At 65.1% G+C, this 112,275-nt stretch carries 104 protein-coding genes, 1 other RNA gene and 1 pseudogene (1 of these 106 running past the window's edge); 31 read left to right on the top strand and 75 right to left on the bottom strand.

The features are described 5' to 3' along the window. Together ASF61_RS00620 and ASF61_RS00625 are read right to left on the bottom strand one after the other, a co-directional pair. Positions 1–172 carry the beginning of a methyl-accepting chemotaxis protein gene (locus ASF61_RS00620; protein WP_056150077.1) on the bottom strand. Its footprint begins 1,796 nt before the window's first position, so only the first 172 of its 1,968 coding nucleotides appear in the window; its start codon is at positions 170–172; its stop codon lies beyond the left edge, outside the window. 17 nt (positions 173–189) lie between these two features. Beyond that, on the bottom strand, positions 190–999 hold the full coding sequence (locus ASF61_RS00625; RefSeq protein WP_056150080.1) for a TorF family putative porin: 810 nt from the start codon (positions 997–999) through the stop codon (positions 190–192). Positions 1,000–1,206: 207 nt separating this feature from the next. Between ASF61_RS00625 and ASF61_RS00630 the strand changes: the two genes are divergently transcribed. Next, entirely contained in the window at positions 1,207–2,133 is a 927-nt protein-coding gene (locus ASF61_RS00630) for an ABC transporter substrate-binding protein (protein WP_056150083.1), read from the top strand. A gap of 69 nt (positions 2,134–2,202) precedes the next feature. On the opposite strand, the gene ASF61_RS00635 is transcribed toward ASF61_RS00630, so the two are convergent. The 10 genes from ASF61_RS00635 to puuE form a co-directional block, all read right to left on the bottom strand. Continuing rightward, positions 2,203–3,303 carry a S1/P1 nuclease gene (locus ASF61_RS00635; RefSeq protein WP_056150086.1) on the bottom strand — a complete coding sequence of 367 codons (1,101 nt, stop codon included), beginning with the start codon at positions 3,301–3,303 and terminating at the stop codon, positions 2,203–2,205. Beyond that, complete coding sequence (locus ASF61_RS00640) at positions 3,300–4,535, bottom strand: phospholipase D-like domain-containing protein (protein ID WP_056150088.1); 1,236 nt, start codon at positions 4,533–4,535, stop codon at positions 3,300–3,302. Before ASF61_RS00640 ends, ASF61_RS00635 begins: the two co-directional genes overlap by 4 nt. A gap of 11 nt (positions 4,536–4,546) precedes the next feature. Beyond that, positions 4,547–6,283, bottom strand: a complete 1,737-nt coding sequence (locus ASF61_RS00645) for a bifunctional UDP-sugar hydrolase/5'-nucleotidase (protein WP_200919777.1) — start codon at positions 6,281–6,283, stop codon at positions 4,547–4,549. Between the two features lie 155 nt (positions 6,284–6,438). Beyond that, a complete protein-coding gene (locus ASF61_RS00650; RefSeq protein ID WP_056150090.1) occupies positions 6,439–9,882 on the bottom strand; it encodes a TonB-dependent receptor in 3,444 nt (1,147 codons plus the stop codon). A gap of 574 nt (positions 9,883–10,456) precedes the next feature. Continuing rightward, complete coding sequence (locus ASF61_RS00655; RefSeq protein ID WP_056150093.1) at positions 10,457–11,947, bottom strand: adenosine deaminase; 1,491 nt, start codon at positions 11,945–11,947, stop codon at positions 10,457–10,459. A 26-nt stretch (positions 11,948–11,973) separates the two neighbouring features. Next, positions 11,974–13,278, bottom strand: a complete 1,305-nt coding sequence (gene guaD, locus ASF61_RS00660) for a guanine deaminase (protein ID WP_056150096.1) — start codon at positions 13,276–13,278, stop codon at positions 11,974–11,976. A gap of 16 nt (positions 13,279–13,294) precedes the next feature. Beyond that, positions 13,295–14,389, bottom strand: coding sequence for a xanthine dehydrogenase accessory protein XdhC (gene xdhC / locus ASF61_RS00665; RefSeq protein ID WP_056150098.1), 1,095 nt, complete (start codon positions 14,387–14,389; stop codon positions 13,295–13,297). Between the two features lies 1 nt (position 14,390). Then, on the bottom strand, positions 14,391–16,724 hold the full coding sequence (gene xdhB, locus ASF61_RS00670; protein WP_056150101.1) for a xanthine dehydrogenase molybdopterin binding subunit: 2,334 nt from the start codon (positions 16,722–16,724) through the stop codon (positions 14,391–14,393). Then, entirely contained in the window at positions 16,721–18,205 is a 1,485-nt protein-coding gene (gene xdhA, locus ASF61_RS00675; protein WP_056151170.1) for a xanthine dehydrogenase small subunit, read from the bottom strand. Before xdhA ends, xdhB begins: the two co-directional genes overlap by 4 nt. A 7-nt stretch (positions 18,206–18,212) precedes the next feature. After that, positions 18,213–19,178 carry an allantoinase PuuE gene (puuE, locus tag ASF61_RS00680; protein WP_056150104.1) on the bottom strand — a complete coding sequence of 322 codons (966 nt, stop codon included), beginning with the start codon at positions 19,176–19,178 and terminating at the stop codon, positions 18,213–18,215. 171 nt (positions 19,179–19,349) lie between these two features. On the opposite strand from puuE, the gene uraH reads away from it, so the two are divergent. The 4 genes from uraH to ASF61_RS00700 all read left to right on the top strand — a co-directional run bounded on the left by uraH (position 19,350) and on the right by ASF61_RS00700 (position 24,701). Beyond that, positions 19,350–19,703: a hydroxyisourate hydrolase gene (gene uraH / locus ASF61_RS00685; RefSeq protein WP_056150107.1), complete on the top strand. Its 354-nt coding sequence runs from the start codon at positions 19,350–19,352 to the stop codon at positions 19,701–19,703. Positions 19,704–19,912: 209 nt separating this feature from the next. Beyond that, the gene (locus ASF61_RS00690) at positions 19,913–21,460 is read left to right on the top strand and encodes a tetratricopeptide repeat protein (protein WP_056150110.1); all 1,548 of its coding nucleotides are present in this window, start codon (positions 19,913–19,915) and stop codon (positions 21,458–21,460) included. Between the two features lie 291 nt (positions 21,461–21,751). Further along, entirely contained in the window at positions 21,752–23,476 is a 1,725-nt protein-coding gene (gene pilB, locus ASF61_RS00695) for a type IV-A pilus assembly ATPase PilB (RefSeq protein WP_056150112.1), read from the top strand. A 10-nt stretch (positions 23,477–23,486) separates the two neighbouring features. Beyond that, a complete protein-coding gene (locus tag ASF61_RS00700) occupies positions 23,487–24,701 on the top strand; it encodes a type II secretion system F family protein (protein WP_056150116.1) in 1,215 nt (404 codons plus the stop codon). Between the two features lie 3 nt (positions 24,702–24,704). Here the strand turns inward: ASF61_RS00700 and ASF61_RS00705 are convergent, their stop codons facing one another. Beyond that, positions 24,705–25,091, bottom strand: coding sequence for a hypothetical protein (locus ASF61_RS00705; protein ID WP_056150118.1), 387 nt, complete (start codon positions 25,089–25,091; stop codon positions 24,705–24,707). Between the two features lie 167 nt (positions 25,092–25,258). On the opposite strand from ASF61_RS00705, the gene ASF61_RS00710 reads away from it, so the two are divergent. From ASF61_RS00710 to ASF61_RS00725, 4 genes are all read left to right on the top strand, one after another. Beyond that, positions 25,259–26,134 (top strand): A24 family peptidase, encoded by an 876-nt coding sequence (locus ASF61_RS00710; RefSeq protein WP_056150122.1) that lies wholly within the window; start codon positions 25,259–25,261, stop codon positions 26,132–26,134. Continuing rightward, positions 26,131–26,736, top strand: coding sequence for a dephospho-CoA kinase (gene coaE / locus ASF61_RS00715; protein ID WP_056150125.1), 606 nt, complete (start codon positions 26,131–26,133; stop codon positions 26,734–26,736). Before ASF61_RS00710 ends, coaE begins: the two co-directional genes overlap by 4 nt. Before the next feature lie 107 nt (positions 26,737–26,843). Further along, a complete protein-coding gene (zapD, locus tag ASF61_RS00720) occupies positions 26,844–27,599 on the top strand; it encodes a cell division protein ZapD (protein WP_056150127.1) in 756 nt (251 codons plus the stop codon). Between the two features lie 9 nt (positions 27,600–27,608). Beyond that, positions 27,609–27,782 carry a DNA gyrase inhibitor YacG gene (locus tag ASF61_RS00725; RefSeq protein ID WP_056151172.1) on the top strand — a complete coding sequence of 58 codons (174 nt, stop codon included), beginning with the start codon at positions 27,609–27,611 and terminating at the stop codon, positions 27,780–27,782. Positions 27,783–27,805: 23 nt separating this feature from the next. Here ASF61_RS00725 and ASF61_RS00730 read toward each other — a convergent pair whose 3' ends face one another. The 3 genes from ASF61_RS00730 to argJ are packed head-to-tail and all read right to left on the bottom strand — an operon-like array spanning position 27,806 to position 30,326. Continuing rightward, complete coding sequence (locus tag ASF61_RS00730; protein WP_056150130.1) at positions 27,806–28,216, bottom strand: NUDIX domain-containing protein; 411 nt, start codon at positions 28,214–28,216, stop codon at positions 27,806–27,808. Further along, a complete protein-coding gene (locus ASF61_RS00735; RefSeq protein WP_056150132.1) occupies positions 28,213–29,088 on the bottom strand; it encodes an ATP-binding protein in 876 nt (291 codons plus the stop codon). The genes ASF61_RS00730 and ASF61_RS00735 overlap by 4 nt, the downstream gene beginning before the upstream one ends. Beyond that, entirely contained in the window at positions 29,088–30,326 is a 1,239-nt protein-coding gene (gene argJ, locus ASF61_RS00740; protein ID WP_056150135.1) for a bifunctional glutamate N-acetyltransferase/amino-acid acetyltransferase ArgJ, read from the bottom strand. The genes ASF61_RS00735 and argJ overlap by 1 nt, the downstream gene beginning before the upstream one ends. 318 nt (positions 30,327–30,644) lie before the next feature. Between argJ and ASF61_RS00745 the strand changes: the two genes are divergently transcribed. Together ASF61_RS00745 and ASF61_RS00750 are read left to right on the top strand one after the other, a co-directional pair. Beyond that, on the top strand, positions 30,645–31,865 hold the full coding sequence (locus ASF61_RS00745; protein WP_056150138.1) for a hypothetical protein: 1,221 nt from the start codon (positions 30,645–30,647) through the stop codon (positions 31,863–31,865). A gap of 13 nt (positions 31,866–31,878) precedes the next feature. Then, entirely contained in the window at positions 31,879–32,289 is a 411-nt protein-coding gene (locus ASF61_RS00750) for a hypothetical protein (RefSeq protein ID WP_056150139.1), read from the top strand. Between the two features lie 64 nt (positions 32,290–32,353). Here ASF61_RS00750 and ASF61_RS00755 read toward each other — a convergent pair whose 3' ends face one another. From ASF61_RS00755 to secA, 3 genes are all read right to left on the bottom strand, one after another. Continuing rightward, positions 32,354–32,860: a GNAT family N-acetyltransferase gene (locus ASF61_RS00755; protein ID WP_056150142.1), complete on the bottom strand. Its 507-nt coding sequence runs from the start codon at positions 32,858–32,860 to the stop codon at positions 32,354–32,356. Further along, on the bottom strand, positions 32,841–33,131 hold the full coding sequence (locus tag ASF61_RS00760; protein ID WP_056150147.1) for a DUF1778 domain-containing protein: 291 nt from the start codon (positions 33,129–33,131) through the stop codon (positions 32,841–32,843). The genes ASF61_RS00755 and ASF61_RS00760 overlap by 20 nt, the downstream gene beginning before the upstream one ends. 174 nt (positions 33,132–33,305) lie before the next feature. Continuing rightward, positions 33,306–36,110, bottom strand: a complete 2,805-nt coding sequence (gene secA, locus ASF61_RS00765) for a preprotein translocase subunit SecA (protein ID WP_056150150.1) — start codon at positions 36,108–36,110, stop codon at positions 33,306–33,308. Between the two features lie 260 nt (positions 36,111–36,370). Between secA and ASF61_RS00770 the strand changes: the two genes are divergently transcribed. Then, the gene (locus tag ASF61_RS00770; protein WP_056151173.1) at positions 36,371–36,850 is read left to right on the top strand and encodes a DciA family protein; all 480 of its coding nucleotides are present in this window, start codon (positions 36,371–36,373) and stop codon (positions 36,848–36,850) included. Between the two features lie 13 nt (positions 36,851–36,863). On the opposite strand, the gene lpxC is transcribed toward ASF61_RS00770, so the two are convergent. The 3 genes from lpxC to ASF61_RS00785 all read right to left on the bottom strand — a co-directional run bounded on the left by lpxC (position 36,864) and on the right by ASF61_RS00785 (position 39,790). Then, positions 36,864–37,799 carry a UDP-3-O-acyl-N-acetylglucosamine deacetylase gene (gene lpxC, locus ASF61_RS00775; RefSeq protein WP_056150153.1) on the bottom strand — a complete coding sequence of 312 codons (936 nt, stop codon included), beginning with the start codon at positions 37,797–37,799 and terminating at the stop codon, positions 36,864–36,866. Between the two features lie 65 nt (positions 37,800–37,864). Further along, on the bottom strand, positions 37,865–38,707 hold the full coding sequence (locus ASF61_RS00780; RefSeq protein WP_056151175.1) for a DMT family transporter: 843 nt from the start codon (positions 38,705–38,707) through the stop codon (positions 37,865–37,867). 210 nt (positions 38,708–38,917) lie between these two features. Then, a complete protein-coding gene (locus ASF61_RS00785) occupies positions 38,918–39,790 on the bottom strand; it encodes a helix-turn-helix transcriptional regulator (RefSeq protein WP_056150155.1) in 873 nt (290 codons plus the stop codon). A gap of 94 nt (positions 39,791–39,884) precedes the next feature. Between ASF61_RS00785 and ASF61_RS00790 the strand changes: the two genes are divergently transcribed. Then, positions 39,885–40,724: a class I SAM-dependent methyltransferase gene (locus tag ASF61_RS00790; protein WP_056150158.1), complete on the top strand. Its 840-nt coding sequence runs from the start codon at positions 39,885–39,887 to the stop codon at positions 40,722–40,724. An 82-nt stretch (positions 40,725–40,806) separates the two neighbouring features. Here the strand turns inward: ASF61_RS00790 and ASF61_RS00795 are convergent, their stop codons facing one another. Then, positions 40,807–41,031, bottom strand: coding sequence for a hypothetical protein (locus ASF61_RS00795; RefSeq protein WP_056150161.1), 225 nt, complete (start codon positions 41,029–41,031; stop codon positions 40,807–40,809). Positions 41,032–41,235: 204 nt separating this feature from the next. Here ASF61_RS00795 and ctaD (ASF61_RS00800) point away from each other — a divergent pair, with 204 nt between their 5' ends. Both ctaD (ASF61_RS00800) and ASF61_RS24485 read left to right on the top strand, forming a co-directional pair. Next, entirely contained in the window at positions 41,236–42,873 is a 1,638-nt protein-coding gene (gene ctaD, locus ASF61_RS00800) for a cytochrome c oxidase subunit I (RefSeq protein WP_082491137.1), read from the top strand. A gap of 5 nt (positions 42,874–42,878) precedes the next feature. Further along, a pseudogene (locus tag ASF61_RS24485) lies at positions 42,879–43,268 on the top strand (DUF2244 domain-containing protein); the annotation flags it as partial. Between the two features lie 49 nt (positions 43,269–43,317). On the opposite strand, the gene ASF61_RS00810 reads toward ASF61_RS24485, so the two are convergent. The 19 genes from ASF61_RS00810 to rnpB form a co-directional block, all read right to left on the bottom strand. Then, complete coding sequence (locus tag ASF61_RS00810; protein ID WP_056150167.1) at positions 43,318–43,986, bottom strand: helix-turn-helix domain-containing protein; 669 nt, start codon at positions 43,984–43,986, stop codon at positions 43,318–43,320. Between the two features lie 86 nt (positions 43,987–44,072). Next, complete coding sequence (locus ASF61_RS00815) at positions 44,073–44,576, bottom strand: peroxiredoxin (RefSeq protein ID WP_056150170.1); 504 nt, start codon at positions 44,574–44,576, stop codon at positions 44,073–44,075. A 123-nt stretch (positions 44,577–44,699) separates the two neighbouring features. Continuing rightward, positions 44,700–45,917, bottom strand: coding sequence for a cell division protein FtsZ (ftsZ, locus tag ASF61_RS00820; protein ID WP_056150172.1), 1,218 nt, complete (start codon positions 45,915–45,917; stop codon positions 44,700–44,702). Between the two features lie 165 nt (positions 45,918–46,082). Beyond that, positions 46,083–47,315, bottom strand: a complete 1,233-nt coding sequence (gene ftsA / locus ASF61_RS00825; protein ID WP_056150175.1) for a cell division protein FtsA — start codon at positions 47,313–47,315, stop codon at positions 46,083–46,085. Between the two features lie 20 nt (positions 47,316–47,335). Further along, positions 47,336–48,166, bottom strand: a complete 831-nt coding sequence (locus tag ASF61_RS00830) for a cell division protein FtsQ/DivIB (RefSeq protein ID WP_056150179.1) — start codon at positions 48,164–48,166, stop codon at positions 47,336–47,338. A gap of 7 nt (positions 48,167–48,173) precedes the next feature. After that, positions 48,174–49,133, bottom strand: coding sequence for a D-alanine--D-alanine ligase (locus ASF61_RS00835; protein ID WP_056150181.1), 960 nt, complete (start codon positions 49,131–49,133; stop codon positions 48,174–48,176). Between the two features lie 2 nt (positions 49,134–49,135). Further along, on the bottom strand, positions 49,136–50,527 hold the full coding sequence (murC, locus tag ASF61_RS00840) for a UDP-N-acetylmuramate--L-alanine ligase (protein WP_056150184.1): 1,392 nt from the start codon (positions 50,525–50,527) through the stop codon (positions 49,136–49,138). 29 nt (positions 50,528–50,556) lie between these two features. Further along, positions 50,557–51,633 (bottom strand): undecaprenyldiphospho-muramoylpentapeptide beta-N-acetylglucosaminyltransferase, encoded by a 1,077-nt coding sequence (murG, locus tag ASF61_RS00845; RefSeq protein WP_056150187.1) that lies wholly within the window; start codon positions 51,631–51,633, stop codon positions 50,557–50,559. Further along, a complete protein-coding gene (gene ftsW / locus ASF61_RS00850) occupies positions 51,630–52,847 on the bottom strand; it encodes a putative lipid II flippase FtsW (protein ID WP_056150189.1) in 1,218 nt (405 codons plus the stop codon). The genes murG and ftsW overlap by 4 nt, the downstream gene beginning before the upstream one ends. Further along, positions 52,847–54,355, bottom strand: coding sequence for a UDP-N-acetylmuramoyl-L-alanine--D-glutamate ligase (gene murD / locus ASF61_RS00855; protein WP_056150193.1), 1,509 nt, complete (start codon positions 54,353–54,355; stop codon positions 52,847–52,849). Before murD ends, ftsW begins: the two co-directional genes overlap by 1 nt. Next, positions 54,352–55,521 (bottom strand): phospho-N-acetylmuramoyl-pentapeptide-transferase, encoded by a 1,170-nt coding sequence (mraY, locus tag ASF61_RS00860; RefSeq protein WP_056150196.1) that lies wholly within the window; start codon positions 55,519–55,521, stop codon positions 54,352–54,354. Before mraY ends, murD begins: the two co-directional genes overlap by 4 nt. A gap of 2 nt (positions 55,522–55,523) precedes the next feature. Continuing rightward, a complete protein-coding gene (murF, locus tag ASF61_RS00865; protein WP_056150199.1) occupies positions 55,524–56,942 on the bottom strand; it encodes a UDP-N-acetylmuramoyl-tripeptide--D-alanyl-D-alanine ligase in 1,419 nt (472 codons plus the stop codon). After that, positions 56,942–58,486 carry a UDP-N-acetylmuramoyl-L-alanyl-D-glutamate--2,6-diaminopimelate ligase gene (locus ASF61_RS00870; protein ID WP_056150201.1) on the bottom strand — a complete coding sequence of 515 codons (1,545 nt, stop codon included), beginning with the start codon at positions 58,484–58,486 and terminating at the stop codon, positions 56,942–56,944. The genes murF and ASF61_RS00870 overlap by 1 nt, the downstream gene beginning before the upstream one ends. A gap of 20 nt (positions 58,487–58,506) precedes the next feature. After that, a complete protein-coding gene (locus ASF61_RS00875; RefSeq protein WP_056150203.1) occupies positions 58,507–60,282 on the bottom strand; it encodes a penicillin-binding protein 2 in 1,776 nt (591 codons plus the stop codon). Beyond that, on the bottom strand, positions 60,279–60,554 hold the full coding sequence (gene ftsL / locus ASF61_RS00880) for a cell division protein FtsL (protein WP_056150205.1): 276 nt from the start codon (positions 60,552–60,554) through the stop codon (positions 60,279–60,281). The genes ASF61_RS00875 and ftsL overlap by 4 nt, the downstream gene beginning before the upstream one ends. Beyond that, the gene (gene rsmH / locus ASF61_RS00885) at positions 60,551–61,573 is read right to left on the bottom strand and encodes a 16S rRNA (cytosine(1402)-N(4))-methyltransferase RsmH (protein WP_373994515.1); all 1,023 of its coding nucleotides are present in this window, start codon (positions 61,571–61,573) and stop codon (positions 60,551–60,553) included. Before rsmH ends, ftsL begins: the two co-directional genes overlap by 4 nt. Positions 61,574–61,584: 11 nt before the next feature. Then, positions 61,585–62,013: a division/cell wall cluster transcriptional repressor MraZ gene (mraZ, locus tag ASF61_RS00890; RefSeq protein ID WP_056150207.1), complete on the bottom strand. Its 429-nt coding sequence runs from the start codon at positions 62,011–62,013 to the stop codon at positions 61,585–61,587. Positions 62,014–62,578: 565 nt separating this feature from the next. After that, positions 62,579–64,090 (bottom strand): glycerol kinase GlpK, encoded by a 1,512-nt coding sequence (glpK, locus tag ASF61_RS00895; protein WP_056150210.1) that lies wholly within the window; start codon positions 64,088–64,090, stop codon positions 62,579–62,581. A gap of 56 nt (positions 64,091–64,146) precedes the next feature. Further along, an RNA gene (rnpB, locus tag ASF61_RS03620) (RNase P RNA component class A) lies at positions 64,147–64,494 on the bottom strand. Between the two features lie 127 nt (positions 64,495–64,621). On the opposite strand from rnpB, the gene ASF61_RS00900 reads away from it, so the two are divergent. Then, the gene (locus tag ASF61_RS00900; RefSeq protein ID WP_056150212.1) at positions 64,622–66,340 is read left to right on the top strand and encodes a thiamine pyrophosphate-binding protein; all 1,719 of its coding nucleotides are present in this window, start codon (positions 64,622–64,624) and stop codon (positions 66,338–66,340) included. Between the two features lie 24 nt (positions 66,341–66,364). Here the strand turns inward: ASF61_RS00900 and ASF61_RS00905 are convergent, their stop codons facing one another. Both ASF61_RS00905 and ASF61_RS00910 read right to left on the bottom strand, forming a co-directional pair. Further along, the gene (locus ASF61_RS00905; RefSeq protein ID WP_056150214.1) at positions 66,365–66,889 is read right to left on the bottom strand and encodes a hypothetical protein; all 525 of its coding nucleotides are present in this window, start codon (positions 66,887–66,889) and stop codon (positions 66,365–66,367) included. A 73-nt stretch (positions 66,890–66,962) separates the two neighbouring features. Further along, complete coding sequence (locus ASF61_RS00910; RefSeq protein WP_056150215.1) at positions 66,963–68,060, bottom strand: porin; 1,098 nt, start codon at positions 68,058–68,060, stop codon at positions 66,963–66,965. Between the two features lie 707 nt (positions 68,061–68,767). Between ASF61_RS00910 and ftsY the strand changes: the two genes are divergently transcribed. The 4 genes from ftsY to rpoH all read left to right on the top strand — a co-directional run bounded on the left by ftsY (position 68,768) and on the right by rpoH (position 72,609). Further along, a complete protein-coding gene (gene ftsY / locus ASF61_RS00915) occupies positions 68,768–69,829 on the top strand; it encodes a signal recognition particle-docking protein FtsY (protein WP_056150218.1) in 1,062 nt (353 codons plus the stop codon). A 23-nt stretch (positions 69,830–69,852) separates the two neighbouring features. Continuing rightward, complete coding sequence (ftsE, locus tag ASF61_RS00920; protein ID WP_056150220.1) at positions 69,853–70,509, top strand: cell division ATP-binding protein FtsE; 657 nt, start codon at positions 69,853–69,855, stop codon at positions 70,507–70,509. Beyond that, positions 70,506–71,426 (top strand): permease-like cell division protein FtsX, encoded by a 921-nt coding sequence (gene ftsX / locus ASF61_RS00925; protein WP_056150222.1) that lies wholly within the window; start codon positions 70,506–70,508, stop codon positions 71,424–71,426. Before ftsE ends, ftsX begins: the two co-directional genes overlap by 4 nt. 283 nt (positions 71,427–71,709) lie before the next feature. Continuing rightward, positions 71,710–72,609 carry an RNA polymerase sigma factor RpoH gene (gene rpoH / locus ASF61_RS00930; RefSeq protein ID WP_200919779.1) on the top strand — a complete coding sequence of 300 codons (900 nt, stop codon included), beginning with the start codon at positions 71,710–71,712 and terminating at the stop codon, positions 72,607–72,609. 81 nt (positions 72,610–72,690) lie between these two features. Here the strand turns inward: rpoH and ASF61_RS00935 are convergent, their stop codons facing one another. Next, positions 72,691–72,951, bottom strand: coding sequence for a hypothetical protein (locus ASF61_RS00935; protein ID WP_056150226.1), 261 nt, complete (start codon positions 72,949–72,951; stop codon positions 72,691–72,693). Positions 72,952–73,119: 168 nt separating this feature from the next. On the opposite strand from ASF61_RS00935, the gene ASF61_RS00940 reads away from it, so the two are divergent. From ASF61_RS00940 to ASF61_RS00950, 3 genes are all read left to right on the top strand, one after another. Then, positions 73,120–73,632: a hypothetical protein gene (locus ASF61_RS00940; RefSeq protein ID WP_056150228.1), complete on the top strand. Its 513-nt coding sequence runs from the start codon at positions 73,120–73,122 to the stop codon at positions 73,630–73,632. A gap of 114 nt (positions 73,633–73,746) precedes the next feature. Beyond that, on the top strand, positions 73,747–74,487 hold the full coding sequence (locus ASF61_RS00945; protein ID WP_056150231.1) for an ABC transporter ATP-binding protein: 741 nt from the start codon (positions 73,747–73,749) through the stop codon (positions 74,485–74,487). Then, the gene (locus ASF61_RS00950) at positions 74,477–76,840 is read left to right on the top strand and encodes a CPBP family intramembrane glutamic endopeptidase (protein WP_056150233.1); all 2,364 of its coding nucleotides are present in this window, start codon (positions 74,477–74,479) and stop codon (positions 76,838–76,840) included. Before ASF61_RS00945 ends, ASF61_RS00950 begins: the two co-directional genes overlap by 11 nt. Before the next feature lie 15 nt (positions 76,841–76,855). On the opposite strand, the gene ASF61_RS00955 is transcribed toward ASF61_RS00950, so the two are convergent. After that, positions 76,856–77,662, bottom strand: a complete 807-nt coding sequence (locus tag ASF61_RS00955) for an NAD(P)-dependent oxidoreductase (protein ID WP_056150235.1) — start codon at positions 77,660–77,662, stop codon at positions 76,856–76,858. Between the two features lie 78 nt (positions 77,663–77,740). Continuing rightward, the gene (gene garD / locus ASF61_RS00960) at positions 77,741–79,318 is read right to left on the bottom strand and encodes a galactarate dehydratase (protein WP_056150237.1); all 1,578 of its coding nucleotides are present in this window, start codon (positions 79,316–79,318) and stop codon (positions 77,741–77,743) included. A gap of 343 nt (positions 79,319–79,661) precedes the next feature. On the opposite strand from garD, the gene ASF61_RS00965 reads away from it, so the two are divergent. From ASF61_RS00965 to ASF61_RS00975, 3 genes are all read left to right on the top strand, one after another. Then, on the top strand, positions 79,662–80,360 hold the full coding sequence (locus ASF61_RS00965; RefSeq protein WP_056150239.1) for a FadR/GntR family transcriptional regulator: 699 nt from the start codon (positions 79,662–79,664) through the stop codon (positions 80,358–80,360). A 72-nt stretch (positions 80,361–80,432) separates the two neighbouring features. After that, a complete protein-coding gene (locus ASF61_RS00970; protein ID WP_056150241.1) occupies positions 80,433–81,227 on the top strand; it encodes a rhamnogalacturonan acetylesterase in 795 nt (264 codons plus the stop codon). Further along, positions 81,224–82,663, top strand: coding sequence for a pectinesterase family protein (locus tag ASF61_RS00975; protein ID WP_082491140.1), 1,440 nt, complete (start codon positions 81,224–81,226; stop codon positions 82,661–82,663). The genes ASF61_RS00970 and ASF61_RS00975 overlap by 4 nt, the downstream gene beginning before the upstream one ends. 79 nt (positions 82,664–82,742) lie before the next feature. Here the strand turns inward: ASF61_RS00975 and ASF61_RS00980 are convergent, their stop codons facing one another. From ASF61_RS00980 to ASF61_RS01020, 9 genes are all read right to left on the bottom strand, one after another. Next, positions 82,743–83,630, bottom strand: coding sequence for an SMP-30/gluconolactonase/LRE family protein (locus ASF61_RS00980; RefSeq protein WP_373994516.1), 888 nt, complete (start codon positions 83,628–83,630; stop codon positions 82,743–82,745). Further along, on the bottom strand, positions 83,627–85,201 hold the full coding sequence (locus tag ASF61_RS00985; protein WP_056150245.1) for an aldehyde dehydrogenase (NADP(+)): 1,575 nt from the start codon (positions 85,199–85,201) through the stop codon (positions 83,627–83,629). The genes ASF61_RS00980 and ASF61_RS00985 overlap by 4 nt, the downstream gene beginning before the upstream one ends. An 84-nt stretch (positions 85,202–85,285) precedes the next feature. Continuing rightward, entirely contained in the window at positions 85,286–86,194 is a 909-nt protein-coding gene (kdgD, locus tag ASF61_RS00990) for a 5-dehydro-4-deoxyglucarate dehydratase (protein ID WP_056150247.1), read from the bottom strand. Between the two features lie 154 nt (positions 86,195–86,348). Further along, positions 86,349–87,113 (bottom strand): FadR/GntR family transcriptional regulator, encoded by a 765-nt coding sequence (locus ASF61_RS00995; RefSeq protein ID WP_056150249.1) that lies wholly within the window; start codon positions 87,111–87,113, stop codon positions 86,349–86,351. 54 nt (positions 87,114–87,167) lie between these two features. Next, the gene (locus ASF61_RS01000) at positions 87,168–87,983 is read right to left on the bottom strand and encodes an HDOD domain-containing protein (protein ID WP_056150250.1); all 816 of its coding nucleotides are present in this window, start codon (positions 87,981–87,983) and stop codon (positions 87,168–87,170) included. A 107-nt stretch (positions 87,984–88,090) separates the two neighbouring features. After that, the gene (locus ASF61_RS01005) at positions 88,091–88,672 is read right to left on the bottom strand and encodes a TerD family protein (RefSeq protein ID WP_056150252.1); all 582 of its coding nucleotides are present in this window, start codon (positions 88,670–88,672) and stop codon (positions 88,091–88,093) included. A 25-nt stretch (positions 88,673–88,697) separates the two neighbouring features. Next, on the bottom strand, positions 88,698–89,393 hold the full coding sequence (locus ASF61_RS01010) for a TIGR00266 family protein (RefSeq protein ID WP_056150254.1): 696 nt from the start codon (positions 89,391–89,393) through the stop codon (positions 88,698–88,700). Positions 89,394–89,411: 18 nt separating this feature from the next. Beyond that, positions 89,412–89,987, bottom strand: coding sequence for a TerD family protein (locus ASF61_RS01015; RefSeq protein WP_056150256.1), 576 nt, complete (start codon positions 89,985–89,987; stop codon positions 89,412–89,414). A 105-nt stretch (positions 89,988–90,092) separates the two neighbouring features. Beyond that, on the bottom strand, positions 90,093–91,148 hold the full coding sequence (locus ASF61_RS01020) for a DUF475 domain-containing protein (protein WP_056150258.1): 1,056 nt from the start codon (positions 91,146–91,148) through the stop codon (positions 90,093–90,095). A 119-nt stretch (positions 91,149–91,267) separates the two neighbouring features. Between ASF61_RS01020 and nhaR the strand changes: the two genes are divergently transcribed. After that, positions 91,268–92,182: a transcriptional activator NhaR gene (nhaR, locus tag ASF61_RS01025; protein ID WP_056150259.1), complete on the top strand. Its 915-nt coding sequence runs from the start codon at positions 91,268–91,270 to the stop codon at positions 92,180–92,182. 70 nt (positions 92,183–92,252) lie between these two features. Next, complete coding sequence (locus ASF61_RS01030) at positions 92,253–93,590, top strand: hemolysin family protein (protein ID WP_056150261.1); 1,338 nt, start codon at positions 92,253–92,255, stop codon at positions 93,588–93,590. An 85-nt stretch (positions 93,591–93,675) separates the two neighbouring features. Here ASF61_RS01030 and ASF61_RS01035 read toward each other — a convergent pair whose 3' ends face one another. From ASF61_RS01035 to ASF61_RS01065, 7 genes are read right to left on the bottom strand one after another with little or no spacing between them, the layout of a single operon-like run. After that, entirely contained in the window at positions 93,676–94,083 is a 408-nt protein-coding gene (locus ASF61_RS01035; protein WP_056150263.1) for a DUF2809 domain-containing protein, read from the bottom strand. Next, positions 94,080–95,120 carry an AI-2E family transporter gene (locus ASF61_RS01040; protein ID WP_056150265.1) on the bottom strand — a complete coding sequence of 347 codons (1,041 nt, stop codon included), beginning with the start codon at positions 95,118–95,120 and terminating at the stop codon, positions 94,080–94,082. The genes ASF61_RS01035 and ASF61_RS01040 overlap by 4 nt, the downstream gene beginning before the upstream one ends. A 27-nt stretch (positions 95,121–95,147) precedes the next feature. Then, the gene (locus ASF61_RS01045) at positions 95,148–95,732 is read right to left on the bottom strand and encodes an SCO family protein (protein WP_056150267.1); all 585 of its coding nucleotides are present in this window, start codon (positions 95,730–95,732) and stop codon (positions 95,148–95,150) included. After that, positions 95,729–96,619, bottom strand: coding sequence for a heme o synthase (gene cyoE, locus ASF61_RS01050; RefSeq protein WP_056150269.1), 891 nt, complete (start codon positions 96,617–96,619; stop codon positions 95,729–95,731). Before cyoE ends, ASF61_RS01045 begins: the two co-directional genes overlap by 4 nt. Positions 96,620–96,661: 42 nt before the next feature. Beyond that, positions 96,662–97,825: a heme A synthase gene (locus ASF61_RS01055; RefSeq protein ID WP_056150271.1), complete on the bottom strand. Its 1,164-nt coding sequence runs from the start codon at positions 97,823–97,825 to the stop codon at positions 96,662–96,664. Positions 97,826–97,830: 5 nt separating this feature from the next. Beyond that, on the bottom strand, positions 97,831–98,451 hold the full coding sequence (locus ASF61_RS01060; RefSeq protein WP_082491142.1) for a redoxin domain-containing protein: 621 nt from the start codon (positions 98,449–98,451) through the stop codon (positions 97,831–97,833). After that, positions 98,429–99,166 carry an SURF1 family protein gene (locus tag ASF61_RS01065; protein ID WP_056150274.1) on the bottom strand — a complete coding sequence of 246 codons (738 nt, stop codon included), beginning with the start codon at positions 99,164–99,166 and terminating at the stop codon, positions 98,429–98,431. The genes ASF61_RS01060 and ASF61_RS01065 overlap by 23 nt, the downstream gene beginning before the upstream one ends. A 34-nt stretch (positions 99,167–99,200) precedes the next feature. On the opposite strand from ASF61_RS01065, the gene ASF61_RS01070 reads away from it, so the two are divergent. After that, entirely contained in the window at positions 99,201–99,401 is a 201-nt protein-coding gene (locus tag ASF61_RS01070) for a twin transmembrane helix small protein (protein WP_056150276.1), read from the top strand. 121 nt (positions 99,402–99,522) lie between these two features. Here ASF61_RS01070 and ASF61_RS01075 read toward each other — a convergent pair whose 3' ends face one another. The 7 genes from ASF61_RS01075 to ASF61_RS01100 all read right to left on the bottom strand — a co-directional run bounded on the left by ASF61_RS01075 (position 99,523) and on the right by ASF61_RS01100 (position 105,471). Then, on the bottom strand, positions 99,523–100,383 hold the full coding sequence (locus ASF61_RS01075) for a cytochrome c oxidase subunit 3 (RefSeq protein WP_056150279.1): 861 nt from the start codon (positions 100,381–100,383) through the stop codon (positions 99,523–99,525). Between the two features lie 28 nt (positions 100,384–100,411). Further along, positions 100,412–100,612 carry a DUF2970 domain-containing protein gene (locus tag ASF61_RS01080; RefSeq protein ID WP_373994517.1) on the bottom strand — a complete coding sequence of 67 codons (201 nt, stop codon included), beginning with the start codon at positions 100,610–100,612 and terminating at the stop codon, positions 100,412–100,414. An 8-nt stretch (positions 100,613–100,620) separates the two neighbouring features. Continuing rightward, on the bottom strand, positions 100,621–101,175 hold the full coding sequence (locus ASF61_RS01085) for a cytochrome c oxidase assembly protein (protein WP_056150283.1): 555 nt from the start codon (positions 101,173–101,175) through the stop codon (positions 100,621–100,623). Position 101,176: 1 nt separating this feature from the next. Then, complete coding sequence (locus ASF61_RS23835) at positions 101,177–101,281, bottom strand: cytochrome oxidase small assembly protein (RefSeq protein ID WP_229205664.1); 105 nt, start codon at positions 101,279–101,281, stop codon at positions 101,177–101,179. A 10-nt stretch (positions 101,282–101,291) separates the two neighbouring features. Next, complete coding sequence (ctaD, locus tag ASF61_RS01090) at positions 101,292–102,893, bottom strand: cytochrome c oxidase subunit I (RefSeq protein ID WP_056150284.1); 1,602 nt, start codon at positions 102,891–102,893, stop codon at positions 101,292–101,294. 24 nt (positions 102,894–102,917) lie between these two features. After that, positions 102,918–104,162: a cytochrome c oxidase subunit II gene (coxB, locus tag ASF61_RS01095; RefSeq protein WP_056150286.1), complete on the bottom strand. Its 1,245-nt coding sequence runs from the start codon at positions 104,160–104,162 to the stop codon at positions 102,918–102,920. 388 nt (positions 104,163–104,550) lie between these two features. Beyond that, positions 104,551–105,471 carry a methyltransferase domain-containing protein gene (locus tag ASF61_RS01100; RefSeq protein ID WP_056150288.1) on the bottom strand — a complete coding sequence of 307 codons (921 nt, stop codon included), beginning with the start codon at positions 105,469–105,471 and terminating at the stop codon, positions 104,551–104,553. Positions 105,472–105,630: 159 nt separating this feature from the next. Here ASF61_RS01100 and ASF61_RS01105 point away from each other — a divergent pair, with 159 nt between their 5' ends. Continuing rightward, positions 105,631–106,359 (top strand): ComF family protein, encoded by a 729-nt coding sequence (locus tag ASF61_RS01105; RefSeq protein ID WP_056150290.1) that lies wholly within the window; start codon positions 105,631–105,633, stop codon positions 106,357–106,359. Between the two features lie 18 nt (positions 106,360–106,377). Next, positions 106,378–106,848, top strand: coding sequence for a tRNA (uridine(34)/cytosine(34)/5-carboxymethylaminomethyluridine(34)-2'-O)-methyltransferase TrmL (gene trmL / locus ASF61_RS01110; RefSeq protein WP_056150292.1), 471 nt, complete (start codon positions 106,378–106,380; stop codon positions 106,846–106,848). Positions 106,849–106,952: 104 nt separating this feature from the next. On the opposite strand, the gene ASF61_RS01115 is transcribed toward trmL, so the two are convergent. The 5 genes from ASF61_RS01115 to ASF61_RS01135 all read right to left on the bottom strand — a co-directional run bounded on the left by ASF61_RS01115 (position 106,953) and on the right by ASF61_RS01135 (position 112,208). Beyond that, complete coding sequence (locus tag ASF61_RS01115; protein ID WP_056150294.1) at positions 106,953–107,969, bottom strand: LacI family DNA-binding transcriptional regulator; 1,017 nt, start codon at positions 107,967–107,969, stop codon at positions 106,953–106,955. A 90-nt stretch (positions 107,970–108,059) separates the two neighbouring features. Then, positions 108,060–109,463, bottom strand: a complete 1,404-nt coding sequence (locus ASF61_RS01120) for an MFS transporter (protein ID WP_056150296.1) — start codon at positions 109,461–109,463, stop codon at positions 108,060–108,062. A 156-nt stretch (positions 109,464–109,619) separates the two neighbouring features. Next, positions 109,620–110,903 (bottom strand): MFS transporter, encoded by a 1,284-nt coding sequence (locus tag ASF61_RS01125; protein ID WP_056150298.1) that lies wholly within the window; start codon positions 110,901–110,903, stop codon positions 109,620–109,622. 139 nt (positions 110,904–111,042) lie between these two features. Continuing rightward, positions 111,043–111,369: a thioredoxin family protein gene (locus ASF61_RS01130; protein WP_056150300.1), complete on the bottom strand. Its 327-nt coding sequence runs from the start codon at positions 111,367–111,369 to the stop codon at positions 111,043–111,045. Further along, on the bottom strand, positions 111,366–112,208 hold the full coding sequence (locus ASF61_RS01135; protein WP_056150303.1) for a ChaN family lipoprotein: 843 nt from the start codon (positions 112,206–112,208) through the stop codon (positions 111,366–111,368). Before ASF61_RS01135 ends, ASF61_RS01130 begins: the two co-directional genes overlap by 4 nt. Positions 112,209–112,275 lie beyond the last annotated feature (67 nt).

The following is a 112,275-nucleotide window of genomic DNA, read 5'->3' on the forward strand; positions in this document are numbered from 1 at the left end:
GGGCCTGCAGCACGCCCGACACTTCGCGCGCCGAGGTGCGCGCCAGGTCCATGGCAGCCGCCTCCGCGCTGGCGCTGCTGCGGATACCGGTGACGGTGGCGGTAATGGCCAGGCTGACCACCACCAGCGCGGTGGCGGCGGCGCAGATCTTGCCGTTCAGGGAGAGGTTCATGGATGTCCGTAAAAAAGTCAGAAGGTGCGCTGCAGTGCGACCACGAAAGTGCCGGTGGCCGGATCGGAAGTTTCGATGACGCCGGCGCGATTCGGTACGCCGGTGGTGTAGCGGTCGTAGGCATCGGTGGCGCCGTGGGCGCGGGTGTAGGCGGCCGACAGCGTCCAGCCGGGCGCCAGCAGCTTGGTCACGCCCGCGCGGTAGTCGCGCCAGTTCCAGTAGCTGTTGTTGGCCACCCGGCCCTGCCCCGCGTGCAGCTGCACGGTGTAACCATCGCCCAGTTCCAGGTTGGCGCCGAGGTCCAGGTAGCCGGTGCCGCGCGCATGCTCGATGCCGAAAAATTCGCGGCTGACCGTGTAATTGTATTTGACGTACGCCCAGCGGTAGCTCAGGCCCAGCGCCACTTCGGTGTAATCGTAGGTGGTGTCGGTGGCGGCAATGTGCGCGCCCGGATACTTGTACACGTACACGCCGACGCTGTAGCCGAGCGCGTCGTCGCTGCCGGTCTTGCCGCTGTAGGTGCCGTACAGGTCCCACTCGACCGTGCCGTCTTCCACGTAGCGGTCGCTGATGGTGGAGAGCCAGGTGCCGAACGCGAAACCGCCCGGCCCCGCGTAATCGACGCCGCCCTGCAACGCCGGCTTGCCCCAGGTCTGGCGAAAGCCGCGCGAGATGTATTGCGACGTGGCGGTGACGTTGGCGCTCCAGGGCGCCGCTTCTACCGCCACAGCTTGCTGGGCGCACGCAGGCACGCACAGCGCCGCCACTGCTGCCGCCAGCGCCGATCGGACGGCCGCAAGCGACCGGACATAACTACGGAACGCCATGGATACCTCCTGTTCAGATGCACGCGCTCTTGCAAAAGCAGGAGTGTCGTCCCTAGCATACGCAGTAGCAATGCCCGAAGTCAACATCGGCTGCCCCGCAACGCGGCTTCCGTTGTAAAGACGACGAGGCCGCCCGTCGCGGCACACAAGCGCGTTGGCAAGGCGCGGCGCTGCGTGGCACACTGCGGGTTTTCGCAGGTTCCACCCATGCAGCATCACGACACCGAAGGCAGGCGCATACCCTGGCGGCAGATGCTGGCCGCCGGTCTGCTGGTGGCCGGTCTGCGCGCGCCAGCCGTCGCCGTGGCAGCACCGACAATATTGACCTATCCGCTCACCAGTGAAGGCGTGGACAGCCGCTACGACTACGACTGGGCGGTGCTGCGCCTGGCGCTCGAGAAGTCGGGCGCGAAAGCGGGAGAATTCGCGGTACAGCGCTCGTCGGTGGCCATGGCGCCGCCGCGCGTGCTGCACGAAATGCGCGCCCGCGCCGGCAAGGTCAATGTGTTCGTGCGCGCCACCTCACCCGAGCTGGAACGCGAGTTCCTGCCGGTACGCCTGCCCGTCGATCGCGGCCTGCTGGGGTACCGGCTGCTGCTGATCCGCGCCGCCGACCAGCCCCGCTTTGCGCAGGTGCGCACTGCGGCCGACCTGGCGCAGCTGCGCGCCGGGATGGGCCAGGGCTGGACCGATATCGCCGTCCTGCGCGCGGCCGGCATCCCGGTGGTCGAAGGCAGCAGCTACACGGGCCTGTTTTCGATGCTGGACGCGCACCGCTTCGATTTCTTCCTGCGCTCGATCGACGAAGCATCGCGCGAGATCGAGGAACGGCAGGAGGAATATCCACGCATGGCGGTCGAGCAAACGCTGCTGGTGCAGTATCCGCTGGCACGCTATTTTTTCGTGCGCCGCGACGAGCAGGGCAAGCTGCTGGCCGCCCGCATCGAAGCGGGCATGGAAACCATGATCCGCGACGGCTCGCTCGCCACCCTGTTCCAGCGCTACAAGGGTGACCTGCTGCGCAAGGCCCGCCTGGGCCAGCGCCACCTGATCCGCCTGACCAACCCGCAACTGGGGCCGGAGACGCCGCTGGCGCGCAAGGAATTGTGGTTCGATCCGCTCACCGGTAAATGATCGCCGACGCCAGCGATCCGCGCGGCAGCGCAGCGCTCAGCAACGCCGGCGCCGGCGCGCGCCGCGCCCTCAGGGCCAGATCGCCTTGAGCACGGCCGCCAGCTGGTAACCGCCCTGGGTCAGCTGCTGCCTGGCGATGGCCGAACTGGGAACCGGGTAGTAGTCGGGCATCGCCAGCGCCCACACGGTATAGGTTTCGCCCGCGCCTTGACCGGTTGATTTGGCGGTCTGCCGGCTGGCCGCGCCCACTGTCACGTCGGCATACGCCACCTTGGCCATGGCCAGCGACTGGTCGGCCCACTGGTAAGGCCAGCTGGCAACGTCGCCCGTGGCCAGCGCCACTGCCGGCTTGTCGGCGATCACCAGGCTGGCGAACTGCGCGGGCGTGCGGGCGCCGATGCGGCGGAACGCATAATTGACCACCGTGGTGTCCCAGTACGAATGGAACGGTCGCGTGGTTTGCGGCGCACGCTGTGCAGCAACCGTGGCAGCGGCAGGGCTGGCGTCCTCCTGCGCGGCAGCCGGGATCAGCTTGTTGCCGCTGGCCGTGAGTTTGGCTTCGTCGAGCAGCAGGTTGTTGCCGCCGCGCGCGTCGAACGCTTCGCCGGCGTCGAGCTGCGCCTGGGTCGGCACGACGAACTTGCCATCCTTGCCGACAAAGCCGGCGCCCACGTGCAGCGGCTGGGCGATGTCGCCGGCCAGGTGGGTCAGGATCAGCAGCGCCTGGCGCGGCGTGAAGCGGTGCGGATTGCTGGCCGCATCGGCCTTGCCCTGCAGGACCGCGATGCATTGTTTGGCCGTCTGCACGATGTCGTCGTCGGCCGTGCCCACGTCATGGTCGTGGTAGTGCGGCAGCTGGAACGGCACGTCGGTGTAGTGGTACTCGCCATGCTTGGGATTGGCGGCCACGTAGGCCACCATCTCGTCGGTTTGCGGGCCGCAGTAGGTGCCCTTCACGCAGTCGGCCCAGGTGGCCACTTTTTCCAGGCTCTCGCCCGGCTGCAGCAGCGCCCGCACGTGCTGTTCGGCGTTGCTGCCCTTGAGCAGCTGGTCGGCGATCGCCCCCACCGCGCGGTGACCGTCGTTGCCCCAGGCCTGGGCGTTGAACGAGGCGAAGGCGCCCGACAGCGCCAGCATCAGCGCCAGGTGTTTTTTCGTAAGATAGCTCATTCTGCCTGGCCCTTGACTGGTTTCGGATACTGCTTGGTGATATTGAGCGGCTGCGCATACGGCGAAGTCCAGATCTGCTCCTGGGTGGCGGCCAGGCGTTCGGCCATTTTCTCGTTGCGCATCACCACCTCGAAATTGCGCGACAGGTCCATGTAGCCGCCGGCCCAGTTGCTGGTGCCGACCCAGGCGATCTGGTTGTCGATCACCATGGTCTTGCTGTGGATGACGCGCGCAAACGGAATGAAGCCGCTCGACGCCATCGGCAGCGTCACCACGCGCACCTCGACGTTGGGCAGCACGGCCAGGCTTTTCAGGTAGGCCTGCGCCGGCATTTCCAGGTTCCAGTTCGACACCATCAGCCTGACCTTGACGCCGCGGTTGGCGGCGGCGCGCAGGGCGTTGTCGATCACCGCATAGTATGGGCGGGTGCCGTTGGGACCATAGCTGAGCGGGGCGTAATCGAGCAGCTGCACCCGCACCTCGGTCTTGGCGTCGGCCAGCAGCTTGGGCAAACCGGTCTCCGAGTCACCGATGCCACGCGTGTTGTACTTGTTCGGGCTGGCCAGCAGATAGGCCTGCTGGCAGTAGTCGGCAGCGACCACCTTCTTGTTCAGTTCCGGCACCTTGCCGCCCTTGGCCAGCACGCCCTGGGCGCGCCAGTCCTGGTTGAACACGGCCAGCACTTCGCCGACGATGGCCGCATCGGTGATGCGCACGCCCGTTTCGTGGATATGCTCGAACGAGCGCCAGTCGAAATTCTGGCTGCCGATAAAGGCCTGCTTGCCGTCGACCACGAGGTACTTGGCGTGGATGATGCCGTTGCCGGTCAGCTTGCTGAAGTCGAGCAGGCGCAACTCCAGATTGGGGATCGCTTTCAGGCGCTCGATGGTGGCGGCCTCGGACAGGCCCACGCCCTTCTGGTCGAGCAGGAAGCGGATTTTGACGCCGCGCGCGCCGGCGGCGGCCAGCCGTTCGAACACTTTTTCAAACGCGCTGCCAGGCTTGGTGACGGCGTAGAACTGGCCGATCACGATTTCCTTGCTGGCGCTGTCGAACAGTTCGCTCCATACGGCGACCGGATCGCGCAGGTCGGGATTGCGCAGCACCGTTTCGGCCGGTGCCGTCTGTACCAGTTCGAAGCCGGGGATGGAAAACTCGGCGCGGGCCGAGGGGCTGACAATAGCGGTGGCCAGCAGCGCTGGCACGAGGACGGACAATACTATTCGACGCATCGGTAATGCTCCTAAGGGACGCGCTGGTAGCGCTGTTGTGGACGCGCGGCGCCGGCCGGTTTGCCGGCCTGCTCGCGCCTGACCAGGTAATCGTTGAAGGCATCGATATCGCGGATGCCGGTCTGGGCGCGATTGCGGCCATTGGCGAACATTGGGAAGCCGTCGCCGCCTTCGGCCAGGAAGTTATTGGCGATCACGCGGTACGACGTCTCCCGCTCGATCGGTTTGCCATGCAGCTTGACGCTGCCCGGCACCACCTTGCTGCCGTCGCCGCGCCGCGCATCCCACTGGTAGGTGAAGCCGTCCGACACCTGCAGCAGGCCGCGCGTTTCCTCGCGCCCGCCGCTCCACTGCTGTTCGAGCAGGTCGAGAATTTGCCAGCCCTTAAGGTTCATCACCACCAGCGTATTCCCGAACGGTAGCACCATGCGGGTCTGGCCCAGGCTGGCGCGGCCGTTGTCGGTGTCGAGGTCCTGGCGCATGCCGCCATTGTTCATGAAGCCGATCTGCGCGCCATACGGACGCCCAGCCTGCAGCACCGAATCGGCGACCAGGTCGCCCAGCGCGGACTCGCCGCTGTCGTTGGTGGTGCGCACCACGCCGGGGACGGCCAGCCGCGCCACCGGCTGCGCCAGCACTGCCGCGCTGCGCGCGCGCACGGTGTCGAGGTAGGCCGCCAGCTGCGCGTCGCGCGGCCATTTGCCGGGCACCATCACCTCCTGGCGCGCGCGGATATCGGTCACGGCATTGGTCGCGGTATCGACCGTGAGGGCGATGCGGCCCAGCACGTGGCCGCCCATGTCGGACTGGGTGACGGTGCGGCCATCGACCTGGCACAGATAACCCTTGTGCGAATGGCCGCTGACCACCAGCCGCACGGCCGGGTCGAGCCGCTTGACGATGTCGGTCACGGGGCCGGTCAGCTGGCTGCAATCGGGCTGGTCGAATTTTTCCGGGGTGTGGCCGCCCTGGTGTACCAGCGCCACGAACACGCCCACGCCCTGCTTGCGCAGTGCCGGCAGCTGGCGGTTGATGGCGTCCGCTTCGTCGATGAATTCGAGACCGGCAATGCCCGAAGCCAGCGCCTGTTCGCCGGTATTGCGCAGCACCGTGCCGATGAAGGCCACCTTGACGCCGTGGGCGGTCTCGATTTTATAGGCCGGCAGCACCGGCTGGCGGGTGGCGGTGTCGATCACGTTGGCGGCCAGGTAGGCGAACCTGGCGCCACCGAAGTCGGGCGCGTACTGGCAGGCCTTGTCGGCACGCGGCGACTTGCAGCCGCCGTTCTGCTGGCGCAGCAGCTCGACGCGGCCGGCGTCGAATTCGTGGTTGCCCACCGAGCTGGCGCGCAGGCCCAGCAGGTTCATCGCGCCGATGGTGGGCTCGTCGGCCCACATCGACGAGATGGCGGGACTGGCGCCCACCAGGTCGCCGGCGCCGACCAGCAGCAGTTCCGGGTCCTCGCGGCGCCACGCCTGCAGCGCTGCGCCCAGGGTATCGATGCCACCCGCTGCGATGGTACGCGCCCCGCCGCCGCTGACGCTGTCCCACACGTACTTGCTCGGTTCGAGATTGCCGTGGAAATCGTTGAGGGTGACCAGCTGCACCTGGACCAGGTGGGGCGAAGCATTGGCGGTGGCGCCAGCGGTGTTGCCAGAAATGGCGGAAGACGTCGGCGTGGCGGTGGTGCAGGCTGCGAGCGAGCCGGCCAGCGCCAGCGCGGCCAGAGGACGAAGGGTAAAAGTCATTGCAGTCCAGGCGAATCGGAAGCGATTATTGTACCGCGCAGGCGCGCCCATGCAAGCGCCCGGCGGCCGCTGGAATAATACGTTACAAAGCAGCGCGCAAAAAAACGGCCGGTGTCGCCACCGGCCGTCTCGGGTATCAAGCGCTTATGACGAACTTAGAATTCGTACTTCACCGTGGCCTGGATGGCCCACTGCGATTCGCCCTTCACCTGGCGTACGTCCAGGGTTTCGACGTCGCGCACGCGGTACATATAGCGGCCCTGGGCATCGATACCGGCAAAGTCCACGAACGAACGGGCTTGCGCGCCGCCGGACTGGAAGCCCACTTCGTTGATGCGGCCCCATTTCTTGTTGAGCAGGTTGCCGACGTTGAAGATATCGAGCGTGAACGACGCCTTGTGCTTGCTGAAGAAGCCAGGCATTTCCTGCGACAGGCGCATGTCGAAGCTGTTGGTCCATGGCGAGAAATCGGTGTTACGACCGACCACGCCACCGGCTGCTTGCTTGAGCGCCTTGTTGCCGTTGACCACACTCCAGAACTTGGTTTCATTGGCGTTGCTGGTCGCAGTGTCGCCCACGAACACCACCTGGCCCGAACCTGGCGCCGACGGGATGAACATCAGGTCGTTGCCGGCGATGCCGTCGCCGTTCAGGTCGTTGTTGACGGTCCAGCTGTATGGCTTGCCGCTGCGACCTTCATAGAACAGGCCGAAGGTGGTCTTGTATTCGCCGAACAGACGCTTCTGGAAGTTGACCAGGGCGTTGATGCGATCCTTCACCAGGTAGCTCGAGTTGGCGCTGACTTCCTCGTTCGGGTTGAACACCGAGCGACCGCTGAAGTTCGAGCTCGACGTGGACGACGTCAGTGCCGACACCTCGCGCGCTTCGGTGTAGGTGTACGCCAGCGACCACTGGAAGCCGCTGGTCATCGGACGGCTCAGGGTCACGGTGGCCAGGTTGCTGCCACCCTTGTCGGTGTTGGTTGCGACCAGCACGTTGTTGTAGGCGGCGTTGCTGCCGGCCTTGGTGCGGGCAGGCACGGAGCCGCCGCAGACGGTGCCGGAGTTAACCAGGGTGCCATCGGCGTTCCAGCAACGCGAATCGTAACCGGCGGCGGTGTAATACAGCTCGCGGCCATCGGTGCCGATCTTGGTTGGCGCGCCCAGGTTGCGGTTCTGGTAGTAGATGCCGTCCTTGTTCTTGACCTTCAGGTATTCGAGGCCGAGCACCATGCCATACCATGGCAGTTCCGCTTCCAGCGCGATGTTCGACTTGAATACCGACGGCTGCTTCAGGCCAGGCGCCAGCGCATCGATATTGACCTGGGCGACGGTGTTGCCGTTCGGCAGAGTCGTCGGCTGGTTATTGACGTCCGGCGTGAAGATGCCGACGGTTGCCGAGCAAGGCGCGGTCGACGAACCGCAGCTGATGCTGCGGGTGGCCACGCCCGGATTCGAAAACGGATTCGACAGCCATACCGTGGCAGCCGCACCCTGGAACAGGCCGGCGCCACCGCGCAGCTGCATCTTGCGCGGCGAATCGAAGGTGTAGTTGAAGCCGGCGCGCGGCTGCCACACTTTCTGGCCGTCGAAAGTGGTCTGGTTGTCGATGCCGAAGCCGCCGGTCTGGCGGTTGCCGGTAGCGGCGGTAGCAGCGATCACCGGCTGGGCCACGGCATCGTTGCGCAATGGACGATCGCCGACACGGGTTTCGTCCAGGCGCACACCGTAGCTGACGGTCAGGCGGTCGTTGACGGTCCAGGTGTCCTGGATGAAGGCGCCGTAGTTCTTCATGGCGAAGTTCGACACCGCGTCGTCGAGCGAGAAGCCCGGGTTGGTGGTTTGCAGCGTGTACGACGATGGACGGCCGAGGCGGAAGTTTTCCAGCACGGCTTGCGCACGCTGTTCGTAGCTGAGGTTGCTGCAGCTCGAGATCGCACCCGGGGTCACGCCGCTGACACTGGTGTACGACCAGTTGTTGACGCAGGCGAAGGTGTAGTTGCCCCAGATGTTTTGCAGGAAGGCGTTGTAAATCTTGTTGCGGGCATAGTCGCCGCCGAACTTGACCTCGTGATCGCCGAGCGACCAGTTGGCGCCGACGTAACCGTCGAGGGTCTTGGTGCCCAGGATGTTACGCTGACGGCTGTTGTCGGTCCCAAACGACAGCGTGCGGCTGGTGGTCGGCACGCTCGCTGGCGTACCGGTCGGGTTGGCGCCGGTGAACGACAGGTTAATCAGCGGCAGCTGGGAATTGAGCGTCGGCACGCTGTCGTACTCGCGGTTCGACAGCTTGACTTCGGTCGAGAAGGTCGGGGTCCAGTCGGCGGTCCACTGGCCCACCATGGTCTTGATTTCCTTGCCTTGCGAATACCACTCGGAATTGAGCGACAGGCCGCTGGCCTGGGTGCCGGTGAATTGCGGCTCCGACTGCTTGGTCTTCGAGTAGCGGAACATGGCGCGGTGGTTGTCGTTGATGTTCCAGTCGACCTTGACCAGGTAATCGTCCACCGTCAGCTGCGAACCCGACGTCATCGTCGTGTCGCCGGCATTGATGCCGTAGGTATTCTTGGCGATGTCGGTGGCGCCGGCAATCGCTGCCGGCGAGATGCCGACGTTGGTCAGCGCGCTGCCCAGGGGACCGAACGCCGGCGCCGAACGGGTCGATTCCAGCTTTTCGTAGGCGGCGAACATGAACAGCTTGTCTTCGATCAGCGGGAAGCCGACCGTGGCACCTTTCGTGGTTTCCTTGAACGGCGCCGGCTTGTAGTAGGTGTCGGTGGCGTTGTTGTACCGGTCGCCGACCAGGCTGTCGTTACGGAACACGTAGTACACATTGCCTTTGACGGTGTTGGTGCCGGACTTGGTGACGGCATTGATGTTACCGCCGGTGTAGCCCTTCTGGGTCACGTCGTAGTTGGCGACGTTGACCTGCACCGACTGGATCGCTTCGATCGAAATCGGCTGCTTGGCGGTCGGGCTGCCGTTCGACTCGAGGCCGAAAGTGTCGTTGACGGCCACGCCGTCGATGGTGAGCGAGTTATACCGCGAGTTCTGGCCGGCCACGGACAGTTCGCCGCGTTCCTTGTCGGTCTGCGACACGCGCGGATCGCTGCGTGCATAGTCTTGCAGGTTGCGGTTGATCGAACCCTGGATCGCCAGTTCGGTCGCGCTGATGCTGGTGCCCGAGCCCATGGCGGTGCGCGAGAACTTGTCCGAGCGGCCGGAGGCGCCAGCCACCGTCACCACCTGCATCTGCGCGCCCAGGGTCGCGTCCACGGTGGCGGTTTCCGCCAGCTGGGTGAACACGTTTTCGCGCTTTTCTTCGACGCCATCCTTGGAGATGATGATCGTGTACGGGCCACCGGTACGCAGACCGCGCTGCACGTAGCGGCCGTCGGCATCGGTCACGACCTTGGAGCTGGTGCCGGACTCGACGTGGACGATGGTAACGGTCGCGCCAGCGGCAGGCTTGCCATCACCAGCTGAAATACGACCGCCGATCGCCGACGTCGTGTTTTGAGCCATGGCCGGAACCGTCGCGAGCGCGATAGACAGGCTGAACGCGAGTTGCGTCAGCTTGAGCCGTTTATGATTGATCATTGTATAACCCCAAAAAAGACTAATTATTGTGTCGAAGCCCGCTGGTGGCAGGCCTCTCCCTCTTACGTTTGCTGCAACTGGTCAGACCGTCCGAGTCGCCCGGCACAAAAGTGCAGCGGGTGAGTGTAGCGGCGAAATATGTCAGGGCTGTGACTGGAATAAGCGTGAGGCAAACAGAAAACTTGCCTTTTTGGATCGTTCGATCCGACTATGCATTAACCAAAAATCGCTGACAAATACGTTTTACCTTTGTTATTCAGATCAAAAAACTATAAATGCGCGGAAAAAGTGCGTACGTTCTCGGCGCTAAAAATGGGCTCGGCAAAAACAGGCGAAATTATAAGTCAGCCATTCTTGCGTGAAATCTTTTCAATGCAGGCGGCGAGAATGCAGCGCGAAGTTGGGGGGATTTTGTAGCTTGTAGGCCACAGTTGGCGAACATGCCAACGTCAGCAGGCGGGGCAAGCAGCAAGACGGCGCTGCTGCCAGGTGGGGTGATGGTCGGTCGAAAATATTGGAAAGCCCGGCGCGGATGTGGGCATTGCACCACACATCCGCCCAGTCATGGCCGGCGTCAGCGTCGGGTGATCGGCTGCGCCCTGGCGATAGCCGCTTCAAATTGCATGAATTTGCCGTCTAAAGCTTTTAACAGGCGTTGTTTATCTGCATCAGCAAGGAAGGCATAGCGGATGCTGTCGTACGACAGCTTTTTCACTTCGTTGTAGCTCGGCTGATAACGCGCCGCGTACAGCACGTATTCGCCGGACAGGTTGTTGCGCGATACGCCGGCGTCGTCCGTGCTGAGCACGAACGGCACGCCGTATTTGCGGAACAGCGTGACCGGGTGTTCCTGGTCCTTGATGCCGAGGATGAAGTCGTTGCTGCTCAGGTTGACCTCGACCGGGATGTTCCGATCGTGCATTTCTTTCATGATGGCCAGCGGATCGCGCTCGTGCGCGATATCCATGCCGTGACCGATGCGGCTGGCGCCTGCCACGTCGAGCGCATCCTTGATATGGAATTTCAAACCTTCCGGTTCCACCATGCCCAGCGACAGTTCGCCGGCGTGCAGCGCCAGTTTCACGGCCGGATACCTGGTTTTCAGGAAGCGGTACATTTTCATGTGCAGCGCATAATCGCGCATCGACACGTGGGTGCTTTCCTGGCCGACGATGTTGACGCCGACAATCATCGGGCTCGCGGTGGCCAGCTTGAAGCTCGACACCATCTGCGAAAACACCTGCGACGGCGTCAAAAAGCGCAGTGCAAACGGCTGGTAGCGCAGCGTGAAATCCTGGTCGTCGATGCCGGCGCCCGATGTCTTCACGTTGTCGAGGTAGGCGGCGATCCAGCCGTTAAAGGCCTGGTCGCCTTCGAGTTTGCCCATGTAGGCGGCCAGGTCGGCATCGGTCACGGTGCCGGCGCGCGCCTTGTCGTCGAAGCCGGCATCCTGGGCGATCGGCGCGATCTCGAAGATGGTTTCGATGTAGCTCAGGTTCTCGTCGATGGCGCGGCGTTTCAGCGTCTGCAAGCCTTCGGCCGTGTTGGTGGACGCCACCGCGTTGAAGTAGCCGAAGGTGTCGAAGAACTGGCGGTCGGGCGGATTCTGGATGGCGCCATGGTTGTGGTAATCCTTGTCGGACCAGCGCTGCAGCAGGTTCGACAGGAAGGTATTGTCCTGCAGGCTGTCCTCGCCCGACAGGCACACCCGTTCGGCCAGCGGCTTGGCGCGTTCGGCCTTGGCAACCGCCTGATCGACATTGATGGTGTAACCGGCCTTGTTGACGCAAAAGCCCTGCTTGTCCACCCAGCGCAGGTACTGCTCTGCGTACAGCGCACCGGAATAATGGTGATGCAGGTCGCCGCCCTTGGGCATCATGGTGAGGAACATGGTCAGCTCGGCCAGCTTCGGCTGCTTCGCCGTCACCATCGATGCGAACACCCTGCTGGTGACCGCTTCATTGCCGGCAGCGGAGGCGGCCAGCGCGGTCAGCGGTGCTGCGCACAGCGTGGCGGCAGCAAGCGCAATGGCCAGAAGCCGGGGACGGAGGTCGTGTTTCTGCATGGTGCTTCCCGATCAAAATGGGTGAATCAAGTGCGGGCGTAAACCTGGCGCCCGCCCGAGTAGGTGGCGGCGATGGCGCGGTCGTCGCCGAGCAGCGCCAGCGCGAACAGCTGCTCTTCCAGGCTGGCGATGCTGCGCGCGCGGCGCGCCAGCAGCGGCGTTGCGTGCGGATCGACGACGATGAAGTCGGCCTCGGCGCCGGGGACGAAATTGCCGATCGTGCCCTCGAGCTGCATGGCGCGCGCCGCACCGAGCGTGGCCAGGTAAAACATGCGCAACGCCGGCAGGTGGCTGCCCTTCAAGCGCGCTACTTTATAGGCTTCATTCATGGTTTGCAACATCGAGAACGACGTGCCGCCGCCCACGTCGGTGGCCAGCGAGACCAGCATGCGCGCCTGGTCGGCCCGCTCGAAGTCGAACAGGCCGCTGCCGAGGAACAGGTTGGACGTGGGACAAATCGCGGCAGCCGCGCCGGTGTCGGCCATGCGCTGGCGGTCGGTATCGTCGAGCCAGATGCAGTGGCCATACATGGCGCGCGGGCGCAGCATGCCGTAGCGGTCGTAGACATCGATATAGCTGCGCGACTGCGGGAACAGCTGGCGCACCCACGCGCATTCGGCAGCGTTTTCCGATACGTGGGTCTGGATGTAGGTGTCCGGATATGCGCGCGCCAGCTCGCCGGCCAGCTGCAGCTGCTCATGGGTGGACGTGGGCGCAAAGCGCGGCGTGATCGCGTATTGCGACCGTCCGCGGTTGTGCCAGCGCCCGATCAGCGCTTCGGTGTCGCGCGCGCCGCCTTCGGCGGTATCGCGCAGGAACTCGGGGCAATTGCGGTCCATCAGCACCTTGCCGGCCACCATGCGCAGGCCGCGCGCTTGGCTGGCGGTGAAGAATGCGTCCACCGATTGCGGGTGTACGGAGCAATACACCATGGCGGTGGTGGTGCCGCAGCGCAGCAGCTCGTCGAGGAAGAATTCGGCCACGCCGGCGGCATGGGCCGGGTCGTCGAAGCCGCGCTCCACCGGGAAGGTGTAGGTCTCGAGCCATGGCAGCAAGCCTTCCGACGGCGATGCGATCATGTCGGTCTGCGGGTAATGGATATGGGTGTCGATAAAGCCGGGCATCAGGAGCTTGCCGCGGTAGTCGTGCACCGTGACGCCCGGCGCCAGCGTGGCGTGCAGGGCGGCGTAGTCGCCGGCTGCCTCTACCTTGCCGTCGGCGACGATCAGCAGGCCATCGTCGTGCCAGACGTGCGCGTTGTCGCTGAAGGCCGGATCGGCGAGAAAGTGCAGCAAGCTGCCACGGTAGGCTTGCAGGTCGGTGGTGGACATAAGGGGCTTTCTGAAATTAGGGTGTGACGGTGGTGCCAGGTCGATGCCGATGGTGTTGTTGGTGCTGCCGGCGCTGCTGGTCCTGTGCCTCCCAGACCATCAGCAACTGCGCGCAGACGGAGGCGGCAATGGCGGCGGGCAGCTTGCTGGTGATGCCGGGCAGCCCGATCGGGCAGACCATGGCGGCGATGCGCTGCGGTGCAATGCCGCGCGCGCCCAGGCGCCGCTCGAATTGTACCCGTTTCGTGGCCGAGCCGATCAGGCCGAACCAGCCCACGTGGGCACGCGCCAGGATGGCCTCGGCCAGGCGCTGGTCGAGCGCATGGCTGTGGGTCAGCACCAAGTAGCTGGCGCCCGCCGGCGCTGCCGCCACCAGCGCCTCCGGCGTGTCGGTCGCCTCCACGGTCACATTGGCCGGCACGCCGTCCGGGAACATGTCTTCGCGCTCGTCGATCCAGCTGACCGTGCACGACAGATCGCCAAGCACGCGCACGATGGCCGCGCCGACGTGACCGGCACCGAACAGCAGCAGGTGCGCGCGCGGCGCCGGACAGGCGTCGAGCAGCCAGCGGCGGCCGGCGGCATCGCGGACGATGGCGGTGGCGGTGGCGGTGGCGGTGGCGGTGGCGGTGGCGGTGGCGGTGATGCTGCCATCGGTGGCGCTGCCGGTGGCGCCGTGCACCACGGGCGCCGCCCCCTGCCCGGCCAGCACGCGGCCATCAGCGTCAAGCAGCAGCGTTGCCGCCGCGCCGTCGATGGCGCTGGCGCGCCAGCTGTCGTCGCGGGTGCGGGTCCGCAGCACCGCGAGCACGTCGCGCAGCGCCCCGTCCACCACCTCGAACGCCAGGTGCACCACGCCGCCGCAGCATTGGCCCAGCGTGGGACCGAGGGCGTAGCGTTCCACCCGGGGCGCGGCGGCAGTAGGATCGGCCAGCATGGCGCGCGCCAGGTCTACCGCGCACAGTTCGAGGTGGCCGCCACCGATGGTATCGAAGGCGGCGGTGCGCGTGACCAGCATCCTGGCCCCGGCCTCGCGCGGGCCCGAGCCTTCGACCATGGCCACTGTCACCAGCACTGCCGGTTCCGCCACCGCTGTCAGCCACGCAGCCATGTCAGGCGCCTAGTTCCACGATGGACACCGCGCGCAGGATTTCCTCGCTGGTGGCCGGCGCATTGAGCGGTGGGCTGACCCGGTGCCCGCCCACGCTGGAAATGGCGTCGCGGATGGCGAAGAACACCGAGAACGGCAGCAGCAGCGGTGGTTCGCCCACGGCTTTCGAGCGGTGGATGCTGTCCTCGACGTTGTCGTTGCGGTAGAGCGTCACGCGCAGATCGTCGGGACAGTCGGAGATGCCGGGAATCTTGTACGTCGATGGCGCGTGCGTCATCAGCTTGCCGGCATCGTTCCACCACAGCTGCTCGGTGGTGAGCCAGCCCATGCCCTGGATGAACGCCCCTTCCACCTGGCCGATGTCGATCGCCGGATTGAGCGAGCGGCCGGCGTCGTACAGCGCATCGGCGCGCAGCAGCTTCCATTCGCCGGTCAGCGTGTCGACCACCACTTCGGACACCGCCGCGCCGTAGGCATAGTACGAGAACGGATGACCGCTCATGGTTTTCGGGTCCCAGTGCAGGCCCGGCGTGGCGTAAAAACCGTCGGACCACAGCTGCACCCGCGCCAGGTAAGCCTTTTGCACCAGTTCCGGGAACGGCACCACGTGGCCGTTGACATGCACGGCGTCGTCGAAAAAGCGCACCGGCTGGCCATCGTCGGCGCCGTACAGCTTGATGGCGTGGGCCGTCAGCCGTTCGCGGATCTGGCGTGCCGCATCCTGCGCCGCCTTGCCATTGAGGTCGGCGCCGGTGGACGCCGCAGTGGCCGACGTGTTAGATACCTTGCCGGTATCGGTAGCGGTCACGCGCAGCTTGTCGAGCGAGACGCCCAGCTCGTGCGCGACCACCTGCATCACCTTGGTGTGGATGCCCTGCCCCATCTCGGTGCCGCCGTGGTTGACCAGCACCGAACCATCGACATACACGTGCACCAGCGCGCCGGCCTGGTTCAGGTGGGTGACGTTGAAGGCGATGCCGAATTTGACCGGCGTGAGCGCCAGGCCTTTTTTCAGGACGGGACTGGCCTGGTTGAAGGCGTCGATGGCGGTGCGGCGGGCGCGGTAGTCGCTGCTGCGTTCCAGCTCGGTGGTCAATGCATCGATCACGTTGTCGACGATCTCCTGGCCGTAGGGGGTGATGTTGCGGTCGCTGATGCCGTAAAAATTCAGGCGCCGGATATCGAGCGCGTCGCGCCCGAGCTTGCGGGCGATATCGTCGATGATGTATTCGATCGCAATCGCCCCTTGTGGGCCGCCGAAACCGCGGAACGCGGTATTGGACTGGGTATTGGTCTTGCCGCAGCCGGCCAGGATCTCCACGTCCGACAGATAATAGGTGTTGTCGAAGTGGCAGACCGCGCGCGTGGCCACGGGGCCGGACAGATCGGCCGAGTAGCCGGCGCGCAGCGTCATGTCCACCTTGGCGGCCAGGATCTTGCCGCTGTCGTCATAGCCGACTTCGTACTCGTAATAGAAGCAGTGGCGCTTGCCGGTGACCAGCATGTCGTCGTCGCGGTCGGCGCGCAGCTTGACCGGGCGTTTCAGCCGGGCCGCTGCAATGCCGGCCGCGGCCGCCCACAGCGCCGACTGCGATTCCTTGCCGCCGAAGCCGCCACCCATGCGGCGGCACTCGACCCGCACCTTGTGCGAGTGCACGCCGAGCGCATGCGCCACGACGTGCTGCATTTCGCTCGGGTGCTGGGTCGAGCATTGCACCAGCATGCCCTGGTCTTCCTGCGGGATCGCGTAGGCGATCTGGCCCTCCAGGTAAAACTGTTCCTGGCCGCCGACGAACAACTTACCCTTCACCACGTGCGGCGCCAGGTCGAAGGCGGTACGGAAGTCGCCCCGTGTCAGGCGCATAGTCGGCAGCACGTACGATTGCGCGGCTTTTGCATCCTGCGGCGTCAGGATGGCCGGCAGTACCTGGTAGTCGATCACGGCGCAGCGGGCGGCGCGGCGGGCATTGTCGTGGGTATCGGCCACCACGATGAAGATCGGCTGGCCCACGTACAGCACTTCGCCGGCGGACAAAATCGGATCGTCGTGGATGATCGGACCGCAGTCGTTGGTGCCGACGATGTCGGCGGCCGTGAGCACGGCCACCACCCCGTTTGATGCGCGCACCGGCGCCAGGTCGATGCCGGTGATGCTGGCGTGGGCCCTGGCGGACAAGCCCAGCGCCGCGTGCAGCGTGCCTTGCAGTTCCGGGATGTCATCGGTGTAGGTGGCCTGGCCCAGCACGTGCAGCTCGGCCGATTCGTGCGGACGCGCGATGCCGACGGCCTGCCAGCTGCCATGATCCTGTGCGTGCGGTGCAGCGGTCGGGTTCATGCGGACTCCCTGGCGTTATCGAAGGCAAAAGCATTCACCTGCGTGTTGGCGAGCGGCGCGTCGGGCCGCGTCTCGAGCCAGAATCGGCGCAGCAGGTTTTGCGCGGCCTGCATGCGGTACGTGCTGGAAGCGCGCATGTCGGACAGCGGTGAAAAATCCTGCGCCAGCTGGTCCATCGCCACGCGCAGGTTGGCCTCGTTCCAGCGCAGGCCGGTCAGCGAACTTTCCGCGCGCGGCGCGCGGCGCGGCGTGGCAGCCATGCCGCCGTAGGCGATACGGGCCTCGACGATATGCTCGCCGTCGAAGGTGAACGCAAACGCCGCGCACACGGCCGAGATGTCCTGGTCGAAGCGCTTGGCCAGCTTGTACGTGCGGAAGCGGACGTTTTCGCGCGGCAGCGGCACCCGTACGGCGACGACAATTTCGTCGGGCCGCAGATCCTTTTTCTGGTAGTCGAGGTAGAACGCTTCGAGCGGCAGCACACGCTGGCCGGCCTGCCCTTGCAGTACCACCGCGCTGCCGACGGCGATCAGCCACGGCATCGAGTCGCCAATCGGCGAACCGTTGGCGACGTTGCCGCCCAGGGTGCCGGCGTGACGGATCGGCAGCGAGGCGAAGCGCTGACGCAGTTCGCCGAGCTGGCTCGGATACAGTCCGCACAGCGCGTTGTAGGCGTCTTCCAGCGACACGCCGGCGCCGATGTCGAGCATGTCGTCGCGCTCGGCCACGGTCTGCAGCGCAGTCACGTGGCCGAGGTAGATGATGTCGCCCAGCGCGCGCAGCTGCTTGGTCACCCACAGGCCGATATCGGTGGAGCCGGCCAGCAGCGTGGCCTGCGGATGGGCAGCGCGCAGCGCCACCAGTTCGTCGACCGTGCGCGGTGCATAAAAGGTCTGGCCGTGGGCGCTGTAGCTGCTGCCGGCCTCGCGCTGCAAGGCCTGCAGCTGGCGCGTGAGCGCGGCGCGGTCGAAAGCGACGGCCGGCAGCGCCGTCATGCGGTGGGCGGCGTCGATGATGGGACGGTAGCCGGTGCAGCGGCACAGGTTGCCGGACAGGCAGTCGTCGATCTCGCGCCGCTGCGCCGGCTGGCCATCCTTGGCCAGGTACATGCCCCACAGCGACATCACGAAACCGGGCGTACAGAAGCCGCACTGCGAACCATGGCAATCGACCATGGCCTGCTGCACCGGGTGCAGCGCACCGTCGGGCTGCTGCAGGTCTTCGACCGTAAACAGCGCCTTGCCGTCCAGCGTGGGGGCGAACTGGATGCAGGCATTGACCGCCTTCATGGCGAGCTGGCCGTCGGCGTTCAGGCTGCCGACCACCATCGTGCAGGCGCCGCAATCGCCTTCGGCGCAGCCTTCCTTGGTACCGGTGCAGTGCAGGTCTTCGCGCAGGTGCTGGAGCACGGTACGCGTGGGCGCGCCGCCGGCAAATTCGCGCACGGCGCCACGGAAGTAAAAGCGGATCGGTTCGGACATCGTGACCTCAGGCGGCAGTGGGGTGAACATGGGGATGGACAGCGCGCCAGTGGTTGGCGATATCGATGCGGCGCGTGATCCACACCTGCTCGTGGCCCTGCACGTAATCGAGGAAGCGCGCCAGCGCTGCCAGCCGCGCCGGCCGGCCCACGATGCGGCAGTGCAGGCCGATCGACAGCATCTTCGGTGCATTCAGGCCGGCCGGGTCGCCCTCGGCGTACAGCACGTCGAACGCGTCTTTCAGGTAATCGAAGAACTGCGTGCCGGAATTGAAACCCTGGGCGGCCGCAAAGCGCATGTCGTTGGTATCGAGTGTGTAGGGCACGATCAGCTGCGGCGCGGTCGCCGGCAGACCGTCGGCGCCCGTGTAGCTCACCTGCTGCCAGAACGGCAGGTCGTCGCCGTAGTGGTCGGCGTCGTAGGCGAAGCCGCCGTGCTCCATCACCAGGCGCCGCGTGTGGGGCGAGTCGCGGCCCGTGTACCAGCCCTGCGGCGCACTGCCGGTCAGTTCGCGCAGGATCTCCACCGCTTCCTTCATGTGGGCGCGCTCGGTGGCTTCATCGATCTGCTGGTAGCTGATCCAGCGCAGGCCGTGGCAGGCGATCTCGTGGCCCAGCGACTGGAACGCCGCCACCGCCTCCGGGTGGCGCTTGAGCGCCATCGCCACGCCGAACACGGTCAGCGGCAGCTGGCGGTCCTCGAACAGGCGCAGTATGCGCCACAGGCCCGCACGCGAACCGTATTCGTACAACGACTCCATGCTCATGTGGCGGTCGGCGAACGCGGCGGCGCCGATGATCTCCGATAAAAAGGTCTCCGAGCCGGCGTCTCCGTGCAGCACGCTGTTCTCGCCGCCCTCCTCGTAATTGAGCACGAATTGCAGCGCCACCCGCGCGCCGCCGGGCCAGCGGGCATGCGGCGGCGTGCGGCCGTAGCCGACCAGGTCACGCGGGTAATTGTCGTAGGTGCTCATGGTTGTAGGCGAAATCGTGGCAAGGATGGTGAAATGGCGGCAAGGACCCGGACAAAGCACGGGGCATGGGCAATATATCCTGAATCATATAGGCGTCGGCGCACGCCGGTATATGATTTACCCGATAGCCGCTCGTCATACACCGATATAGGACCAACAGGACACACCGCCATGGGCAAACTCAGCACGCATGTACTCGATATCAGCCAGGGCAAGCCTGGCGCCGGGGTCAATGTCGCCCTCTACGCGGTCAGCGACGAGGGCCGCACCCTGCTGACCACCGACGTCACCAACGCCGACGGCCGCTGCGCCACGCCGCTGCTGGCCGGCGACCAGCTCAAGGCCGGCAAATACGAGCTGGTGTTCGCCGCCGGCGACTATTTCGCTGCGCAAGGCGTGCCACTGCCCGAGCCGCGCTTCATCGACCAGGTAACGATTGCCTTCGGCGTGGCGGACGCCGAGCAGAATTACCACGTGCCGCTGGTGGTCTCGCCGTGGGCTTACTCCACCTACCGCGGCAGCTAGGGAACCTCGCATAAACCTACTGCGCGGCCCGCTATCGCCGCTGCGTTGCTCAGCGTACTTTCGTACGCTTGCGCTACTCCCGACGATAGCGAACCGCTCGCTACGGTTTCTGCGAGGTTCCCGGATAGGTTCGTACAAACCTGCTGCGCGGCCCGCTATCGCCGCTACGTTCGCAACCTACTGCGCCGCTGCGGTAAGATGCGCGCACCATGACTGTATCCGATTCCCTGATTCCTTCCCTGCTGCGGCAGGCCGTGCAACTGCAGCAGCAAGGCCAGCTGCCGCCTGCGCAAGCGCTGTACCGGCAGGTGCTGGCGCTCGATCCGCGTCAGTTCGATGCCTTGCACCTGCTGGGCGTGATCGCGCGCCAGCAGGGTGACACGGCAGCTGCGATCGACCTGATCTCGCAAGCGGTTGCCATCGATGGGAGTCAGGCCAGGGCCCACGCCAACCTCGGCGTGGCGCTGATGGACGCGGGCCGCGTGCACGATGCGCTCGAGAGCCACGAACGCGCCATCGCGCTGCAGGCCGACTACGCCATGGCGTGGAGCAACCGCGGCAATGCGCTGCGCCAGTTGCAGCGGCACGAAGAAGCGTTGCGCAGCTACCAGCGCGCCGTGGCGTTGCAGCCGAATTATCCGGAAGCGCATTGCAACCGCGCCATCGTGCTGCAGGAGCTGGGCCGGTACGCCGAGGCGCTGGACGCTGCCGAGGCGGCGCTCGACCTGCGCGAGCGCTACGCCGATGCCTGGTTCGCGCGCGGCAATGCCCTGCATGCGCTGCACCAGCTGCCGGACGCGGTGGGCAGCTTCGGGCGCGCCATTGCCCTGCAACCGCAATGGGCTGCAGCCCACAGCGCGCTGGGCGCCAGCCTGCAGCGGCTGGGCGACTTCGACGCCGCGCTGGCCGCCTACGACCGGGCACTGGCGCTGCAGCCGGATCACGCGCTGGCCCATTATCATCGCGGCAACACGCTGCGCGCGCTGGGCCGGCGCGACGATGCCGTGGCTGCCTACCGCGCGGCGCTGGCCCATGGCGACGATCCGCAGACCATCGCCTTTGCCCTGGCCTCGGTCGGCGCGGGCGACACCCCGGCCACGCTGCCGGGCGACTACGTGCGCACGCTGTTCGACCAGTACGCCAACCATTTCGACCAGCACCTGACCGAGGTGCTCGGCTACCGCACGCCGGCCGCGCTCGACAGCCTGATCCGCAGCAGCAGCCATCCGCAAGGGCCCGACGGCCACACGCTCGACATCGTCGATCTCGGCTGCGGCACGGGCCTGTGCGGTCCCTATCTGCGCGCCTGTGCGCGTCGCCTGGACGGCGTCGACCTGTCGCAGCAGATGCTCGATAAAGCGGCCGTCCGCGCGTTGTACGACACGCTGTCCTGCGCCGACCTGGTGGACTACCTGTCCAGCCGGTACCGCAGCTGGGATCTCGCAGTCGCCGCCGACGTGCTGGTCTACATCGGCGACCTGGCGCCGGTCTTCGCGGCCGTCCACCAGGCCCTGCGCGATGGCGGGCGCTTCTGCTTCTCGGTGGAAGCCGGCGCAGAAGGGGGACCGGACTACGCGTTGCAAGCGTCGAACCGCTACGCCCACACCCTGCCCTACCTCGACCGCCTGGCCGGCGCCAGCGGCTTCACCATCCTCGCCACCGACACCATTATTGCCCGCGAAGAAAACGGCACCCCGATCACTGCCCACATCCTGCTGCTCAGCAAATCTACATCGGGTCAGTCCCTGACGCCGTAACTTAGGCAGCCTCCTGGCTGACATGTCGACGCATTTCGCAGAACTTGGGTACCCGCCTTCGCGGGTACGACGGATTCTGCCCCGACGTTGCAAAGCTGAAATGACAATGTAGAAGGATTGTTACGGGCGATGCCAGCAAACGGGGCTTTGTGTCGTGCGGTGACGGGGTGCTGTCACGGCAGAGGTACAATCGGCGCAATCATGGGCCCGCGCGCTTTACAAAGGATGTGCCGAAAGGCATGATTCAGCAGGGCAACTGGGTCGCCCTCCTTCATCCTGTTGGAAGCAGCCATGGCAGCAGTCTTACCGAATACCGTTGCAATGCCAGGCCTGGCGCGCGCCCTGATGCAGGCTGGCCGCCTGTCGCCGCCGCAAGCCGAGGCGCTGCACAAGAAAGCCCATCACGAAAAGCAGCCGTTCATCGACGTGCTGCTGGCCAGCGGCGCCATCGATTCGCGCGCGCTGGCGACGTTTTGCGCCGAGACCTTCGCCTATCCGCTGCTCGACATCGCCATGCTCGACATCGAGGCGCTGCCGGCCAAGGCCATCGATGCCAAACTGATGCAGGGTCAGCGCGTGGTGGCCCTGGCCAGACGCGGCAACAAGATGGCAGTGGCAATTTCCGACCCCACCAACACGCAGGCGCTGGACCAGGTCAAGTTCCAGACCGAATCGACGGTGGAACCGGTGATCGTGCCGCACGATGCGCTGCTGCAGCTGCTGGCGCGCTTCGGCCGCAGTGCCGAGCAGAGCATTGCCGACCTGGCCGGGCCCGACACCGAATTCCAGTTTGCCGAGGAAGAGGAAGCGCCGGCCAGCGCCGCCGAGACCGCTGCAGCCAACGAGGTCGAGGATGCACCGATCGTCCGGTTTCTGAACAAGATGCTGCTCGACGCGGTGACCATGGGCGCCTCCGACCTGCACTTCGAGCCGTTCGAAAAATTCTACCGGGTGCGCTTCCGCGTCGATGGCGTGCTGATCGAACATGCGCAGCCGCCGGTGTCGATCAAGGACAAGCTGGTGTCGCGGATCAAGGTGCTGGCCAAGCTCGACATCTCCGAAAAGCGCGTGCCGCAGGATGGCCGCATGCGCCTGGTGGCCTCGCCCACTCGCACCATCGACCTGCGCGTGTCCACCCTGCCCACGCTGTTCGGCGAAAAGACCGTGATGCGCATCCTCGACGGCAGCCAGGCCCAGCTGGGCATCGACGCGCTCGGCTACGAGCCGGAGCAGAAGGCGCTGCTGATGGAGGCCATCCACCGGCCGTACGGCATGGTGCTGGTGACCGGCCCCACCGGCTCGGGCAAGACGGTGTCGCTGTACACCTGCCTGAACGTGATCAACAAGCCCGGCATCAATATCTCGACCGCCGAAGACCCGGCCGAGATCAACCTGCCGGGCGTCAACCAGGTCAACGTCAACGACAAGGCCGGCCTGACCTTTCCGGTGGCGCTGAAATCGTTCCTGCGCCAGGATCCGGACATCATCATGGTCGGCGAGATCCGCGACCTGGAAACGGCCGATATCGCGGTCAAGGCGGCGCAGACCGGCCACCTGGTGTTTTCCACCCTGCACACCAACGACGCACCCTCGACCCTCACGCGCCTGATGAACATGGGCGTGGCGCCGTTCAATATCGCCTCGTCGGTCACGCTGATCACGGCCCAGCGCCTGGCGCGGCGGCTGTGCGTGTGCAAGCAGCCGGTCGACATCTCGCCCGACCTGCTGGTCAAGGCCGGCTTCCGCCCCGAGGAGCTCGATGGCAGCTGGAAACCGTATGGCCCGGTCGGCTGCGAGCGCTGCAACGGCGGCGGCTACAAGGGCCGGGTCGGCATTTACCAGATCATGCCGATCACGCCGGCCATCGAGGCGCTGATCCTGGCCCACGGCAACGCCATGCAGATCGCGTCCCAGGCCCAGGCGGAAGGCGTCAAATCGCTGCGGCAGTCGGGGCTGCTCAAGGTCCGGCAGGGCATGACCAGCCTCGAAGAAGTGCTCGGCTGCACCAACGAATAGGACTGCACCCATGGCAAACCCCGGCAACCAGGTCAAGGAAAACATCTTCGCGTGGGAAGGCAAGGACAAGACCGGCAAGACCGTGCGCGGCGAGCTGCGCGCCGGCGGCGAGGCCGTGGTCAACGTCACCTTGCGGCGCCAGGGCATCCTGGTCACGCGGGTGCGCAAGAAAACCTACCGCAGCGGCAAGCGCGTCAAGGAAAAAGACATCAGCCTGTTTACGCGCCAGCTGGCCACCATGATGAAAGCGGGCGTGCCGCTGCTGCAGGCCTTCGACATCGTGGGCAAGGGCCATGCCAATCCGTCGGTGTCCAAGCTGGTGATGGACCTGCGCGCCGACATCGAGACCGGCACCAGCCTGAACCAGGCATTCCGCAAGTTTCCCCTGTATTTCGATGCGCTGTACTGCAACCTGGTGGCGGCCGGCGAACAGGCCGGCATCCTGGAAGACCTGCTCACGCGGCTGGCCATCTACAAGGAAAAAACGCTGGCCATGAAGGGCAAGATCCGGTCGGCGCTGATGTACCCGATCGCAATCCTGGCCGTGGCCTTCATCGTGACGGCCGTGATCATGATCTGGGTGGTGCCCGCTTTCAAGGAAGTATTTACCAGCTTCGGCGCCAACCTGCCCGCCCCCACCCTGTTCGTGATGGCGCTGTCGGAATTTTTCGTCAACTGGTGGTATGTGATCTTCGGCGGCCTGGGCCTGGGCATCTGGTTGTTTTTCCGTACCTGGAAACGCTCGGTGCCGATGCAGAAAGCGATGGACCGGCTGATCCTGCGGGTGCCCGTATTCGGCGAGGTGGTGCGCAAGGCAACCATTGCGCGCTGGACCCGCACCCTGTCCACCATGTTCGCGGCCGGCGTGCCGCTGGTCGAATCGCTGGACTCGGTGGGCGGCGCGGCCGGCAACGTCGTGTACGCGGACGCCACGCGCCGCATCCAGAACGAAGTGAGCACCGGCACCAGCCTGACGGCCGCCATGCAGAACGCCGACGTGTTCCCCAACATGGTCACGCAGATGGTGTCGATCGGCGAGGAGTCGGGCGCGCTCGACGCCATGCTGGGCAAGGTGGCCGACTTTTACGAGGAAGAAGTGGACGAGGCGGTCGCTTCGTTGTCGAGCCTGATGGAGCCGGCAATCATGGTCATCCTCGGCGTGCTGATCGGCGGGCTGGTGGTCGCCATGTACCTGCCGATCTTCAAACTCGGCTCGGTGGTCTAAGGCTCAGCTGCGCGGCGGGGTTGCCGCACCAGCGCCCCTGCCGGCGGGCGTGCGCAAGGCCTGCAGGCGCTGGCGGCCGTCGGCCAGCGCGGCGTCGCCCTGGTCGAGCAGCCGCTCGATGGCGGCGCGTTCGGCGCAGCCAGACGGCAGGCGCTGGCCCACGCTCTGAAAGCTCAGCAGGATGCCCTGCATGCCTTGCAGCAGCGCATCGTGGATGGCGCAGGCTTCGCGCTCCTGTTCGGCCAGGTAGGCCAGCTCGGCCTGCCGGGCCAGCAGGGCGCGCCGCGCGCGCATCGCCTTGCACCAGCGCTCGTAGGACAACACGCCCAGCAGCCATCCGGCCAGCACGGATGCCGTCAGCCACAGCCATGGAGGAAAATAAGTCGGCATCGGAGCTCCCACCGTATCAATGCTCTCACCTTGCCATTAACTTTTGGTGACGCCCATATCTCGTACGAGAGATAATCTGCTACATGACCGGGCAAAACCCACCGACAGGCTGCGCCCGTGCTGTAATATGCGCTGCACCCGACCATACCAACAATCCCTTCATTCCTATGCCACCGTCCCTGCTGTTCGCGCCCGCCGGCGAACTTGCCATCAGCCTCATCGCCGCGCTGTTCGGTTTGTTGATCGGCAGCTTCCTCAACGTCGTGATCCACCGCCTGCCGCAGATGATGCAGCGCGAGTCCGACAATTACTGCGACATGGAAGCCGGCAAGGCGCCGCGCCATACCAGCCAGTACAGCCTGGTGGCGCCGCGCTCGGCCTGTCCCCACTGCGGGCACCAGATCACGGCGCTGGAAAACATTCCGGTCATTAGCTGGCTGGCGCTGCGCGGCAAGTGCAGCCAGTGCAAGGCGCCGATCTCGCCACGCTATCCGCTGGTGGAACTGCTGACGGCAGCGCTGTCGGGCCTGGTGGTGTGGCAGTTCGGCAGCGGCTGGCAGGGGCTGGGCGGCCTGCTGCTGCTGTACCTGCTGGTCGCGCTCACCTTCATCGACTTCGACACCCAGCTGCTGCCCGACGACCTCACTTATCCGCTGCTGTGGGCCGGCTTGCTGTTCAATATCGACGCCACGTATGTCTCGCTGCAAAGCGCCGTGATCGGCGCGGCGGCCGGCTACCTGGTGCTGTGGTCGATCTACTGGCTCTACAAGCTGCTGCGCAAGCGCGAGGGCATGGGCTATGGCGACTTCAAGCTGCTCGCTGCGCTCGGCGCCTGGCTCGGCTGGACCATGTTGCCGGCCATCGTGCTGATGGCGTCGCTGGTCGGATCGGTGGTCGGCATCGTGCTGATGGTGCTGAACCGGCGCGGACTCGACTACCAGATCCCGTTCGGCCCCTACCTGGCCGCCTCGGGCCTGATCTGTTTCCTGTACCGCGCGCCGCTGGCCGATGTGAGCGGCATCCTGTACCCGGTGCTGCGATGACGGCGCGCCTGGCCATCGGACTGACGGGCGGCATCGGCAGCGGCAAGAGTACGGTGGCCGACCTGTTTGCCGCGCGCGGCGCCAGCATCGTCGATACCGACGCCATCGCCCACGACCTCACGGCGCCCGGCGGCGGCGCCATGCCCGCCATCGTCGCAGCGTTCGGCCCCGAGTTTGCCGATGCCAACGGCGCACTCGACCGCGCCCGCATGCGGACGCTGGCGTTCTCGGACCCGGCCGCGAAAGCCGTGCTGGAAGCGATCCTGCATCCGCGCATCCGCGACGGCGCGCTGGCTGCCGCCGCAGCAGCCACCGGCGCCTACGTGATCTATGCGGTGCCGCTGCTGGTGGAATCGGGCACCTGGCGCAGCAGGGTCGCGCGCATCGTCGCGGTCGATTGCAGCGAGGCTGTGCAGATCGCCCGCGTCATGGCGCGCAACAAGCTGTCCGAAGCGCAGGTGCGGGCCATCATGGCGGCCCAGGCCAGCCGCGCCGAACGGCTGGCGGCGGCCGACGATGTCATCGACAACAACGACGGCATCGACGCGCTGGCGCCGCAAATCGACCGGCTGCACGCCCGCTACCTGCAACTGCGGACCTGAATTTCGCCCGCAGCGCGCACGATGCTCCATGAGTATTTGTAATTTTGCTTCGCTTGCTTCAAAATTACGTGCATTGCTTGCAGGTCCACCCAGAGAGGGCTGTTATTTTGATCGTCTACGAATATCCTTTCAACGAACGCATCCGCACTTTGTTGCGTTTGGAGGATCTGTACGAGAAATTCCAGTTCTTTGTGCATCAGACCGACCCGATGCAGCACCACGTTGCCCTGTCCACCATCTTCGACATGCTCGAAGTGGCCGGCCGCGCCGACCTCAAGTCCGACCTGCTGCAGGAACTCGAACGCCAGCGCCAGACGCTGCTCGGCTACCGCCTCAATCCCAACGTGCAGTCCGACATGCTCGACGCCATCCTCACCGAAGTCGATGCGGTCAGCAGCGCGCTGGTGGCGGCGCAAGGCAAGACCGGCCAGAATGTGCGCGACAACGAGTGGCTGATGAGCATCCGCGGCCGCACCATCATTCCCGGCGGCGCCTGCGACTTCGACATGCCCTCTTATTACGCCTGGCAGCAGCGGCCGGCGGAGCAGCGCTACAGCGACATCGTCACCTGGTTCACCCCGCTGGTGCCGCTGTTCGACGCGCTGGGCCTGGTGCTGCGCCTGCTGCGCGACTCGGGTGCACCGGTCAAGATGATCGCCGTGGCCGGCAGCTACCAGCAAATGTTGCAGGGCAAGGTCTACCAGATGCTGCGCCTGACCCTCGACGAAAGCTCGGGCGCCATCCCGGAAATTTCCGCCAACAAGTATATGCTGTGGGTACGCTTTACCACCCAGGGCGGCGACCTCAAACCCAGGCCGCTGGAAGATCAGGTACCATTCGAGCTTACCCTCTGTAACTTCTGATGAAATATGATGGTCACTGTCGTCGCCTGCCCTACCTGTTCCACCAAAGTGGAATGGACGCCTGAAAACAAGTTTCGCCCGTTCTGCTCGGAGCGCTGCAAGAAGATCGATCTCGGCGCCTGGGCCGAAGAAAAATACGTGATCCCCGCCGCGCCGCCCAAGGACCCGCACGAGGAAGAATAAGGGAGCGCCAGCAGGCGCCCGGTTCAGCGGTCGAAACGCATCCGGTCGAGCCATTCGATCAGCGGGATGGTCGCCGGCAGCAACGGCGCCACGTCCACCGCGCCCTGCCAGGCAAAGGCCTGTCCCTCCAGCCCCTGCGGCGCGCCGCGCCAGTCGCGGCTGATGAAGAAATGCAGCCGCACGTGCGCGTGCGGATACACGTGCTCGACACAGCACCATGGCTCGGCGCTGACGATGGTCAGTCCCAGCTCCTCGACGAATTCGCGTTGTAGCGCCTGCACGATGGTTTCGCCGGGATCGACCTTCCCGCCCGGGAATTCCCAGTAGCCTTCGTAGGGTTTGCCGGCCGGGCGCTGGCCCAGCAGCACGTCGCCGTTGGCCTGCATCAGGATGCCGACCGCGACGTCGATCGGGCGCGTGGTCTGCCCGCTCATGGCAGCCGTCCCGCATAGTCCCTGGCAAACTGCCAGGCCACCCGGCCCGAGCGCGACCCGCGCTGCAAGGCCCAGCGCAGCGCTTCGCCCCGGGCATCGGTCACCTGCTGCGCCGTGCAGCCAAGCATGGTCAGCCAGTGATTGACGATGTCGAGGTAGTCGTCCTGCCGGAACGGATAAAAGGTCAGCCACAGGCCGAAACGCTCGGACAGCGAAATTTTTTCCTCGACCGTTTCGCCCGGGTGCAGGTCGCCATCGTTGCCGTGCTGGTAGCCGAGGTTGTCGGACATGCGCTCGGGCAGCAGGTGGCGGCGGTTCGAGGTCGCGTAGATCAGCACATTGTCGGACTGCGCCGCGATACTGCCGTCGAGCGCCACCTTGAGCGCCTTGTAGCCGCTCTCCCCTTCCTCGAACGACAGGTCGTCGCAAAAAATGATGAAACGCTCGGGGCGGCCGGCCACCAGCTCGACAATATCGGGCAGCTCGGCCAGGTCGGCCTTGTCCACCTCGATCAGACGCAAGCCGTCTTGGGCGAACTGGTTCAGGCACGCCTTGATCAGCGACGACTTGCCCGTGCCGCGCGCGCCGGTCAGCAGCACGTTGTTGGCCGGGCGACCGGCCACGAACTGGCGCGTGTTCTGCGCGATCTGCTGCTTTTGCGGACCGATGTGCTGCAGGTTGTCGAGCGCGATATCGGACACGTGCGCCACCGCCTGGAAATAGCTGGCGCTGCCGAAAGCGCCAGGCCGCTTGCGCCACCGGAACGCGTAGCCGTGCGCCCAGTCGGGCGCCGGAGGCGTTGCCGGCAGCACCGCTTCGAGCCGCGCCAGCACGTTCTCGGCGCGGGCCAGCAATTGTTCTAGAGAAGCCATCAGGAGCGGTAGTCGGCGTTGATGCTCACGTAATCGTGCGACAGGTCGCAGGTGTACACGGTGGCCGCCTGGTCGCCGCGCGCCAGCTTGACGCGCACCAGGATTTCACTCTGCTGCATCACACGTTGGCCGTCGGCTTCCTGGTAGGCGGGATTGCGGCCGCCGCTCTTGGCGACCAGCACGTCGTCGAGGTACAGGTCGAGCTTGCTGACGTCGAGGTCATCGACGCCGGCATAGCCGATCGCCGCCAGGATGCGGCCCAGGTTGGGGTCGGAGGCGAAGAACGCGGTCTTGACCAGCGGCGAATGGCCGATCGAATAGGCGATCTTGCGCGCCTCGGCCACGCTGGCCGCCTCTTCCACGGTAATCGTGATGAACTTGGTGGCGCCCTCGCCGTCGCGCACGATCGCTTGCGCCAGGAACACCGCCAGTTCGGTGACGGCAGCGGCCAGTGCGCGGTATTCAGGCGACTCGACCGAGTCGATCGTCAGGCTGCCGGCGCCGGTGGCGATCAGCATGAAGGAATCGTTGGTCGAGGTGTCGCCGTCGATGGTGATGCAGTTGAAGCTCTGGTCGGCCACCTGCCTGACCAGCACGTCGAGCACCGGCTGCGCCACCTTGGCGTCGAACGCCAGGTAGCCGAGCATGGTGGCCATATTCGGCTTGATCATGCCGGCGCCCTTGGAGATGCCGCTCAGCGTGACCGTGTGGCCGCCGATGGTGACCGTGCGCGATCCGGCCTTGGGCTGGGTGTCGGTGGTCATGATGGCTTCGGCCGCGTTGAACCAGTTGTCGGCCTGCAGACCGGCCACCGCTTGCGGCAGGCCGGCGATCACCTTGGCCGCCGGCAGCGGCTCCAGGATCACGCCGGTGGAAAACGGCAGGATCTGCGACGCATCGCAGCCCAGCTCGGCCGCCAGGGCCGTGCAGGTCTGGTTGGCCAGCGACAGGCCGAGCTCGCCGGTGCCGGCGTTGGCGTTGCCGGTGTTGACCAGCAGCGCGACGATGGGCTTGCCCGTCTCCTTGGCGGCCGCCAGGTGCGCCTTGGCAATCTGCACCGGTGCGGCGCAGAAGCGGTTCAGCGTAAACACGCCCGCGACGGTGGCCGTGGGCGCCAGCTTCATCACCAGCACGTCCTTGCGGTTGGGCTTCTTGATGCCGGCTTGGGCGTAGCCGATCTCGATACCGGCAACGGGTTTCAGGTCGGCGGCGACAGGCAGGGGGGAATTGACGGCCATATTCAGTGCTCTCGTGGGTGACGGGGAAGCCGTTATTGTAATCGCTGGCCGGGCAATCGGGGTTGGCCTGTCACGCGCGTCGCGATTTGACGTAACTGTTAAACATATAGTTTCAACAACATCGAAGTCCTCCCACATCGTATTGATTTCACTAAATTTTTCGCACAAAAACGACGGAACGTGGCAAAAAAATTAATTTTATTGCGAGTAATTCCATGCCGTAGGGCAATTTTGTTAAAATAAGCCAACGAATGCCCCATCCCCGCATCGCTCAGACACCGCAGTACCAGACAAACCAACAGCAAGGACAAGCACCTCATGAAAAAGCAACTGTTAGCAGCAGCGATCCTGGCCGCCATGGCCACGATGCAGGCACACGCCGGCGCCCTCGATGACGGCAACCTCACCATCAGCGGTTTCGGCACCCTCGGTGCTGCCAAGAGCAACAGCGACACCGCCCAGTACGGCCGTTACAACCAGGCCGAAGGCGCCGGCGACAGCCCGCGCCTGGGCGTGGACACCAACCTGGGCCTGCAAGCGACGTACAAGGTCAACGACTGGCTGTCGGGCACGGCCCAAGTACTGACCCGCAAGGGCCCGGAAGGCAACTTCGGCACCGAACTGACCTGGGGTTTCCTGAAAGCCAAGCTCAGCGATGAAGTCAGCGTGCGTGTGGGCCGCGTGGTCGTGCCGACCTTCCTGATCTCGGACTACCAGAACGTCGGCTATGCCAACACCATGATGCGTCCGCCGATCGAAGTGTATTCGCAAAATCCGATCGAAAACTCGGACGGCGTTGACATCAACTACCAGCACGCAGTCGGCGACCTCAACCTGACCGCCCAGGCCTTCGTCGGCGTCAGCCGCGGCAAGCTGTATATCGCCTCCAACACCAACCGCGTGGTCGAATACCGCGCCCCCGATGCCGGCATCAGCCTGACCGGTGAATACGGTCCGTTCCTGTTCCGTGCTGCGCACGCGCGCGCCGACCTGGAAATCAACGACCTCACCGTGCTCAACGCACTGGGCAATACCCTGTCCGCCGTCGGTTTCGGCAAGCTCGGTTCGGACCTGAACTTCAAGGGTGGCAAGAAAATCGCGTTCAGCTCGGTCGGCATGACCATGGACTGGAACAACATCTTGCTGCAAACCGAATACGCCCAGCGCCGCGCCAAGGAACCGGTGTACCTGGCCGACACCAACTCGTGGTACGCCATGACCGGCTACCGCGTGGGCAAGTTCGTGCCGTACTACGCGCACGCCTCGGTCAAGGGCGCGGGCAGCTCGGTCACGGTGCCGGCCGCCTTCGCGGCAGCCCCTGCAGCGCTGCGCGGCGCCATCAACTCGCTGCTGGCGTCGCAGGAACAGACCTCCGACCTGGTCGGTGTGCGCTGGGACGTCGCCAAGTCGCTGGCGCTCAAGGTGCAGGTGGACCGCGTCAAGCCGAAGGCCAAGTCGGGTTACCTGATCAACCCGCCGGCAGCCGGCACCAACAAAGACATCACCGTGGTCGCGGCCGGCCTCGACTTCGTATTCTGATCCTGGAGCACCTATGAACAAAAATATTATCGCAGCACTGCTGGTGTCGGCGCTGGGCGCCATGGCCCTGCCCGCTTCGGCGGAAGTCGTCGTCATCGTCAGCCAGAAAAACCCGGCCTCGCGCATGTTCTCGGAACAGGCGTCGCAGTTCTTCCTCGGCAAATCGAACCTGTTTACGCCCGTGGACCTGCCGGAAAGCTCGCCCGTCCGTAACGAGTTCTACCGCAAGGTGGCAGACAAGGACACGGCGCAGGTCAAGGCCCTGTGGTCGAAGCTGGTCTTCACCGGCAAGGCCACCGCACCGAAGGAATACGCCAGCGCAGCCGAAGTAAAAAAGGCCGTGGCAGCCGATCCGAAGGCGATCGGCTACATCGAGAAGTCGGCCGTCGATGATACGGTGAAGGTGATCCTGACGTTGCCGTAAATTGATGCAATGGCGGCCGCAACTGGAAACGGCAGCGGCCGCAGTGTCGATGTTCCGGGTATTGCTACCGGTCCGGAAAGCCGGGCATCGATGCGATCGGCAATACCAGTACGTCCGGTTTGCTGGGGAGTTCTACGAAACCATATTTTTTGCAGGAATCCGCAGCACCATCTTTTGCATCCACAAACATGGCGAACCCGCCCACCAGCCGGGACGCCAGACATACCCTTTCCATCGCTTCGAACAGCAGACGTTCTCCGTACCCGCGTTTTTGCGCGTGAACCGATACCGCCAGTCGCGCCAGCGTGTAACCAGCCACGTTTGCAGGCAGCTTTTTTGCCATCGCGGCAGGTAAGTCACCGCTGGGGGTAAGATTACGGATCGCCATGGTCATGAAACCCTGCGGTACCGTGGGACTCTGCTCTTCAACCAATACAAAGGTTTTAGAGGTATTGTTTTTCTGATGTTGGCGCGCTGTCGTCTTCAGCCACTGGTTGAGCGCCGCACTGCCGCAATCGAAATTTGCGATCTCATGCAATTTTCCCAGCGCTTCAATTTTGACGGTCGCCATATTTCTGCTCCATGAATCGCTTGAAGCCGCGCTTCATGGCTTCGTTCGGTTCTGGCGGATGATCGAGCAGATTCAATAACATGGCTGCATCGTCCTGCGAAATGGTGATGCGCTTTTCACGATCGACGATCTTTTGCGCTTTTTCGAGCGCTGCCTGGACCACGAAACCGTTGAGCGTGGTCCCGGTCAATTCAGCTGCCGAATTCAACACCTCCGCGACCGCAGTCGAAATACGCGCGGTAATCCGCTCCTTCTCGACGAATGTATTCACAGAATTACCTCCTGGTCAGCTGCGCGAACGGTGGTGGAACGATCAAAATATAGCATAGGAAGCCAGGTCAGAGACGAAGTGACGCCATGCGGCACTTTGCCACCAACGAGCAGCAGACAAAAAAAACCGCCATCGGCGCACGCGCGACGATGGCGGTTTTCTTAATCAGCAAACTTACGCCAGCTTGCCGTGGCAAGCCTTGTATTTCTTGCCGCTGCCGCAAGGGCAAGGATCGTTGCGGCCGACCTTGAGGCCCATTTCCATCAGCTGCTCGCCGGTGAGATTCTGCAGTTCCGGCGGCAGGTTGGCGTACTGGTTGCCGCTGGCCGATGCCGGTGCCGGCGCCAGCAATTCTTCCGGCGCCGCGTTCGGATTGAAGTCGGCGTGCTGGTAGCTGACGTTTTCCACGTGCGACTTCTGCATCTCGGCTTCGGCCGCCTCGATCTCGTCGCGCGACTGGATGCGCACGGTCATGATCAGCTTGACCACTTCGTTCTTGATCATTTCCAGCATCTGGCCGAACAGCTCGAACGCTTCGCGCTTGTATTCCTGCTTCGGATTTTTTTGCGCGTAGCCGCGCAGGTGGATGCCCTGGCGCAGGTGGTCAAGCGCGGCCAGGTGTTCGCGCCAGTGCGTGTCCACGCTTTGCAGCATGACGTTGCGCTCGAAGCCGGCAAACGATTCGCGGCCGACGATGGCGATCTTGGCCTCGTACTGCGCATCGGCAGCAGCGAGCACGCGCTCGAGGATGTCGTCGTCGTTGATGTCCTTCTCGGTCTCGAGCATGCGCGCCAGCGGCAGGTCGATCTGCCACTCGGACGCCAGCGCCGCTTCCAGGCCCTTGATGTTCCACTGCTCTTCGACCGATTCGTGCGGCACGTATTCGCGGACCAGGTCGGTGAAGGCGCCGTGGCGCAGCGAGTCGATCAGTTCCTTGGTGTCGGTCGCTTCGAGCAGCTCGTTACGCTGCTGGTAGATCACCTTGCGCTGGTCGTTGGCGACGTCGTCGTATTCCAGCAATTGCTTGCGGATGTCGAAGTTGCGCGCCTCGACCTTGCGCTGGGCCGATTCGATCGAGCGCGAGACGATGCCCGCTTCGATCGGCTCGCCTTCCGGCATCTTCAGGCGGTCCATCACGGCGCGCATGCGGTCGCCGGCAAAGATGCGCAGCAGCGGATCGTCAAGCGACAGGAAGAAGCGCGACATGCCGGGATCGCCCTGGCGTGCAGCGCGGCCGCGCAGCTGGTTGTCGACGCGGCGCGATTCGTGGCGCTCGGTACCGACGATGTGCAGGCCGCCGGCTGCGACCACTTCGTCGTGCAGCGCCTTCCAGCCGTCGCGCAGCGCCTGGGCCTGTTTAGCCTTGTCGGCATCGGACAGCTCGGGATTGGCTTCGATGAACTGGATCTGCTTTTCCACGTTACCGCCCAACACGATGTCGGTACCGCGACCGGCCATGTTGGTGGCGATGGTGATCGCGCGCGGGCTACCGGCCTGGGCAATGATCTCCGCTTCACGCGCGTGCTGCTTCGCGTTGAGCACGTTGTGCGGCAGACCGGCCTTGGTCAGGATGCCGGAGAGCAGCTCGGAATTCTCGATCGAGGTGGTACCGACCAGCACCGGCTGGCCGCGCTCGTAGCACTCGCGGATTTCCAGCATCATGGCGTTGTATTTTTCCTGCGCCGACTTGTACACCTGGTCCTGGCGGTCCTTGCGCTGGGACGGACGGTTCGGTGGCACGACCACGGTTTCGAGGCCGTAGATTTCCTGGAATTCGTACGCTTCGGTATCGGCCGTACCGGTCATGCCGGACAGCTTGGTGTACATGCGGAAGTAGTTCTGGAACGTGATCGAGGCCAGGGTCTGGTTCTCGTTCTGGATCTTGACGCCCTCTTTCGCTTCCACGGCCTGGTGCAGGCCGTCGGACCAGCGGCGGCCCGTCATCAGGCGGCCGGTGAATTCGTCAACGATGATGACTTCGCCGTTCTGCACCACGTACTGCTGGTCCTTGTGGTACAGCGCGTGCGCGCGCAGCGCAGCGTACAGATGGTGCACCAGCGTGATGTTGGCGGAGTCGTACAGCGACGCGCCTTCCGCCAGCAGCCCCATCTGGGTGAGGATGGCTTCGGCTTTTTCGTGGCCCGCTTCGGTCAGCAGCACCTGGTGCGATTTCTCGTCCTTGGTGTAGTCGCCGGGCACTTCGATCTTGCCCTTGCCGTCCGAGGTTTCCTCGCCGATCTGCAGCGTCAGGTGCTGCGGCACTTCGTTGATCTTGTAGTACAGGTCGGTATGATTTTCGGCCTGGCCCGAGATGATCAGCGGCGTGCGCGCCTCATCGATCAGGATCGAGTCGACTTCGTCGACGATGCCGAAATTCAGTTCGCGCTGGACGCGGTCCTTGGCGTCGAACACCATGTTGTCGCGCAGGTAATCGAAGCCGAACTCGTTGTTGGTGCCGTAGGTGATGTCGGAACGGTAGGCCAGCTGCTTGGTGCCATGGTCCATCTGCGACAGGTTGATGCCGGTGGTCAGGCCGAGCCAGCTGTACAGCTTGGCCATGGTCTCGGCGTCGCGCTGGGCCAGGTAATCGTTGACCGTGACGATGTGCACGCCCTTGCCGGACAGTGCATTCAGATAAGCCGGCAGCGTACCGGTCAGGGTTTTACCCTCGCCGGTGCCCATTTCCGCGATCTTGCCATGGTGCAGAACCATCCCGCCCAGCATCTGCACGTCGAAGTGGCGCATCTTGAACACGCGCTTGCTGGCCTCGCGGCAGACGGCAAATGCTTCGGGCAACAGGGCGTCCAGCGTCTCGCCCTTGGCGACCCGGGCCTTGAATTCGGGCGTCTTGGCTTGCAGCTCGGCATCCGACAGTTTTTCCATGGCCGGCTCGAGGGCATTGATCTCGCGTACCGTTTTTTGGTATTGCTTGAGCAGCCGCTGATTGCGGCTGCCAAAAATCTTGGTCAGTAATGACATGCTTGAATTCTTGAAAAAACGCCGTTAAAAAAGCTCTGTAGGGGAACGCGCCTTACCGCACGGAGTTCGACTATGGCAAAAGACGGTGATTTTATCACGCGTCCGCGAGTACATAGGGTCTGTAGCCTGGATAACAATAGGCAACATGTGAACAATGTCACTGAATCAACCTATTTTACCCCGTGGGGACATTTGACGGCCGTTATCGCGCGGCGGGCCGGCGCTGACGGTTGCCGCGCGGTTGTGATATGTTTCGCGCCATGCGATTCAATTCTTCCAACCTGTCGATCAAGCGCCGCACGGCCGTGGCCGCGACGGACTTCCTGCGCCGCGACGACAAGATGGCCACCCTGTTGCCGGCCATCGAGCGCATGGCGGCGCTGCAAAAGGACTGCGCCACGGCGCTGCCGGCCATGTTCCGCTACTGCGAGATCCTGGCCTTCGACGACGGTCAGCTGACCCTGTCCGTGCCGAACGCGGCGCTCGCGGCCAAACTCAAGCAGCAGATCCCGAAGCTGCAGGAAACCCTGGCCAAGCGCGGCTGGCAGATCGGCGCGACGCGCTTAAAAGTGCAGATGACCAAGGCGGCCGAGATCAAGGAACAGATGCGCTCGCTATCGCTGTCGGACGCGGCAGTGACGGCGTTCGACGAGCTCGGCAACAGTCTCGCACCGTCGCCGCAGAACGCCACGCTGATCGCCGCCGTGAAAGCGATGGTGGCGCGCCGCCGCCAGGAGTAAAGCCTGCAGCGCGCTAGGTTTCAGCCCACTCGTTGCTCATTTGCCGCGCATAAGATTGCGGCGCCGCGTCCACCTTGTCGAAGGTGACGATTTCATAGGCGTCTGGATGCTTGAGCAACTCCAGCAGCAGCTGGTTGTTGAGCGCGTGGCCCGACTTGTGCGCCTCGTAGCCGGCAATTAGCGGGTGGCCGACCAGGTACAGGTCGCCGATCGCGTCGAGGATCTTGTGACGGACGAATTCGTCGTCGTAGCGCAGGCCGTCCGAATTGAGGATACGGTATTCGTCCATCACGATGGCGTTTTCGAGCGAACCGCCGCGCGCCAGCCCGATGCCGCGCAACATTTCCACGTCCTGCATGAAACCGAAGGTGCGTGCGCGCGCCACGTCGTGCACGTAGGAGACGTCGCCGAAATCGACCACGGCGCGCTGCTGCGTACCATCGACGGCCGGGTGATTGAACTCGATGAAGAAGTCGAGCCGGAAGCCGTCGTGCGGCACCAGGCGTGCCCATTTTTCGCGCTCGCCCGTGCCCTCGCGGATTTCCACCGGTTTCAGCACGCGGATGAATTTCTTGGCGGCCGGCTGCTCCTGCACGCCCGCCTGTTGCAAAAGAAACACGAACGACGAGGCCGAACCGTCCATGATCGGAATTTCCTCGGCGCTGACCTCGATGTACAGGTTGTCGATGCCGAGACCGGCACACGCCGACATCAGGTGCTCGACCGTGGAAACGCGGGCGCCGTCCTTGACCAGCACCGAGGCCATGCGCGTGTCGCCGACCGCCATCGCGCTCGACGGAAACTCGACCATCGGCGAGAGGTCGACGCGGCGGAACACGATGCCGGTATCGGGGGCGGCCGGGCGCAGCGTCAGTTCGACCTTGCGTCCGGAATGCAGGCCCACGCCGGTGGTGCGGACCAGTTCTTTGATGGTGCGTTGTTTTAGCATGGGCTGATTATAGCGAAGTTGGCCGGCCGCGGTTGCCTGGACCTGGTTGGCCCTGACTGGCCCGGTTACGGGTGTTCGGACTCCTTGTGCACCGATTCGCGCCGCACCAGGTAGATGCCGCTGGCAATGATGATACCCGCGCCCAGCAGCGTGTAGCCATCGGGCAGCGCCTGCCACAATAGCCAGTCGATCGCCACGCCCCAGGCCAGCGCCGTGTACTCGAACGGCGCTACGATCGAGGCGCGCCCCGTGCTGAACGCCTTGGTGATGGCCAACTGGCCGAAAAAGCCCGACAGGGCCAGCGCCAGCAGCACCCAGCCGTCGGCCGCGCGCACCGGCACCCACGCCGGCCAGGCCAGCACCACCGCGCCGGCAGCCATCAGCGTCAGCAGCCAGAACATCATCGACTCGGTGCTGTCGGTGCGCGCCAGCAGCCGCGCAGTGATCGCCGACACCGCGTAGCAGGCCGCCGCTGCCAGGATCGCCAGCCCGCCCAGCGTCAGGAAGCCGCTGCCTTCGGGCCGCAATACCACCAGCACGCCGACCAGCCCGACCACGATGGCCACCCACTGCCCGGCCGCCACGCGCTCCTTGAGCACGAACACGGACAAGGCCGTGATCAGGGCCGGCGCGATGAAGAAGATCGAATACGCCTCGGCCAGCGACAGCGCTTTCAAGCCGTAGGCAAACGTGGTCAGCATGGCGATGCCGAGCACGGCGCGGAAGCAATGCATGGACCAGCGCACCTTGAGGATGCCGCCGAACGCGCCGCGATACCAGACATAGGCGCACAGCAGCGGCAACGAACTCAAGGCACGCAGGGCCGTGACCTGGGTGGCCGGATAGGTGGCCGAGAGCAGCTTCATGGTGGTATCCATGAACGAGAACATCATCACGGCGATCAGCATGGCGTAGATGCTGTGCAGATTTTCCTTGCGGGAGATGGCGGGGACGGAAATCAGGGCAAGCTCCTTGCTGCGCCGGCCCCGCTGCACGGGACCGCTGGGAACGTCATCATGGCGACGTCCGGAGCCAGGACCGCACACACGAACGGGACACCCGTGAGGGTCACACCCGATTATAGCAACCTGACAACGGCTTTGCAGCGGCAGCGCTGACTAAGGCAACAGCATCACCAGCTTCACATCGTGCCGCCCGGCCAGGTGCAGCGTCACCTGGGTAAAGGCCAGCGCACCGAGCGACGGATGCTGGAAGCGGCGCAGGCCGCCGTCGCGGGCCACCACGTCCTGCGAGGTCCAGCGCGCGCGGAATTCGGCGCTGTCCTGCGCCAGTTCGGAGATCAGGCCGGCCACGGCAGGCAAGCCCGCGTGCTTGCCGATATCGGCGCGGAACTCGGCCACCAGGCGGCTGGCGCGGTCGTCCCAGTCGACGATCAGGCCGCGCGCGGCAGCACTGCGGAACATGAAGCGCAACAGGTTGGGACGCAACGGCGAGGGGGCTTCGGGAGCTTCGGATACTGCGTGTGCGTCAGTTGCCTCAGGCGCGGCAGGTCTTGCGAGCGTATCAGGCAGCTCGGCAGTCGCGGCAGCCGCAGACGCTTCCGGCGCCACCGCCAGCCAGGCGCCGAACAGCGTCCGCGCACCAGCATTCCACGCCAGCGCATCCCAGCGTCGATCGAGCACATAGGCGGGGGCGTCGATGGCGTCCACCATCGGCTGCAACGGTTGCGCTGCCGCGTGCATGGCGCCGGCCTGCGGATCGAGCCGTTCGGCCAGGCTGAACAGGTAACCGCGTTCGGCCGCACTCAGTTGCAGCACCTCGGCCAGGCGCGCCAGCAGCTTGCCGGACGGCGCCACCTCCCTGCCCTGCTCGAGCCAGGTCAGCCAGGTGGGACTGACCTCGCACAGCTGCGCCAGTTCCTCGCGCCGCAGGCCAGGCGTGCGGCGGCGGCCGCCGGCGGGCAGGCCTGCGCGTTCGGGCGTGATGCGCTCGCGGTGGGCGCGGATGAAGTCGCCGAGATTGTGTTGCATGGAACTTCCTTATACCAGGATAAAACCTTGTCTTGTTACAGGATAGGAATCCGCCTATTCTGCCCTGACTGCCACTACCCCTGGAGAAAATGTCATGCAACAGCACACCCTGGTCGCCACGCAGTTCGGCAACACCGCAAGTTCGTACCTGACCAGCGCGGTCCATGCACAAGGCGCCGACCTGAACGCCCTGCGCGCCATCGCTGCCGGCATCACGGGCAGCGTAACGGTTACCGGCTCCGGTGCCGGTTTTAGCAACGGTCCCGCTCCCGGGACCGGCCCAGGCCCTGTAGTGCTGGACCTCGGCTGCGGCGCCGGCCACGCCAGCTTCGCGGTGGCGCCGGTCGCCGCATCAGTGACGGCGTTCGACCTGGCGCCGGAAATGCTGGCCGTGGTGGCCGGCGCGGCGCGCGAAAAGGGCTTGCACCAGATCGTCACCCGGCAAGGCAACGTCGCCAGCCTGCCGTTTGCCGACGCGTCGTTCTGCATGGTGATGACGCGCTTTTCCGCCCACCACTGGCACGACGTCCCGGCGGCGCTGCAGGAAGTCCGGCGCGTGCTCAAGCCGGGCGGCACCTTCGTCGTCATCGACATCACTGCGCCCGAAGCGCCCCTGCACGACACCACCTTGCAGGCAGTGGAACTGCTGCGCGACGGCTCGCACGTGCGCGACTACCGGCCATCGGAATGGCGGTGCATGCTGGCCGACGCCGGCTTCAGCGCACCACAAACCGACGCCTGGAAGCTGACCATGCAATTCGACGACTGGACCGCCCGCATGCGCACCCCGCTCGAACGCATCACCGCCATCCGCAGCCTGCTGGACAACGCACCACAGGAAACGCGCGACTACTTCGCCGTGCAGGACGACCACAGCTTCACCATCGACGCGACCTTACTTCGGGCGCAGATCCGACTTCCGGACACGAACTAAGCCATATGGCTGCTGTGACCACGTCACACGGTGGAACTGTCCAAGTATCCAAGCAGCACTGTCAGCACCGAATCCTGGCAGGCTAAGCCTTTTTATGGTCGGGCTTGTGTCCAGAGGTCGGATCCGCCCCCGAGGTGTGCGTGGCTTCGGCCACCGCCTCTGCCACCGGCTGCCCGCCGACCGACTCCTGCGGCAGCTGGCCGATGCGGCGGGTGGCGGGGGCTTGCTGGTCGGTGTTGACTTCCTCTGCGACCTGGTCTTCGGCGGGCAGCAGCTTGTCGGATCGTGGATTGGCTGGCGTGGTCATGGCGGCGCCTCCTGTGCAAACCAGCTTGGAGGCGCGCTGCGGCGGCAAGTTCCCGGTATTGCGCCTCTGTCGGCATCGTCCTATCGGCTGCGGCATGGCCGGCATTTTTTCGGGCGCCGCCTCCTACACATTCTGCGCACCCTGCCCCACACGGGCGCACGCGCCGCCGGCCTATGCTGCTTCCATTGACCGGAGACAGCCGCCATGAGCGACACCATCGACAACGCTTTCGTACCGACCAGACCGAGCGCGCCGCCCGGCGTGCGTGCTGGCGCCGCGGCCGGCCACGAGCACGAGCACGAGCGCCCGCGCGGCTGGCGCCGTTGGCTCTATGCCACCAACCACAAGGACATCGGCACCTTGTACCTGTGCTTCGCGCTGCTGATGCTGATGGCGGGCGGCGCGCTGGCCATGCTGATCCGGCTCGAGCTGTTCCAGCCCGGCCTGCAATTCTTCCAGCCCGAGTTCTACAACCAAATGGTGACCATGCACGGACTGGTGATGATCTTCGGCGCCATCATGCCGGCCTTCGTCGGCTTTGCCAACTGGATGATACCGCTGCAGATCGGCGCTGCCGACATGGCGTTTGCGCGCATGAACAACCTGTCGTTCTGGCTGCTGCCGCCGGCCGCGCTGCTGCTGGCGGCTTCCTTCTTCAGCGGCGGCGGCGCCACCGCTTCCGGCTGGACCTTGTATCCGCCGCTGTCGATCCAGATGGGATCTGGCATGGACCTGGCGATCTTTGCCATCCATCTGATGGGCATCTCGTCCATCATGGGCGCCATCAACATCATCACGACCATCCTCAACCTGCGCGCGCCCGGCATGACGCTGATGAAGATGCCGATGTTTTCCTGGACCTGGCTGATCACCGCCTACCTCCTGATTGCCGTGATGCCGGTGCTGGCCGGCGCGGTCACCATGCTACTGACCGACCGCCACTTCGGCACCACGTTTTTCAACGCTGCCGCCGGCGGCGACCCGATCATGTTCCAGCACCTGTTCTGGTTCTTCGGCCACCCCGAGGTCTACATCATGATCCTGCCCGCCTTCGGCATCATCTCCGAGGTGGTGCCCGCGTTTTCGCGCAAGCCGCTGTTCGGCTACGCGTCGATGGTGTATGCGGCAGCGGCAATCGCCATCATTTCCTTCATCGTGTGGGCGCACCACATGTTCGCCACCGGCATGCCGGTCACCGGACAGCTGTTCTTCATGTACGCCACCATGCTGGTGGCCGTGCCCACCGGCGTCAAGGTGTTCAACTGGGTCGCCACCATGTGGCGCGGCTCGCTCACGTTCGAGGCGCCGATGCTGTTTGCCATCGGCTTCATCTGGGTATTCACCATCGGCGGCTTCTCGGGCCTGATCCTGGCCGTCACGCCGATCGACATCCAGGTCCACGACACCTATTACGTCGTCGCCCATTTCCATTACGTGCTGGTAGCCGGCTCGCTGTTTGCCATCTTTACCGGTTTTTACTACTGGGCGCCCAAATGGACCGGCCACCTGATCGACGAGCGCCGCGCGGCCTTCCACTTCTGGAATTCGCTGGTATGGGTCAACGTGACCTTTTTCCCGATGCACTTCCTGGGCCTGGCCGGCATGCCGCGCCGCTATGCCGACTACTCGGCCCAGTTCACCGACTTTAACCAGCTCACCACGATCGGCGCGCTGCTGTTCGGCCTGACCCAGGTGTACTTCGTGTTGGCCATCGTGCTGCCCGCGATCCGCGGCGGGACACTGGCGCCGGCCAAGCCGTGGGAAGGCGCCGAAGGCCTGGAATGGACCGTACCGAGCCCGGCGCCATTCCATACATTCGAAAAGCCGCCGCTGGTGGCGTAGACAGCATGCCGCGCGATACCGGACCGCACGGCGACGCCGCCGCCCGCTGCTGGTGGCTGCATCGACGCCATGCCCTGAGTCGGCGCCAGTTGCAGCTGGCCGCTGCGGCCCTGTGCCTGCCCACGCTGGCACTGGCGGCTGTCTTTCTGTGGTGGGGCTACTGGCAGATGCTGGCCTACGCTGCGCTCGAGGTGGCAGTGATGGCCGCGTGCCTGCACCGGCATGGCCGTCACATGGACGATTACGACCGCATCGAACTGTCGCCGGCCTGCCTGCTGGTCGAGCAGCGGCGCGGACGGCGCTGCGAAACCTGGTCGCTGGCGCCGTGGCGCAGCCGCGTGCTGACGGCGGCGCACGATGTACCGCTGCTGGCCTGCGGACCGCTGCGCCTGTCCATCGGCAGCTGTGCAAACGCGCCAGCGCGGTGCCGGGTCGCCGCCGAGCTCACGGCTTTACTGGCGCCGCTGCAACCGTTGGCGCCGCTGGAATCGCTGACGCCGCCGCAACCTTCGACGCCATTGCAGCCTTCGACGCCGTGGCAGCCGTTGGCGCCATTTCGGCCTTCGACGCCGTTGCAACCTTCGACGTCATTGCAGCCTCCGACGCTGCGGCATCCGTTGGCGCCATGGTTACCGTTGCCGCCGCCGCGATCGGCGCCGTCGTCCGCACCACCGCCTGCCGGAACAGGTCTGGCGAGATGCCGAAGCGCCGCTGGTACGCTTTGGCGAACTGCGAAAAATCGGCATAGCCGCACTGGCGGGCGATGAATTTCAAGGCCAGGGTACCGCGCAGCAGCGACTGCGCGTGCTCGAGCCGCAAGGTCTCCACGAAGCGGGCCGGCGTCTGCCCGAAACGGGCCGTGAATTTGCGGTGAAAGGTACGCGGCGACATCGCCACCTGCGCCGCCATCGCTGCCACATCCACCGGCTGCGACAGGCGCGCCCGCAGCCACACGAGCAGCGCCGAAAAGTCGGGATCGGCCTTTTCGTGGGCGGCGATCACCGCGCTCACCTGCGCCAGGTAGCCGGGACGCCGGCTGGCGATCACCAGGCGCTTGGCAATCGCGTTGGCAATACTCTCGCCGACGTCGTCGGCCACCATCTGCAGCGTCATGTCGATGCCGGGTCACGCCGGTATCGACAAATCGTCCAGTAAAAAAAAACGGCGCCGCAGCGCCGCCTTCTTGCTGCGGATCCGGCTTAGACCTGACCCAGCAGGGTTTCGGCGTTCGAGACTTCGAACTTGCCGCCCTCTTCCACGTTCAGCTTGGTGACCTTGCCGTCTTCGACCAGCATCGAGTAGCGCTGCGAGCGGGTGCCCATGCCGAACTTGCTGAAGTCGGCGTCCAGGCCCAGCGCCTTGCTGTAAGCGGCGTTACCGTCGGCCATCATGCGCACGATGCCGGTGGCTTTCTGGTCGCGGCCCCAGGCCCCCATCACGAAAGCGTCATTGACCGAGATGCACCAGATTTCATCGACGCCCTTGGCCTTGAACGCTTCCGCGTGCTGGACATAACCTGGCACGTGCTGCGCCGAGCAGGTCGGGGTGTAGGCGCCCGGCAGGCCGAAGATGGCGATCTTCTTGCCCTTGACCAGGTCTTGTACATTGAACGTGTTCGGGCCCAGTGCGCAGCCTTCGGTTTCGGTATCGATGAATTCGGACAGGGTGCCTGCTGGCAGTTGATCGCCGATCTTGATGGTCATGGTGACTCCTTTGTATAAATATGGGAACGGAAAAAGCCGCGACGCGCGCGGCTTTTCACGGCTGATAATAGCCAGTATGCCTGAACCGCCGCGATCTTGCAGCCGGCGGCACGGCGGGCGCTCCTAGTCGGCCTGCTTGCGCAGGAAGGCTGGAATGTCATAGGTTTCCATGCCATTCTTTTCCATCGCGCGCACCTGCTCGGAAGCCGATTCGCGGCGCCAGACGGCTGGCGCCTTCATGCCGTCGAAGCCGGCCGCACCCGAACCCATCACGCCGGTGGCGCCCATCGACACATTGACGGCTGCGCCGCCCATGCCGGCCGATGGCATCATCGGGCTGTTGTGGGTGCCGGTGCGCAGCAGTTGCTGCGGTACCAGCTGCACGTGCTTCTTGTTCTTGCCCAGGCCGGTGGCGACCACGGTCACGCGGATCTCGTCGCCCATGGCGTCGTCGTAGGCGATACCCTGGGCGATCGATGCGTCCGGCGCGGCAAAAGCGCGCACGGCAGCCATGACTTCCTTGATTTCCTTACCCTTCAGGCCACGGCTGGCGGTCACGTTGACCAGCACGCCGCGCGCGCCCGACAGGTCGACGCCGTCGAGCAGCGGCGAGGCCACGGCCTGTTCGGCGGCGATGCGTGCGCGGTCGATGCCGGACGCGGTTGCAGTACCCATCATGGCCTTGCCCTGCTCGCCCATGATGGTCTTGACGTCGTTGAAGTCGACGTTGATGTGGCCCGGCACGTTGATGATCTCGGCGATACCGGCCACCGCGTTGTTGAGCACATCGTCGGCGTGCTGCAGCCATTCGATCAGCGATTCGTCTTCGTAGATCTCTTCGAGCTTTTCGTTGAGGATGACGATCAGCGAGTCGACATTGGCCGACAGCTGGTCCAGGCCTTCGTCGGCGATGTCCATGCACTTCTGGCCTTCGTGCGAGAACGGCTTCGATACCACCGCCACGGTCAGCGCGCCCAGCGACTTGGCCACTTCGGCCACGATCGGTGCGGCGCCGGTGCCGGTGCCGCCGCCCATGCCGGCAGCGATGAACACCATGTGCGCGCCGCGCAGCGCATCTTCGATGCGGGCGCGCGACTCTTCGGCCAGCTTGCGGCCGACGTCCGGCTTCATGCCGGCGCCCAGGCCGGTCTCGCCGATCTGGATAACGTTGTCCGCGCGCGAGGTGGCCAGCGCCTGCGCATCGGTATTGGCGGCGATGAACTCGACGCCGGACATGCCCTTGTTGATCATGTGCTGAACCGCATTACCACCCGCGCCGCCGACACCGACCACCTTGATGACCGTGCCCAAAGCTGCGTTATCGACCATATCGAACTCCATGATGTGCTCCCTATCAGTTTGCCGTTTCCAAGCGCCAGTGCTCATATTAGTAGGAGAACTGGAGATTGAAAACTGCGGATTAATTTAAATAATTTCGTGACCTTGTTTGCTGCCGTATTTGTTGCCGTTCCGTGCTGCCCTGCTGCCGTCCTGTACTGCATTGATTCAAAAATTCCCGAGGAACCATTCCTTCATGCGCTGCCACACCGCCTTCACCGACCCGTCCTGGCGCGTGACGATGTGTCCGCGCAGGTACTGCTTTTTCGCTTCCAGCAGCAGACCCAGCACCGTTGCGTAGCGCGGGCTGCGCACCACGTCGGCCAGCTGGCCGCGGTAGTCCGGCGTGCCCAGGCGCGCCGGCCGCAGGAAGATGTCTTCCGCCATCTCCACCATGCCCGGCATGATGGCCGTGCCGCCGGTGAGCACGATGCCCGACGACAGCACGCCTTCGTAACCGGACTCGCGCACCACCTGGTGCACCATCGCAAACAGCTCTTCCACGCGCGGCTCGATCACGGCCGCCAGCGCCTGGCGCGACAGCGTGCGCGGACCGCGGTCGCCCAGCCCCGGCACTTCCAGCGATTCGCCCGGATCGGCCAGCACCTGCTTGGCCACGCCGAACCGGATCTTGATCTCTTCCGCCTCAGCGGTCGGGGTGCGCAGCGCCATCGCGATATCGTTGGTGATCTGGTCGCCGGCAATCGGGATCACGGCCGTGTGGCGGATCGCGCCGTCCGAGAACACCGCCACGTCGGTGGTGCCGCCGCCGATGTCGATCAGCACCACGCCCAGTTCCTTCTCGTCGGTGGTCAGCACCGCATCGGCCGAGGCCATCGGCTGCAGGATCAGGTCCGACACTTCGAGACCGCAGCGGCGCACGCATTTGACGATGTTCTGCACGGCCGACACGGCGCCGGTGACGATGTGGACCTTGACTTCGAGACGGATGCCGCTCATGCCGATCGGCTCGCGCACATCTTCCTGGCTATCGACGATGAACTCCTGCGGGACGGTATGCAGCAACTGCTGGTCCGTCGGAATGTTAACCGCCTTTGCCGTTTCGATGACGCGCGCTACGTCGGTGGCCGTCACTTCTTTTTCCTTGATCGCCACCATGCCGCTCGAATTGAAACTGCGGATATGGCTGCCGGCGATACCGGCATACACGTTGCGGATCTTGCAGTCGGCCATGAGCTCGGCCTCTTCCAGCGCGCGCTGGATCGACTCGACCGTCGCTTCGATGTTCACCACCACGCCTTTTTTCAGGCCCTTCGATTCGTGCTGACCCAGCCCGATCACTTCGTGGCGTCCATCCCCCATCACCTCCGCCACCACGGCCACCACCTTGGAGGTGCCGATGTCGAGACCGACGATCAGGTTTTTAGCGTCTTTTGTCATGTTGCCTGCTCTGTTCTGCTTTAATGTTGTTGTGCTGGTTGCGGTGGCTTTTGCGCGCCACCGGTGGTTTTTTTCATCGCCTGTTTTTTCGGCCAGGCGCCGTCTTTCGGTATCTTCAATCCCTTCGCGCTCAGCGCCAGGCCGTTCTGGTAACGCATGTCGATGGTCTCGATGTCGGGCAGGTTGGCCACCAGCTGCGGGTAGATGCCCAGCAGCCGGTCCACCCGTTCGCGCAGCGTGGTGGCGGTCTGCTCGCGGCCGAGCGCCACGCTCATGCCGTTGTCGAGCCGGACCGTCCACGCATAGCGGCTCGACAGCGACAGCGCTTCCGGTACCAGCTGCAGCGGCGCGAACCAGCTGCGCAGTTCGCCGTAGCGGGCCAGCACTTCCTTCTCGCTGCCATCGGGGCCGTCGAATTCCGGCAGTTCATGGTCCTCTTCCGCTTCGGCCACGTTGGCGGTAAATACATCGCCCTTGGTCGAGAGCAGGCGGCCGTCCTTGCCCCAGGTGCCCAGCACTTCGTGCTCTTCGAGCGTGACGATCAGCTGGTTCGGCCACTCGCGGCGCACGGTGGCGCGGCGTACCCACGGCACCGCCTCGAACACCTGGCGCACGGCGTCGAGGTTGGCCGTGAAGAAGTTGCCCTTCAGGCGCCACAGCGCGCTGTTACGCAGCGTCAGCTGGTTTACGTGGCGCAGACCGTCGCTGTCCATGCTCTCGATGCGGATGGTGCGCAGGTCGAACATCGGACGCTGCGCCACCCACCACACGCCGGCGGCGATGCATGCCAGCAGCGCGGCTGCGAACAGCGCGCTGGCGGTGGCATTCAAGGCTTTAGCGTCTTGCCACATCGTGCGTTCAACCCTTCATCTTCAAACGTGCGGTGCGCAGGATCGCCACGCACAGGTCTTCATAGCTCATGCCCTGCGCGCGGGCAGCCATCGGCACCAGCGAATGGCCGGTCATGCCGGGCGAGGTATTGACCTCGAGCAGGAACGGCTTCTGATCGCGTTCGCGCAGCAGGATGTCCACCCGTCCCCAGCCCTCGCAACCGATGTTGCGGTAGGCGGCCACGGCAATGCGCTGCATCTCGGCCGTCAGTTCAGCCGGCAACATGGCCGGGCAGATGTACTGGGTATCGTCGCTGAAGTACTTGTTCTGGTAGTCGTAGTTGCCGGCCGGGGCGACGATTTCCACGATCGCTTGCGCCTTTGCCTCGGCGCCGGTGCCGAGCACGGCGACCGTGAACTCGCGGCCGCTGACGAATTCCTCGGCCAGCACGGCGTCGTCGATGGCGGCGGCGATATCGCAGGCGGCCTTGAACTGGCCGGCCGCTTCCACCTTGGTGATGCCGATGGTCGAACCTTCATGCGGCGGCTTGACGATCAGCGGCAGGCCGAGGTCTGCGCTGATGGCGTCGAGGTCGGACCCGCTGTCGACAACCGCGTAGCGCGGCGTCGGCAGGCCGGCCGCCAGCCACAGGATCTTGGTGGTGATCTTGTCCATGGCCACGGCGCTGGCCATCACGCCGCTGCCGGTGTACGGAATGCGCAGCAGTTCCAGCGCGCCCTGCAGGCTGCCGTCCTCGCCGTAGCGGCCGTGCAGCGCGATGAACACGCGGTCGAACTGCTGTTCGGCCAGTTCGGCCAGCGTGCGCTCGCCGGTATCGAAGCCGTGGGCATCGACGCCCTTGCTCTGCAATGCCTTCAGCACGCCGGCGCCGGACATCAGCGACACTTCGCGCTCGGCCGAACGGCCGCCGTACAGCACGCCTACCTTGCCCAGCGCCTCGATGTCTTCAGTCGAAATAGTGCTCATGGTCAGACCTTGGGATAGTGAGTCAGTTTGGCCGGGACGGCGCTGATGGCGCCGGCGCCCATGGTGATGACGACGTCGCCGTCGCGCACCACGCTCATGATGGTTTCCGGCATGTCGCCGATATGTTCCACAAAAATCGGTTCGATCTTGCCGCGCGCACGCAGCGCATGCGCGAGCGAGCGGCCGTCGGCCGCCACGATCGGCGCTTCGCCTGCCGCGTATACCTCGGCCAGCACCAGCACGTCCGGCGCACCAAGCACCTTGACGAAATCCTCGAACAGGTCGCGCGTGCGGCTGTAGCGGTGCGGCTGAAACGCCAGCACCAGGCGCCGGCCCGGGTACGCCGCGCGGGCGGCGGCCAACGTGACTTCCGTTTCCACCGGGTGGTGGCCGAAGTCGTCGACCAGCGCAAACGTGCCGCCGGTCGGGATGCTTACTTCGCCATAGCGCGTGAAACGGCGGCCGACGCCGCCGAAGCCGGCCAGGCCGGCCTGCGTATGGTGGTCTGCGATGCCGATTTCGCGCGCGATCGCAATCGCCGAGCAGGCATTCTGCACATTGTGCAGGCCGGGCTGGTTCAGCACCACGTCCAGGTCCGGGTAGCCTTCCTGCAGCACCGTGAAGTGCATTTCCACGCCGACCGCGCGGGCGTTGATGGCGCGCACTTCCGCGTCCTCGTGGAAGCCATAGGTGGTCACCGGCTTGGTCACGTGGGCGATGATGTCGCGCACGTGCGGGTCGTCGATGCACAGCATGGCGCGGCCGTAGAACGGCAGGCGGTGGGTGAAGTGCACGAACGCCTGCTTGAGCTTTTCGAAGTCGTGCTCGTAGGTGTCCATGTGGTCGGCGTCGATGTTGGTGATCACCTCGATCATCGGCGTCAGGTTCAAAAACGAGGCATCCGACTCGTCGGCTTCGGCCACCAGGTAGTCGCCGGTGCCGAGCTTGGCGTTGGCGCCGGCTGCGGTCAGGCGCCCGCCGATCACGAAGGTCGGATCGAGGCCGCCCTGGGCCAGCACCGAGGCGACCAGGCTGGTGGTGGTGGTCTTGCCGTGGGTGCCGGCAATGGCGATACCGCGTTTCAAGCGCATCAGTTCGCCCAGCATCACGGCGCGCGGCACGATCGGCACCTTGCGCGCACGGGCGGCCAGCACTTCGGGATTGTCCTGCTGCACAGCGGTCGAAGTGACGACCGCATCGGCAGCGCCGATGTGGTCGGCCGCATGACCCTGGAACACTTTGGCGCCCATGTCCGCCAGGCGCTGGGTGACAGCGTTGCTGCCCAGGTCCGAGCCGGAAACGGAATAGCCGAGCGTGAGCAGCACTTCGGCGATGCCGCTCATGCCGCTGCCGCCGATGCCGACGAAGTGTATGTTCTGTACTTTATGTTTCACTACCTGTTCCTATGTACTAAGCCTATGTACTAAGCTTTGATTGCCAATTGTTCCAACACCTGCGCGATCGCCTCGTTGGCGTCGCGCTTGCCCACCGCGTGCGCCGCCGTCGCCATGGTCAGGCAGGTGCTGCGCGTGAGCGTCTCGAGCAGGGTCGCCACGCTGCGCGCGCTCATCTCCGTCTGCGGCAGGTGGATCGCCGCATCCTGTTTCGCCATCCACTGCGCGTTGTCGCGCTGGTGGCTGGTGGTCGAGGCCACCAGCGGCACCAGCACGCTGGCCACGCCGGCGGCAGTTAGTTCCGACACCGTGATCGCGCCGGCGCGGCAGATCACCAGGTCCGCCTGGGCGTAGGCGCCGGCCATGTCGTCGATGAAATCGACCACGTTGGCCGCCACACCGGCCTGCGCGTACGCCGCGCGCAGCGCGTCGATATGCTTCTTGCCCGACTGGTGGGTCACCAGCGGCCGCTGCGCGGCCGGGATCAGCGCCAGCGCACTTGGCAAATTGTCGTTGAGCGCTTTTGCGCCCAGGCTGCCGCCAACGACCAGGATGCGCAGCGGACCGCTGCGGCCCGCAAAGCGCGCGGCCGGCGCCGGCAGGTCGAGGATTTCCTGGCGTACCGGGTTGCCGGTGACGACCGCCTTGCCGGCCGCCTTGCCGAAGTTGGCCGGGAAGCCGAAGCACACGCGTTCGGCAAACGGCACCAGCGTCTTGTTCGATAACAGCAGCGCCGCATCGGCATTGACCAGCGCCAGCGGCGTGCCGCGCAGTTTCGCCATCAGCCCCCCGGGTACGGTAACGTAGCCGCCCATGCCGAGGATGACATCGGGCCGGCGCCGGCCGATAAAATCGTGACAGGCGACAAACGCTTTCACCATTTTCAGCGCGCCGGCCAGCGAGTGCTGCAATCCCTTGCCGCGCATGCCGGTGAAGTCGATGCTGTCCATGGCGATGCCGCTGTTGGGCACCAGGTCCTGTTCCATGCCGGCCGCCGTGCCGAGCCAGGTCACGTCCCAGCCGCGCGCGCGCATGGTCTGCGCGATCGCCAGGCCGGGGAAAATGTGGCCGCCGGTACCGGCTGCCATGATCATCAGTCGTTTCATAATCTGCCACCCCGCATCAGCACCCGGTTTTCGTAGTCGATCCGCAGCAGGATCGCCAGGCCGATGCAGTTAATCACCACGCCCGTGCCGCCATAGCTCATCAGCGGCAGGGTCAAGCCCTTGGTCGGCAACAGGCCCAGGTTGACGCCCATGTTGATGAAGGTCTGCACGCCGATCCAGATGCCGATGCCCTTGGCCGTCAGGCCGGCAAAGGTCTGGTCGATGGCAATGGCCTGGCGGCCGATGTCGAAGGCGCGCTTGACGATCCAGTAGAACAGCGCGATCACCACCAGCACGCCGACCAGGCCCAGCTCCTCGCCGATCACCGCCATCAGGAAGTCGGTGTGCGCCTCCGGCAGGTAGTGCAGCTTTTCCACGCTGCCGCCCAGGCCCACGCCGAACAGTTCGCCGCGACCGAAGGCGATCAGCGAGTGCGTGAGCTGGTAAGCCTTGTTCATCGCATTGTTTTCGTCCCACGGATTGAGGTAGGCGAAATAGCGCTCGCGGCGGAACTTGGACAGCGCGATGATGGAGCCGAAGATCGCCACCAGCATCAGGCCGATGCCGCCGAACCAGACCGCGTTGATCCCGCCCAGGAACAGGATGCCCATGGTGATGCAGACGATCACGCCAAACGCGCCCAGGTCCGGTTCGAGCAGCAGCAGCAGGCCGACGAAGCCGACCGCAGCGGCCATCGGCAGGAAGCCCTTGGTCAGCTTGTGCATGTATTCCTGCTTGCGCACCGTGTAGTCGGCCGCGTACAGCACCGCCACCACCTTCATCAGTTCGGACGGCTGGATCTTGATCACCAGCAGCGACAGCCAGCGGCGGCTGCCGTTGACCACCGAGCCGAGGCCCGGGATCAGCACCATCACCAGCAGCACCAGCGTGCCGATGAACAGGTAAGGCGCCCAGCGCTGCAGCGTGGCGATGCGGGTGCGAAACACGAACATGCCGACGATTAGCGACACCACCACGAACATGGCCTGGCGCTGCAGGAAATAGGTGTTCTGCCAGCGCACGTAGTTGGCAAAGCGCGGCGAATCGGGCAGCGAGATCGAGGCCGAGTACACCATCACCATCCCGAACAGCATCAGGATGATGGTGACCCAGACCAGCGGCTGGTCGTACTCCATCATCTTCGACTGGCGCGCGCGGCCATCGATCGGCGTGACCGCTTTCTGACCGAAACGGAATGGCATCTGGAAGGCCATCAGAGCTCCTGTCCGCGGTCGAGGGCGATGTCGCGCACGGTGTCGACAAACACCTGGGCGCGGTGCGCATAATTGCGGAACATGTCCATGCTGGCGCAGGCCGGCGACAGCAGCACGGCGTCGCCGGGCTGGGCCAGCGCGCGCGCGCGCTGCACGGCCTGCGGCAGGTCGGTGCCGCAGTCTTCCAGCGCCACGCCCGCATCCTGCAGCGCCGTGCGCAGCAGCGGCGCATCGCGGCCGATCAGCAGCACGGCGCGCACGTAGCGCGCCACCGGCTCGGTCAGCGGACCGAAGTCCTGGCCCTTGCCGTCGCCGCCGAGAATTACCACCAGGCGCTGGTCGGCGCCGGTAAAGGCTTTACCGAGACCGTTCAGCGCGGCCACGGTGGCGCCCACGTTGGTGCCCTTGCTGTCGTCGTAGTATTCAACGTCGTCGATGGCGCCCACCAGCTCGACCCGGTGCGGCTGGCCGCGGTAGTCGCGCAGGCCGTGCAGCAGGGGCGCCAGCGGCAGGTCGATGGCGCGGCACAGCGCCAGCGCAGCCAGCGCGTTGGCGGCGTTGTGCACGCCGCGGATGTGCAGCGCATCGGACGGCATCAGGTTTTTCACCACGGTTTCCAGCGGCGGCGGGGGCGGCTCGTTCTTCTTGCGCTTTTTCGGCTCGCCCTCGTCCTCGGCAGCCACGGCGGTGGCAAGCCACAGCACGCCGCGCTCGTTGTGCAGGCCGAAGTCACCGAGCTGTTTCGGCGCATCGGTGCCGAAGCCGACATTGTTGCCTTGGTTCGATGCCATGCGCATCACGGTGGCGTCGTCGCGGTTCAGTACGCGCACGGTGTCGTGGGCGAAGATGCGGTGCTTGGCAGCGGCGTACGAGGCCATGTCGCCGTGCCAGTCCAGGTGGTCCTGGGTCACGTTCAGGACCGTGGCGGCGTGGGCTTCGAGCGTGAAGGTGGTCTCGAGCTGGAAGCTCGACAGCTCCAGCACCCAGATCTCGGGCAGGCTGTCCTGGTCCAATACTTCGCGCAGCACGTCGAGTGCGGCCGGGCTGATATTGCCGGCCACGCGCACAGTGTGACCGGCGCGCTCGCACAGCTGGCCCACCAGCGTGGTCACCGTGGTCTTGCCGTTGGTGCCGGTGATGGCAATGAGCTTCGGCGCATAGCCGCGCGCAGCGTTCAGCGACTCCAGCGCCTGGGCAAACAGCTCGATCTCGCCCCACACCGGGATGCCGGCGGCAGCGGCGGCCGGCGCGATCGCGGCCAGCTCGCGGCCCGGCGCCAGCCCGGGGCTCACGGCGACGAAATCGACGCCATCGAGCAGGCTGGCATCGAAGGCGCCGGCGACGAACTCCGCGTCCGCCACCGCTGCCTGCAGGACCGGCAGGCGCTCGGGCGCGGCGCGGGTATCGGCCACGCGCACGCGCGCGCCGCTGCGGGCCAGCCACAGCGCCATCGCCAGCCCGGATTCGCCGAGCCCGAGCACCAGTGCGTATTTGCCGTCGTAGATCATCGCAGCTTCAGGGTAGACAAGCCAACCAGCACCAGCATCATCGTGATGATCCAGAAGCGCACGACGACCTGGGTCTCTTTCCAGCCTTTTTGTTCGAAGTGGTGGTGCAGCGGCGCCATCAGGAACACGCGGCGACCGACGCCGTAGCGCTTCTTGGTGTACTTGAACCAGCCGACCTGCATGATCACCGACACCGTCTCGGCAACGAAGATACCGCCCATGATGAACAACACGATTTCCTGGCGCACGATGACGGCGATCGTGCCCAGCGCGCCGCCCAGCGCCAGCGCGCCGACATCGCCCATGAACACCTGCGCCGGGTGGGTGTTAAACCACAGGAAGGCCAGGCCGGCGCCGGCCAGCGCGCCGACAAAGATGATCAATTCGCCCGCGCCCGGAATGTGCGGAATCAACAGGTACTTCGAATACGTGGCGCTGCCGGTCAGGTAGGCGAACAGGCCCAGCGCCGCGCCGACCAGGATGGTCGGCATGATGGCCAGGCCGTCGAGACCATCGGTAAAGTTGACGGCGTTGCTGGTGCCGACGATCACGCAATAGGTCAGTGCGATGAAGCCCCACACGCCCAGCGGGTAGCTGATGGTCTTGAAGAACGGCACGATCAGGTCGGCCTTGGGCGGCAGGTCCATCTCGAAGCCCGACTGCACCCAGGCGAAGAACAGTTCGAACACCTTGCCGGCACTCGGCGCCGACACCGAGAACGCCAGGTACAGCGCGGCGGCCAGGCCGACCAGCGACTGCCAGAAGTATTTTTCGGCCGAGCGCATGCCCTCCGGGTCCTGGTTGACCACCTTGCGGTAATCGTCGACCCAGCCGATGGCGCCAAAGCCGAGCGTAACCACCAGCACCGGCCAGATCAGGCGGTTCGACAGGTCGCACCACAGCAGCGTGGACACGCCGATGCCGATCAGGATCAGCACGCCGCCCATGGTGGGGGTGCCGTGTTTTTTCAGGTGGGTCTGCGGACCGTCGGTGCGCACGGCCTGGCCGTACTTGAGCGCGGTCAGCATGCGGATCACGGCCGGACCGGCGGCCAGGCCGATCAGCAGCGCCGTCGCCGCAGCGGCCACGGCGCGAAAGGTGATGAAGTTGAAGACCCGGAGCGGGCCGATCTCGTCCTGGAAAAACTGAGCGAGCCAAAGCAGCATGATTAGTGACTTCCTTTAATAGCTTGTTGCAATCCAATCAAATGCTGCACGACCCGTTCCATTTTCATGAAGCGGGAGCCCTTGATCAATACGGTTGCGTTCGACGTCACGGCCGCGTCCACCGCGGACAGCAGGGCGTCGAATGGTTCAAAATGGCGGATGGCGTCCCCGCGCATGTGGGACGCCAGTGCGCCGGTAACGAGCACCTGGTCGATGCCCTTGCTCTGCGCATAAGCGCCGATTTCTTCGTGAAACTCGCGGCCCTGGCTGCCCACTTCGCCCATGTCGCCCAGCACCAGCACGCGCGGTGCAGCCGCTGTGGCCAGCACGTCGATGGCGGCGCGCACCGAATCCGGGTTGGCGTTATAGGTGTCGTCGATCACGGTGGCGCCATTGGCAGCGCGCTTGGTCTGCAGGCGGCCGCTGACCGGGGCAAAGGTGTCGAGTCCCAGCTTGATCTGTGCGAGCGCGATGCCGGCCGCGTAGGTGCAGGCGACGGCAGCGAGCGCATTGCGCACATTGTGTTCGCCGGCCGCCTGCAGGCGGACGAAGAACTGTTCTGCCACGTCGCCGTCGCGGATGGTGATGAACATCTCGCTGCCGAATGTGGTGCCTGAGTCGTCGGCGCGGAACGTGCACGACACTTCGGCCGCCTTGCTCAGGCCAAAGCGCAGCAGGCGGCGGCCGGCAGCCAGGTCGTCCCATACCGGCGTGTAGGCGTCGCCATGCGGATAGACGGCCACGCCGTCCACCGGCAAGGCCGCGAGCACGGCGCCGTTTTCGCGCGCCACCGCTTCCACCGTGTGCATGAATTCCTGGTGTTCGCGCTGGGCGTTGTTGACCATGGCAATCGTCGGTGCGGCAATCGCGGCCAGGCGGGCGATTTCACCCGGGTGGTTCATGCCCAGTTCGATCACGGCCGCCTGCTGCTGCGCGTCCATGCGGAACAGCGTCAGGGGCACGCCGATTTCGTTGTTCAGATTGCCGCGCGTGGCCAGGCGCCCTGCTTCGCCGTGGGCGGCCGCCAGGATGGTGGCGATCATTTCCTTGACCGTGGTCTTGCCGTTGCTGCCCGTGACGCCGATCACCGGCACCGCGAACCGGCTGCGCCACCAGTGGGCGAGCTGACCGAGCGCGGTCAGCGTGTCGGGCACGACGATGGCCGGCACCGTCAGGCCTGGCGGGACTTCCTCGACCACCACGGCAGCAACGCCCTTGGCGGCGACGTCGTGCAAAAAGGCGTGGGCGTCGAACACCTCGCCGCGCAGCGCGACAAACAGCGCGCCGGCGGCGACGCTGCGGCTGTCGGTAGAAACGCCATTGAACGTCACTGCGCCGATGACGCTGTCGCCGGCCACGGTGGCGCCGGCCACAGTGGCGCCGGTCAGCGCGGGCAGGACCTGGGCGATGGCAGCGCGCATCAATGGGGCCTCATCATGGTCAGGCGCGCCGACAGCGCCAGCTGCGCGTGGTCGGTATCCGAAAACGGCAGCTTCTTGCCCTTGATTTCCTGGTACGGCTCATGGCCTTTACCGGCCAGCAGGATCACGTCGGCCTTGCCGGCCTGCTTGATGGCCGACAGGATGGCGCCGGCGCGGTCGTCCTGGGTCTGCACGCGCGAGGCCGGGTGGTGCAGGTCCATGCCGGCCACGATCTGCTCGATGATGGCGTGCGGATCTTCGCTGCGCGGGTTGTCGCTGGTGACGATCACCTGGTCGGCCGCCTGGGCGATACGGCCCATCTGCGGACGCTTGCCGGGATCGCGGTCGCCGCCGCAGCCGAACACGCACCACAGCTGGCCGTTGCGGTCGGCGGCGACGGCGCGCAGCGCTGCCAGCGTCTTTTCCAGTGCGTCCGGCGTGTGGGCATAGTCGATCACGATCAGCGGCGCATCCTGGCCGCCCACCTGCTGCATGCGCCCTGGCGCCGGTTCGAGCGCTTCCACCGCCTCGATGGCGGCGCGCAAACCCGTGCCCTTGGCCAGCAGCGCCCCCATCACGCCGAGCGCATTGCTGATATTGAAGGCGCCCACCAGGCGGGTTTTCACCAGCGCTGCACCCAGCGGGCAGTCGAGGTGGAATTCGGTGCCGCCGGCGCGGCCGCTGCGCAGCTGGCTGGCGCGCAGCACCAGCACGCCGGCCATATCGGGGCAGCTGGCGGCGTCCTGCAGCGTGTAGCCGATCAGCGGGATGGTGCCGGCCAGCGCAGGCTGCGACTGCAGATGCGCGATCAGGCGCAGGCCGGCCGGATCGTCGAGGTTGACGACCGCCGTCTTCAGGCCCGGCCAGTCGAACAGCTTGACCTTGGCCGCCTCGTACGCGGCCATGTCGCCGTGGTAGTCGAGGTGGTCGCGCGTGAGGTTGGTGAACACGGCCACGTCGAAATGCATGCCGTCCACGCGGTGCTGGTCGAGGCCGATGGACGAGACTTCGATCGCCAGCGATTGCGCGCCCTGCTCGCGCAGACCGGCCAGCGTGCGCGCCAGCAGCACGGCGTCGGGCGTGGTGTAGCCGGTAACGTCGTACTCGACCTCGCCCCGCGCGCGGAACACGCCCACGCCGAGGGTGCCGACGACGGCGGCCAGCTCGCCGCCGCGCGCCAAGGCCTGGCCCAGCCACACCGCGCTCGAGGTCTTGCCGTTGGTGCCGGTCACGCCGACGGTGAACATGGCGCTGTCGGGCCGGTCGTAATAGGCGTGGGCGATCGGACCGGCGAATTGTTTGAGGCGCGCGACGCCGATGCGGGCCACGGTGGGGCTCAGGCCCGGGCTGTCGGGCAGTGCACCGCCGTCGGGGTCGAACACCACCAGCACGGCGCCGTTGGCCAGCGCGCTGTCGATAAAGGCGCGGCCTTCGGCAAAAGCAAAAAACACGTCGCCCGGCTGCATGCGGCGCGAATCCGACGTCAGGCGGGCGCCCGGCGCCAGCTTGCGGATTGCGTCGGCGATGGCGGGTATTCCGGCCATCGGGTCGAAGTTTAAAGTCGTCACATGTTCCCCTGTGCTGCGGATTCAGGAATGATGATATGGGTCAGGTCGGAGTCCGGCGCCACGTTCTTGGCGCGCAGCGCCTGCGCGGCCAGGGCGGAAAACACCGGGCCGGCGACGTCGCCGCCGTATTTGAGGGGGCCGCTCGGCTCGTCGATCATGACGGCGATGATGAAGCGCGGGTCCGACATCGGCGCCATGCCGACGAAGTTGCCGATGTACTTGGTGTGCGAGTAGCGCCCGCCGATGAATTTCTGCGCGGTGCCGGTCTTGCCGCCCACGCGGTAGCCGGGCACCTGGGCCTTGACGGCGGAACCGCCCGGCAGCGTCACCATTTCCAGCATTTCGCGCATTTCGGCGGCGGTCTTGGGACTGATGACCTGGGTGCCGTGCGGCGCTTCGTGCACCTTCTGGAACGACAGCGGAATGATGTCGCCGTTGCGCGCCAGCACCAGGTAGGCGCGCGCCAGCTGGATCAGCGACACCGAGATGCCCTGGCCAAAGCTCATGTTGGCATGCTCGATCGGGCGCCACGACTTGTACGGGCGCACGCGGCCGGCCACGGCGCCGGGGAAGCCCCACTTGGGCTGCTGGCCGAAGCCGACCTTGGTAAACATCTCCCACAGGTCTTGCGGCGTCATCAGCATGGCGATCTTGGTGGTGCCGATGTTGGACGACTTCTGGATCACGGTCTGGACGTCGATCACGTGGTTGGCGTGGGTGTCGTGGATCACGCGGTCGGCGATCACCATCGAGCCGTTGCCGGTATCGAACATCGTGTGCGGCGTGATTTTTTTCGCTTCCAGCGCCATCGCTACCGGGAACGGTTTCATCGACGATCCCGGCTCGAAGGTGTCGGTCATCACGCGGTTGCGCAGCTGCTCGCCGGTCAGCTTGGAGCGGTCGTTCGGGTTGTAGGTCGGGTAGTTGGTCAGCGCCAGCACCTCGCCCGTGTGCACGTCGAGTACCACGGCAGCGCCGGCCTTGGCGTTGAACTTCTCGACCGCTTCCTTGACCTGGGTGAAGGCGATGTACTGGATCTTGCTGTCGATCGACAAGGTGAGGTCCTTGCCGTCGTGCGGCTCGCGCACCGAACCGATATCTTCGACGATGTGGCCGAGGCGGTCGCGGATCACGCGCCGGGTGCCGGGCGTGCCGACCAGGTTTTTCTGCTGCGCCAGTTCCATCGATTCCTGGCCCACGTCTTCGAGGTTGGTGAAGCCCACCACGTGGGTGGTGACCTCGCCCTGCGGGTAGAAGCGCTTGTATTCCTTTTCCGAGCCGATGCCGGTGATATTGAGCTTGGCGATCTTGTCAGCCACGTCCATCTCCACCTGGCGCTTCAGGTAGACGAAGCTGCGGTCCGAATCGAGTTTTTTCTGCAGCTCGGCGTTGCTCATCTCGAGCAGCGCGGCCAGCTGTTTGAGCTTGTCGGCGGGCGCGTTCTGGACGTCGTCCGGGTTGGCCCAGATCCCCTTGACCGGCACCGACGAGGCCAGCACCTGGCCGTCGCGGTCGGTGATCTTGCCGCGCGTGGCCGGCAGGATCAGCGTGCGCGCATAGCGGGCCTCGCCCTGCTTTTGCAGGAACTGGGTGGACATGCCCTGCAACCACATGGCGCGGCCGGCCAGTGCGGCAAAGGCGAAGAACAGCACGAACAGCACCACGCGCGAACGCCATACGGGCAGGCTCACGGCCAGCACCGGGTTTTTCGCGAACGGCACGCCGCGCGAGGCGGCCACGCGCGAGGTAGTCTGTTTGCTGGCGCGGCTCATTTCGATCCTTCAGGCGTCAGGTACTGGGTACGGGCGGCGGTCAGCGCCGTCATGCCGAGGTCGCGGCGGGCGATGTCCTCGATGCGCGCATGCTTGCCCAGCGTCGACTGGTCGAGCTGCAGCTGCGACCACTCGATGTCGAGCTGGCGCGCCAGCGACTGCGAGCGTTCCAGTTCGATGAACAGGTGACGCGCCTGGTACTGGGCGTTCACCAGCGACAGGCCGCAGCCGACCAGCAGCGCCGCCAGCACGATGTTGATCTTGCCGCTCACGCTGCGCCCTCGGCTGCGCCGGGAACCGGCAGGCGGCGCGCCACGCGCATCACGGCCGAGCGTGCGCGCGGGTTGGCGTCCACCTCGGCGTCGGACGGCTTGAGCTTGGCCAGCAGCTTGAGTTCGGGCTGCGGCAGGTCCACGGCGCGGATCGGCAGGCGGCGGTCGGGCTGCGCGACGTTGGCGCGCGCCGCTAGGAAGCGCTTGACCATGCGGTCTTCCAGCGAATGGAAGCTGATCACGGCCAGGATGCCGCCGGGCGCGAGGCTGTCGTACGCCTGGCTCAGTCCTGCTTCGAGGTCTTCAAGCTCTTTATTGATGAAAATCCGGATAGCCTGAAAGGTACGAGTGGCCGGATCCTTGCCCTTCTCCCGGGTTTTGACCGCGCCTGCCACGATGCCGGCAAGCTGTCGTGTGGTCGAAATTGGTTCGACTGCCCGGCGAGCAACAATCGCCTTTGCAATCTGGAAAGCAAACCGTTCTTCCCCATATTCTTTTATCACCTTTTCCAGTGTCTGTTCGTTTTCGATGGCAAGCCATTCGGCTGCCGACATGCCGCGCGTGGTGTCCATGCGCATGTCGAGCGGGCCGTCGTTGCGGAAGCTGAATCCGCGGGTGGCGTCGTCCACCTGCGGCGACGAGATGCCGAGGTCGAGCAGGATGCCGTCGACCTGGTCCACGCCGCGTGCGGCCAGCGCGGCGCGCATGGTGGCAAAGCTGTCGTGGACGATAGTGAAGCGTGGATCGGCGATCCGTTCGGCGGTGGCAATCGCCTGCAGATCCTTGTCGAACGCGATCAGGCGCGCACCGGCGCCCAGCTTGGACAGGATCAGGCGCGAGTGGCCGCCGCGGCCGAAGGTGCCGTCGACGAACACGCCGTTGGCGCGCGCGCCGGTGAGCGCCAGCGCATCGACCGCCTCGTCCAGCAGCACGGTGCGGTGCTGGAACGCCGCTGCCGCAGCAGCAGCGGATGCGGCATGATCGGGCACCGCGCTGTCAGGTACCGTAGGAGTCGTCATCACGGCATACCTTAGAAAGAGAAATTGGCAAGGACATCGGGGGTGCCGGCCTCGATGGCCTGCTGCTCTTTTGCCGCCATCATGGCGGCGTCCCAGATCTCGAAATGCGATCCCATGCCCATCAACATGACTTCGCGCCCGATGCCGACGGCGGTGCGCAGCTCGGGGGCGATCAGGATGCGGCCTGCAGTATCGAGTTCGACATCGGTGGCGTAGCCGAGGAAGATGCGCTGCCAGGCGCGTGCCTGCATCGGCCACTGGGCGATCTGCTGGCGGTGCTGCTCCCACACAGGACGCGGGAACAACATGACGCAGCCGTCGGGATGGCGGGTGAGCGTGAGGCGGCCTTCGCACTGGATGGCCAGCGCGTCACGATGCTTGGCAGGGATGGACATCCTGCCTTTGGCATCGAGATTGATTGCGGACGCGCCTTGAAACACGGGATTACCTTTGACCTCAGTATTGTTAGCGGAGCATGAATCGCAGCTTTTATCGTTCAACTTCCGCTGCCGCTAAGTCAGTAGAAATTTCCCACAAAAAGACACTTTTTCACACAGATGCCCACTTTAGAGGATGGCGCATGGGTGGTCAAGCGCTTTCCGGCAATCGAAATCGGGATTTTAGTAATGAAATTAAGGACTTAGCGCGATTCCTTGAAGCCTCCCAGAAACAAAATAACTCGACAAATTAAGTACTTATCTCGAAATCTGCATGTGGACTCTCATCTGCACACATGTGTTTGGGCATCAAACGGCGCATTAAAAAAATGCTGGAAATTGCTAACAACCAACATTGCAATATATTATTTACAACGCGTTGGTTGGCGACGGCTGGGCATCAAGGCGCAGCGATATGGCGTCCATACCCGCCAAAGCGGCTGCTACAGCCGGTATGCGGAGGAAGGACGACTGTCGGTCGGCTGACGGGGAAATGTGTCGGTAGCGTGGCCACGCATACCAGTTGGGTCAACTTGTCTAGACATTTCAACGGAGTACCGGGAACGGTTCAGCGGTCATGGTGCGGCGCCCAGTCGCGCGACCGCGCCACCGCCCTGCCCCAGTCGGCCAGCAGCGACTGGCGCTGGTCGTCGCCCATGCGCGGCTCGAAACGGCGCTCGCACGTCCACTGCGCGGCCACCTGTTCGCGGCTGTCCCAGTAACCGACGGCCAGCCCGGCCAGATACGCTGCACCCAGCGCCGTGGTTTCGGTGACCTGTGGCCGCACCACGGGCACGCCCAGCAGGTCGGCCTGGCACTGCATCAGCAGATCGTTGCGGGCGGCGCCGCCATCGGCGCGCACCTCGGTTAAGGCGAACGGCCGCTGCGAGGCGGCGACGTCGCGCTGCATGGCGATCATCAGTTCGGCGCTCTGGTAGGCGATGGCGTCGAGTGCCGCCCGCGCGATATGGCCGCGGTGGCTGCCCCGGCTCAGGCCCACCAGCGCGCCGCGCGCATACGGGTCCCAGTGCGGCGCGCCCAGTCCCGTAAAAGCGGGCACCAGGTACACGCCGCCGCTGTCGGGTACACTGGCCGCCAGCGCCTCGACCTCGCTCGACTGCTGGATCATGCCGAGGCCGTCGCGCAGCCACTGCACGGTGGCGCCGCCCATGAACACGCTGCCTTCCATCAGGTAGTCGGTGTCGCCGCCGAGGCGCCAGCCGACGGTGGTCAGCAGGCGGTTGTGCGAGGCCACCGGCTGGCGGCCCAGGTGCATCAGCATGAAGCAGCCGGTGCCATAGGTGTTCTTGACCATGCCCGGCTGCAGGCAGGCCTGGCCGAAGGTGGCCGCCTGCTGGTCGCCGGCGATGCCGGCCACCGGAATCGCCACCCCGAACAGCTCCGGCCGGGTGACACCGATCTCCTCGCTCGACGACAGCACCTGCGGCAGCACGGTGTCGGGAATATCGAACAGCGCCAGCATGTCGCTGTCCCAGCGCAGCAGGTGGATGTTGAACAGCATGGTGCGCGCGGCGTTGCCGATGTCGGTGACGTGGCGCCCGGTCAGCTGGAACGCCAGCCAGCTGTCGATGGTGCCGAAGGCCAGTTCGCCGCGCTGTGCGCGCGCGCGCGCGCCGGGGACGTGGTCGAGCAGCCAGGCGAGCTTGGTGGCAGAAAAGTACGCATCGAGCTCCAGGCCCGTGGCATCCTTGATCGCGCGCGCCTTGCCGGCGGCGCGCAAGGCGTCGCAGGTGTCGGCGGTGCGGCGGTCCTGCCAGACGATGGCCGGCGCAATCGGCTCGCCGGTGGCGCGGTCCCACACCAGCGTGGTTTCGCGCTGGTTGGCGATGCCGATGGCGCGGATCTGGCGCGGGTCGATCTGGTGTTCGCGCAGGACCTGGCGGGCGACCGCGAGCTGACTGCACCAGATGTCGCGCGGGTCGTGCTCGACCCAGCCGGGCTGGGGGAAATGCTGGGGATATTCGGTCGCGGCGCTGCCGCAGATGCGGCCGCCGTGGTCGAACACGATGGCGCGCGAGCTGGTGGTGCCTTGGTCCAAGGCCAGTATGTACTGCTGCATCGACATTCCCCGGTCGGCGCGGCTTCGCGTCGACCGGCGGCAGCCGCATGGTAATCAGTTGAAGCAAGCCGATAGGCCGGATTTTGTTACGGCGCGGCAGAACCGCGCTATGACAGCCATTCCTCTAGGCGCTGGATTGCTCCAGCGCTCAAGCTTCCTACCCGCACGCTCCGCGAGCAGCATCATCGCGTGCCTATTTGGAATTGCACCAGGTGGAGGTTACCGCGTTTCACCGTAACTTAATACGCTCGTCTCTGTGGCCCTGTTCCTCGCCTTATACCTCGCCGGCTTGCGCCGGCAAAGGCTTTCGGCGGACGGCCGTTAACCGTCACCCCGCTCTGTGGAGTCCGGACCTTCCTCCCGCCAGGCATTACGCACTGGCCAGCGGCTGTCTGGCTTGCTTCAGGCGGTATTGTAACAGCCCGTGCCGCCGATTCTGAAATTTGGTGTCGCCATTGTTAAAGCCGGCGCCGTGATGCCGCCTTAGAATGACGCATCATCAGACGTACCATCCACCTGAAAAGGCCACACATGACGCACCCCACCCGCAGCGGCGGCCAGATCCTGGTCGACGCCCTCCAGATCCACGGCGTCGATACCGCTTTCGGCGTGCCCGGCGAGAGCTATCTCGACGTGCTCGACGCGCTGCACGATTCCGGTATCCGCTTCATCATCAACCGCCATGAAGGCGGCGCCGCCTTCATGGCCGACGCCTACGGCAAGATGACGGGCCGTCCCGGCATCTGCTTCGTCACGCGCGGGCCGGGCGCCACCAACGCCTCGATCGGCGTGCACACGGCGTACCAGGATTCGACGCCGATGATCCTGTTCATCGGCCAGGTCGGCAGCGACTTCATCGACCGCGAAGCGTTCCAGGAAATCGACTACCGCCGCATGTTCGGCCAGATGGCCAAGTGGGTGGCGCAGATCGACCGTGCCGACCGTATCCCCGAATACCTGGCGCGCGCGTTCCAGGTCGCCACCAGCGGCCGCCCCGGCCCGGTGGTGCTGGCCCTGCCGGAAGACATGCTGACCACCATGGCCGCGGTGGCCGACACCCGCCGCTACCAGCCGGTGCAGGCGGCGCCGTCGGCCACGCAGATGGCGACCATGCGCGCCATGCTGCAGGACGCGCAGCGCCCGCTGCTGCTGCTCGGCGGCGGCGGCTGGAACGCGCAGGCCTGCGCCGACATGCGCCGCTTTGCCGAGACCAACGACCTGCCGGTGGCCTGCGCGTTCCGCTTCCAGGACCTGCTCGACAACGACCATGCCAATTACATCGGCGATGTCGGCATCGGCATCAACCCGGCGCTGGCCAAACGCGTGCGCGAGGCCGACGTGATCGTCGCCATCGGTCCGCGCCTGGGCGAGATGACGACCGGCGGTTACGGTCTGCTGACGGCGCCGGTGCCGCAGCAGCGCCTGGTCCACGTGCATGCGGACGCCGAGGAACTGGGCAGCGTGTACCAGGCCGAATTGCTGATCAACAGCGGCATGCCGCAGTTCGCGGCGGCGCTGGCCGCGCTCGCGCCGCTCAACAGCGACGCCTGGCGCGCCAGCGTGGCAGCCGCGCGCGCCGACCTGGCGGCCTGGCAGCAGCAGCCGCCCGTGTTCCAGGACGGCCAGGCCCCGCTCGACCTGTGGCAGGTGGTGCAGGACATCGACCGCATCGCCCCGCACGACGTCATCATCACGAATGGCGCCGGCAACTACGCGACCTGGGCGCACCGCTTCCACCGCTACGGCGGTCTGCGCACCCAGCTCGCCCCCACCAGCGGCGCCATGGGCTACAGCGTGCCGGCCGGCGTGGCGGCCAAGCTCATCGATCCGGCGCGCACCGTGATCACCTTTGCCGGCGACGGCGAATACATGATGAACGGCCAGGAGCTGGCCACGGCCGTGCAGTACCGCGCAGGCGTGGTGGTGATCGTGTTTAACAACGGCATGTTCGGCACCATCCGCATGCACCAGGAGCGCGACTACCCGGGCCGCGTGTCGGGCACCGAGCTGCACAACCCCGACTTTGCGGCGCTGGCGGTGGCCTACGGCGGCCATGGGGAAGTGGTGACGGCAACCGCCGACTTCGCGCCGGCCCTGGCGCGGGCGCTGGCGTGGACTGCAGAACGGCAGTTGCCGGCGCTGATCGAGCTGCGGTACGACGGCGAGCTGATCACGCCGGGAGCGACCCTGGCGACCATCCGCCGCAATGCCGAGGCGGCCAAATCGGCCAAGTCGGCCAAGGCCAGCTAGGGCCAGGGCCAAGGCCAGCGAGGGTCAGGCGCCGCCGTTGTCCTGAGCGGGCGCCTCCTGCTTTTCCTTTTGCGGCGGACAGGCGTGGCACACGCCCGCCTTGCGCCCGAAATCGGTCACCAGCGGCAGCCGCATCGGCACCGTCGCGTCGCCGCAGTAGCCGCCGTCGAGCACCAGGGCCTTGCCGCCGTCGACGATCTTGCCGCTGATGGTGCGCTCGTCTTCTTCCGGCGGCTGCACGGTGAAATACATCTGCCTGCCGCGCGGATCGATGTTGACGTCGCTGGCCACGACCGGCCAGCTGATGCCGCCGGCCGTATATTCGTACAGCACCGTATCGACTTCGTTAAAGCGCTGCAAGGTGATGCGCTGGCCACCGAATTCGCCGCTGTCGGCGTTGATGCACAGATCGGAAAACACCATCATCCCGTACCGCGGCAAGCCACGCTCGTCGGCCTTGCGTGCGGCGGGCGCCCTGGGCGCAGCCAGTACCGCGCACGCGGCCAGCAGCAGAACGCCGCCCAGCAGCGCGCGTTGTCGGTTCTTCATAGCGTATTGCCCTCCCAAAAGAACAACGGCTGCACCAGGCAGCCGTTGTGGATTCTAGACCTGAAAGATCAGATTAGAACGAGTGTTTTACGCCCAGGTTGAACGCCTTGTCGCCGGTGCCGGCTTCGGTGTTGTTACCCACGGTGTAAGCTGCACCGTTCTTGTTCTTGATCTTGGCGAAGGCAACGTAGGTGCTGGTGCGCTTCGACAGAGCATACGAGTAACCGATCGCGTACTGGTCAGCATCGCGGTTCAGTGGGTCTTTGTCGTTCTTGTGGGTGTACGACGCCATCACGGTGCCAGCTGGGCCAACTGGTGCGGTCAGACCGATCAGGGCGTTGGTGGTGTTTTCCGAGTTGTCGTAAGGCAGAGCGCTGTAAGCGTTAGGTACTGCAACGACCGAGCTGTTCTGGCCTTTGTTGTTGCCGAAGGCAGCGTAGGCTTTCAGGACCTTGAAGTCGTAGTTGACAGCAACCAGGCTGTTGTGGCCGTTGCGGTTCGACTTGATCGTGGCGGTGTCGTTGTTGTGGGTGTTGTAAGCGATACCGACGTTCAGGTCGCCGTTGGTGTACCAGCCCGACGCGCCGATCTGACGCTGAGCCGACGAATCACCAGCTTGTTCGCCCAGGCTGTACGATACAGCGCCCGAGAAACCAGCGTAGACTGGGGTTTTGTAGACAACGGCGTTGTCGTTGCGGGTGCCGGTGGTCACGTTGGCCACAGCGCTGGTCGAGCTAACTGGGAACAAGTTTTTAGCGGTACCAGCGGTGCCCAGTGCGAACGGGTCAGCCACGTCGCGCAGCACTTCGTAGTAAGGGGTGTACTGACGACCGATGGTCAGGGTACCGGCCGTTTTCGAGCTCAGACCGACATATGCTTCGCGGTTGAACAGGCGGTTGGTGGTGTTGTCCAGTGCGCCGTCGTCCACTTTCACGCCAGCTTCCAGTTTGAAGATCGCGCTCAGACCGCTACCCAGGTCTTCGGTGCCCTTGAAGCCGATACGCGATGCCGAAGCGGCGCCGCTGGTGGCCTTGGTGACGTTACCGTTGATACCACCGCGTTCTGCGGTGATGCCGGCGTCAACGATACCGTACATGGTCACGTTCGACTGTGCCATTGCAACATTGCTCAGGGCGCCCAGGATGGCAATGGAGATCAGGGATTTTTTCATTCTTTATTTCCTTCAGTTGTAAGCTGTCAAAGGTAAAACTCGTGGTGCGGCTCAATTCAGCTGCTTAACGATGCCTGCCGGGCCGACGCTCTTGTGGAGCGCCTGTCACCGGCAACCAGATGTCCGAAACGCCCGCATTTTAACGCATCGCAATATTTCATGCAGAGCAAGCGAATCAACCTCGTCCGTTCATCCGACGAGGGCACCGTGGTACATCGTGGTTGGACCAATTAAAAATAGCCAGATTGCTATTGATAGCGCTATTTTATAACGAAGAGCTCGTGATTCACTGCCGCTCGTTGCCAATTAGCATACGACTTTTCAAATAGTTTGCACTTGAGAATTTCACAAATGTGTCAAATTCGGGGCGACAAGGCCGTATTACAGGCCTGTTACGGCGATAATTCTGTCCCAAATGCAACTTAATGCAAACTGTGAGCAATTTGTAAGTAATTGCTACCTGTTGCGCGACTGCCACAAAAACTGCACCAATTCGTGCAGCACCCGCCCCAAACGGGGGCGTTGTGCACTGCAAAAGTCATCGTCCGCGCAAAAAACCGGCCGGTCGGCACGGGCGCCGACGCTTCCCTCCCGCGCGACGGCGCGGGCGCGGACGCTGCATTTCGCTGCACGTGCTCTGGTAAAATAGCATCATTTCCTCCCTTGTCCGGCCCCGCCGGGCACCAGCTTGAAGCGCCCCGATCACTATGTTTAGTTTCTTCAAGAAAAAACCTGTCACCCCCGATGTGCCGCAGGCGCCATCGCCTGTGCCGCAGGCGCCATCACTTGCCCCGGCCCGGTCGCCGGCAGCGCTTGCGTCGCCGGCCACAACCGACCTGCCGGACCTGCTGCCGATCGAAGAGCCGGCGCAAAAGCAGTCGTGGATGTCGCGCCTGAAAGCGGGGCTATCGAAGACCTCCGGTAACCTGTCGCTGCTGTTCGTGGGCGCCAAGATCGACGACGACCTGTACGACGAGCTGGAAGCGGCGCTGCTGATGTCCGACGCCGGCGTCGAAGCAACCGAGTACCTGCTGACCGCGCTCAAGCGCAAGGTCAAGGAAGACAAGCTGCTCGACGCTGCAGCCGTCAAGGCCGCGCTCAAGCAGTTGCTGACGGAATTGCTGCTGCCGCTGCAAAAGCCATTCGAACTGGGCCGTCACCAGCCGATGGTGATGATGATTTCGGGCGTCAATGGCGCCGGCAAGACCACCACCATCGGCAAACTGGCCAAGCACATGCAGTCGAACGGCCAGTCGGTGCTGCTGGCCGCCGGCGACACCTTCCGCGCTGCTGCCCGCGAGCAATTGATGGTCTGGGGCCAGCGCAACAACATTACCGTGATTTCGCAGGCATCGGGCGATCCAGCCGCTGTCTCGTTCGACGCGGTGCAGTCGGGCAAGGCGCGCGGCCTGGACGTGGTCATGATCGATACCGCCGGTCGCCTGCCCACCCAGCTGCACCTGATGGAAGAATTGAAAAAGGTCCAGCGCGTGATCGGCAAGGGCATGGATGGCGCACCGCACGAAACCCTGTTGGTCATCGACGGCAATACCGGGCAAAATGCGCTGGCGCAAGTCAAAGCGTTCGACGACGCCCTCAAGCTGACCGGCCTGGTGATTACCAAGCTCGACGGTACTGCCAAGGGCGGCGTGCTGGCCGCGATTGCCCGCGTACGTCCGGTGCCCGTGTACTTCATCGGCATCGGTGAAAAAATCGAAGACTTGCAGCCGTTCGTCGCGGCCGAGTTTGTTGAAGCCCTGCTCGGCTAACCACGGATAAGCGCCCCCACAGAATGATTGAATTTCGCAACGTCACCAAGCAGTACACCGCCGATGCGGTGGCGCTGCGCGACCTCTCGTTCCATGTCGATAAAGGCGAACTGGTGTTTCTGGCCGGTCCGTCCGGCGCCGGCAAGTCCACGCTGCTGAAAATGATCGCGGCCGTCGAGCGCCCGACGGCCGGCCAGGTCATCGTCAACGGCCAGGATATTTCACGTATCCGCTCGTCGGCCATTCCCTTTTTGCGCCGCAAGCTGGGGCTGATCTTCCAGCAGCAGCGCCTGCTGACCGACCGCACCATCGTCGCCAACGTGATGCTGCCGCTGCTGGTAACCGGCTCGTCGCACCGCGAAGCGGAACAGCGCGCCCGCGCCGCGCTCGACAAGGTGGGACTGCTCGACCGCGCCAGCGCCCAGCCGCTGGCCCTGTCCGGCGGCGAGCAGCAGCGGGTATCGATTGCGCGCGCCATCGTCAACCGGCCGCAGGTGATCCTGGCCGACGAACCCACCGCCAACCTCGACCGCGCCAGCGCCAACAAGGTGTTCGATGCGCTCAAGGCGTTCCACTCGGTGGGGGTGACGTGCCTGATCTCCAGCCACGACGAGCAAATGCTGGACGCGGCCGCGCGCGTGATCCGGCTCGACCACGGCCAGCTGGAGGTGGCGCCATGACCTACTGGTTCCGCCAGCACCGTTACGCGCTGTCGGTGGCGCTGGTACACCTGCGCCGCGCTCCCGGCAGCTTCCTGTTCAATATCCTGGTGGTGGCGATTGCGCTGGCGCTGCCGTTCATGGGCGCCACCCTGCTCGACAATGTGCGCCCGATGTCCGAGCAGTTGTCGGTCGATCCCGAACTCAGCGTGTTTCTCAAGCAGGATACGCCGCGCCAGCAGGCCGAGGAACTGGCCGTGCTGCTGCGCCAGGCCGTGCCCGACAAGCAGGCGAAGATCATCTTTACCGAGCGCGAGAAGGCGCTGGAAACCCTCAAGGAAAAAAGCGGCCTGGCCGACGTCCTGACCACGCTTGGCGAAAATCCGCTGCCCGACAGCTATGTGCTCAAGCTGAACGCCTTCCGCCTGGCCGAATCGGGCGGCGACGTCGATGTGCTGGCCGAGCAGATCCGGGCGCTGCCCGGCGTCGACACGGTGCAGGTCGATTCGGCCTGGGTCAAGCGCCTGGCCGCCCTGCTCAACATCCTGCGCCTGGCGCTGCTGCTGCTGGCCGCCACGCTGGGCACGGTGGTGGTGGCGGTGGTGTTCAACACCATCCGCCTGCAGGTCTTGACGCAGCGCGAGGAAATCCAGGTGTCCAAGCTGATCGGCGCCACCGACAGCTTCATCCACCGCCCCTTCTATTACACGGGCGCGCTGCTGGGGCTGTGCTCGGGCGCGCTGGCACTGGGCGCCGTGGCGCTGGCGCTGCGTCCGCTCAACGCTGCGATTGCCGAATTTGCCCGCCTGTACGCGTCCGAGTTCCAGCTGACGCCACTGTCACCGCTGCTGATGGCCATCCTGCTGGCCCTGTCTGCCGGCCTGGGCCTCGCGGGAGCAGTACTGTCCGTGCAGCGCCACCTTGCCCGCCTGCAATAACTCCCCTGCGCCGCCATCGTCGTGATGGCGGCATGTGCGGCCACGTACGGACTTTCCCAGTCCCCTCAATCATCATCAGCACACGATTAAGGCTGGTCTAAGCTCCGGCGCGCACACTTCATACATGGAAGCGATGAGCTTGATCAAGTTCATAGCAATTTCACTATCAAGGTTGTAGCATGACTGCAATTGGCACTCTCGGTCAGAGAGTGCTAATATACGAACACTGCAGAGCTGTTAATGCCTTTGTAGCAACCAGCAATCATCGAGCGAAGGAATGAACATGACTATGATGTCCGCAACGACCTCGCTGGCCCCTGCCAGCAACAGTGCTCTGGGACTCGGGTTCAGTGGCAACCTGGGTAACCTGGACGCCTACATTTCGGCCGTCAACCGTCTGCCGATGCTGACGCACGACGATGAGGTGAAGCTGGGCAAGCGCCTGAAAGAACATAACGACCTGGCCGCCGCGCAGCAGCTGGTGCTGTCGCACCTGCGCCTGGTGGTCTCGATCGCCCGCGGCTACCTCGGCTACGGCCTGCCCCATGCCGACCTGATCCAGGAAGGCAATATCGGCCTGATGAAAGCCGTGAAGCGCTTCGACCCCGATCAGAACGTGCGCCTGGTGTCGTATGCCATGCACTGGATCAAGGCCGAGATGCACGAGTACATCCTGAAAAACTGGCGTCTGGTCAAGGTGGCCACCACCAAGGCCCAGCGCAAGCTGTTTTTCAACCTGCGCAGCCACAAGACCGGTCTCGACGCGATGAGCCCGACGCAGGTGGACAGCCTGGCCAAGATGCTGGACGTCAAGCGCGAAGAAGTGATCGAGATGGAAACCCGGCTCAGCGGCCGCGATATCGCGCTCGAGTCGCCGACCGACGACGAGGACGACAAGTTTACACCGATCGCCTACCTGTCGTCCGAGCAAACGGAGCCGACCAAGGTGCTGGAAGCGGAGCAGGTGACGCGTCTGCAATCGGAAGGGCTGGAACAGGCGCTGGGCAAGCTCGACGCCCGTTCGCGCCGCATCGTCGAAGCGCGCTGGCTGGCCAACGACGATGGTTCGGGCGCCACGCTGCACACGCTGGCCGAAGAGTTCGGCGTATCGGCCGAACGCATCCGCCAGATCGAGTCGGCTGCGCTGAAGAAGATGAAAGGTTCGCTGGCGGCGTACGTCTAAGCTGCTGCAACCGGGCGGCAACATCCCAGTCTCAAGAATAATACCGCCGAACCCATAAAAAAAGCAGCGTTTCCGCTGCTTTTATGTAGGACATCGACTCAACAATTCGCCAACCAGCTGATTCATATCAAGGCCACGTGCGGTCGCCTGCGCGTTTAATTGCGCCACCAGGTCACAATGTAATTTGACGGCAAACGGCACCAGGCCCAGTGCCTGGTCGCGGCGGCGCTGTTCGCGCTTGTCGATCACTTCCGGCGCCTTGCCGAAGCTCGATGCGTGTCCCGGGGACACCTTGCTCATGATTTTTTTGGCGTCGGCCTTGGCCAGGTCGGTCTTGCGCATGCGGATTCCTGTGAGTGGGTGCTAAGTGCCGACATTCTACGCAGCTTGGGCGGCGCCGGTGGGCTTTGTTTGCGCTGCACGCTGCAACCGGTCGCCAACTGCTTAATCGTGCGACACATACATGGTTTTTTTGTTAAGGTTTTTCCGTTATTTTCTACCGAGGTCAAGATGAAAAGATCCATTTTGCGCCAGCTCATTGTCCTGCCCCTGCTGACGTTCGTGATGGCGGCGCTTTACGCCTGCGGTTCGGCAGCGGGCAATCGCGCTGCGGTCGTGCCGCAGCCATTCGCCACCACCTATGTGCTCACCCGGGGCGCCAGCGCCCTGATCACGCCGGCGGCCCAGCCCGTTGCCAGCGACAAACCGGGCACGCTGGTCGCGCCCGTGGTGCGCCTCGACCGCGTCAACGACAGCCGCTGCCGCCAGGGCGCCGTCTGCGTCTGGGCCGGCTACATCAGTTACAGTTTCAGCCTGACCCGGCCCGACGGCGTCACCAGCAGCTTCGTGCTGTCCGACAGCATGCCCAACGGCGCCACCAGCGTCACCCAGGACGGCCTGACCTTTACCCTGGCCGGTGTCGAACCGCAGGGCGTGCCGTCCAGGAACGACATCGTTCCCGATTATCGCGTCGGCATCCGCGTCAGCAATACGGCAGCAACGCCGCAGCGCAAGCCGGCCTGATGCCAGCGCGGGTGTTCGACCGGGATGGCACGGTGACAGCCGTCAGCGTGCGCCGGCGCCACGGCGTGGGCAGCGCCGTCATGCAACGCGCAGCGCATTGAGGCTGCCCCCGCCATGATCGCCTTCCAGGGTTTGTCCAAGACCTACGGCCGCTTCGAGGCCGTCAAGCCGCTCGACCTCAGCGTGCCGCGCGGCGAGCTGTTCGGCTTCCTCGGCCCCAACGGCGCCGGCAAGACCACCACCATCCGCATGATGATGGGCATCCTGGTGCCCAGCGCCGGCCGGGTGCTGATCGATGGCTACGATTGCCACACGATGCCGGCCGAGGTCAAGCGCCGCGTCGGCTACCTGCCCGATACGCCGGTGTTTTACGATTATCTGCGCGGGCGCGAAATCCTGGTCTTCGTGGCCGAGATGCATGGCTATGCGCGCGCGGAAGCGGCAGCGCGCAGCGCGCGCCTGCTGGCCGAATTCGGCCTCGAGGAAGCCGGCGAAGACTATGCGGTCAACTACTCGCTGGGCATGAAGAAGCGACTGGGCCTGGCGTGTGCGCTGATCCACGACCCGGCCGTGCTGATCCTCGACGAACCGATCAACGGCCTCGATCCGCGCGCCGCGCGCGAGGTGCAGGAGCGGCTGCTGGCCGCCGCCAGGCGCGGCGTCACCGTCTTCGTCTCCACCCACCTGCTCGACATGGCCGAAAAGCTGTGCGACCGGGTCGGCATCATCCACCGCGGCCAGCTGGTCGCCACCGGCACGCTCGACGATATCCGCCGCGACGCGGCAAGCAGCGGTTCGCTCGAGGACGTGTTCCTCAAGATTACCGACGACGCGGCTGTCGCCGATGGACGCTGACGCACGGCGCCCGCCACCGTCGCCAGCGCGCGCGATATGGCTGATGACGCGCATGCGGCTCGCGCGGCAGCGCAACCAGCTCGGCAATGCCTTCGTCCGCAAAACGAAAAAGCCGCGGGCCGGTGGCGGCAAGCGCAAGAGTATGTGGATCATGTCGGCCATGGTGGCGGCGCTGACGCTGTTCGTGCTGCTGACCATGTCGCGCATGGCGCTGCTCAATATGCAGTGCCGGCTGGTTGCCGGCGGCGCCTGCGCGCAAGCGGTCGGCGCCGGCCATGAACTCGACCTGAACCGGGCCGTGCGAGACCTGCACGCGGCGGCGTTCGATCCGGCCCTGCTGGGGGGCCTGTCGATGGCGCTGACGGCGCTGTTTGCCATCGCCGTGCTGCTGCCGCTGGCCGGCAAGGAGCTGGCCACGCCGGACTGGGACCTCGAATGGCTGGTGACGCTGCCGGTCGCGCGTTCGACGCTGCTGTGGGGGCGGCTGGTCGAACGCAGCGCCAGCAACCTGCCCGGCCTGTTCGCGCTGTTCCCGGCGTACGCGATGATCGCCTGGTACTCCGGCTACCGCTGGAGCGCTGCACCGATCGCGCTGCTGGCCACGGCATTGCTGCTGCCGCTGGCGGCGCTGCTGCACACGCTGACGGACACCGGGGTGCGGCTCTGGCTGGCGACGGCGCAGCTGCGCAACCTGCAGGCGCTGCTCTCGCTGTGCAGCGCACCCCTGCTCTACATGGTGTTTGCGCTGGCGATGCCGGGCGCCAGCACCTTCGTGATGGACTGGGCGCGCGGCTTTCCGGCTTGGGGCCAGTGGCTGCCGCCCGGCGTGCTGCTGCAGGCGATCCAGGCGCCGGACCTGGGCCGCTGCGCGGCACTGGCGGCGCTGCTGGTGGTGCAGCTGGTAACACTGCTGTGGCTGGGGGTGGCGCTGATGCGCCGGCAACTGCGCCATGGCGTGGTCGGTTCCGGCGTGCGCGAGAGCGGACGCGCGCCGGTTGCGGCTGCAGCCGGCGGATCGCAGCAAGAGCTGCGGTGGCGGTTGCCGCTGTCGCCGGTGATGCGGCGCGAGTTACGCCTGCTGGCGCGCGACCGCAACTTCCTGGTGCAAACCCTGGTGCTGCCGGTGGTCCTGGTGGGCAGCCAGCTGGTCTTCAACGGCAAGGTCGATACCATTGCCCACTTCGGCGACATGCCCACCGTGGCGGCGGCGATCGCCTTCGGCATCGGCGTGTATGTCCTGATGCTGTCGGCCTTCCAGACCCTCAACAACGAGGGCAGCGCCTTGTGGCTGCTGTACACGGTGCCGCAGTCGGTGGAGCGCGTACTGAAGGAAAAGGCGCGGCTGTGGAGCGTGCTGGCCCTGATCTATCCGCTGGCGGTAGGCGCGCTGACCTTGGCCACCGCGCCGGCGCCGACCTGGCAGATGCTGGTGCTGCTGCTGATCGTGCTGGCAGGGATCCCGATCTATTCCACCATCGCGGTGGCGCTGGGGGTGTTCGCCTGCGACCCCACGGCCGTCGAGGTGCACCGGCGCATCCGTCCCACCTACAGCTATCTGTACCTGCTGCTGGCCGGCTTTTACACGTGGTCGATCTATACCAGCGTCTGGTCGCAAAAACTGGTGGTGATGGTGCTCAGCGCCGCCCTGGCGCTGGCCCTGTGGCAGAAGGCGCGCGACGCCCTGCCCTATCTGCTCGATCCGCACGCCGCACCGCCGGCGCGGGTGTCGGCTGCCGACGGCCTGATCGCCGCCACCGGCTTTTTCATCGCACAGGCCCTCATCGCCCTGCTGCTGATGACAGGTCAGCCCCAGCCTTCGCTGCCGGCGCAGACGATGGCCTTCGGCATTGCCGGCCTGCTGGTCTATGCGCTGATGCGCCTGATCTACTGGCGCAGCAAGACAACCGGTGTGCCGGTGATCGTGCGCGGCACTAGCTGGTGGCCCTCATTGAAAGTGGCAGCGCTGCCCGCCGCCCTGGCCTGCGCGGTGGCCCTGGCCTACCTGCATGCACTGAAACTGTGGCAGGTGCCGCTGCCGGCCACCCCGGGCCTGGCCGACGCGCTGCCGCACGCGCGGCTGTGGATGGCGGCGCTGGCCGTGGTGTCAGCGCCGCTGTGCGAGGAGTTCATTTTCCGGGGACTGATCTACGGCGGCCTGCGCCGCTCGCTGCCGGCGTGGCAGGCGATCGCGGCCAGCGCGGCCATCTTCGCGGTGGTCCATCCGCCGCTGTCAATGCTGCCCGTGTTCGTGCTGGGCTGCTGCGCCGCCTGGACCTACGAGCGCAGCAAGACGCTACTGGCGCCGATGCTGGTGCATGCGGCGTACAACATGGCGTTGCTGGCCGTGCAGTAGGCACCGGTGAGGTGCTCAGTCCTGGAACCGCATCGGCGCCAGCGCAAAGGCGCCGCCGTGGTAGGTGACGGCACTGTTGGGGTCCGGGTAGGCGCCGGTGTCGGGGAACTTGCCGGCGAACTGGTTCGAGCTGTCCTTGGGGCGGTAGCCGAGGTGCGCGGCCTGGCGGTTGTCCCACCAGGCGACGTCGTTGTTGGACGTGCCGAACAGGATGGTGAAACCGACGCGGGTGGCGAACAGCGAGCAGCGCAGCGCCTCCACCAGGTCGTCGTAGCTGAGCCACGTGACCATCATGCGGCGGTCGGCCGGTTCCGGGAACGAGGAGCCGATGCGCAGGCAGACCGTTTCCAGCCCCGTGCGGTCGTAGTAGTAGCTGGCCAGCTGCTCGCCGAAGCATTTCGAGACGCCATAAAAACTGTCCGGGCGGGTCGGGGCGGTGGCGTCGATCACGTCGGTATTGCGGTAGAAGCCCACCGTGTGGTTCGAGCTGGCGAAGATGATGCGTTTGACGCCATGCTTGTGCGCCGCCTCGTACAGGTTGGCGGTGCCGATGATGTTGGCCTGGACGATGTTGTCAAACGTGTTCTCGGTGGAGATGCCGCCAAAGTGCAGCACCGCTTCCACGCCTTCGAGCAGCTTCATCACCGCCGCCTTGTCGGCCAGGTCGCAGGCGATGATTTCCTCGCCCTCGCGGGCCTCTCCGAGGTCGGCGATATCGGACAGCACCACCACATCGGCCCAGGGCTTGATGCGGTCGCGCAGTATCTTCCCCAGGCCGCCGGCGGCGCCGGTCAGCAGCAAACGTTTGAATGGCTTGGTCATGGTCTCGTTAATGTCAAGTATGTCAGGTCTTTTTATGCGGGTGTTTTTACAGTGCGCAGGCGGGCGGCATGCCGGCGCTTACGTCACCGGGGCCGGGTTGAACAGCACCAGCGCGTTGTGCAGCTTCCATTTCTCGGCCCAGGTTTCGCGGCCGCTGGCCACGTCCAGCACCAGCTCGAACATCTCCCAGCCCACGTCGGCGATGGTGGCCTCGCCGCTGGCGATGCGGCCGGCGTTGATGTCCATCAGGTCGTGCCAGCGCCGGGCCAGGTCGTTGCGGGTGGCCACCTTGATCACCGGGACTTCGGCCAGGCCGTAAGGGGTGCCGCGGCCGGTGGTGAAGATATGGACATTCATCCCTGCGGCCAGTTGCAGTGTACCGCAAATGAAATCGCTGGCCGGCGTGGCGGCGTAGATCAAGCCCTTCTGCTTGAGCTTTTCGCCGGGGCTGATCACGCCGTTGATGGCGCTGCTGCCCGACTTGACGATCGAGCCCATGGCTTTTTCGACGATGTTGGACAGGCCGCCCTTCTTGTTGCCGGGCGTGGTGTTGGCGCTGCGGTCGACCCCGCCGTGTTGCAGGTAGCGGTCGTACCACGCCATCTCGCGGATCATGGCGGCCGCCACTTCCGGCGTTTCGGCGCGCGACGTCAGCTGGTCGATGCCGTCGCGGACCTCGGTGGTTTCCGAGAACATCACGGTGGCGCCGGCGCGCACCAGCAGGTCGGTGGCAAAACCGACGGCCGGGTTGGCGGTCACGCCGGAAAAGGCGTCGCTGCCGCCGCACTGTACGCCCACCACCAGTTCGGACGCCGGCACGGTTTCGCGCTGGCGCGCGTTCAGGCGCCGGAGATTGGTTTCCGCCTGCGCCATTATCGAGTCGATCATCGACATGAACCCCACGTGTTCGCCGTCCTGCAGGCAGACCACGGCCGGATCGCCGCCGCCGGCCTGCTGGATCGGGATCGCGCCCTGCGGGAACAAGCGTGTCGGCTGCAGCTTCTCGCAGCCGAGGCTGACCACCATGGCCTGGCCGCCAAAATTGGGATTGAGCGCGATATTGCGCACGGTACGGATCGGGATCTCGGCGCCGGGGGCGTCGATCGCCACGCCGCAGCCATAGGTGTGCTCGAGGCACACGACGTCATCGACATTCGGGTACCTGGGCAGCAGCTCTTTCTTGATGCGCTCGACGGCAAATTCGACCACGCCCGACACGCATTGCACGGTGGTGGTGATGCCGAGGATGTTGCGCGTGCCGACGCTGCCGTCCGGATTGCGGAAGCCCTGGAAGGTGTAGCCTTCCAGCGGCTCGGCGCGGGGCCGGGCGCGGGTGGCGATCGGCAGGCCTTCCAGGCCCAGCGCGGCCGGCATCACCACATTGCTTTCGTTGAGCCAGCGGCCCGCCGCCAGGTCTTCACCGGCGAAACCGATGGTGACGTTATACCGTATCACTTCGTCGCCCCGGGCCAAGTCGCGCAGCGCGACCTTGTGGCCTTGGGGCACGGCTTCGAGTAGCGTCAGGCCGTTCTCGAACACCGCACCGGCCGGCAACCCGCCGTCATTGACGACGATGGCGACATTGTCGTTATCGTGCATGAGGATGTAGCGCGGCGTGTTTTCCGCAACGCTGCTGGTGCTGGACGGTGGCGTCATTCTGGCTTCCTTTCCGGGAATCTTAGCCCGGCTAACGTTGTTTTTTGGCTGATGTTGTGCTGCTGATCGGACATTAAATTGGTCAGGCCAATTTGGTTATTGGTCCGCCCAGATTTCTGCTGAGCGGCAGTCCACGCCCTTGCAACCCGCATGCCACCGTGTTTTAATCGTGTCGGCACGCTGCTGGCATGCTGCACAGGACGCTATTCGACGTTCCGAGTATGCCAGCTTCAAAACTATTTGGCTAGTCCGCGTTGACCGATTTGGTCAGACCACCTTAGAATGGCCTGACCAAATTGCAGGAAATATTCCTGCAGCCCCACTAAAAAAAACGAGACCCACGATGCAGAAGAAAACTTCCGCACTCCCCGAGCCGCATGCCCATGAAGCCCGCCTGTACCGCGTGGTGGCCGACCGCATCCAGGACCTGATCCGCAGCGAGAACATCGCTCCCGGCGAGCGCCTGCCGTCCGAGCGCGATTTGGCTACCCGCCTCACCGTCAGCCGCGCCTCGCTGCGCGAAGCGCTGATCGCGCTCGAACTGGGCGGCGTGATCGAGGTGCGCGGCGGCTCCGGCGTGTATGTCAGCGAACGCCCGGCGCCGGCCGACCTGCCGGAAGTGGGACCCGGCCCGTTCGAGGTGCTGTCCGCACGGCGCCTGATCGAGGCGGAAGTGGCGGCGATTGCCGCCCGCGTGGCCACCGACAGCGCCATCGACGCCATCCTGCAGGCCGTGGTCGAGATGGAGCAGAGCCACGCCAACTATTCGAGCAACGAGCAGGCCGACCGCAACTTCCACCTGGCGATCGCCCGTGCCACCGGCAACAGCGCGCTGGTCGGTTCGCTCAACTACCTGTGGGACCAGCGCGGCCGCCTGTGGCACAAGCTCAAGGAACACTTCCAGACCGAAGAGCTGCGCCAGGAAACGCTGAAAGACCACCGCCGCATCCTCGAAGCGATCGCCGCCCACGATCCGGCCGCTGCCCGCAAGGCGATGCGCGCCCACCTCGAGCGCGTCACCCGCACCTTCTCGCGCGGCTGACCGCAGCTGCCCCTACCATCGCCCCTGGCGGCTGACCGGCATCACGGTCGCCGCCACCAGCCTGGAGAGAACATGATTACCCGCCTGGTCCTTGCCGCATTGACGACCTCCTTCGCTACCTCCGCCGCCTTGGCGCAGGCCGCAGAATCCCCCAAGCCGGTGCGCCTGATCCTGGTCGGCGACTCGACCATGGCCAGCAACAGCGGCTACGGCGACGCCTTCTGCGCCCGCGTCCATCGCGCCAACACCTGCATCAACCTGGCCAAGGGCGGCCGCAGCTCGGGCAGCTTCCGCGCCGAGGGGCGCTGGGACGAGGTGGAAGGACTGCTGCGCGGCGCTGCTGCCTACCGCACCACCTATGTGCTGATCCAGTTCGGCCACAACGACCAGCCGGGCAAGCCGGGACGCTCGACCGACCTGGCCACCGAATTCCCGGCCAATATGGCGCGCTATGCGCAGGAGGTCAAAGCGCTGGGCGGGATACCGGTGCTGGTCACGCCGCTCACGCGGCGCAGCTTCCGCGACGGCGTGCTGCAAAATAATCTGCTGCCGTGGGCCGACGTGATCCGCGCCACCGCCCGCGCCCAGGGCACGCCGCTGCTCGACCTCAACGCCGACAGCTACGCCGCCGTGCAGGCCATGGGTCCGCAGCAGGCCGACACGCTGGCCGTGGAACCGCCGCCCGCCAACCAGGACGCCGCTGCGCTCACGCCCGGCAAGGTGGAAGTGGCCGGCGCCGCCAAGTCGGCGTTCGACTATACCCACGTCGGCCCCAAAGGCGCCGCCTATTTTGCCGACATGGTGGTGGGCGAGATGAAAACCGCGGTACCGGCATCGGCGAGCCTGTTCATCGCCGCGCGGCCATGATGGCGGCAGCGCGCACCGCTGCAGCAGCGGCGGCCACGGCTGCCGTGCTGCTGGCAGCGTGCGCCAGCGCCCACGCCCAGAGCGAACCGGCGCGGCGCCCGCAGCTGACGGCCGACCAGGCCAGACAGTATGCCTACGGCGAAGTGCTGAAATACGTGGGACCGGCCGGCAGCGAGCGGATCGACCCGTGGGATCCGCTGGCCGACCCGCTGGCGCGCGGCGCCGCCTTTACGCCCGACTACGTGGTGGACCAGCAAGCCGATGCCGACAACGTCAAGACCTTCCGCACCGTGCAGGCGGCGGTCAGCCGCGCGGTGGCCGACGGCAAGGCGGCGCCAGGCAAGCGCCTGTACCTGCTGGTCAAGCCGGGCACGTACGAGGAACTGGTGTACGTGCCGGCCGGCGCCGCGCCGATCACGCTGTACGGCGACGGCAAGGACGCCGCAGCCACGCGCATCACGGCCAGGCTGGACGCCTCGCGCACCGGCGCGGACTACACTGCCCTGTATGCCGCGCAGTTTGCCTCGGCAGCGCCCGAGATCCGCGCCATGTTCGACAGCGTGAAAGACCGCGACCAGATCCGCACCTTCGGCACCGCCACCGTGTGGGTGCAGAGCGACGGCTTCCAGGCCCGCAACCTGACGTTCGAAAACGGCTACAACAAGGACACCGGCAACGCCCGCGCCGAAGCCCTCCCCAACGTCAACAATGTGCACCACCAGGCGCTGGCGCTGCAGGTGGACGGCGCCGACAAGGCGCAGTTCGAGAACGTGCGCCTGATCGGCTTCCAGGACACCTTGTACGTGAAGGCCAAGGCGGTCGCCACCAGCACCCGCAGCTTCTTCAACAAGTCGTACATCGAAGGCGATGTCGATTTTATCTTCGGCGACAGCACCGCGTATTTTTACCAGACCGAGATCAGGACGCTGGGCGACCGCGGCGTGTCGTACGTGGCCGCGCCCAACACCAACGTCAACACCCGATACGGCTTCGTGTTCGACACCTGCCGCTTCACCCACGACGGCTCGGCCAACGCACGCAGCGGCCAGTTCTACCTGCTGCGCCAGTGGTTCCACAATTCGCGCTGCACGCCGTACGCCAAGCTGGCGGTGACCGGCTACCGCTGCACGCTGGGCGCAAGCGATGTGTACCGCGCGCCGGTCGGCACGTTTACCAAAACCACGCTGGAAACCGTCGGCAAGATGGTGGTGCTGAACTCGCGCATCGGCGCCCACATCGACCGCCAGCGTCCGTGGGCGGACTGGAACAAGCCGGGCGCCATCGCCTACCGGCCGGTCCAGTACAGCAGCAACGACTACTGGCACAACCTGGCCAGGAACGGCATCGATCCGGTGCAGGACCTCGGCTACGGCCAGCAGCCGTCGCCGGCCGACATCTACCTGGCGGAGTTCAATAACCGCTACGGCGACGACTGAGCAATTCAACGGCGCCAAAATAAAAAAGGCAGGTGCTGGCGCACCTGCCTTTTCTGTATCGACAGCCTGGTCAGCGCGGTCAGGCGCCGAACGGTGTCTCCGCCATCCCCTGCACGCCGGGTTCGAGCAAAATCACCGCACCGCCCCACTGCGCGTCCTCCGGTTTGCCGGAAGGAATCGACGTCACCAGCAGCTGGTCGAGGTGCTTGCCGCCGAACGCGCACATGGCCGGTTTCAACATCGGCACGGCCAGCTTGCGGTCGAGCTTGCCCTGCGGCGTGTAGCGCAGGATATAGCCACCGTCGTTGCCGCACACCCAGTAGCAGCCGTCGCTGTCGACCGCCGCGCCGTCCGGCCGGCCCACCTCGCCGCCGAGATCGGCAAACACGCGCCGGTTGCTCGGTACACCGTCGTCGAGGTCGTAATCGAAAGCCCAGACCATGCGCCGCAGCGGGTGCGAGTCGGACAGGTACATCGTGCGGCCGTCCGGCGAGAAGCCGAGGCCGTTTTGCGTGAGCAGGTCCGCCACCACCGGCGCCGACAGGCCGCGCCCGTCGTAGCGGTACAGCTTGCCGACCGCGCGCGCCTGGGCCATGTCCATGAACATGGTGCCGGCCCAGAAGCGGCCCTGGCGATCGCAACGGCCATCGTTGAAGCGCATGCCCTCGCCCAGGTCCGCGCCCGGCGTGGCGAGCCGGGTCGCCACGGCGGCATCGGCGTCGCCGAGGTCGAGCGCGAACACACCGTTTTCCATGCCGGCGATCAGGCCGCCGCCGGCCCGGGTGGCGATGCAGCCTGCCATCTGGTCCAGGGTCCAGTGCCGGGTGGCGCCGCTGGCCGGGTCGAGGCGCCAGATGCGCTTGGCAGGAATGTCGGTCCAGTAAAAGACCGACTCCGCCGCGCTCCAGGTGGGACTCTCCCCGACCGCGCAGCGGATCTCGCCGATGCGCGTCACGTCATCACTCACGCGCCGGCGACCAGGTCGCCGTTGACGATGCGCGGCAGTTTTTCCGGGTTGGCGTCGGCCAGCGATGGCGGCAGCAGGTACGACGGCACGTCCTGGTAGCACACCGGGCGCAGGAAGCGGTCGATGGCCGAGGCGCCGACCGAGGTGGTGCGGCTGTCGGACGTCGAGGGGAACGGGCCGCCGTGCACCATCGCGTGCGACACTTCGACGCCGGTGCCGAAACCGTTGAACAGGATGCGGCCGACCTTGCGTTCGAGCACCGGCAGCAGGCGGGCAGCCAGGTCGCGGTCGTCGGCAGTGGCGTGCACGGCGCCGGTCAGCTGACCTTCGACATGGTTGGCCACGGCCAGCATTTCCGCTTCGTCGTCGCACACCACCAGCAACGAGGTCGGTCCGAAGATTTCGCCTTCGAGCTTGTCGTCGGCCAGGAAGGTCTTGGCCGGCACCTGGTACAGGAAGGCCTGCGCAGCGCACGGTGCTTCGGTGCCCTGGCCGGCCGCTACCTGCTGGACGCCGTCGACGCCGGCCAGGTTTTTCACACCCGAAACATAGGCTTTATGGATGCCCGGGGTCAGCATGGTGGCTGCGCCCTTGGCGCCGATGGTGCCGGCAGCGCCGTCCACGAACGCTTGCAGCTTGTCGCCCTTGATCGCGATCAACAGGCCAGGGTTGGTGCAGAACTGGCCGGCGCCCAGGGTCAGCGAATCGGCAAACGCCTGCGGCAGTTTTTCATTGCCCAGTGCGCCCGGCAGCAGGAACACCGGGTTGATCGAGCTCATTTCGGCGTACACGGGGATCGGTTCCTTGCGCTCGGCCGCGGTTTTCATCAGGGCGATGCCGCCCGCGCGCGAACCGGTGAAGCCGACCGCCTTGATGGCCGGGTGGCTCACCAGCGCCTGGCCGATGGTCTGGCCGGAACCGATGATCAGCGAGAACACGCCCGCCGGCAGGCCCGATTCTTCCACCGCTTGCGAGACAGCCTTGCCGACCAGCTCGGAGGTGCCCAGGTGGGCCGAGTGGGCCTTGACGATGACCGGGCAGCCGGCAGCCAGGGCCGAGGCGGTATCGCCGCCGGCCACCGAGAACGCCAGCGGGAAGTTCGAGGCGCCGAACACGGCCACCGGACCGAGGCCGATCTTGCGCAGGCGCAGGTCCGAGCGTGGTGGCGTACGTTCCGGCAGCGCGCTGTCGAGCGTGGCGGACTGGAAGCGGCCGTCGCGCACGACCTTGGCGAACAGTTTGAGCTGGTTGACGGTGCGACCGCGCTCGCCTTCGAGGCGGGCTTGCGGCAGGCCGGTCTCCTGCATCGCGCGTTCGATCAGCGTCGGGCCCAGGTCCATGATGCGGTCGGCAATGGTTTCGAGGAACTTGGCGCGTACTTCCAGGCTGGTGGCGCGGTACGGATCGAAGGCCGCATCGGCCAGTTGGCAGGCGCGCTCCAGGTCGGCAGCGCCGGCCAGGCCGAACGCCGGTTCGATCTCCGCGTTGCGCGACGGGTCGACCGCTTTCATCGTGCCTTCCTTACCCATCAGGGCTTTACCGCCAATGATCATTTCGCCAGCTACTTGCATATCGACTCCTTGGATGTGTGAAAAGCGCGGACCAGCCGCGCTTGTATTTGGATCAAAAAATGTGGATCAGAAAACCGGGCAGAATTACTTCGCCTGTTTTTTGATCAGTTTGTCCAGCATGTCGCATTCTTCCGCCGTCAGGTCGGTCAGCGGCGCACGCACCGGACCACCGTCGTGGCCCACCAGGCGGGCGCCAGCCTTGACGATGCTGACAGCGTATCCGGCCTTGCGGTTGCGGATTTCCAGGTATGGCAGGAAGAACTCGTCGATCATGCGGTTCTGCTCGGCGTGGTTGTCCGCAGCGACTGCATGATAGAAGTCCATCGCCAGTTGTGGCATGAAATTGAACACTGCCGACGAGTATACCGGAGTACCGAGCGCCTTGTAGGCTGCGGCATACACTTCGGCCGTCGGCAGGCCGCCGAGGTAGCTGAAGCGGTCGCCCATCTTGCGCCAGATCGAGACCATCAGTTCGATGTCGCCGATGCCGTCCTTGAAGCCGATCAGGTTCGGGCAACGGTCGGCCAGCTTGGCCAGCGAATCGGGCGTCAGGCGGCAGTTCGCGCGGTTGTACACGACCACGCCCAGGCTGGTCGCCTTGCAGACTTCGGCCACGTGTTCGATCAGGCCTTCCTGGCTCGCTTCGGTCAGGTAGTGCGGCAGCAGCAGCAAGCCCTGCGCGCCGGCTTGTTCCGCTTCCCTGGCGTAGGCAGCCGCCACGCGGGTCGGGCCGCCGACGCCGGCCAGGATCGGCACTTGGCCTTTGCAGGTATCGACGGCGGTCTTGATGATTTCCGGATATTCCTGCGGGGTCAGCGAGAAGAACTCGCCGGTGCCGCCGGCAGCGAACAGCGCGCTGGCGCCGAACGGCGCCAGCCATTCGAGGCGGTCGATATACGATTTCTTGTTGAAGTTGCCTTGCGCGTCGAAGTCGGTGATCGGGAACGACAGCAGGCCAGAGGAAAGGGTTTTTTTCAGGTCATTCGGTTGCATAACAGTCTCCAATGATCGACATCTTGTAGGGAAGGCTGCAAGTCATCCCGCAGCCGTTGTATGACATCGTACAACCATATCTGAACGAGGGCAAGCAATTTTCTGCGCCGGCGGCTGCGGCCGGTGGCGGCGCGCCCTGCGCGCAGCTGCCGCCTCAGGCTTGCGGTGCGATGTCCTCTTGGGCCCGGCGCAAGCGCTCGCGGCTGTTGCTCAGGTGGGTGCGCATGGCCGCGCGCGCCGCCTCGGCGTCCTGGCGCAGGATGGCGTGGTAGATGTCGTCATGTTCGCGGTTGACCCGTTCCAGGTAGGCGGCCGGGTCGGAATGGGCCAGTTGTGCCGAGTTCACGCGCGCGCGCGGAATGATGGTGTTGCCCAGGTCGCTGAGAATATCGACGAAATACCGGTTGCCGGTGGCTTGCGCGATCAGCTGGTGGAACTGCACATCGGCCTCCACCGAGCCGGGCTGGCCGGCCGAAGTCTGGATACGGGCCAGCGCCTCGCCCAGTTGTTGCATCTGCTCGTCGCTGCGGCGGGTGGCGGCCAGCCAGGCCGCCTCGGTTTCCAGGCTGATGCGCAGTTCCAGGATGGCCAGCACGTCGCCGATGGTACGGATGGTGTCCGACGCGATGCGCAGGTTGGCCGGCTGCGGTTCCAGCACGAAAGTGCCGATGCCGTGGCGCGTCTGCACCAGGCCGGCAGCCTGCAGGTGCGAAATCGCTTCGCGCACCACGGTGCGGCTGACACCGTGCAGGTCCATGATTACCGACTCGGTCGGCAGCTTCTCGCCCGGTTTCAGGGTGCCGGCCTGGATGGCCTGGGTGAAGCTTTCCACCACGCCCTGGGCAAGGTTACGGTGCTTCTTGCGCGGCGCTGCGGCAGGCGCGGGAGGTGGAACGGCGGGCGCTGCAGTATGGTTCATGATGACCCGATTGTTGTATGACGACTATTGCCATTATCGCCGAAAACCGGGCGGTCACACCAGCAGCGCGGCACTCATCGAGGCGGCATCGTCGCGCGACTCGGCCAGGATCTGCCCGAGCACGGCGTTATCATCGACCAGCCCGGCAGCGCTGTGATTGGCGGCCAGCGCCAGCGGCGACGGCACCGGCGCCAGGTGCTTGGCAAGCAGCAGGGTGTCGCGCAAGCCCAGTGGTGGCGGCGTCAGCGTGGCGCCCGGCAGCGATACCACGGCCAGGGACACCGGGTCGGGAATCGACAGCTTCTTCATCAGTTCGCGGGTGATGATTTCCTGGGGCGCACCGCTCCAGTCGGCCGGATCGTCGAGCAGGCCGGGCATGTCGTCGGCGCGGGACAGCAGGTAAAAGCCCCCTGCTTCGTGGATGATGCCGGCGAACAGCGCGGTGTCGGGATCGGTGGCGGTGAGCCTGGCGGCGATCACATATGCGAGCGCGGCGACATGGGCCGTGTGCTGCCACAGTTGTTCGGCCTGGGCGCGCAGTTGCGGGTCGCGGATGCGCGCGCCGAACTGGCGCACCACCATCGAAGCTGCCATCGTGTACAGGTGCCGATAACCGACCCGCGCCACGGCAGCGCGCACGCTGGTGATCGGCTTGCCACCGCGGTTGAAGACGGCAGCGTTGGCCAGCGCCACGGTGCGGGCCGCCAGCACCGGTTCGGCCAGCACGCAGCGCAGCACGTCTTCGGTATCGGCATCGGGATCGGCCAGCATCAGCTGCAGGCGCAGGGCCGCGTTGACGCTGGTCGGGAAAACCAGTTCGCCGCGCGCGGCTTGCGTCACTATCTGCGAAATCTGGTCAAGTTTAATCATGGAAACATTATAGCCTCACGGTCAAGACTGCTTCAACCGCTTTCCCGTACCGTGAAGGGGCCCCGCGCCGGTACACGGGGCTTTGCTGCAGTACGACCGTTACCCGGTTACAGGTGCGCGGAAATTTGCGGCAGCAGGTCGTCGAAGGTGCGGCCGTTGCCGTTTTCGCCGATCGCGTGCATTTTCCAGGCGCCGTTGTGGCGGTACACCTTGGCCATGATCTGGGCCGAATGCGGCCCCTGCACGGACAGGTTGAAGCGCGCCACTTCCTGGCCGTTGTTGGCGTCGATCAGGCGACAGTAGGCGTTTTCCACCTGCGAGAAGGTCTGGCCGGTGAAGCTGTTGACGGTAAATACCAGGCTTTTCACGCCGGCCGGCACGGCCGTCAGGTCGACATTGATCTGTTCGTCGTCGCCGTCGCCGGCGCCGGTGCGGTTGTCACCGGTGTGCACCACGCTGCCATCCTTGCTGCGCAGCTGGCGGAACCAGATCACGTCCAGCGGACGGTTGGTGTCGTCGAACATGACCACCGAGGCGTCGAGATCGACCGCCTCGCTCTTGCTGCCGAAGCCGAGGAAGCCCTTGGTCTTGATGGCGTCCCAGCCCAGGCCCATGGTGACCTTGCCGAGCGCGCCGCCGCCCTCTTTTTCCAGATTAATCTTCTGGCCCTTGCTCAAATTGACTGACATTGTGTCCTCCTTGTTGGTTGCCCGCTCACTGCGCGGGCGTTTGCACCCAGGTCTTGAATGCCGTGCTGTTGCGCGAGCAGATCACGATCTTGCCGCTGCCGGAAAAGCGCAGCACCATGCCCTCGCCGCTGGTCTGGCTGTTGACCAGGTTGCCGAGGAAGCCGCTGCTGGCGCCGGTCGTGACCGAGATCTCGTAGCGTAGGCGGCTGTCCCACGCCACCACGTGCGCGTTGTCGATCACGACATCGCGCCCGGGCGTCACGTCCAGCTGCGACAGCGAGCCGAAGCCCGACACCGCCACCTGGCCGCTGCCGGCCGTTTCGGTGATGAAAAAGCCGCCGCTCTGGGCGAACAGCGCATTGCCGAGGCTTTGCGTGCGCACCTTGAGCTCGACCTGCTCGGAAGCGGCCACGAAGGCGCCGTCGCTGAGCATGTACTGCTCGCGGCCGACGTCGAGGATTTGCACCGCGCCCGGCAGCCGGGGCGACAGCAGGCAATCGCCGTCGCCGCGCACCGCTTCGATGTGCTGCTGGAAGAACGATTCGCCGTTGGCGAAGCGCCGCATGATGGCAGCGCCGATGCCGCCGGTCATCTTGCCCTTGAGGTCGAGCGCCGCCTCCATCATCACCATCGCATCGGATTCGCAGTAGATCTTTTCACCGCGCGCCAGCGATACGTGGAGGAAGGGATCGATATCGCCGGTCACTGTAAATCTAGGCATGACGCATCCTCTCCCGCGTTACACGCTGACGCCGAACGAGGCGGCCAGCGGACCGAGGCCGCCCTTGAAGCCCTGCCCGACGGCGCGGAACTTCCACTCGGCGCCGTTGCGATAGACCTCGCCGAAGATCATGGCCGACTCGGTCGAACCGTCTTCCGACAGGTCGTAGCGGGCGATCTCGGCGCCGCCGCTGGCGTTGACGGTGCGCACATACGCCTTTTGCACCTGGCCGAAATTCTGGCGGCGCGCGTCGCCCTCGTGGATGGTCACGCAGATGGCGATGCGCTCGATGCCTGGCGGTACGGCAGCGAGGTCGATGGTGACGGTTTCGTCGTCGCCGGCGCCGTCGCCGGTGCGGTTGTCGCCGGAGTGGGTAACGGCGCCGTCGGACGACTTGAGGTTGTTATAGAAAATAAAATCGTTGTCGGCGCGGACCTTGCCGTCGGCCTTGAGCAGGAAGGCCGAGCCATCGAGGTCGAACGGGCTGCCGTCCGTGGTGCGCACGTCCCAGCCGAGGCCGACGACGATTTTCGACAGGCCTGGGGCTTCCTTGCTCAGATTGACGTTACCGCCTTTTTGCAGACTGATTGCCATGGTAAGACTCCTTAAAAGAACACCGGACGAGGTACTGCTACTGCAGTGCGCCGTGTCCGTATTTGACGGCGCGCTGTATTCTTGGTTCCTGCTTGTGCCGGACGGTTATTTGACCGCGCTCACGCCGGCCGCTTGCTGGCGGCGGCGGTGGCGGACCGACGACCAGACCGAGGCGGCAATGAAGGCGACGCCGATCAGGCCCGTGAAAATTTCCGGCACATGGAACTTCATGCTGGCCAACATGATCACGGCCAGGATGCCGATCGCGTAGTGGGCGCCGTGCTCGAGGTACACGAACTGGTCGAGCGTGCCTTTCTTGACCAGGTACACCGTCATGGAGCGCACGAACATGGCGCCGATGGCCAGGCCCAGCATGATGATCACGACGTCGGTGGTGATGGCAAACGCGCCGATCACGCCGTCAAAGCTGAACGATGCATCGAGCACTTCGAGGTACAGGAAGCCGCCGATACCGCCCTTCTTGACCATGTCGCCGACCTCGCTGCCGCCCTCTTCTTCCTTTTCCAGCAGGCTGCTGAGGGCATCGACACCGACGTACACCAGGATGCCCCACAGGCCCGACACCAGCACCACCAGCTTTTGCGCTTCGGCCACAAAGCTCATGCAGCCCAGTAGCACGGCCAGCGCGATCATCACGGCAATCGACGAGACCTTGCCGAGCGCACCGAGTTTCTGTTCGAAGTGGCCGAGCCAGTGCACTTCCTTGTCGTCGTCAAACAGGAAGTTGAGAAACACCAGCAGCAGGAACATGCCGCCGAACGCCGCCACTTCCGCGTGGTGATTGGTCAGGTGCATCGAATAGGTTTTCGGGTCGTTCAGCGCCAGCGTCCAGACGTCCATGATGCCCATGTCGGCTGCCACCGCGACGATCACCAGCGGGAACAGCAGCCGCATACCGAACACGGCGATGATGATGCCCAGGCCCAGGAACAGCTTCTGCCAGAATTCGTCCCAGTTCTTCAGCACCGAGGCATTGACCACCGCATTATCGAACGACAGCGACACTTCCATGGCGGCCAGGATCAGCGCCACGCCGAACGCCGACAGCGCGGCGCTCCACCCGCCCAGGGTGTAACCCCACCAGCCGGCCAGCGCCAGGCAGATGAAGCTGACCAGGAAGGAAATTCTGAAATGCTTCATTGATTTTTCTCTGAAATAGTAAATAGGGTGAACCGATCTGACGCAGTATAGGGAATGACAACCAATTAAAAAATAGAAGATAATTGAAGCATTACTTCGAAATAATTGAAGGATTGAGCATGAAGACCAGCGGCTTGAATTACCGTCACCTGTATTTTTTCTGGACTGTGGCCAAGGAAGGCGGCGTCACCCGTGCGGCCGAGCGGCTCGGGCTGGCCGTGCAAACGATCAGCATGCAGCTGTCGGCGCTGGAGCTGTCGATCGGCAAACAGCTGCTGGAACCGCAGGGCCGGCGCCTGGTCCCCACCGAGGCCGGCCGGCTGGCGCTCAGCTATTGCGAGCAGATCTTCCTGCTCGGCGAACAGTTGCAGGACGCGCTCGACGAGGCGGAAGCGGGCAAGATGCGGCTGACGGTCGGCATTTCCGATTCGCTGCCCAAGCTGATCGCGTTCCGCCTGCTGCAGGCGACGCAGTCGATGGACAAGCAGGTGCGGCTGGTGTGCATGGAAGACGAATTCGAAAGCCTGCTGGCCGACCTGGCGCTGGGCAAGCTCGACGTGGTGCTGACCGACCGCAGCGTGCGCGCCGGCGGCAGCCTCAAGGTGTTCAGCCACCTGCTGGGCGAAAGCGGGATGAAGCTGTTCGGCGTGCCGCGCCTGGCCGACCAGTACCGCAGCGGTTTCCCGGCCAGCCTGCACCAGGCGCCGCTGCTGGTTCCCACTCGCAACAACGCGCTGCGCGGGCGCATCGACGCCTGGCTGGTGCAACACCATGTGCGCGCCGAGATCGTCGGCGAGTTCGAAGACAACGCCATGCTCAACACCTTCGGGCGCAACGGCATGGGCCTGTTCTTCGCGCCGTCGGCGCTGACCCGCGACATCGAAGACCAGCTCGGCGCCGTACTGGTCGGCGACGCGCCCGAACTGCGCGAACACTTCTACGCCATCTCCAACGACCGCAAGATCCGCCACCCCGCCATCGAAGCCATTATCTCGGCCGTCCACAGCGGCCTGTTGGCGCCGGGTGCAAGCTAGGAAGTGCTGCTTTTGGTCGCAGTCGTTTAAGATAAGCGTTTTATACGAAGAAATTCGCCGCTCGGCCCCTATGCAAAATGTTCTGCTTGTCGTGCTCGCCCTGTTCCTGGTCGCGCTCAATGGTTTCTTTGTGGCGGCCGAGTTCGGTATTGTCACGCTCCGCAAAACCCGGGTCCGGGCCATCGCCAAGACGCAGGGGCTGCGCGGGCGCATCCTCGGCAAGGTGCATGGCGAGCTCGACGCCTATCTGTCGGCGTGCCAGCTCGGCATCACGCTGGCGTCGCTGGGGCTGGGCTGGGTCGGCGAGCCGGCCTTTGCCAGCCTGCTCGAACCGCTGCTGACCGCGATCGGCATCACCAAGCCCGAGGTGGTGCATGGCATCGCCTTCATCTTCGCCTTCAGCGTGATTTCCTTCCTGCACATCGTGGTGGGCGAGCTGGCGCCGAAGTCGCTGGCGATCCGCATGCCGGAAGCGATCGGCCTGTGGTGCGCACCGCCGCTGTACGTGTTTTACTGGATCATGTACCCGTTCATCTGGGTGCTAAACGCCAGCGCCAACATGGTGCTGCGCATCGCCGGCCTAGCCGGCAAGGGCAGCCACGACAGCCATTACTCGGTCGAGGAACTGAAACTGATCCTGCGCACCAGCCAGCCCGGCGAGAAATTCAACAAGGACGAGCGCAACATCCTGGCCCACTCGCTCGATTTTTCCGACCTGGCCGTGTCGGACCTGATGCGCCCGATCAACGAGGTGATCAGCCTGCACGCGGGCCGCACGCTGGCCGACAACCTCGACACCATGCTGCGCAACCGCTTCAGCCGCTATCCGTATTACGACCGCGACGGCGAAACCGTGCTCGGCGTGGTGCACCTGAAAGACCTGTTCTTTGCCCAGCAGTCGGGCAAGCCGATCACCGACCTGGTGCCGTTCCTGCGGCCGGTGGAAACGCTGTCGGCGCGCACGCCGGCGCTGGAACAGTTCCGCCGCTTCCGCGACGGCGCGCCCCACTTCGCGCTGATCGGCGAAAAAGGCAAGCGCCCGGTCGGCTTCATCACGCTCGACAATCTGCTCGGCGCGATGGTGGGCGAAATCCACGACGAATTCCGGCTCAACGAAAACGACTGGCTCAAGCAACCGGACGGCACCCTGATCGGCAAGGCCAGCCTGCCGATCTTCTCGCTCGAACGCACGCTGGGCATCGACATCGAGAACGAGGCGCTGGGCATGGAGGAAGTGGAATCGGTGGGCGGCCTGATCATGGTGAAGCTGGGCGACATCCCCAAGCAGGGCCAGCGCATCAGCTTCCGCCACTTCGACATCGTGGCGAAAAAAATGAACGGACCGCGCATCCTGCTGGTCAAAGTGATCCCGAAGGATGATACCGAGGATAACGCGGACCTGGATTAAGGGAATCTCGTAAAACCTACTGCGCGACCCGCTCGCTACGATATTTAGGCCCCCTTAAGCGGCGGCAGACGCTTGCCGGTTCCAGCTAGCGGTCGCGGCCGCCACGCCAGATCACCGATGCCATCAAAAAGGCCAGCAGCGCCCCCGCCGCATACGCGACCAGGTCGCTCCAGCCGAATGCGCTGCCCAGCACCAGGTGCCCCAGCGGATGGGCGCGCACGGCCACGATCCACGGCGCCTGGTACAACTGGCCGAACTCCACCACCCACGATATCGCCAGCGCCCCGAGCGCCAGCCGCGTGGCGCTCGAGCGGGGGGCGATCACGGCCAGGCCGAAGAACACCATCATGGTCCACAGCGCGTCGCCCGGGTACTTGCCCAGCGCGGCAGGAAACAGCCCCGGGTAGCGACGCGAGGCCAGTCCCAGCGCGATCACCGCCAGCACCAGCATGCCGCAGACGAGCCGGCTGCGCGGCGCGCTGGCGGCGCTCATGCCTGCTGCGCCGTGTAATGGCGCAGCAGGCCCAGGCCTACCGCCAGCAGGGTCGGGCCGATGAACAGCCCGACGAAGCCGAACGCCAGCACGCCGCCCATCACGCCCAGCAGCACCAGGATGAACGGCAGGCTGCTGCCGCGGCTGATCAACAGCGGCTTGACCACGTTATCGACGCCGCTGATCAGGAGCACGCCCCAGATCGCCATGAAGATGGCCCAGCCGGTCTGGCCGTGGTCGAACAGCCAGATGGTGGCGCCGATCCAGATGATGGGCGGCCCCACCGGGATCAGCGACAGCAAAAAGGTGGCCACCGACAGCAGCGCCACGGCCGGCACGCCGGCGATCAGGAAGCCCACCGCTGCCACCACCGATTGCGCCAGCGCCGTCCCCAGCAGACCGTACATCACGCCGCGCACGGTGCGGGCGATGGTGTCCGACACCGACGACGCCTGTTCGGCGCCGATCAGCCTGTCCATCGCCCGGCTCAGCGACGAGAGCATGGTGACGCCGTCGCGGTACAGGAAGAAGCTGACGAACACGGCCAGGCTCACCTGGGCCACGCCGCTGCCGAGCAGCACACTGCCGCCCAGCAGCAGGTGGCGCGCCGGCTCGAGCAGGTTCTTGGCGACGTTGAGCAGCTCTTCGCGGCTGCCGAGCAGGCGGCGCAGATAGTTGTCGATCATCTCGCCGACCAGCGGCAAATCGCGCAGCCAGGCCGGCGGCGCCAGCGTGCCGCTGTCCAGGCTGGCCTTGAAGTGGTCGTAGAACGACGAAGCGTTGTCGGCGATATTCCAGGTCACCAGCGCCAGCGGCACCAGGATCAGCAGGGTCAGGCCCACGCTCATGACGGCGGCAGCCACCGAGCGCCGGCCGCCGACCTCGCTCAGCAGGCGCAGATACAGGGGCCAGCTCGAGATGGTGATCGCACAGGCGAACAGGATCGCGGCCACGAACGGGCGCAGCACGATCAGGCAGCCGATGACGAGCAGGATGACGGCAGCGAGCCGGGTAAACGGTTGAAAGCGTTGGCGCATGCCGGCTCCGGGGCGGATGGACAGTGGTTACAGCAGCTGCTCGATATCGTGCACGATGGCGGCCTGCCCCTTGGCGTGCGGCACCATCAGGCGCACCTTGCCGTTCTTGTCGAAGATGTAGCTGGCGGCCGTATGGTCCACCGTGTAGTTGGCGGCATCGACGCCGGGCACCTTGGCGTAGAAGATCTTGAATTCCTTGGCCACCTTTGCCGTCTGCTCGGGCGTGCCATACAGGCCGATGAAGCGCGGGTCGAACGTGGGCACGTATTGCGCCAGCAGCGGCTGGGTGTCGCGCTCGGGATCGACAGTGACGAACAGCACCTGCACCTGGTCCGCCTTCGGACCGAGCGCCTTCATCACGCCGGCCATTTCGGCCATGGTGGTGGGACAGACGTCGGGACACTGGGTGTAGCCGAAGAACATCACCACCACCTTGCCGCGGAAATCGGCCAGCGTGCGCGGCTTGCCCGTGTGGTCGGTCAGGGCGAAGTCGCGCGCAAAGGCAGCGCCGGTGATGTCGACATTCTGGAAGCTCTGCGGCGCAGCCTTCTCGCCGCAGCCGGCCAGCAACATGGAAATGGCCAGCACGGCCGTGGCAACGAGTGTCTTCATATCTTGATGTAGTGGTCCACCAGCAGCGCGGCAAACAGCAAGCCCAGGTACATGATCGACCAGGCAAACGCCTTGCGGGCCACCTGGTCGGAATAATGGCGATACACCTTCCAAGAATGGCGCAGGAAGATCGCATTGAGGATGATGGCAGAAACCAGATAAATCAGGCCGCTCATTTGCACCACGTACGGCAGCACCGTGGTGGCGGCCAGCGCGATCGAATACAGCCACACGTGGAACTGGGTGTACGCCATGCCGTGGGTGACCGGCAGCATCGGCAGGCCAGACTTGGCGTAATCGTCGCGGCGGTACAGCGCCAGGGCCCAGAAGTGCGGCGGGGTCCAGACGAAGATGATCATCACCAGCAGCCACGCTTCGGCCGGCACCTCGTTGGCCACGGCAGCCCAGCCCAGCGCCGGCGGCATGGCGCCCGACAGGCCGCCGATTACGATGTTCTGCGGCGTGGCCGGTTTCAGTATCATCGTGTAGATCACGGCGTAGCCGACAAAGCTGAAGAACGTCAGCCACATCGTGAGCGGATTGACCAGAGCGTACAGGATCCACATGCCGGCGCCACCGACCAGCAGCGAAAACACCACGGTCTCGCCGACCGTGATGTCGCCCATGGCGTTCGGGCGGCGCGCGGTACGGGCCATGCGGGCGTCGATCTCGCGCTCGGCCAGGCAGTTGACGGCAAAGGCGGCGCTGGTCAGCAGGAAGATGCCCAGCGTGGCCGGCAGCGCCACGCGCCAGTCCGGAATGCCATCGGTCGCCAGGAACATGCCGATGATGGCGCAAAACACCGCCATCTGGGTGATGCGCGGCTTGGTCAGCGCCCAGAACTGCGCGGCGCGGTGGGAGGGTTTGGTCAGAGTATGCGTGGTCATGGTGTGTGCTCGCAGCGGACGGCGCCGCCAACGGGACGCAATCTATTGCTGCTTCAACGGTAAAGTGTGCGGCAAACCGGCACTTGAAGCTGCTTTTTTGGCAAGATCGTGCTGGAATTTAGCCTTGTAGTTTAACACGGTCAGCAAAAGTACCAGCAGCGCCGCCCCGGCGTTATGCAGCACGGCGATCGTCAGCGGGAAGCTGAAGTAGATCGTGGCCAGGCCGGTGGCGATCTGCGCGGCCAGCACCATGGCGATGTAACGGGCGGTTTTGTGCAGCACGACATTGTCCCAGGCGCGCCAGGCCGTGTAGCCGGCCACCAGCGCCACGATGAAGCCGGCGTTGCGGTGCACCCAGTGGATGGCCGTCAAGGCCGCGAACGGAATGTAATGACCGGCAGCGGTTTTACCCAGCTCGCGCCACAGCGTGAAACCGTGTTCGAAGTCCATCGGCGGCACCAGCTTGCCGCCGCAGAGCGGGAAGTCGGTGCAGGCCAGCGTCGCATAGTTGGTACTGACCCAGCCGCCGAGCGCCAGCTGCACCAGCAGCAGAGCTGCAGAGAGGCCGGCCAGCCAGCGGATCTTGCGCATTGCCGTGGGCGAGCCGGACAGCGTGCGCACCGGCGCAATCAGCTGGTTCTGGCGGCCGCCATACCACGCCAGCAGCGCCAGCAGGCCCATGCCGAGCAGCAAATGGGTGGTGACGATCACCGGCTGCAGCTTGAGGGTGACGGTCCAGGCGCCGAATGCTCCCTGCAGACAGACGAAGAAAAATAAGAAGGTCGGCATGGCGGGATGGTATTCGGGCCGCGTGCCGCGCGACTTGCGCCACTGGTACCAGGCCTGGGCCATCATCGCCACGATCAGCACGCCGATGGTCATGGCCAGGTAGCGGTGGATCATCTCGATCCAGGCCTTGGCCACGGTGACCGGGCCGGTCGGGTTCAGGGTTTCGGCGGCAACGATCTCGGCGTGGGCCAGGAACGGATTGGCAGCGCCGTAGCAGCCGGGCCAGTCCGGGCAGCCGAGACCGGAATCGGTGAGCCGGGTGAACGCGCCGAACACGATCAAATCGAGCGTGAGGAACACGGCCACCCACACCAGCTTGCGGTACTTGTTGGCGTCGGACGAGGTCCAGACCAGCGACAGCGGCAGCAGCGCCACCAAGAGCGCCGTGATGGCCATTTGAGCGAGAGTCAGGTGCATCGTGGTTATCCTATGGCCGAAGCCTTGAGCAGTTTGGCGAGATCCTTGCTGACCCGGGCCGCCCTGGCGGTGTCGCTGGACACCGCCCCTTGCGGGAAGCGCATCATCAGGTTGCCGAGCGGGTCGATCAGGTAGACATAGCTGGCGGCCGCTGCGCCCTGCTCCACCGGCAGCCAGTGGGCCACGGTTGCTGCCGGCGCGCGCAGCATGCGGGTGCCGTCATTCACGCGGATCAGCATGGTGTCGAGCGGCGCCTCGTCGGTGATCAGCCAGACCCGCTCGATGCGGTCCATGGCCTTGCCCTGCATGGTGCGCAGCTGGCGCATGGCAAACAGCTGGTCCTGGCAGTCCTGACGGCAGTCGGACGGCCCCACCTTGAGCATGATCCACTTGCCGCGATAATCGGCCAGCGACGCCGGACTGCCGTCGAGCTGGCGGCTGGCCATGGCCGGGATCGGGTACTGGCGCGGGTCGAGCAGGGTGCCGTAGTTGGTCTGGCCGCCCTGCGGTTTGACCACGTAGTACATGAAGTACGACGCCAGCAGCGGCGCCGCGCACACGGCGATCACCAGCAGCAGCTTCCAGCGTCCGCGCGCGGTCTGTTTAGTGTTGGCCTGATTTTCCACGTCTGAACCCATTTGCGACAAAGAAGATGACTGCCATCGCCGCCAGCGCATACCACTGGAAGGCATAGCCCTGGTGTTTTTCGGGATTCATGCCCGAGGCCGGCCACTCGCGGCCCATGCGCAGGTCGTCGCCGCCGGGGCGCGCAGGCGCGCTTTGCAGCAGCACGAACGGCGCCATGGCCAGCCCGCTGGCCCGGGCCACCTGCAGCGGCCCGGCATTTTGCACGATGGCGCCCGCCGTCAGCGCCGGGCCGGCGCCCAGTTCCAGCACGTGACCGGAATCGCGCCGCGCCACGCCTTCCACCGTGACCGTGCCGGCCGGGGTGTCGAACGCGGGCAGCCTGGTGCGCGCCAGCGGATCGCGCGGCAGCCAGCCGCGCTGCACCAGCACGTGCAGGGACGAGCCGGCTATCCGCAGCGGCATCAGCAGGTAAAAGCCGGCGCGGCCCTGGTACGGGCGGTTGTCGAGGTACACGGGCCAATCGCGCACGAACTGGCCGCTGACGGTCACGTGCCGGAATTCGACGTCGGCCACAGCGCGCGGCGCGCCGGTCAGCACCAGCGGTGCGCTGGCAGCGCCCTGCGCCAGGCGCGCCCGGGTGGCGATTTTTTCGTCGGCGCGGCGTTCCTGCCAGTTACCGAGCGATATACCGAGCGCCACCACCAGCACCGTGGCGATGAACGGACTCCATGTGAATCGGAAGGCAATCGGCATTACAATGAAGCCTCATTCATCTCGCGGCCCTGTCATGAAAATTGTCGTCGCCATCGCGTTTGTCCTGATCATCGGCAGCCTCGGCGCCGCGCTGTTTTTCCTCATGCGCGACAAGGGCAAGAGCAACAACACGGTGCGCGCGCTGGCGGTGCGGGTGGGCCTGTCGATCGCCCTGTTCGTGATGATCCTCGTGGCCTACAAGCTCGGCTATATTCAGCCTACCGGGCTGCGCTGACACTGCAACGAATCTGCAACGACGCTGCAACGAATCTACAACAAAACGGCCGCACCGGACATTCCGCGTGCGGCCGTGAGCATTATAGCGCCGTTGTCCGGGCCTGGCGGGCGGCCCGCGATTACAGCCAGTAGATCACCACGTACAGGCCCAGCCACACCACGTCGACGAAGTGCCAGTACCAGGCCGCGCCCTCGAAGGCGAAGTGGTGGTCCGGTGTGAAATGTCCCTTGAGCACCCGGTACAGCACCACCGACAGCATGATCGCGCCCATCGTCACGTGGAAGCCGTGGAAACCGGTCAGCATGAAGAAGGTCGAGCCGTAGATGCCGGACGTCAGCTTGAGGTTGAGCTCGGTGTAAGCATGGATGTACTCGTAGGCCTGGAAGCCCATGAAGGTGGCGCCGAGCACGATGGTGGCAAACAGCCAGATTGCCGTCTGCGCCCGGTGGCCGGCGCGCAGCGCGTGGTGGGCGATGGTGAGCGTGACGCCGGACGTCAGCAGCAAGGCGGTATTGATGGTGGGGATGGGGAACGGCCCCATGGTGCGGAATTCATCGACCGTGCCGGCCGGGCTGGCGCCGCCCCAGTGCGCGGCAAAGTCGGGCCAGATGAATTTATGGTCGATGTCGCCGAGCCAGGGCATCGAGATCACGCGCGCATAGAACAGCGCACCGAAAAAGGCGCCGAAGAACATCACTTCCGAGACGATGAACCATGCCATCGACCAGCGGAACGAATAGTCGATGCGCTGGCTGTACAAGCCGCCCTCGGACTCGCCAATGGCGTCGCCGAACCAGCAGTACAGCACGGCGATAAGACCGGCCAGACCCAGCAGGTTGGCCGGCATGCCCCAGGCCACATCGTTGACCCAGGCCGAGGCGCCGGCCATGGTCACCAGCAGCGCGATGCCCGCCAGCAGCGGCCAGCGCGACGGCCCGGGCACGAAGTAGTACGGTGCTGCGGTGTTGTGTGCGCTCATCTCGATCTCCTTGTCATTTTTGTCAGGACTATTTCGCTACCGCCCACTGCACGGCCAGGATCAGCAGCCCGATGAACAGGGCCACGGCGATCAGCGCCGCAATCACGATGTGCACCGGGTTGAGCCGCGCGTCATCGTGGTCGAAATCACGTTTGCGGCGCAGTCCGAAAAACGACCACAGCACCGCTTTCAACGAGTACAGAAACGACGCCGGCGGCTTGTGGTTCATTTCATCCATCACCGCGCCGCCGTCTTGTCCAGGCCGCCCACTTCAAAGAACGTGTACGACAAGGTGATGGTTTTCACGTCGCGCGGCAGCTTGGGGTCGATGTAGAACATCACCGGCATCTGCCGCGCCTCGTTCGGTTTCAGGGCTTGCTGGCGGAAGCAGAAGCACTCGACCTTCTTAAAATGCTGCATGGCGTTCTGCGGCGCGTAACTCGGGATCGCCTGCGCGGCCACGTCGCGGTTCAGGCGGTTGACCACCTCGTAGGTGACGCTGGCCAGCTGGCCCGGATGCACGGTCATCGAGGCCACCGTGGGCCGGAACCGGTACGGCCCCTGGCTGTTGGCGTCGAACTCGATGGTGATGGTGCGGGTCGCATCGACCTGCGTGTTCTTGTCGTAGGCAACCGTGCCGTCCTTTTGCGTGAGCACGTTCAGCCCCAGCGCTTCGCAGATCTGGCGGTAGAACGGGTTCAGCGCATAGGCGAAACCGAACATCACCACGGCCGTCACCAGCAGCTTGGACAGCATGGTGCGGTTCAGTCCGGAGGCGCCGTGTGTGCTCATGTCAGCTCAGCCAGATGCGCTTGACGAACACGGACAGGAAGAACAGCACGGCCAGGCCAGCCAGCAGCAGGGCCAGCCGCGTGTTCTCGGGTTTTTTTGCGCTCATGGCAGCGGGCCTATTTGAACTGCGGCGGCGTTTCGAACGTGTGGAACGGCGCCGGCGACGGCACGGTCCATTCGAGCCCTTCCGCGCCCTCCCATGGCTTGGCCTCGGCTTTCTTGCCGCCGCGGATGGTCGGAATCACCACGCCGAACAGGAAGAATACCTGCGACAGGCCGAAGCCGAAGGCGCCGATGGTGGCGATCATGTTGAAGTCGGTGAACTGCGCCGAGTAATCGGCATAGCGGCGCGGCATGCCGGCCAGGCCCAGGAAGTGCATCGGGAAGAAGGTGACGTTGAACGAGATCAGCGACAGCCAGAAGTGGGCCTTGCCCATGGTTTCGTTGTACATATGGCCGGTCCACTTGGGCGACCAGTAGTAAAAGCCGGCAAACAGGGCGAACAGCGAGCCGGCCACCAGCACGTAATGGAAGTGCGCCACCACGTAATACGTGTCCTGAAGCTGGATGTCGATCGGCGTCACCGCCAGGATCAGGCCGGTGAAGCCGCCGATCGTGAACACGAAAATGAAGCCGACCGTAAATAGCATCGGCGTCTCGAAGGTCATCGAGCCCTTCCACATGGTGGCGATCCAGTTGAACACCTTCACGCCGGTCGGCACCGCGATCAGCATGGTGGCGTACATGAAGAACAGCTGCGACGTCACCGGCATGCCGGTGGTAAACATGTGGTGGGCCCAGACGATGAACGACAGGATGGCGATCGACGCGGTGGCGTACACCATCGAGGCGTAGCCGAACAGCTGCTTGCGGGCAAAGGCCGGCAGGATCTGTGAGACGATGCCGAACGCCGGCAGGATCATGATGTAGACCTCGGGGTGGCCGAAGAACCAGAAGATGTGCTGGTACATCACCGGGTCGCCACCGGCGGCGGCGTTGAAGAAGGTGGTGCCGAAATGACGGTCGGTCAGGGTCATGGTGATGGCGCCGGCCAGCACCGGCATCACCAGGATCAGCAGGTAGGCCGTGATCAGCCAGGTCCAGCAGAACATCGGCATCTTCATCAGCGTCATGCCGGGTGCGCGCATATTGAGGATGGTGACGATGATGTTGATCGAGCCCATGATCGACGAGGCGCCCATCAGGTGCATGGCGAAGATGGCCATGTCCATGCCCGGCCCCATCTGGGTGGACAGCGGCGCATACAGGGTCCAGCCGGCGGCGGTGGCGCCGCCCGGCACCAGGAACGACGTGGCCAGCAGCAGCGCGGCCGGCGGCAGCAGCCAGAACGAGAAGTTGTTCATGCGCGCGAACGCCATGTCGGAAGCGCCGATCTGCAGCGGGATCATCCAGTTGGCGAAGCCGACGAAGGCCGGCATGATGGCGCCGAACACCATCACCAGGCCGTGCATGGTGGTGAGCTGGTTGAAGAATTCGGGCTGGAAGAATTGCAGGCCGGGGTGGAACAGCTCGCTGCGGATCAGCAGCGCCAGCACCCCGCCCGACAGCAGCATGACGAACGAGAACCACAGGTACAGGGTGCCGATATCTTTGTGGTTGGTGGCGAACAGCCAGCGCTTGAGGCCGGTCGGATGGTCGTGGGCGTGATCGTGGGCGTGGTCATGCGCATGACCGTGGTCGATGGTGCTAGTGCTCATGGTGTCTCCTGCTGTCCTGCTGGATTATTTACGCGCAGCCACGATTTCGGCCGGTTGGACGATGTTTTGTTCTGGCTTGTTCGACCAGCTGTTGCGCGTGTACGTGATCACGGCCGCAATGTCGGTATCGGACAGCTGTTTCCATGACGGCATTTCGGCCGGGTATTTGCCGCTCTTCTGGCCGTTGAGCAGCACGTGGATCTGTCCGGCCTTGTCGCCGTTGACCACGGGCGAACCGTCGAGCGAGGCAAACGCGTTGGGCACGCCCTTGCCGTTGGCCTGGTGGCAGACCACGCAGTTGGTGGTGTAGACCTTTTCGCCGCGCGTTTTCAGCTCGTCGATGGTGAAGGTCTTGTTCGGATCGTCGGCCAGCGCCGCCATCTCTTTTTTCTTGCCGCCGACCCAGGCCGTGTAGTCGGCGTCGCTGACCACGCGCACCACGATCGGCATGAATGCGTGCTCCTTGCCGCACAGCTCGGAGCAGTAGCCGCGGTAGGTGCCGGTGTGCTCGGCCTTGAACCAGGTGTCGCGCACGAAGCCGGGAATCGCGTCCTGCTTGACGGCGAAGGCGGGAATCGACCACGAGTGGATGACGTCGGCAGCAGTGGTGACGATGCGGATTTTCTTGTGGACCGGCACCACCAGCTCTTGGTCCACTTCCATCAGGTAATGGTCGCCGCGCTGCTCGGTCGGCGCGAAGCCGGGCGCGCCCACCTGCGCGCGCGGTGTGGCCAGGTTGGAGAGGAAGGAGATGCCGCTGCCCTCGCCGCTCAGGTAGTCGTAGCCCCACTTCCATTGCATGCCGGTGACCTTGATCGTGATGTCGGCGTTGCTCGTGTCTTTCATGCCGACCACGGTGCGGGTGGCGGGCAGCGCCATGCCGATCACGATCAGGAACGGCACCACGGTCCAGGCGATTTCGACGGCCGTCGATTCGTGGAAGGTGGCCGGCTTGTGGCCGAGCGATTTGCGGTGCTTGAAGATCGAGTAGAACATCACGCCGAACACGGCGACGAAGATCACCAGGCAGACGATCATCATCCACGTGTGCAGGTCGTAGACCTCGGTGGCGATGCGGGTGGCGGGCGGTTGCAGGTTCAGCTGTTTGTCGATCGGGCCGCCGGTGCCGCCGGTGGCCGGGCCGTAGGTGCCGGCAGTGGCGGCGGTGTCCGCTGCCCTCGCCGCGCCGGCTGCCATCGCAGCTGAAATCGTGGCTGCCATCACCGTCACGCCGCGCGTGAACGATGTAAGTCGCTTCGCAAGTGTCATGTTTTCCCCAACAAACCCAAGTGTAATTTTTTTGTAACGACCTGGATTCCGGCGAACCAAACCCGCGTCGTTTCTTAAACAACTTCAGGCCCCATCGCACACGCCGGGGCACTGAAGCCTTTGTCTCCATCCCCTACATCACAGCGTGCTGCCAGAGAACAATACAAAAGCCTGATGCTGCTTAAATCAACTGCTCGCTTCGTTTCATTGCGTTTTGGTGCCCGGATAGCGGCTTTGTCCATGAACTGGTGACAAAGTTGGTTATTGATTATATAGAACAAAAACCACGCACATCAACAAATAAACGATTTTGCAACTCCGTGATCCCCCGTGCGCATTTTGCTTGCATCCGGGGCACGATCGCGTTATGGCGGCCCGATGTCGACCTTTATTTCTTGCGTGGCAGGTCGAAGCGGATGATCGCCTCGCCCTGGGCCGTGGTGCGCGGCGCCGGCCGGAATGCATGGCCGTAGATCACCTCGAACGTCAGCGCCAGCTTGCCGTCGGGCCGGCGCTGACGCTCGAGCGCGGCCAGCATGCGCTGCCAGGCCTGCTTGCCCATCAGCCCCTGGCGGCGCGTGCCGAGCGGATTGCCGCCCAGCGCCCGCACGTCGGCCAGCAAGGCCTGGGCCGTATCGTAGGTGACGGTGATTACCTCCATGTCCAGCACCGGGGTGGCAAAGCCGGCGTCCACCAGCTGGTCGCCAAAGTCGTGCATGTCGACGAACGGCAGCACGTGCGGCGCCAGGTCGGCCTCGGCAAACGCCGTGCGCAGTTCGCGCAGGGTGTCGGGGCCGAAACAGGAAAACATCAGCAGGCTGTTGACGCGCAGGACACGGCGCCATTCGGCAAACACGCGGTCCGGCTGCGGATGCCAGTGCAACGCCAGGTTGGACCACACCAGATCGATCGAGTTCGGCGCCAGTGGCAAATCGGCGAAATCGCCGCACAGCAGGTCGATGCCGGCTTTCGCCGGCAGTAGGCGCGACAGCAGCTGGTTCAGCGACGACTGCCGGGCGCCGTGGCTGCGCACGGCGCGCAGCGGCGCCTCGGCCGCATCGACGCCGAGCAGCTGCGCTGCCGCGTACATTTTTTGCAACACAGCGAGATCGGCGCCTTCGCCGCAGCCGGCGTCAAGCACGCGCGCGGGCGTGATTTTCACCAGCTCCAGCCGGTCCACCATGCGCGCGGCGATCTCGCGGCGCAGAAAATCGGCGCCGCGCGTGCGGGCAGGATCGGAAAACAGGGTACGCACATGATCGAGATCAATCGGGGCGCTGAGCTTGGGCGGATTGGCAGGCACTTGCATATATGGTTGGCAGTTGGAGGCAGCCACGAGGTCGGCGCGTCATGTCCGGGCAGGCGGGGATGACGGCCGCTGGCCGCAGGTTGATGCGATAATGTCGGCAGTGTACATGGTTGGCGCCGGGCTGGCCGCCGCAGGCCGCGTTTTGATGGGAAGCATGGCATGAATGGCAAGCTGTTCCGGCGTGTGCTGCACCTGCTGTTGCCCACCACGTGCGCGCTGTGCGGCGCCGTCAGCGACGAGACCCTGTGTGCGGCGTGCGCGGACCAGTTCTTCGGTGCGGCCCTGGCAGCGCGCAGTCCGCGCTGTCGATGTTGCGCCAATCCGGTCGCAACCGGCGCCGCGTGGTGCGGCCACTGCATCGTTTCGCGGCCCGCGTTCGACCATACCGTGGTCGCCTGCGACTATGCGTTGCCGCTCGACCAGCTGGTGCTGCAACTGAAGTTCGGCCACCGGCTGGCGCTGGCGGCGCTGATGGCGCGACAACTGGCGGCAGCGGTGCAGCGGGACGTGGACTGTGCCGCCGCCCTGCCCGACCTGCTGTGCCCGGTGCCGCTGGGTCCGCGCAGGCTGGCCCAGCGCGGCTACAACCAGGCGCTGGAAATTGCCCGGCCGCTGGCGCGCAGCCTGGGTGTGACGCTGCATGCGAGGCTGGTAGCGCGCATCCGCGAGACGGCAGCGCAAAGCAGCGTGGCGCCCGCGCACCGGCGCGCCAATATCGCCGGCGCCTTTGCGCTTGCCGAGCCGGCGCTGGTGCGCGGGCGCCATGTCGGCGTGGTGGACGACGTGATGACCAGCGGCGGTACGCTCGACGAAATGGCGGCCGTGCTCAAGCGCCACGGCGCGGCGCGCGTCAGCAATTTCGTGTTCGCGCGCACCCCGCCCCATTGATTATTCTAGGAGAACGTAGTGTTTCACGTAGTACTGGTCCACCCCGAAATTCCGCCCAATACCGGCAATGTCATCCGCCTGTGCGCCAACACCGGCGCCCAGCTGCACCTGATCGAACCGCTCGGTTTTCCGCTCGAGGATTCCAAGCTCAAGCGCGCCGGTCTTGACTACCACGAGTACGCGAAAATGAAAGTGCATGCCGACTGGCAGGCATTCTGCGCCGACCTGCAGCCGGATCCGTCGCGCATGTTCGCGATGACCACGCACGGCTCGTCGCCGTTCGCCGACGCCAGCTTCCGGCCCGGCGACGTGTTCGTGTTTGGCTCGGAAACGGCCGGCCTGCCCCCGGCCCTGCGCAACAACTTCCCGCCAGCGCAACGCATCCGCCTGCCGATGCGCCCCGACAACCGCAGCCTCAACCTGTCGAACACGGTGGCGGTCGTCGTCTTCGAAGCCTGGCGCCAGAACGGCTACGCCGGCGGCGCATAGACCGGTATCTACCGAGGTCGTCAAAACGGAGCGCCTGACGAACCTTCAGAGCAAGGCGCAGCGACGAAGACAGTACGTCAGTACGGCGAGGCGCTGCAACGCCGCTATGAAGGCTTCGTCAGGCGCTCGGCCGTTCGGCGGGCGGTGGAGGCGCGCAAAATCAACTGCGGCTCGATCACACCGTTGTCGGGCTCGGGCTTGCCGTCGATGGCCGCAATCAGTTTTTCCATGGCCACGGCCCCCATCCGTTCGCTCTGCATGTCGACCGTGGTCAGCGCCGGCGATGTGTACTGGCCGTAGGCGATATTGTCGAACGCCGCCACCGACAGGTCGTCGGGCAAGCTAAAGCCCAGGCTTTGCGCCGCCTTCATGAAGCCGAGCGCCATCAGGTCGTTGTAGCAGATCAGCGCATCGGGCGGCTGGTCGCCCAGCAGGATCGCCGAGCACACGCGCTCGCCCTCGGCCGAGGTCGGCGTATTGCCCTCGTAGACCGTCAGCGCCAGATCCTGTCCGGCCAGGCAGGCGCGGATGGCGTCGAGCCGGTCGTGGTCGCGCCGCGCGCGCGCAAACCGCAGGTAGGCAAACCGCCGGTGTCCGAGCGAGAGCAGGTGGCGCACCAGCATGGCGGCGCCGCGCGCATCGTCGCTGTTGACCGACTGCAGCGGCAGGCGCTTGGGCCGGCCGAAATAGACCAGCGGCTTGCCCAGGTCCATCACCCAGTCCATCTCGGCCTCGAGCATGCGCGAGAACAGGATCAGGCCGTCCACGCGGCGGCTCAGCGCTTCGATCAGCGGCCGTTCGCGGTCGGCGTTTTCTTCGGTATCGACCAGCAGCAAGGTGTAGTTGTGCGCCAGCGCCACCCGGTTGGCGCCCTTGACGATGCTGGTGAAATGGGGATTGTTGATGTCGAGGATGGACAGGCCGATGCTGCGCGTGCGGCCCGTGATCATCGATTGCGCCAGCGGGTTGGAGCGGTAGCCGAGCCTGGCGATCACGTCCCGGATGGTGGCCTCGACCGCCGGGGAAAACCGCTGTGCGCCGTTGACGAACTTCGACACGGTGGCGGTCGACACACCGGCTGCGGCGGCCACGTCACGGATGGTTGCTACGGTTTTTTTCATTGCAGGCGGGAGCTGGGCGCGTGATCGATGGTGGCCACGATGGTAGCACGCGCCAGGGCTGCGCCCAGTCCCTAAAAGTGACAGATCGAGTTACAGATCGGTAATCTCCTTGTGACGCGGCACCAGCAGCTTCATGACCGTCCACGCCACCAGGTACGCTACCGCGCACAGGCCGAACATGATCATGTAGCCGGTATAGATGTCGTTGACCGACTTGTAGTAATCGAATACCCAGCCGCCCAGCTTGGTCATCAGCACGCCGCCGATGCCGCCGGCCATGCCGCCGATGCCGACCACCGACGCCACTGCCTTTTGCGGGAACATGTCCGACACGGTGGTGAAGATGTTGGCCGACCAGGCCTGGTGGGCCGAGGCGCCGATCCCGATCAGCAGCACCGGCACCCAGAAGCTGATCGAACCGAGCGGTTGCGCCAGCAGCACCACCAGCGGGAACAGGGCGATCACCAGCATGGCCTTCATGCGGCCGTCATACGGCGCATAACCGCGCGCCATGAAGTAACTGGGGAACCAGCCGCCGCCGATCGAACCGATCATGGTCATACTGTAGAGTACGGCCAGCGGCACGACGATGGCGTCGCCCTTCATGCCGTACTGGGCCGACAGATAGGTGGGCAGCCAAAACAGGAAGAACCACCAGACGCCGTCGGTCATGAACTTGCCGAAGGCGAAAGCCCAGGTTTGCGGGTATTTCAGCAGCTGGAACCACGACGTCTTGCGGGCAGCAGCGGCGCTGGCCTGCTCGGTGGTTTCCGTGCTGACCACCTGGTCGCTGCGGATGTAGGCCAGCTCGGCTTTCGACAGGCGCGGCTGCTGTTCCGGCTTGTCGTACAACCAGATCCACAAGCCCATCCAGAAAAAGCCGACGGCGCCGATGATGATGAACGCCCACTGCCAGCCCCAGACGGCAGCGATCAATGGCACGCTGATCGGCGCCAGCACCGCGCCGACATTGGCGCCCGAGTTGAAAATGCCGGTGGCGAACGACCGCTCCTTCTTGGGGAAATATTCGGCCGTGGCCTTGATCGCAGCCGGGAAGTTGCCGGCCTCGCCGACCGCCAGTACCGCGCGCGACACCATGAAACCGACGATGGACGGCACCACCACCAGGCCGAAGGCGCCGGCCACCACGGCAATCCCTTCGCCCATGGGCACGGCAAACGCATGCAGGATCGCACCCAGCGACCAGATCACGATCGCCGTGATGTACGCCGCCTTGGTGCCGATGCGGTCGACCACGCGGCCGGCCAGCAGCATCGACACGGCGTACACGAACTGGAAGGCTGCGGCGATGTTGGCGTAATCGGTATTGCTCCAGCCGAATTCCCTGGACAGGTCCGGCGCCAGCAGGCTGAGCACCTGACGGTCGAGGTAGTTGATGGTGGTGGCAAAAAACAACAGGGCGCAGATGGTCCAGCGGTATTGACCGACGGCCTGGCCGACTGATTGCGCGTTGACGGGCTCGCTCAGATTCATGGCATCACTTTATATAGTTTTGAGTGGTGATGATCCCGGTCTCCACGGAATCATGTCATACGTCATCGTACAACTATAAAACTAGTGAGGCAAGAAAAAACCACCGGCCGCCGGGCAGCGGCCGTGAAATGGTGGCGGCGCGGCAGACGACGGCTTCTATGCCGCTGCCGGCAGCGTCGGACGGGCCAGCAGCAGAGCGACCAGGCTGATCAGCGCAGCCCCGCTCAGGTAGTAGCCGACGTACTGCAGGCCGTAATGGGTGGCCAGCCAGGTGGCGATATAGGGCGCCAGCGAGGCGCCCAGGATGCCGGCCAGATTGAAGGTCAGCGAGGCGCCCGTATAGCGCACCTCGGCCGGGAACAGCTCGGACAGGATGGTGCCGAGCGGACCGTAAGTGAGTCCCATCAAGCCCAGGCCCAGCGCCAGGAACACCGTGACCTGGCTGCTGCTGCCCGAGCCGAACAGCGGCGCCAGCGCCAGCCCGAAGATGGCGATCGCCACCGACACCCAGATCAGCGTGCGGGCGCGGCCATGGCGGTCGGCCCAGACGGCTGCCACCGGAATCGTCAGGCCGAAGAACAGCACGGCAAACAATTGCTGGATCAGGAAATCCTTGCGCGAGAACTGCAGCGCCGTGGTGCCCCAGCTCAGCGCGAACACCGTCATCAGGTAGAACAGCACGAAGGTCGCCAGCGCGATCAGGGTGCCCAGCACCAGCATGCGGCCGTGGTCGCGCACCACCGTGACCACCGGCACTTTCACGCGTTCGTTCTTTTCCAGCACTTTCTGGAAGTCCGGCGTCTCGTGGATTTTCAGGCGCACGTACAGGCCGACGATGACCAGCAGCGCGCTGGCCAGGAACGGGATGCGCCAGCCGTAGGCGAAGAATTCGGCGTCGGTCTGCACCTCGGTCAGCAGCAGGAAAATGCCGCCCGAGAGGAAGAAGCCGATCGGCGCACCCAGCTGCGGAAACATGCCATACCAGGCGCGCTTGCCCGGCGGCGCATTCTCGGTGGCCAGCAGCACTGCGCCGCCCCACTCGCCGCCCAGGCCCAGGCCCTGGCCGAAGCGGCACAGCGCCAGCAGGGCCGGGGCCCAGGTACCGATGGTCGCATACGTGGGCAGCAGGCCGATCACCACCGTCGACAGCCCCATGGTCAGCAGCGCCGCCACCAGCGTGGCCTTGCGGCCGACGCGGTCGCCGAAGTGGCCGAACACGGCCGAACCCACCGGGCGCGCAAAAAAGGCGATGGCAAACGTGGCCAGCGACTGCAAGGTGGCAGCCGCCGGGTCGGCGGCGGGAAAGAACAGTTTGGGGAACACCAGCACGGCTGCGGTGGCGTAGATATAGAAATCGAAGAATTCGATGGTGGTGCCGATCAGGCTGGCAAACAGCACGGTGGCCGGCTTGTTGGTCCGTGCCGGTTGGGACTGACTCATGCGCAAAGCTCCTGCGGGGTAAGTGGACGAAGGACGGTGCGGTCCATCATACACAGGCGCGTCGCAGCTTGCCAGGAAGTTATGGGCTGACCGGGGATGCTACTTCGTTGGCTACTTAGTTGGCCACTTAGTTGCCTACCTAGTTGCGCGGGTCGATCTGTTGCAAGCCGTCCGCAATCTCGGCCGCATCGAGCGGGCGCACCACGCGCGCCACTTCCACCCCATCCTTGATGAAAATCATGGTCGGCCACAGCTTGACGCGGAACGAGCGGCCCAGCGGGCGGCCCGGGCCGTCTTCGACCTTGTAATGGGTCAGTTGCTCATGGCCGGCAAACGCCTGCGCCAGCGGCGCCTGCGCCGCCTGGCAGTGCCCGCACCAGTTGGCGCCGAACTCGAGCAGAACGGCGCCCGCCATGGCGTCGATGTCGGCGCGCTGCGGCGCCTCGGCTTGGTATAGTGTTTTCATTTTTTTCTGAATTTGGCGCAGGGGTCGGGACGTTCCTGCGTGCTCAGCGCATAAATTCGATCGTAGCGGCCGGCATCATTGCCCGGCTCCACGTAGCCTTCGGCGCGCACCGTCAGTATAGGCTGCACCAGGTTTAACCAGCGCGCGACTCCGATATCGGTGCGCACATGGCCGTTGCCGGCGATCAGCACCACGTCGCGCGGGCGCTGCTCGCGGATGATGCGGGCCATCCAGATATCGCGCGCCAGCTGCGCATCGACCATGCCGTCCACCATCATTGCCGGCAACATGCCGCAGTGGCCGGCCGCGATCTGGCGCTGCTGGGCGGCGCGCAGGTCGGCCGGCAGCGGCTGGTCCAGCCGGTAATCCTTGATGCCCTGCGCATCGAACGCCGCTTTCAGGCCGTCGCGCACCACACGCGAGGCGTCGGCGCGCGACAGGTTGCCCGCCACCAGCGGCAGGTGGTAGGTCAGCGCCAGCTGGATCACCGGGTAGTACAGCTGCCAGTCCCAGCGTGGCCCGTTGACGACCTGGATCACGCATTGCGCGTCGAGGCAGCCTTTTTGCGCCTTGTCGAGCAGATCCTGGTTTTCACGGTCGAACTGCTCCATGACGATGGCCGGCCGCCAGCCCGCCTCGACCCGCTGGCGCAGCAGCTCGTAGCGCAGGCGGTGCCCCTGGCGGTTGTCGTGCACCTCGCCCAGCAACAGCACCTGCGGGTTCGGGACTTCCGGCGCGGGCACGGCGGCAGCAGACACCGCGCCGGGCTGGGCGCCGCCGGCACAGCCGTTCAACAGTGCGAGGGTGGCAAGTGTGGCGCCGCCACACCAAAACCGCATGCTGTTTTTCACAATTTTTCTGCCTGTTTTTCGTAATTGTTTGATTTGATGTCGGTAATTCATTGCG

It is taken from the genome of Duganella sp. Leaf126 (assembly GCF_001423125.1).
Lineage (GTDB): Bacteria > Pseudomonadota > Gammaproteobacteria > Burkholderiales > Burkholderiaceae_D > Rugamonas.

Excerpts from the sequence above, each read along its gene's own strand:
- ASF61_RS01130 (WP_056150300.1), bottom strand. The coding sequence starts at position 111,369 with ATGAAAACACTATACCAAGCCGAGGCGCCGCAGCGCGCCGACATCGAC.
- ASF61_RS00910 (WP_056150215.1), bottom strand. The coding sequence starts at position 68,060 with ATGAAAAAATCCCTGATCTCCATTGCCATCCTGGGCGCCCTGAGCAAT.
- ASF61_RS00950 (WP_056150233.1), top strand. The coding sequence starts at position 74,477 with ATGGACGCTGACGCACGGCGCCCGCCACCGTCGCCAGCGCGCGCGATA.
- xdhA (WP_056151170.1), bottom strand. The coding sequence starts at position 18,205 with ATGTCCGAACCGATCCGCTTTTACTTCCGTGGCGCCGTGCGCGAATTT.
- ftsE (WP_056150220.1), top strand. The coding sequence starts at position 69,853 with ATGATTGAATTTCGCAACGTCACCAAGCAGTACACCGCCGATGCGGTG.
- ASF61_RS00785 (WP_056150155.1), bottom strand. The coding sequence starts at position 39,790 with ATGCAACACAATCTCGGCGACTTCATCCGCGCCCACCGCGAGCGCATC.
- ASF61_RS00780 (WP_056151175.1), bottom strand. The coding sequence starts at position 38,707 with ATGCTGATCGCCGTGATGATGTTCTCGTTCATGGATACCACCATGAAG.
- kdgD (WP_056150247.1), bottom strand. The coding sequence starts at position 86,194 with ATGCAACCGAATGACCTGAAAAAAACCCTTTCCTCTGGCCTGCTGTCG.
- ASF61_RS00985 (WP_056150245.1), bottom strand. The coding sequence starts at position 85,201 with ATGCAAGTAGCTGGCGAAATGATCATTGGCGGTAAAGCCCTGATGGGT.
- ctaD (WP_082491137.1), top strand. The coding sequence starts at position 41,236 with ATGAGCGACACCATCGACAACGCTTTCGTACCGACCAGACCGAGCGCG.
- murF (WP_056150199.1), bottom strand. The coding sequence starts at position 56,942 with ATGCGCGCTGCCATCGCCCAGGTCCTGCCCGCGCTGACCGGCGCCACT.
- secA (WP_056150150.1), bottom strand. The coding sequence starts at position 36,110 with ATGTCATTACTGACCAAGATTTTTGGCAGCCGCAATCAGCGGCTGCTC.
- ASF61_RS00810 (WP_056150167.1), bottom strand. The coding sequence starts at position 43,986 with ATGACGCTGCAGATGGTGGCCGACGACGTCGGCGAGAGTATTGCCAAC.
- ASF61_RS01000 (WP_056150250.1), bottom strand. The coding sequence starts at position 87,983 with ATGATTAAACTTGACCAGATTTCGCAGATAGTGACGCAAGCCGCGCGC.
- ftsX (WP_056150222.1), top strand. The coding sequence starts at position 70,506 with ATGACCTACTGGTTCCGCCAGCACCGTTACGCGCTGTCGGTGGCGCTG.
- ASF61_RS00645 (WP_200919777.1), bottom strand. The coding sequence starts at position 6,283 with ATGACTTTTACCCTTCGTCCTCTGGCCGCGCTGGCGCTGGCCGGCTCG.
- ASF61_RS01120 (WP_056150296.1), bottom strand. The coding sequence starts at position 109,463 with ATGAATCTGAGCGAGCCCGTCAACGCGCAATCAGTCGGCCAGGCCGTC.
- ASF61_RS00625 (WP_056150080.1), bottom strand. The coding sequence starts at position 999 with ATGGCGTTCCGTAGTTATGTCCGGTCGCTTGCGGCCGTCCGATCGGCG.
- ASF61_RS01125 (WP_056150298.1), bottom strand. The coding sequence starts at position 110,903 with ATGAGTCAGTCCCAACCGGCACGGACCAACAAGCCGGCCACCGTGCTG.
- ASF61_RS01055 (WP_056150271.1), bottom strand. The coding sequence starts at position 97,825 with ATGCACCTGACTCTCGCTCAAATGGCCATCACGGCGCTCTTGGTGGCG.
- ASF61_RS01020 (WP_056150258.1), bottom strand. The coding sequence starts at position 91,148 with ATGAAGCATTTCAGAATTTCCTTCCTGGTCAGCTTCATCTGCCTGGCG.
- ASF61_RS01035 (WP_056150263.1), bottom strand. The coding sequence starts at position 94,083 with ATGAGCGCCGCCAGCGCGCCGCGCAGCCGGCTCGTCTGCGGCATGCTG.
- ASF61_RS01005 (WP_056150252.1), bottom strand. The coding sequence starts at position 88,672 with ATGTCAGTCAATTTGAGCAAGGGCCAGAAGATTAATCTGGAAAAAGAG.
- ASF61_RS00975 (WP_082491140.1), top strand. The coding sequence starts at position 81,224 with ATGATGGCGGCAGCGCGCACCGCTGCAGCAGCGGCGGCCACGGCTGCC.
- ASF61_RS01085 (WP_056150283.1), bottom strand. The coding sequence starts at position 101,175 with ATGAGCACACACGGCGCCTCCGGACTGAACCGCACCATGCTGTCCAAG.
- ASF61_RS01010 (WP_056150254.1), bottom strand. The coding sequence starts at position 89,393 with ATGCCTAGATTTACAGTGACCGGCGATATCGATCCCTTCCTCCACGTA.
- ASF61_RS00725 (WP_056151172.1), top strand. The coding sequence starts at position 27,609 with ATGGTCACTGTCGTCGCCTGCCCTACCTGTTCCACCAAAGTGGAATGG.
- rpoH (WP_200919779.1), top strand. The coding sequence starts at position 71,710 with ATGACTATGATGTCCGCAACGACCTCGCTGGCCCCTGCCAGCAACAGT.
- ASF61_RS00970 (WP_056150241.1), top strand. The coding sequence starts at position 80,433 with ATGATTACCCGCCTGGTCCTTGCCGCATTGACGACCTCCTTCGCTACC.
- coxB (WP_056150286.1), bottom strand. The coding sequence starts at position 104,162 with ATGACACTTGCGAAGCGACTTACATCGTTCACGCGCGGCGTGACGGTG.
- ASF61_RS00795 (WP_056150161.1), bottom strand. The coding sequence starts at position 41,031 with ATGACCACGCCAGCCAATCCACGATCCGACAAGCTGCTGCCCGCCGAA.
- ASF61_RS01105 (WP_056150290.1), top strand. The coding sequence starts at position 105,631 with ATGAATGGCAAGCTGTTCCGGCGTGTGCTGCACCTGCTGTTGCCCACC.
- ASF61_RS00790 (WP_056150158.1), top strand. The coding sequence starts at position 39,885 with ATGCAACAGCACACCCTGGTCGCCACGCAGTTCGGCAACACCGCAAGT.
- ASF61_RS00995 (WP_056150249.1), bottom strand. The coding sequence starts at position 87,113 with ATGAACCATACTGCAGCGCCCGCCGTTCCACCTCCCGCGCCTGCCGCA.
- ASF61_RS00830 (WP_056150179.1), bottom strand. The coding sequence starts at position 48,166 with ATGTGGCAAGACGCTAAAGCCTTGAATGCCACCGCCAGCGCGCTGTTC.
- ASF61_RS00655 (WP_056150093.1), bottom strand. The coding sequence starts at position 11,947 with ATGCAGAAACACGACCTCCGTCCCCGGCTTCTGGCCATTGCGCTTGCT.
- ASF61_RS00710 (WP_056150122.1), top strand. The coding sequence starts at position 25,259 with ATGCCACCGTCCCTGCTGTTCGCGCCCGCCGGCGAACTTGCCATCAGC.
- garD (WP_056150237.1), bottom strand. The coding sequence starts at position 79,318 with ATGACGCCACCGTCCAGCACCAGCAGCGTTGCGGAAAACACGCCGCGC.
- xdhB (WP_056150101.1), bottom strand. The coding sequence starts at position 16,724 with ATGAACCCGACCGCTGCACCGCACGCACAGGATCATGGCAGCTGGCAG.
- guaD (WP_056150096.1), bottom strand. The coding sequence starts at position 13,278 with ATGTCCACCACCGACCTGCAAGCCTACCGTGGCAGCTTGCTGCACTTT.
- ftsY (WP_056150218.1), top strand. The coding sequence starts at position 68,768 with ATGTTTAGTTTCTTCAAGAAAAAACCTGTCACCCCCGATGTGCCGCAG.
- cyoE (WP_056150269.1), bottom strand. The coding sequence starts at position 96,619 with ATGACCACGCATACTCTGACCAAACCCTCCCACCGCGCCGCGCAGTTC.
- coaE (WP_056150125.1), top strand. The coding sequence starts at position 26,131 with ATGACGGCGCGCCTGGCCATCGGACTGACGGGCGGCATCGGCAGCGGC.
- ASF61_RS00815 (WP_056150170.1), bottom strand. The coding sequence starts at position 44,576 with ATGACCATCAAGATCGGCGATCAACTGCCAGCAGGCACCCTGTCCGAA.
- ASF61_RS00735 (WP_056150132.1), bottom strand. The coding sequence starts at position 29,088 with ATGGCTTCTCTAGAACAATTGCTGGCCCGCGCCGAGAACGTGCTGGCG.
- ASF61_RS00875 (WP_056150203.1), bottom strand. The coding sequence starts at position 60,282 with ATGAGCCGCGCCAGCAAACAGACTACCTCGCGCGTGGCCGCCTCGCGC.
- ASF61_RS00640 (WP_056150088.1), bottom strand. The coding sequence starts at position 4,535 with ATGCGTCGAATAGTATTGTCCGTCCTCGTGCCAGCGCTGCTGGCCACC.
- ASF61_RS01100 (WP_056150288.1), bottom strand. The coding sequence starts at position 105,471 with ATGCAAGTGCCTGCCAATCCGCCCAAGCTCAGCGCCCCGATTGATCTC.
- ftsA (WP_056150175.1), bottom strand. The coding sequence starts at position 47,315 with ATGACAAAAGACGCTAAAAACCTGATCGTCGGTCTCGACATCGGCACC.
- xdhC (WP_056150098.1), bottom strand. The coding sequence starts at position 14,389 with ATGGCTGCGTGGCTGACAGCGGTGGCGGAACCGGCAGTGCTGGTGACA.
- ASF61_RS00905 (WP_056150214.1), bottom strand. The coding sequence starts at position 66,889 with ATGAAGAACCGACAACGCGCGCTGCTGGGCGGCGTTCTGCTGCTGGCC.
- ASF61_RS00835 (WP_056150181.1), bottom strand. The coding sequence starts at position 49,133 with ATGAGCACTATTTCGACTGAAGACATCGAGGCGCTGGGCAAGGTAGGC.
- ASF61_RS00745 (WP_056150138.1), top strand. The coding sequence starts at position 30,645 with ATGAAAAAGCAACTGTTAGCAGCAGCGATCCTGGCCGCCATGGCCACG.
- lpxC (WP_056150153.1), bottom strand. The coding sequence starts at position 37,799 with ATGCTAAAACAACGCACCATCAAAGAACTGGTCCGCACCACCGGCGTG.
- ASF61_RS00650 (WP_056150090.1), bottom strand. The coding sequence starts at position 9,882 with ATGATCAATCATAAACGGCTCAAGCTGACGCAACTCGCGTTCAGCCTG.
- nhaR (WP_056150259.1), top strand. The coding sequence starts at position 91,268 with ATGAAGACCAGCGGCTTGAATTACCGTCACCTGTATTTTTTCTGGACT.
- ASF61_RS00770 (WP_056151173.1), top strand. The coding sequence starts at position 36,371 with ATGCGATTCAATTCTTCCAACCTGTCGATCAAGCGCCGCACGGCCGTG.
- ASF61_RS01080 (WP_373994517.1), bottom strand. The coding sequence starts at position 100,612 with ATGAACCACAAGCCGCCGGCGTCGTTTCTGTACTCGTTGAAAGCGGTG.
- ftsW (WP_056150189.1), bottom strand. The coding sequence starts at position 52,847 with ATGGCCTTCCAGATGCCATTCCGTTTCGGTCAGAAAGCGGTCACGCCG.
- ASF61_RS01040 (WP_056150265.1), bottom strand. The coding sequence starts at position 95,120 with ATGCGCCAACGCTTTCAACCGTTTACCCGGCTCGCTGCCGTCATCCTG.
- uraH (WP_056150107.1), top strand. The coding sequence starts at position 19,350 with ATGGGCAAACTCAGCACGCATGTACTCGATATCAGCCAGGGCAAGCCT.
- ASF61_RS01135 (WP_056150303.1), bottom strand. The coding sequence starts at position 112,208 with ATGCGGTTTTGGTGTGGCGGCGCCACACTTGCCACCCTCGCACTGTTG.
- ASF61_RS00945 (WP_056150231.1), top strand. The coding sequence starts at position 73,747 with ATGATCGCCTTCCAGGGTTTGTCCAAGACCTACGGCCGCTTCGAGGCC.
- ASF61_RS00705 (WP_056150118.1), bottom strand. The coding sequence starts at position 25,091 with ATGCCGACTTATTTTCCTCCATGGCTGTGGCTGACGGCATCCGTGCTG.
- ASF61_RS01015 (WP_056150256.1), bottom strand. The coding sequence starts at position 89,987 with ATGGCAATCAGTCTGCAAAAAGGCGGTAACGTCAATCTGAGCAAGGAA.
- ASF61_RS01065 (WP_056150274.1), bottom strand. The coding sequence starts at position 99,166 with ATGCCGATTGCCTTCCGATTCACATGGAGTCCGTTCATCGCCACGGTG.
- ASF61_RS00965 (WP_056150239.1), top strand. The coding sequence starts at position 79,662 with ATGCAGAAGAAAACTTCCGCACTCCCCGAGCCGCATGCCCATGAAGCC.
- ASF61_RS01045 (WP_056150267.1), bottom strand. The coding sequence starts at position 95,732 with ATGAAGACACTCGTTGCCACGGCCGTGCTGGCCATTTCCATGTTGCTG.
- ASF61_RS01070 (WP_056150276.1), top strand. The coding sequence starts at position 99,201 with ATGAAAATTGTCGTCGCCATCGCGTTTGTCCTGATCATCGGCAGCCTC.
- ASF61_RS00690 (WP_056150110.1), top strand. The coding sequence starts at position 19,913 with ATGACTGTATCCGATTCCCTGATTCCTTCCCTGCTGCGGCAGGCCGTG.
- ASF61_RS23835 (WP_229205664.1), bottom strand. The coding sequence starts at position 101,281 with ATGAGCGCAAAAAAACCCGAGAACACGCGGCTGGCCCTGCTGCTGGCT.
- puuE (WP_056150104.1), bottom strand. The coding sequence starts at position 19,178 with ATGAGCACCTACGACAATTACCCGCGTGACCTGGTCGGCTACGGCCGC.
- ASF61_RS00750 (WP_056150139.1), top strand. The coding sequence starts at position 31,879 with ATGAACAAAAATATTATCGCAGCACTGCTGGTGTCGGCGCTGGGCGCC.
- rsmH (WP_373994515.1), bottom strand. The coding sequence starts at position 61,573 with ATGACGACTCCTACGGTACCTGACAGCGCGGTGCCCGATCATGCCGCA.
- ASF61_RS00935 (WP_056150226.1), bottom strand. The coding sequence starts at position 72,951 with ATGCGCAAGACCGACCTGGCCAAGGCCGACGCCAAAAAAATCATGAGC.
- ASF61_RS01115 (WP_056150294.1), bottom strand. The coding sequence starts at position 107,969 with ATGAAAAAAACCGTAGCAACCATCCGTGACGTGGCCGCCGCAGCCGGT.
- ASF61_RS00700 (WP_056150116.1), top strand. The coding sequence starts at position 23,487 with ATGGCAAACCCCGGCAACCAGGTCAAGGAAAACATCTTCGCGTGGGAA.
- ASF61_RS00900 (WP_056150212.1), top strand. The coding sequence starts at position 64,622 with ATGACGCACCCCACCCGCAGCGGCGGCCAGATCCTGGTCGACGCCCTC.
- ASF61_RS00870 (WP_056150201.1), bottom strand. The coding sequence starts at position 58,486 with ATGGCCGGAATACCCGCCATCGCCGACGCAATCCGCAAGCTGGCGCCG.
- pilB (WP_056150112.1), top strand. The coding sequence starts at position 21,752 with ATGGCAGCAGTCTTACCGAATACCGTTGCAATGCCAGGCCTGGCGCGC.
- ASF61_RS01075 (WP_056150279.1), bottom strand. The coding sequence starts at position 100,383 with ATGAGCGCACACAACACCGCAGCACCGTACTACTTCGTGCCCGGGCCG.
- ASF61_RS00940 (WP_056150228.1), top strand. The coding sequence starts at position 73,120 with ATGAAAAGATCCATTTTGCGCCAGCTCATTGTCCTGCCCCTGCTGACG.
- glpK (WP_056150210.1), bottom strand. The coding sequence starts at position 64,090 with ATGCAGCAGTACATACTGGCCTTGGACCAAGGCACCACCAGCTCGCGC.
- murG (WP_056150187.1), bottom strand. The coding sequence starts at position 51,633 with ATGAAACGACTGATGATCATGGCAGCCGGTACCGGCGGCCACATTTTC.
- ASF61_RS00955 (WP_056150235.1), bottom strand. The coding sequence starts at position 77,662 with ATGACCAAGCCATTCAAACGTTTGCTGCTGACCGGCGCCGCCGGCGGC.
- ASF61_RS00730 (WP_056150130.1), bottom strand. The coding sequence starts at position 28,216 with ATGAGCGGGCAGACCACGCGCCCGATCGACGTCGCGGTCGGCATCCTG.
- ASF61_RS00755 (WP_056150142.1), bottom strand. The coding sequence starts at position 32,860 with ATGGCGACCGTCAAAATTGAAGCGCTGGGAAAATTGCATGAGATCGCA.
- murD (WP_056150193.1), bottom strand. The coding sequence starts at position 54,355 with ATGATCTACGACGGCAAATACGCACTGGTGCTCGGGCTCGGCGAATCC.
- ASF61_RS01030 (WP_056150261.1), top strand. The coding sequence starts at position 92,253 with ATGCAAAATGTTCTGCTTGTCGTGCTCGCCCTGTTCCTGGTCGCGCTC.
- ASF61_RS00630 (WP_056150083.1), top strand. The coding sequence starts at position 1,207 with ATGCAGCATCACGACACCGAAGGCAGGCGCATACCCTGGCGGCAGATG.
- ASF61_RS00635 (WP_056150086.1), bottom strand. The coding sequence starts at position 3,303 with ATGAGCTATCTTACGAAAAAACACCTGGCGCTGATGCTGGCGCTGTCG.
- argJ (WP_056150135.1), bottom strand. The coding sequence starts at position 30,326 with ATGGCCGTCAATTCCCCCCTGCCTGTCGCCGCCGACCTGAAACCCGTT.
- ctaD (WP_056150284.1), bottom strand. The coding sequence starts at position 102,893 with ATGAGCACTAGCACCATCGACCACGGTCATGCGCATGACCACGCCCAC.
- mraY (WP_056150196.1), bottom strand. The coding sequence starts at position 55,521 with ATGCTGCTTTGGCTCGCTCAGTTTTTCCAGGACGAGATCGGCCCGCTC.
- ftsZ (WP_056150172.1), bottom strand. The coding sequence starts at position 45,917 with ATGGAGTTCGATATGGTCGATAACGCAGCTTTGGGCACGGTCATCAAG.